The following is a 112,848-nucleotide window of genomic DNA, read 5'->3' as shown; positions in this document are numbered from 1 at the left end:
CTCATCTACCGGGTGTACGCGCTGTACCAGGAGACCGGCGACAAGAGCCTGCTGACCTACGGGTATCCCCAGATGCTGCGGACGCTGAAGCACTCACAGTTCTTCCGCCCGCCCGGCTCCCACCTCCCGGCTGACCCGCCGTCGAACAATCCGCCGAGCACCTACGACCAGCTCCTGGTCAACGGGCACGGCATCTACAACTGCCAGCTGTACCTCCTCTCGCTCCAGATCCTCTCGACGCTCACGCCCATAGCCAGAGCCCTGGGGATTCCCGAGGCCACGTCCGCCGTCCAGAAGGAGATCGACACCGAACTGGCCGCAGCGAAGGAGGAGTTCGAGGAGATCTTCTGGAACCCCAAGACCGGGCGCTACCGCTACTGCGACGGCACCGGCGGCATCGACGGACGGACCGGCGACATCTTCGGCGCCAAGAAGCCAGTACTGCCGAAGGACGCGGCCTTCCTGGACGCGTTCTACGCCCAGTGCGTCGCCTCCCAGCTCGGTCTGCCGGATCTGATCGACCTGCGACGTGCCCGCCAGCACTGGCACAACACCCTGGACGCCTTCCTGGCGCCCAAGGACGCCAACGGCGTTCCCGTAGGCCCGCCGATCATCCTCGACGAGAACCTGAAGCCGTACCCGATGGACTACGCCCAGCCTGGCACCGGCCGTTTCGTCCCGGAGATCGCCGACGTGTGGCCCGGCACGACCTGGATGGCGACGGCGGCCGCCGTGCACATCGGCCGCAAGACCGGCGACGGGAAACTCATCGCCAAGGCCCTGCAGATGAGCGAAGCCGTGGCGAACCGGATCTGCGACGACGGCGCCACGACCAAGGGACACGCCTTCGCCACACCGGAGTCCTGGTTCGTGGCCAACCCGAACATCTCCCGCTACGCGGCCTACGCCCGAGCCCGCTCCGTCTGGCAGCTCGTCGACGCACTCGACACCGTGCAGGGGAGTTCGAAGTGACGACCACACCGCCATCGCCCCAGTCGTCCATACGCCCGGGCCAGGTCTGGTACGACACAGCCGGCCACCGCATCCAGGCGCACGGCGGGTCGATCACGTACGTCGACGGCACCTTCTACTGGTACGGCGAGAACAAGGAGCGGACGAAGCCCGGCAGCGGAATCTGGCACTGGGGAATCCGCTGCTACGCCTCCACCGACCTCTACAACTGGGAGGACCGCGGGCTGATCATCCCGCCCGAGCCGGGCAACCCGAACTCCCCCCTCCACCCGGCCCAGCAGGTCGACCGCCCTCACATCGTCTTCAACGCCGCCATCAAGCAGTACGTGTGCTGGATCAAGATCATGGGCGAGGGGAACACACAGACCAGCACCGTCCTCGTCGCCGACGACTTCCTCGGCCCCTACCGCGTCGTCCGCACGGGGCTGCGCCCGCTCGGCATGAACGCCGGCGACTTCGACCTCGCCGTCCATCCCGACGACGGCAAGGCGTACTACTACTTCGAGCGCGTGCACAGCGAGCTGATCTGCGCCGACCTGACCGACGACTACACGGACGTCACCGGCCACTACTCGACCCACTTCCCCCACCCGCACCCGCCGTACGTCCGTGAGGCACCGGCCCACTTCACACGCAACGGACTGCACTACCTGATCACTTCGGGCACCACCGGCTACGCCCCCAACCCGTCGGAAGTGGCCGTCGCGCGGACCTTCCACGGCCCGTGGACCGTGCTGGGCGACCCGCATCCCCACGATGCCTCCGGAACCTCGTACCGCTCCCAAATCAGCTCGGTGTTCAGGCATCCGCACAAGAAGGACCTCTACATCGCCCTGGCCGACAGGTGGCTGCCCCACCTGGCACCCGAACTGGCCGAGCCGATCCAGGAAGAAATGCGCAGGCGCTACTCCGGCACGACAGAGGACACGGACACATCCGGCACCCCTGCCGTCCTTCCCCGGGAACTGATCGACCCCGACACCTCGATCGCGGACTATGTCTGGCTGCCGCTCCGCTTCGAAGGAGAGATGGCCTTCGTGGACTGGCACGACGAATGGCGGATCGAAGACTACGACTGACTTGGAATCCTCGTCCTCGTCAACCTGCCTCGTCCGACCTTCATCTTCATCTCACCGAGAGGAAATCGACGAGATCCAAGACTCCCGTGGCAGTCGAGACCACGTCAGGACTTGTGGGCTCCGGCACCGCACACCCTTCAACCAATTCGGCCACCCCGGTCTTGCGGACGGCCCGGGGACCGGCCAGGGCCGGTGGGTGTGCGGATGCCGCCGGCGGGCGTTGCGAGTCGCCGACCTGGCCGGGGCGGCCTCGGTCCGCCACCACCTCCGCCCGGCGGCCCGGGGCGGGTGAGGGCCCACCACCCGCTGCACGAAGATCCCCGGCAGATGCACCGCGTCCGGGTCGATCGCGCCGGGCTCGACCAGCTCCTCCACCTCGGCGATCGTCACCTGGCCCGCCCTCGCGGCGAGCGGGTTGACGATCCGGGTGGACTGGTTGAACGCCAGGTTCCCGTACCGGTCGCCCTTCGCGGCCCGTACCAACGCGAAGTCGGTACGGATGCCGCGCTCCAGCACGTACTCGGTGCCGTCGTACTCACGCAGCTCCTTCGGCGGCGACGCGAGTACGACCCCGCCGGGGGGCGGAGAAGGCGGTATCCCCGCCCCGCCGGCCCGCAGCCGCTCGGCCGGCGTGCCCTGGGAATCAGCTCCGCCTCCAGCTCCCCGGCAAGGTACTGCCGGGCGAACTTTTTGGTTCGCGCCGATGCAGGAGCCGGTCACCCGCGAGATCCGCCCGACCGCCAGCAGCACCGCGAGCCCGGACTGCATCGCTCCCGCAGTTGTTGGAGGCCACTCCCAGACCGGCGACCCCGCCCTCGTACAGCGCCTGGATCAGTATGTTCGGCACACGGTTCAGCCGAAGCCGCCCACCGGGAGCGTCGTGCCGTCTGCCGCATCGGCCACCGCGTCGCCGGCGGACTCCACCACCTTGGTCACGCCACGACGTCGCCGACCGCCAGATCGGACGGATGCTGAGCCAGCGGTGTGATCTCGATCTTCATGTAGGGGAAGAGCGGCAGATTCCACAGCATCCGGTGCAGCGCCTCGTTGTCGGCGACGTCGAACACGCTGATGTTCGCGTACTGGCCGACGCATCGCCAGATGTGCACCCACTCACCCGATTTCTGCAACTCCCGGCAGTACGCCTTCTCGCGTGCCACCAGGTCCGCGCGGACCTCCGGGTCGAGGTCGCGCGGAATCTCGACGTCCATACGCACAGCGAAGAGCACCGCGCATCACGCCTTGTCGAGCACGAAGTCATACGTGACCTCGCGGCCGTTGCCATCCGCCGCCGGGCCGGGGTCGAGGATGAGCTCGGACTTCACGGCGGAGGCGATGTCGTCGGTGACGTGGCTGCCGCCCTTGAAGTACAGCTGGGTGGTAATGGGTTGGTGGCCCGGCGCCGACACCTTCAGGTGCAGGTGCGCGGGGCGCCACGCGTGCCAGCCCGCGGCTGTGATGAGCCTGCCGCAGGAGCCGTCGGTGGGGATCTGGTAGGGGGCGGGCTCGATGGTGCGGATCCTGAAGTTGCCCTGCCCATCGGCGATGACCGTGCCGCGCAGGTTCCACTCCGGCAGGCCCGGCGCGAACTGGGAGTAGTAACCGTCGTCGTCCGCGTGCCAAATCTCCACCTTCGCAGCGGGCAGCGCCGTACCGTCCACGCTTGTCACCCGCCCCTGGAAGAGCAGCGGCGTACCCGGCTCGTCGTCCCGCCGGGGCAGGGTCGCCTCGGCGGTCAGGACCGGGGAGTCGGGGACATAGTAGGGGCCCTCGATCGTGCCCTTGCTGCCCTCGCGGTTCTCGCTCGCGACCTCCTCGACGACGTGCTCCAGCCACACGTCGAGGAAGAGCGGCCACTCACCGTCCTCGCCGACCTGGATCAGCCAGGACTTGAGCACGTCGTACTCGGCATAGGTCACCCTGTGGCGGCGGATGATGTCGTGGGCGGCGGCGAGCAGTTCCGAGACGAGGGAGTCGACCCGCTTGGTGTCGACGTCGGTGGCGCCGGAGCACTGCTTGCTGCGGAACTGTTCAGTGGCGGCGGATCCGGACGCAGCGGCGGTGGCCTGCTCGGTGGTGGTGCCGGTCATGGTCTTCCCGTCCCTTGGGGGTGTGTCAGGAGTCCTGGCGGTAGCGGGCCAGCTTGTCGGGGTCTGGCCATGGATGCTCCTTCGCTGCGTCTCCGGATTTGGCGGGACAGACATTCAGGGCGGGCCTGGCACGGGTGCGTGAGGCAACGCTACGAAAGGCCGCTGTCACAGCGACCAGGTCGTACCCCAACTGCCTCCGGCCGTCGGAGACCCCCACACCGAGGCCGGCCTGCGCATGCTGGAACGCTGGCCGCACCCGGTCGACCACACCCCCACCACAGCAAGGAGGGAGCTGTGTGTCGATGCTCGTCAGCAGTTCGACAGCCGAGGTGACAGCACGGGCCGTTCAGTAGTAGCGGCCGCCCTGCGGGGTGGGCAGGGCGTCGAGTTCGGCGAGGTCCTCGGCGCTGAGCTGCACGTCGGCCGCGCCGGCGTTGTCCAGCAGGTACTTGGGGGTCTTGGTCCCGGGGATCGGGACCACGTACTCGCCCTGGGCCAGCACCCACGCCAACGCCACCTGAGCAGGAGTGGCACCGATGCGCTCGGCGAGCTGCCGGACCTTCTCGGCGAGGGCGAAGTTGACGCGCAGAGCGTCCTGCTGGAAGCGGGCCAGGCCGCGTCGGAAGTCGTCCTGCGGCAGGTCGTCGAAGGAGGTGAACCGGCCGGTGAGGAAGCCCTTGCCGAGCGGTGAGTACGGCACGAAGGCGATGCCCTGCTCCTCGCAGTAGGGCAGCACCTCCGTCATCCAGTCCCTGGTCCACAGCGACAGTTCGGACTGCACTGCCATGATCGGGTGGACGGACTGGGCCCGCCTGATCTGCTCGACGCTCACCTCAGACAGGCCAATCGCGCGGGCCTTGCCCGCCTCCACCGCCTCCGCCAGCGCGCCCACGCTCTCCTCGATCGGCACACTCGGATCGAGGCGGTGCAGGTAGTAGAGGTCCACGTGGTCCGTGCCCAGGCGCCCGAGGCTGTCGTCGATCGAGCGGCGGATGTGCTCCGGCCGGTTGTTCAGTCCGGGTACGGGTTTCCCCTGGGCGTTACGGGTGAGGGCGCCGACCTTGGTGGCCAGCACCGCTCGTTCCCGGTGGCCCTTGGTGAGAGCACGGCCGAGCAACTGCTCGTTGGTGAGGGGGCCGTACACGTCGGAGGTGTCCAGCAGGGTCATCCCCAGGTCGAGGGCCTGGTGGATCACCGAGATCATCTCGGCCTGGTCGCGCGGGGTCGCCTGGTCGTAGCCGAAGCTCATGCCCATGCAGCCCAGGCCGATGACGCCGACCTCGGGGCCGTCGGGGCCGAGTGTGGTGGTGCGCATGTGTTCCTTCCGAAGGTCGTCGAGCGGGCCGGGTCAGCGGTTGACCAGCCGCATGCCCGCCTCGTGTAGGCGGTCGCCGGCGGCGGGGGCGAGGTTGTTCAGGCGAGTGAGCTGCTCGGCGGTCAGCACGATGGCGTCGGCGGCGGTGTTCTCCTCGACGCGGGAGACCCGCTTGGTGCCGGGGATCGGGGCGATGTCGTCGCCCTGGGCCAGCAGCCAGGCCAGGGCCACCTGCGCGAGGGTGGCGTCGACCTCGGCAGCGACGGCCTCGACCTCCTCGACGATGCGCAGGTTGCGCTTGAGGTTCTCCTCCGTGAAGCGGGGGTTGTTCGCCCGCCAGTCGTTCGCCTCGAAGTGCTCAGTGGCACGGATCTTTCCGGTGAGGAAGCCGTGGCCCAGCGGCGACCAGGGCACCAGGCCGATGCCCAGCTCCCGCAGCAGCGGCAGGATCTCCGCCTCCACGTCCCGTGTCCACAGCGAGAACTCCGACTGCAAGGCGGCGATCGGGTGTACGGCGTGGGCGCGGCGGATCGACTCGGGCGCCGCCTCGGACAGGCCGATGTGGCGGATCTTGCCCTCGGTGACCAGGTCGGAGAGGGCTCCGATGGTCTCCTCGACGGGCGTGTTGGGGTCGACGCGGTGCTGGTAGTAGAGGTCGATGTGGTCCGTGCCGAGCCGCTTGAGGGAGCCTTCGAGCGCAGTGCGGAGGTTGGCCGGAGTGCCGTCGATGTGGCCCATGCCGCCGCTGGTGTGCGAGTGCATGCCGAACTTCGTCGACAGGACGACCTGGTGGCGGCGGCCCTTGATGGCCCGGCCGACGAGTTCTTCGTTGACGAAGGGGCCGTAGGCCTCCGCGGTGTCGAGCAGGGTGACGCCGAGATCGAGCGCCCGGTGGATCGCCCGGATGGACTCGGCGTCGTCCGGAGTCTCCCCTGGGCTGAGGTAGACGCCGGACATCGTCATGGTGCCCAGGCCGATGCGGGAGACGTCCAGGTCCCCCAGCTTGATGTGCTTCATGGCTCCAGTGCTCCGCGGGTGGCTTCGAAAGAGATCTTCAGTTCACGTCCAGCGTGCTCGCCGCGCTCGTCGGATGGCAGGGCGGGCTGTACCGGGGAACGAGGTTCAGTGGTGTGCCAGGGCACCCCACGGGCACCGCCCGTGGGGTGCCCGCAGCCTGGTACTCGTAGGCCGGCCAGAGGTCGCCGTCGACCGAATGGTGGAGCTCTCTGGCGCTGTTGCGATGCAGCTGCGGCGTTCGCGGCAGGTCTCTTGCAGACGGGCTGGGGTGCCCTGTCAGTGCCTGTGTCAGCAGGCTCTCCCTCATCGGCCGCTCTGCCTGTTCCATGGATGGAGCACCGCATGCGCGGATATCCGCCGCATGCATGACTTGGATCACCGCTGTCCCAGGGACGGCAAGGCCATCTGGCGTAGAGCGAGATATGGGCAAAGGAACCGCCCTCATCGTCGGTGTCGGCCCCGGCCTCGGCCTGGCGCTCGCGGAGGCTTTCGCACGGGACGGTCATCCGGTCGCGCTTTTCGGCCGCGAGGCAGAACGTCTGGGGAAGCACGCCGCCGAGCTGACCAGTCAGGGCTTCACGGCGAGCGCCTTCCGGACCGATGCCGGTAACCCCGAAGATCTGCGGGCCGCGCTCGGCCGGGCGGTGGACGGCCTCGGTGCGCCGGACGTCCTCGTCTACAACGCAGCCGTAAGGCAGGCTGACACCCCCACGGGGCTGGACGCCGCAGCATGGGCGCAGGCTCTCGCGGTGAATGTCACCGGGGCCGTGGTCGCCACCCGGACGGTCCTTCCTCTCCTGCGGGACGGCCGGGGCAGTCTGCTCTTCACCGGCGGCGGTTTCGCCCTCCACCCCTCGCCCGAATACACCACGATGTCGGCGGGCAAGGCTGCTTTGCGCGCCTACGTCCATGCCCTCCACGCCGACCGCACGGCTCGGGCGTGCATGTCTCCACCGTCACGGTTGCCGGCAACATCGGCGGCGAGGACCCGCGATTCGCTTCCGACGTCCTGGCTGCTGCCTACCTCGACCTGCACCACCAGCCGAAGGACCAGTGGCAGGCCGAGCTCGTCTACGCCTGACGGCGTGCATCAAGGCCGAGGCGCGGCACCGCTCCGGTCGGCACCTTCACCTGCTGGACCACGTACTCCACCACGGCGGGCTGACAGCACGTGACCCGTTTCCGGGTAGGAAGCGTCCCAGTTCGTCGTCGCCGCTGTGCTCGGGTCCCGTGACGCCGGTCATTCCCCGCCGTCACTGTGGCACGCCCGGTCAGGGGTGCCCTGTCACACCCTGGCTGGCCGCTCCCCGGAACACCGGGGCCTGCCTGTCACCGGCATACAGGGGCACCCTGGAGCACGTCGGGGCCCGAGCACATGGAGCACCGACCGGAAGGCGCTGCCGCCTGGCAGGTACCGCTTCACCTGTCCAGGCTTCGACGACGCGCCGGGAAGACGAACGAGGAGAGGGAACCAGCGATGCAGCACATCGAGCTGCGGGACCTTGGGGTTTCCCGGATCGGGTCGGCGCTATGGGCATGTCGCACGGCTATACCGACTCAGGCACCGGCGAGGCGGAGTCCATCCGTTCCCCGCACAGGGTCCTGGAGGCGGCCGTGACTCTCCGCAAGCCCAACGAAGCCGCCGCGGCGGAACATGAGCGGCTGTTCCCCGGCCACGTCTCCAGCCTCGCGGTCACCGATCCGGAGTTGATCGAGTACTTCGACAACTTCGCCTGCGACGAGGTACTGCGCCACACCGCCGATCTGCCCGAGCGCACACGGCTGATGACGCAGCTCGCCGCGATGATCGGCGTCGGCGCGGTGGCGGAGTACCGGATCATGCTCGGAGCCGCCCTCACCATCGGTGTCACCCCGGTGGAGGCGAAGGAGATCGTCTATCAGGCGGTGCCGTACGCCGGCATGGCCCGCGTCTTCGACTTCCTGCACGCCACGAACGACGTCCTCACCGACCGCGGCGTGCGACTGCCGCTGGAAGGACAGTCCACGACCACCCCCGCCACCCGGATGGCGGAAGGTCTGGCGGTGCAGAAGCGGATCGTGGGCGACGAGACGGTGGACGCCCTGTACGCCAACGCTCCCGAGGACCAGCAGCACATCCAGGAACTGCTGAGCGCCAACTGCTTCGGCGACCACTACACCCGCACAGGCCTCGACGTCCCCACCCGCGAGCTGCTCACCTTCGCCATACTCGCCGGGCTCGGCGGCGCGGACGCACAGGTGCGCGGACACGCGGCGGCCAACCTGAACGTGGGCAACACCCGCGCCACCCTGATCGCCGTTCTCACCGGCCTGCTGCCGTTCATCGGCTATCCCCGCACCCTCAACGCACTGAGCGCCCTCGACGCCGTTGCCCCGTCCCCGGGCGCCGCGGCCTCAAAGGAAGAAGCATGACCACAGGCACTTGGCTCATCACGGGCGTCAGCAGCGGCTTCGGCCACGCCCTGACCACTCAGCTGCTGGAGCGCGGCGACCGCGTCATCGGCACGGTCCGCTCCCTGGACAAGGTGACCGACCTGCGCGAGCGGTATCCGGATGCCTTCCAGGCGAAGGTTGTTGACGTCACCGACACCAGCGCGGTCCGCGGCATGGTGGACGAGGCGTTCGCGGCGGGCCGCGTCGACGTGATCGTCTCCAACGCCGGGTACGGACTGTTCGGCGCCGCCGAGGAACTCACCGACGCGCAGGTGGACCACATCATCGCCACCAACCTCACCGGCTCCATCACCCTGATCCGGGCCGCCCTCCCGCATCTGCGCGCACAGGGCGGCGGACGCGTCATCCAGCTCTCCTCCTACGGCGGCCAAGTCGCCTTCCCCGGCAACTCCCTGTACCACGCGACCAAGTGGGGCATCGAAGGCATCGTCGAGTCGGTGGCCCAGGAGGTCGCTCCGTTCGGCATCGGCATGACGATCGTCGAGCCCGGCGGTGCTCGCACCGAGTTCCGTTACGGCAGCGCACGAGTCGCCGACCTCACCGAGGTGTACGACGCCACTCCCGCACACGCCTTCAAGGCGATGCTCGACCCCGCGAACGGGCTGGCGCCCGGCGATCCGCAGCGTATGGCCGCGCACATCATCGGATCCGTCGACGTCGAGCCCGCCCCCTTGCGGATGGTCCTCGGCTCGCAAGCCCTGGACTCCACCCTCGACGTGCTGCGCAGGAGGACCGCCGACTTCGAGTCGCAGCGGGAACTGGCGAAGTCCACGGACTACCCCGCCGGGGATTGACCGCGCGATGCCGGGCACCGGCAGGCGCTGGCAGGGCCAACTTCACTGCCCACCAGCGGCTGATCCGACGAACGGAGCGTCAGCGCTGTTGCTGCCTGAACGACGAAGCCACCGCCCCTGCCTGTCCCACGGACCGGACAACCGGGCAAGAACCACCCACCCGTCATGTACCCGCACCGGTACTGATTGGAGAACCATGCTCATCGTCAACGCGTACGGCGCGACCTCCGCGACCGAGCCTCTCGTCCCCATGACGGTCGACCGTCGCAAGGTCGGCCCGCACGATGTCCTCATCGAGATCAAGTACACCGGCATCTGCCACTCCGACATCCACCACGCCCGCAGCGACTGGCGGGAGGAGACCTACCCCCTCGTGCCCGGCCACGAAATCGCCGGCGTCGTCAGTGAGGTCGGTTCCGACGTCACCCGGTACGCCGTGGGCGACCGGGTCGGCGTCGGCTGCATGGTCGACTCCTGCCGCGAATGCGTCAACTGCCGCAAGGGCCGGGAGCAATACTGTCTCAAGGGCAACACGCTCACCTACGGCTCCCCCGGCGAGGACGGTCGCCTCACCCAGGGCGGCTACGCCACTCACATCGTCGTCACCGAGGACTTCGTCCTCCGCATCCCCGACGGCATCGGACTCGACGCCGCTGCACCCCTGCTGTGCGCTGGCATCACCACCTACGCACCGCTGCGCCGCTGGGGTGCGGGCCCCGGCAAGAAGGTGGCCGTCGTCGGCCTGGGCGGACTGGGCCACATGGCCGTCAAGCTCGCACACGCGATGGGCGCCGAGGTCACCGTGCTCTCCCAGTCGCTCAAGAAGCAGGACGACGGTCTGCGTCTGGGCGCCGACCACTACCACGCCACCAGCGACCCGGCCACCTTCGAGCAACTCGCCGGTACCTTCGACGTCATCCTGAACACGGTCAGCGCCCGGATCGACCTCGATGCCTACCTGTCGCTGCTTGCCACGGACGGCATCATGGCCAACGTCGGCGCTCCCGCCGAACCCGTCTCACTCAACGTCTTCGCCCTCCTCGGCGGACAGCGGGCCCTCGCCGGCTCCCTGATCGGAGGCATCCGCGAAACGCAGGAGATGCTCGACTTCTGCGCCGAGCACCGCATCGGTTCCGAGATCGAGGTCATCCCGGCCCAGAAGATCAACGAGGCGTACGAGCGTGTTCTGGCCTCCGACGTGCGCTATCGGTTCGTCATCGACATCGCGACGCTGAGCTGAGCTCCTCCGGGCGGCCCCTCCCCACTCGTCCGCAGCCCGGTCACCGCCACGCACTGATCCCAGAAGGAAGCACTTCCCTATGAGCAAGGTCATTTTCATCACCGGTGCCGGGCGCGGCCTGGGCATCGACATCGCCCGGCAGGCCCTGGACGCCGGCCACCAGGTCGTGGCCACCGCCCCCAACCCGCAGAAGGTCATCGACGCCCTCGGCGGGGAGCCGAAGAACCTGCTTGCCACCTCCCTGGACATCACCAGCCCGGACGCCGCCCGCGCCGCGGCCGAGGCTGCCACGGAGAAGTTCGGCCGTATCGACGTGCTGATCAACAACGCCGCCACCTTCCAGGCCGGCTACTTCGAGGAGATCTCCGACGCCCAGATGCGGGCGCAGATCGAGACGAACCTGTTCGGCCCGATGAACGTCACCCGCGCCGTACTGCCCGTCATGCGCTCCCAGCGCGCCGGTCATGTCGTCACCATCTCGTCGATCGCCGGCCTGGTCGGCCAGGAGTTCTGCGTGGCCTACGCCGCATCGAAGTTCGGCGTCGAGGGCTGGATGGAGTCCCTGCACTTCGACCTGGAACCGTTCGGCATCCGCACCACGATCGTCGAACCCGGCTTCTTCCGCACCGAACTGCTGGTGGACGCCTCCACCAGCTGGGCGGAACTGTCGCTCGACGACTATGCCGAGCGCACCGCCGAGACCAAGAAGATGTGGCAGTCCATGAACGGTCAGCAGGCCGGCGATCCCGCCAAGCTTGCCGACGCCCTGCTGAAGGTGATCGACCTGGATCAGCCGCCACTGCGGTTCGTCGCCGGCGACGACGCGATTCCCACGGCCGAGGGTAAGGGCAAGGAAATCGCCGACCAGGCGAGCGCCTCCCGCGCCCTGGGCACCGGCCTCTCCCACGACGACGCCGCCTGACCATCCGGTCCCACCCACGCGAACAATTCGAGGAGCACTCATGGAATTCGTCAAGCCGCAGCCCACCGGCAGGGGGCCTGAGGACTGGTTCAACGGTGACGTCTGGTTCGACGTCATCCACGCAGGCCAGGAGCCGTCGCGTATCCGCGCCAACATGGTGCGCTTCGCCCCCGGCTCCCGTACCGCCTGGCACCACCACGCCGTCGGCCAGACCCTCCACGTCGTGGCCGGCATCGCCCTGATCGGCACCCGTGACGGCACCGTCTTCGAGGCCCACCCCGGCGAGACGGTGACCTGCCCGCCCGGCGAAGAGCACTGGCACGGCGCCACCGAAGAACACTTCATGCAGCACCTCGCCCTGTGGGACGGCACGGCCCCGGACGACGACAGGCCCGAAACCACCTGGCTGGAGCACATCACCGAGGAGCAGTACGCCGGACCGCGCACCCGCAGCCACTGACCCCGTACGTCAAGGAGAAGTGCCCATGCCCGAGACGATGACCGCCCTGTTCGGCGGTGCGGGACCCGACTGGACACCACGTCAGGTCCCCGTACCCAAGCCGGGTCCCGGGCAGGTCGTGGTGCGCGCCCACGCGGTGGCGCTCAACAACGCGGACGCCTCCATGCTCGCCGCCGCCGACCCCACCTCCGGCGGCACCGGCAAGGAGTACCAGGCCGGCTTCGAGTTCGCCGGTGAGGTCTCCGCCGTCGGGGACGGCGTCCAGACGCCTGCCGTCGGCAGCCGCGTGATGGGCACGACACCAGGCAGCTTCGCCCAGTACGTCCTGGCCGATCACCGCCACGTACTGCCCGTCCCCGATGAACTCGGCTACGAGGAAGCGTGCGCGCTGCCCACCGGGCTGCTGACCGAACACGGCGCCCACACCGTGGCCGGCTTCCAGGCCGGACAGTCGGTGCTCATCACCGGCGCCACCTCCAGCATCGGCCGGATCGGCGTGCAGATCTCCCGCGCCCTGAACGCGAGCCGCATCATCGCCACCACCCGGTCGTCCGCCAAGAGGGAACTCCTGGAGAAGGCCGGAGCCGACACCGTCATCGTCACCGGCGAGCAGGATCTGGCCCAGGCAGTGCTGGACGCCACCCGCGGCGAGGGCGTGGACGTGGCCTTGGACCACGTCGGCGGCCAGACCTTCGCCGCCTGCCTGCCCGCCACCCGCACCGACGGCGCCGTGGTCAACATCGGCCGCCTGGACCAGACTGCCTCCACCATCGACCTGGACGCCCTCTCCTACCGTCACCTGCGCGTCCAGGGAGTCTCCTTCGGCTTCACCCGGCCCGCCGAACTCGGCTCCGGCTTCGCTACGGCCGGCCGGCAACTCCTGCCCGCGGTCGCCGACGGACGGGTACGGCCCCTGATCGACACGACACCGTCGTTCGACACCTCCGCCCAGGCCGCCGAACGACTCCGCTCCCACCAAGCCCACGGAAAAGTCGTTCTCACCGTCCCCTGACACACAGTGAGGGCCCGCTGATCAGGCCAGCGACGCGATGTCGATCACGAAGCGGTAGCGCACGTCGGAGGCGAGGACGCGCTCGTACGCCTCGTTGATCTTCTCGGCCGGGATGACCTCGATCTCCGCGCCGATGCCCTGCTCAGCGCAGAAGTCGAGCATCTCCTGGGTCTCGCGGATGCCGGCGATCAGCGAGTACGTGAACACACGGCGGTTGGCCGCAACGGCGAACGTCGGGAACGAGATCTCCGGCTCCGAAGAGGCGCCCAGGGTGACGAACGCACCGTCCAGGGCCAGCAGATTCATGTAGGCGCCCCGGTCGAGGTTCCCGCTCACGGTGTTCAGGATGACGTCGAAGGTGCCGGCCAGCTTCTCGAAGGTCTCCGGGGCGCTGGTGGCGTAGTAGGCGTCCGCGCCCAGACGCAGGCCGTCGTCCATCTTCTTCAGCGACTGCGACAGGACGGTGACCTCGGCGCCCATCGCGTGCGCGAGCTTGACGCCCAGGTGGCCGAGACCGCCCAGGCCGATGACGGCGACCTTCTTGCCGGGGCCCGCGCCCCAGTGCCGCAGCGGCGAGTACGTCGTGGCGCCCGCACACAGCAGCGGGGCCGCCTCGTCCAGCCCGAGCCCATCGGGGATCCGTACGACGAAGTCCTCGGTCACCACGACGTGGGTGGAGTAGCCGCCCTGAGTGAGCGTGCCGTCCTTGTCGGTGGCGCCGTAGGTGAGGGTGTTGCCCTTGACGCAGTACTGCTCCTCGCCCTTGAGGCAGTTCGCGCACTCGCGGCAGGAGTTGACCATGCAACCGACGCCGACCCGGTCGCCGACAGCGTGCTTGGTGACCTCGGAGCCGACCTCGGTGACGATGCCGGCGAACTCGTGGCCGGGGACGACCGGGTAGGTCTGCGGGCCCCACTCGCCGCGGACGAAGTGGATGTCGGAGTGACAGATGCCGCAGTACTTGATCTCGATGAGGACGTCGTGCGGACCGACGTCACGACGCTCGATCGTGGTCGGGGCGAGCGGTTCGGTCGCGGAGCTCGCGGCATAGGCGTTGACGGTGAGCAGGGTTTCTCCAAAAGGACGGGGTGGTGCCGGGCAGCCGGGTGGCCGCCGAGTCCGTCCCCATGGCCTTCCGAGCGCGGCCACGAGCTGGATCGTCGCGGTGCGCGGCTGCCGGGAACGGAGAGGTTTCTACGAGCATCAAGCCTGCGCCTCCGGCTCGCCATGTGGCAGACCGCGTTGTAGCCCGGAGTCCTGTTCAGTGCCGTGACAGGGCACCCCACCCTCCTTCCACCCAGGTCGTGGCGTCCCCACACTCGGAAGACATGGATCGTGAGCAGCACAGCAGCGGCACCGAGCTGGGGCGCTACCTACGCGCCCGACGGGCCCAGGTGACCCCCGAGGAGGTCGGCCTGCCACCCGGGACCGGCCCGCGTCGCACACCTGGACTGCGCCGCGAGGAACTGGCCACCCTGGCCGGGATCAGCATCGACTACTTCACCCGGCTGGAGCGCGGCAAGGAGACCCACCCCAGCCCGTCCGTCGTCGACTCCCTCGCCCGCGCCCTCCGGCTGGAGGAGCCGGAACACGACCACCTGCGCAGCCTGGCCGCGCATGCTGCCCGTACCCCTCCGGAACCGCCTACCACGCCCAGCCGCTCCGTGCGGCCCGGAGTGAAGATCCTGCTGGAGGCCATGCGGCCCCATCCCGCGCACGTGGTCAGCCGCACGGGCGACGTACTGGCCTGGAACCCGGGCGGACTGCGACTGCTCGCCGGGATGGAGGACTGGCCCGCGAGACAGCGCAACATCGCGCGCTACGTCTTTCTCCACCCCACCGCCCGCGACCTCTTCGACGACTGGGGCAACCAGGTCCGCGGCTGCGTAGCCCGCCTGCGGGCCCTGGCCGGCACCGACCCGGACGCCCCTGACCTCACCCAGCTGGCGGGTGAACTCCTACTCAAGAGCCCGGAGTTCGCCCGGCTGTGGGAACGCTACGACGTCCGCGGCCACGCCTATGGCCGCAAGACGTTCCACCACCCGGACGTCGGCGACCTCACCCTCGGCTACCAGTCCATGCAGTTGGAGGGCACCCCCGGCCACCGGCTCGTCGTGTACCACGCCGAGCCCGGCAGCACCGAGTACGACGCGATGGTCCTGCTCGATCTGATGGCGTCCGACTCGGCCCACGCGTCGAGGACCGGAGCCTCCCGCACCGGGTTCGCGGACTGACACAGCACTCACCCCGGCCGGTGCCTCGCCCGCGCACCGAGCACCAGTCCGACCCACCGAAGACCGAAAGGACGAACAGCATGCGTACCACCACCCTCGGTACCAACGGACCCCAGGTCGGCGTCGTCGGCCTGGGTTGCATGGGCATAAGCTTCAGCTACGACCAGGCGACCCCGCGCGACCAGGCCGAGATGGTCTCGGTGATCCACCAGGCCCTCGACCTGGGAATGACCCTGCTGGACACCTCCGACGTGTACGGCCCCTACACGAACGAGCAGCTGGTCGGGCGAGCCCTGGCGGACGGCCACCGCGATCGCGCCGTACTGGCCACCAAGGTCGGCGTGCTGGCCAAGGACGGTGCGGTCACCGGCCTCGACGGCCGCCCGGAGCACATCCGCCGCTCGATCGACGAGAGCCTCGGGCGCCTGGGCACGGACCACGTGGACCTCTACTACCTGCACCGCGTGGACCCGGATGTGCCGATCGAGGAGAGCGTGGGCGCGCTGGCGGAGGCGGTGGAGGCGGGCAAGGCCCGCGCGATTGGCCTGTCTGAGGTGAGCGTCGAGCAGATCAAGCGGGCCCAGTCCGTGCATCCGGTCACGGCAGTGCAGTCCGAACTGTCCCTGTGGACACGGGACTGGATGACCGAGGTGCTGCCCTACTGCGGGCCGGGTGCTGCAGCCGGGGATCACGCCCTGGCTTACTTGGTCTCCGAGGTCCGCGCGGGTGAGCAGGCGCTGATCCACTCGGTGGTCGACGCCCCGGTCCGGCCGGAGTTTCGGCGCGAGCTGCTGGAACTGCTTGACGTGCCGGAGGGGTTGTCGAAGTCGGCGTTGGAGCGGTGGCGCACGCCGCCGCGGGATACGACGGGGGCACGCGTTTCCCTCAGCGATCAGGGACCTCCGGAGAACCGGGCGGCCGGGTGGCCGCCCGGCATTCGGAGGTGCCGGTCGGCGCCGGCTAGAAGCCGGGGAAGACCCGACGCAGGTCGTCGAGGGTGAGGGAGTTGCTTGCCAGAGACACCTCGCTCGGGGTGTGCGGGGGCGCGTGGCGCCCGGTGGTGAGGCGCAGCCACCACTCGGCCGGTGCGTTCAGGACGGCGTCGGGCCGGTCCGGCTCATCGGTGAGCGTGACTGCGTTCCCCACCTCCAGTCCGAAGGTGCGCTCGGGTGCCGTGGTGTGGACGGCTATGCGGACCGGGCGGGTGTCGAGGGCGTCGGCCTTGCCGAGGAAGTTCAGGAATGGGCCGGTCTGGTCGAGGAGCAGTCCGGTCACAGCGGAGAGCAGGGGCGCCTCGTGGTCGAAGGCGACTTCCACGTCCCAGGTGTGGTGGGCGAACTCCGTGAGCCGCATGCCGGCCACCGTGGCGACGTCGACCGCCGCGGGCAGGAAACCGAGGTCGACCGTCAGTTCCTTGCGCGTCTGCGCGTCGAGGCCCTCATAGCAGCTGACCAGCGCGTTGTTGGCCGCCACGAAGCCTTCGGCCCGCTGGGCGGGTGACATGTCGTCCCAGCGCACCCATACGGACTTGTTGAAGTCCCCGTCGGGCGTGCCGGTGGCATTCAATGCGCCCTCCAGGACTGCCAGGCCTATCTCGGCGCCACTGCCCAGATGGCTGAGCACCTGTGACACGTCCCACTCCGACGCCCCGGAGGGCCGGGTGAGGTCGGCGGTGGCGAGGCCGTGCACCACGGCCGTCAGATAGTCGTGTCCGCTGCGCAAGGCGTCAATGGTCTGGTCGGCACGGTCGGTCATATGCGTTTCTCCGTAGAGGTATGAGGAAGGGAGATACAAGGGGAAAGGAAGCGGGGAGGTGACAGGGGCGACTGCGCCCTCGGCTTCGCCCGCGGCCTCGGTCAGGGGATCAGGACGATCTTGCCCCGGGTGTGTCGCTGCTCCAGTTCCGCGAAGGCCTCGGTCACGCGGTGGAGCGGGTACGTGGCGGCCGTCGGTCTTGGCGCCGATCTGCGCCGCACGTTCCATGGCGACGGTGGTCTGGATGCGGCCCGGCGGCATGCCGAGCGCGACAGCGAGGTCGAGATACTCCGGCCCGTAGAGGTCGACGAACGCTCGGTGACATACAGCACGTCACGATCGCCGTACTGGTCGAAGCGCACGACCTGAGCTGTTTGGTTCATGTCTGCTCCGGAGGGTGTCGGGTCGGCCCGGAAGGGCCGGGTGTGGCTGGTGTCTTCTTGCAAGTCAGGGGACGATGACGGTCTTTCCGGTGGCGTGGCCGGCACGTGCCTTGGCGATGATGGCCGGGGCGTCGGCGAGCGGGACTTCCGCGTCGATACGGACGCGCAGCTCACCGGCAGCGGCGAGTTCGGCGAGTGTCGTCAGCGTCTCGACGGTGGGACGGTTGCCGAGGTTGACACCGAGGATGTCGCGGGCGGCCAGGGCGTCGAGGTCCGTGGCGTAGTTGGTGCTGACCAGGGTGGAGCCGGCGCGGAGCAGACCGGCCATCGGGCTGATGTCGCCGCCGGTCGGGGTGACGAGGTCGACGACGGCGTCGATGCCCTCGGGGTGCGCGGCGGCCACTTGTTCATGGGTGGGGGCCAGGGTGTGGTCGATGACGGTGTAGGCCCCGAGATCGCGTAGGTGGTCGGCGAGGTCGGGGGTTCCGGTGGCCAGGACGCGGGCTCCGGTCCGGGCGGCGAACTGGATGGCCGACTGGCCTACTCCGCCGCTGGCGCCGTTGATCAGCAGGGTGTGCCCGTCGGCGAGGCGCGCGGCCTGGACGGCCTGGTAGGCGGTCACGCTCGCGGTGGGAAGGGCGGCGGCGAGCGTGAAGGGGAGGGTGTCGGGGATGAGGGCGATCTTGCCGTCCTGCTCGCCGAGGGTGTACTCGGCATACGAGCCCTGGCCATCGGACAGGCGCATGAACTGTCCGAAGACGCGGTCCCCGGGGCGGAAGCGGGTGACGCCCGGACCCGTCTTCTGGACCACGCCCGCCGCGTCCGAGCCCATGACCAGGGGGAAGACGTGCTCCATGGAGTCCTTGAGGGCGCCGTCGGTGACTTTCCAGTCGAAGGGGTTCACTCCGGCGGCGTGGACGCGGACCAGGATCTCGCCGGCGCCGGGCTCGGGCGTGGGCAGATCGACGAGCTCGGGCAGGGCTCCGAAATGGGAGACGACGACGGCTTTCATGCTGATGCCTTTCTCGGCCGGTGGGTGTTGTCGCACTGCCGGCGCTTGGGGAGGGGGAGTTGACGAGGCAGCGACTATGGACCAGGTCTGCGATGTCCCGGGTTTCGGCCAGGCACAGGGGCCGGCCGGGGCCGTGGGTGAAGGGCCCGGTATCGATGAAGAACGGGGCGGTGACGAGGTGGAGTTCGTCGGCGCGACCCTGGTGGTCAGCCGACCAGGCTCGGCACCGGCACCGGCGCGAGGGCGATGGTGTGGTGGGTGTGCTGGACCTTGGCACGCAGGTAGCGCAGGTTGCTGGGCGTGGTGTGCACGCCCGTAGGGACGGTCCGGGCGATCGAGATGCCGAGGTCGCTGAGCTGCTGCGCCTTGTCGGGGTTGTTGGTGAGCAGGTTCAGCTCGGTGATGTCGAGGGCGGCGAGCATCTGGGCGGCGGCGGTGTAGTCGCGGGCGTCCTCGGGTAGACCGAGGGACAGGTTGGCCTCGTAGGTGTCCAGGCCCTCGTCCTGCAGAGCGTAGGCGTCGAGCTTGTTGTACAGGCCGATGCCGCGGCCTTCCTGACGGAGGTAGAGCAGGATGCCGCCGGTGGCGGCGATGCGCTCGGCGGCCTCGCGCAGCTGGGGGCCGCAGTCGCAGCGGGCGGAGCCGAAGACGTCACCGGTGAGGCATTCGGAGTGCAGACGCACCAGCGGGGTGGCAGCGGTGGCGGGGTCTCCCAGGATCAGGGCTACGTGCTCGGCGCCGTCGGCCAGGCCGTTGAACGTGATCACCTCGGCGGTCACGTGGTAGCCGTCAGAGAAGCGCAGCGGAATGTGGACCCGGGTGCGTACGGTGGCGGTGCTGGTGGTCATGGCGTCTTTCGTGGCGTTGGTTTGTTCAAAGGGTCTGTCCATGGCGAGGACGTCCTACGGCTTCGCGGATGACACCGGGGGAACCGCGCATGTTCCGTCCGGGCCGCACATGACCGCATCCTCGCCCAGGGCGTCCAGGGGACGCTCGGCCCATGCCGTCTCCAACGCCTTACGGAACGCGCTGACCGGCTGCGCTCCGCCCAGCGTGCGGCGGCCGTCGAACACGAAGAACGGCACACCCTGGGCACCGGCGAGTGCTGCGCCGCGCTCGTCTTCGCGGACCGCCTCAAGGTAGGCGTCGGCGTCGGCCAGGATGTGGCGGGCCTGCTCGGGGTCAAGGCCGGCCCGGGCGGCGATGCCCACCAGGGCGTCGTGGGTGAAGATGCTTTCGGCCTGGGCGAAGTTGGTCTCGAACAGGACGGCGAGCAGCTGTCCCTGGCGTCCCTGCTCCTTGGCCCAGTGCAGGAGCCGGTGGGCGTCCAGGGTGCTGCCGACCTGCCGGTCGGTGCGGTAGGTCAGTCCCTCGCGCCGGGCGCGCTCGGCGACCTGCTCGTCCATGGCGGGGCCCTGTGGACCGAAGCGCCGGGCTAGGAACGCGGGGACGGATTCGACGTGCGCGGCGTCGTGGCCCGGGTCGAGTTCGAAGGACCGGTGCACAACCTCGACCCGGTCGCGGTTGGGGAACTCGGTCAGGGCCCGCTCGAAGCGGGCGTTCGCGATGTAGCACCAGGGGCAGACCACATCGCCCCAGATCTCGATGCGCATAAGGATGTCCTTCCTTCTTTCTTGCTTTCGGTTCGGGTCGTGCTTGAGGGCGCGGCCGCGCCGCGCCGCCGAGGGTGGGTCAGGGCGTGCGGAGGCCGCGCAAAGTGGTGGCGATCGCCTGGCTCAGCCGGGTGGCGGGTCGTCCGATAAGCCCGGCCAAGTCACCGCTGGCGGTGTGCAGTTCGCCGCGGCGCAGGCCCTGGTCGGCGTCGGCGAGGATGTCGGCGACCAGTTGCGGCATGCCGGTGCCGGCCAGGGCCCGGGCGTGCTCGGCCTGGGGCAGATCGGTGTAGGCCACCTGGGTGCCCGCCTGGGCGGTGATCTCGGCGGCGAGCTCGGCCAGGGTGAACGGCTCGTCGCCGCCGAGCTCGTACGCCCGTCCCTCGTGGCCGTCCCCGGTGAGCACAGCCGCCGCGGCGGCGGCGTAGTCGGCACGGGTGGCCGCACTGACCCGGCCCTCGCCCGCGCTGCCGAACACCGCGCCGTGCTCCAGGAACACGGACAGGTAGGCCGTGTAGTTCTCGAAGTACCAGCTGTTGCGCAGGAAGGTGAACGGTACGCCGCTCCCGCGCAGCAGCGCCTCGGTGGCCTGGTGGTCCTCCGCGAGACGCATGCTCGTGGTGGCGGCGTTGACGATGCTGGTGTAAGCCACCAGGGAGGCCCCCGCGTCGCGGGCCGCCTCGATCACGTTGCGGTGCTGCTGCACCCGGGCACCCGGCTCGCTGCCGGAGACCAGCAGCACCCGCTGCGCGCCCTGGAAGGCAGTGCGCAGCGACGCGGGGTCCGCGTAGTCCGCGTGGCGCACCTGAACGCCGCGGTCGCCCAGGCTCTTCAGCTGGTCCAGGCGGCGTCCGGTGGCGACGATGTCGCCTGCCGGTACCCCCTGCTCCAGCAGGCTTTCGACGGTCAGACGGCCCAGCTGGCCGGTCGCTCCGGTGACGATCAGGGACATCGGGGGCTCCTTCAGGTGCGGTCACGGTGAATCCACCAGGCTCAACCAGCCCGAGCCTCCCACCGTTCCCTATCGCCGGTACGCACTATCTTGTAAGGTACTGGTATGAAGGAAAGTATCGAGGTCAGTGGCATTCCACTGGAGAATCCCGCGGGCAACGTGTTCGAGCCGAACTGTCCCAGCCGGGTGCTGCTGGACCACGTCACCAGCCGCTGGGGCGTCCTGGTGCTGGTCGCCCTCTCCAACGGGACGATGCGCTGGGGTGAGGTGCGCCGCTGGGTCAAGGGCATCACCGAGAAGATGCTGGCCCACACCCTGCGCACCCTGGAGGCCGACGGCCTGGTACTCCGGGTGGCCCACCCGGAGGTGCCGCCCCGCGTCGACTACAGCCTCACGGACCGCGGACAGGAACTGGTCGCCCTGCTCCTGCCCCTGGTCGGCTGGGTCACCGCCAACGCCGAAGCCACCCCCGTGGAGTCCCCAGTCTGAGCCAGGACGACTGCCGAGGGTCCCGCAGCGCGCGCCGCGGGACCGTGCCCGGGTCGGCCGCTCAGGCCATCGCCGCGTGGACAATGGCCGAGTCGACGATCTGCTCCATGCGCACGATACGGCCGCCGCGGACGGTGAAGGCGTGCGCGACGCGTGCCTCCATCGCCTTGCCGGTGGCCCAACCACTTAGCGTTCAATCCTGGAGCATTACCGGCGAGACCCCGTGCTCTCTCGTGGCCCGAGCCTCCCACGTGGCGAGCCCGCTTATAGCAGACAAGTGAACTGCTCGGGCGGCATGTTGGGTGCCCTGTCAGTGCCCTGATCAGCGCTCCCTGGCATGCCACGGCCTGTCGTGTGGTGAGCCCTTCGGGCAAGGTGGGTGACGAACGTGGAACTCCCGTGCGCTCATGGTTGATGCGCTGTTCATGGCGGACCTGTGCCGGTACAGCCACTCGACAGCGTGCACCCTTTGCCACCGGGGATTCCCGGAGCGCTGCAAAGGGGGAGGTCTTGCCCCGCTTCCTCGACAACAGTCGAATGCAACGAGAACGGCCGGAAGGAGGAGCATGCCGCGCGACAGGACACCCCGGTTCGTGCTCGCCCTGGCCGCTCTCCTCGTAGGTCTGCAGTTCCTCGGTGTGATGGTGCCCGGCGGGTCTGGGCATGCCGCCTACGGCTCTGCCCCGGTGCCCCTGGAGCGGTCGACGGACGTAGTCGTCGCCGACGCCGAACACACCGACGAGTTCGCCCCCTGCGGAGACGCCGGGCAGATCGCGGGCCTGAAGTCCTGGCCCGCGGGCCGTGACCGTCGCCACGCCGTGGAACCCGACGCGGAGCGCTCCCCTGCCGGTACCTGGCGGAACGAGCGCACCGCGCTGCCTCCGGGCGGCCTCACGGCATCCCCCCTCGCGTCGAGAACCCCAGCCACCGGCTCGCTCGCATCACTCCAGTTGCTCCGCTGCTGAGTCGGTCTGCGGACCGAGCCGACTCCCCCCGCTCGCGCCATGCTCACCGGGTGCCTCGACGTTGGGCCGTCGCGCCCTGCGCGTTGCCCGCGCGCTGGATGTATTCGGTGTCACGGACATCGCGGTGTAGGCCCGAGCGTTGACGCGTCGCCGTACGGCGGTGACGGCCTGCCGTACGGCGCCCGTTCCGCCGCAGCGGGAGTACCGCCAGGAGATCCACGCAATGCAAACAGGAAGAGTACTCGATGAGTAATACCTCCAAGCCGCCCTCGCCGAGAAGGGCTCGCGCGTGAACCCGAAACATAAAGCGATCGTCCTGATCACTGTTGCTGTCCTGACTATGGCGACACTCATTTACTTCAACCTGGAAAATGTGCGAGAGCCGGGCAGTCGTGGAATTTCCCTAGTGGGCGACGCCGAAACGTCCGAGGCCGGACAACGGTCGAGCGGGTCGGACCCGACAGTCCAGGTGGAGTCGTGACGATGCTACGTAAGCTGCTGTTCTGGAGCTTTGCGGTGGTGTTTCCGCTCCCACTGATTCTCACCTACGATTTCGTGGCCACTGAACCCGACCTCCTGAAGTTCTATGTCTTCCTCGGCCTGATCGCCTATACGTGGTGGCTGTTGTCCATCGTGCTCAGCGTGAGACCGGTCTGGCTGCACCGTTTCGTGGGACTTCCGGCCATCTACGGCCTGCATGGCGCACTCGGCATACTGGCCATCGCCGCGGCCTATATACACCGCGACAACTCCTACTCACCAAGCCACCTGGCCCGCATTCTGGGCGATTGGGGATTCTACGGGACGCTCGCAGTGCTGTGCTACTCGATGTTCTTCATGAGCGGGTGGTTCGTCGACAGGTCGATACTTCTACTGAGGGTCAAGGGACTCCTGGAGACCGTCCTCCGCCGCCGGCTCTCCGTGTGGATTCACCGACTCAACCTGGTGATCGTGGCGATGATCTGGCTGCACGCCCACCTGCTCGTGAGAGTGAACCAGTACTTCGCGTTCATGGTGCTTTTCGATCTGTACACAGTGGCGGCATTCGGCATCTATGTCTGGAAGAAATGGATCGCGCCCGACACGTATCTGATGGGAACAGTCACCAGCAATGACACGCGCGGTGGGGCGACCCGCAGGGTGTCGGTGGGCCTCGACAGCAAAGCGGCGGCCCTGCAGCCGGGTGACTTCTTCTTCCTCAGCTTCGAGGGATCTTCTTCTGTGAGCAGGGAATGGCATCCCTTCTCAGTGACGGACGACAACCAGAAGACCCTGGCCTTCACAATTCGACAGCACGGAGACTTCACCCGCCGCCTCGGAAATGTCGAAGTGGGAACCCAAGTCCGCCTGGAGGGCCCGTTCGGCCGCTTCGAATCGATCGTCCAGGGGCGGGACCGCGAAGCTCCTCTCGTGCTCGTCGGGATGGGCGCGGGCGTTGCGCCGCTGCTCAGCCTGGCGGCAGCTCACCACACCACGCGGAAGATTCACCTGCTGTGGGCCGTCCGTAGCCCGGAAGACGCCTATTACCGTGACGTGATCGAGGAGTACCGGGCGGCGTCCGGAAACCGCATGCAGGTCACCATCAGTGTCGGCCGGTTCCACCGTGAAGATCTCGCCAGCACGCTGTCTGCAGAGGCAGTCGCGAAGGGCGCGTTCTTCATCGTGGGTCCGAACCCCGCCGTGTTGGCGAACCAGCGCCTACTGCGGCGCATCGGAGTCTCTGCACGGCGAATACACCAAGAACGCCTCACCATGTAGCCGATGCGACCACAGTTCCACGGGCCCAGGAAATCGACCATCGTCGACGAAACGGAGTTCACTGAGATGACAAGCACCACGCGCCGAAAATTTCTTGCACTGGCCACCGTCGCACTGGCGGGAGCCGGTACCGCGGGCTGTTCGATAACGAGAGGAGCAGGCGAGGCACTCGGCGGTTCCGAATCTTCTGAAACCGTCCCACCATTGACTAAATCGCGCACTTTGGTCGCCTACTTTTCGATGCCGGAAACCGATGACCCGAACAACATGACGGAGAACGAGCAGAACAGCACTCATGTCGTTGATGGCAAGGTTCTCGGGAACACCCAACACGTCGCTCAAATCATCGGGGAGAGCACGGGAGCCGAGGTATTCCGCATAGAGACAGCGGAAGAGTTGCCCCTCGACCACAAAACACTGTCAGATCTCGCGCTGAAACAGCAGGAAGACGACGAAAGGCCGAAACTCAAAGCCCTTACACCGAACCTTCAAGAATATGACACGATATTCATCGGCTATCCGATCTGGTGGTACAGCCTGCCGATGCCGATGCACACGTTCCTTGAACAGCACGATTTCAGCAAAAAGAACATCATTCTATTCACCACCCATGGCGGAAGCCGCCTGTCGGGAACTGTTGAAGTCGTCACTGAAAAGCTCGCTGATTCTACTGTGATCAGTAATGCGTTCACGATCTCACGAGACGATATGGACAATGCCGAGGCGGAGGTGAGCGATTGGCTCGACAGTCTCGGGATTACATGACGCCCGCCAGTTGCGGACCCGCGGTCCGGGCCGAGCCCGGCCAAAAGGGATCTTTAGCCGGTTTTTGGGGGGCACTGGTACGGCATGGAACAGCACGGCCTCCCACCCCGGCGGGCGCTCTGCTTGAGTTTTACTGACCGTCCGGCACCATCGGCACCACAGGACGCGTCCCTCACCGAACGAGCCGGGGCGTCGTCCGAATTCACGAACGTGGTGGGCCTATGCCGCCGGACGAAATGCCCAGGTGCTCAATTCCGACGCGGTCTGCTTCTTCGCCGCCGACTGTGACGCGGTGACGCACCGAGGGTGCTCCCAACCGACGAACATGAGGGATGTAACGCATGCACGAACAGGACAGCACGCCGAACGGCAACTCGACCGACCGTGGCCGTCGCGGCCGTCGCGGCTTCCTGATGGGTGCCGCCGGACTGGCAGCCACCTCGGTGGTGGCCGCGCCGGCCACCCTGGCACAGGCGCAAACCGCATCGTCCGCGACCGGCACCAAGAGCCCCGTCGGCCGTCGCAACCCGGTGACCGCAGCCATCACGCAGACCGGTCACCGCCGGCTCGGGTCCGGCCCGGCGTCCCTGAAGGTCTCCAGCATCGGCCTCGGCACCCAGACCATGCCGGGCAACCTTTATGGTCCGGTCACCAGCCGAAAGGACATGGTCGCCCTCGTCCGGACAGCCTTCGACCAGGGGGTGAAGTTCTTCGACACGGCCGAGGCGTACGGGCCGTTCGAGTCGGAACGGATCATCGGCGAGGCCCTGCGGACCGTCCGCGACGACGTGGTGATCGCGTCCAAGTTCGGCTGGAACATCGACCCGGTCACCGGAGTGAACACCGGCACGAACAGCCGTCCCGACCGCATCCGGCAAGTCGTCGACGGCATACTGACGCGCTTGGGGACGGACTACATCGATCTGCTCTACCAGCACCGGGTGGATCCCACCGTCCCGATCGAGGACGTCGCGGACACGGTGAAGGACCTCGTCGCCCAGGGCAAGGTGCGGCATTGGGGCCTGTCCGAGCCGGGCTTGGGGACCGTCCGCCGGGCTCACGCTGTCCTGCCGCTCACCGCGATCCAGAACGAGTACTCCACGCTGTGGCGCGGCCCGGAGGAGCAGGTTCTGCCGCTTTGCGAGGAACTCGGCATCGGTTTCGTGTGCTTTTCGCCCCTGGGCACGGGCTTCACGACCGGCACGATCAATCCGTACACCCGGTTCACGGAGGGAGACCGCCGGCCCGCGGCACCCCGCAACAGCCGGGACAACATGGCCGCCAACATGCCGCTGGTACAACTGCTCCAGGAATGGGCCGTGCGCAAGGGCGCCACGCCCGCCCAGATCGACCTCGCCTGGCTGCTGGCCCAGAAGCCGTGGATCGTACCGATCCCCAGCACCACCCGGCTGTCCCACCTGCTGGAAAACATCGGCGCGGAAGAAGTCCGGTTCAGCCCCGACGAACTCCAGGAACTGAACGCCGCCGTCGCGAGCATCACCATCCACGGTGCCCGGCTCTCGCCGGCGGGCCTCGCGCTGACGGGCGTCGAAGCACCGCCCCGCTGACCGGCCCCGCACGAACCGAGCGGCGCGGCGGGGGCCACCCCCGGCCGAACTCCCATACAGCTGCGGGATGTTCCGGCCGGGGGTGGCCCCCGCCGTGTGCCTTCAGGAAACCCGGAGCAGCAGGATCCGATCGTCGCTGTCCTCCGGTGAACCCTTGCCGTCCGTGTTGCTGGTGACCAGCCACAGCCTGTCGCCGCCCGCCGCCACGACCGTGCGCAGCCTGCCGTACGAGCCCTCCAGCGCGGCCGACGGCTCGCCCGCGACCCGGGAGCCGTCCAGCGGGATGCGCCACAGGCGCTCGCCCCGCAGGCTCGCCATCCAGATGGCGCCCTCGGCGTAGGCGATGCCGCTGGGTGAGGCGTCGACGGGACGCCACTGCGCTACCGGATCGGTGAAGCCCGCCCGGTCGCCTCTGCCCTCGACCTCCGGCCAGCCGTAGTTACGGCCGGGTCGGATCAGGTTCAGCTCGTCCCAGGTGTCCTGGCCGAACTCCGACGCCCACAGCCGCCCGTCGTCGTCGAAGGCCAGGCCCTGCGGGTTGCGGTGGCCTGAGGAGTACACCAGGGAGTCGGGCTCGGGGTTGCCGGGGGCGGGCCGGCCCTCGGGGGTCATGCGCAGGATCTTGCCGCCGAGCGAGTCCCGGTCCTGGGCGATCGGCTTGTCCCACGTCTCGCCGGTGCCGGCGTAGAGCATGCCGTCCGGGCCGAAGGCGATCCGGCCGCCGTTGTGGTACGTCCCGGTGGGAATTCCTTCCAACACGGTCTCCGGCCGGCCCAGTTGCTCGCTCTGTGGGCGCGAGGTGTCGTACCGCATGCGGACGATGCGGTTGTCCGAGGTGGTCGTGAGGTAGGCGTACACCAGGCGGTCGGAGGCGAAGTCCGGGGAGACGGCGAGCCCGAGCAGGCCGCCCTCTCCGGGCAGGTCCTGCGCTCCCCGCACAGTCCCGGCCTCGGTCTTCCGGCCGTTGTCCGCGTCGACGCGGGTGATCGTGCCGTCGTCGCGGGAGGAGACCAGCAGGTCGCCGTCCGGCAAAGGGGCCATGCCCCAAGGGGTGTTCAGTTCCTGCGTCACGGTCCGCAGGACTCGTACGCGCGAGGAGCCTGAGCCCGCGTTGTCCGTTCCGGCGGACGACGCGGGCTCCTCCTCGCTGCCCGAACTCCCCGATGTGCAGCCCGCGAGCATCAGTACGGCGGCGGCGCAGGCCGCGGCCCAGGGCGTTTTGGGAGTGGGACGGGGCACGGCGGGTTCCTCTCGATGACGCTGATGGTGGTGCGGTTCAGGGGGCGATGGAAGGGGCGAGGCGGGCGCGACGGGCGCCGGCCCAGCAGGTGCCACCGTTGGTTGCTGATCCGGGCGGGCCCGCGTTCCCGCGCGCCCCCGGCGACGGTGCGTCAGCTCTGCGCCCGGCCCACGGGCCACGCCTGCGCGGCCCGCAGCGCCGCGATCACACCGCCGTCGGCCAGGAGGTCGGACCCGGTGATGAAGCCGGCCTGCTGCCCGAGCAGGAAGGCCGCCGCCTCGGCGACGTCGTCGGGGGTGCCGATGCGCCCGGCGGCCGACGTCTCGATCATCTGGCGGTATCCCTCGGCGCCGGGGCCGGACATCTCGTCCTGGGCCAGGGGGGTGGAGATGATGCCGGGGCTGATGCAGTTGATGCGGGCGCCGTGCTTGCCCCACTCGACGGCGGCGGCCTGCACGCGCAGCGCGTTGGCCCGCTTGGACAGGGCGTAGGCCGCGCCGGAGTTGCCCACCTCCTCGGGGGACAGGAAGGGCAGGTCAAGCAGTTCGGAGACCGGGGTGCTTGCCAGCGCGTGCTCGGTGTCGTACGGATAGGCGCCCGCCATGTGGCCGGCCATGCTGGAGATGACGACACCGGCGCCGCTGGGCGCGATGACGCGGGCGAACTCGTCGAGGACCAGCGCGGTGCCGAGCAGGTCGACGTGCAGGACCTGCTCCGTGGTGCCCTGTACGGGCGAGACTCCGGCGCTGTGCACGACCTGAGTGACGGGGCCCAGCTCCGCGGCCGTGTCGGCGAGGGCAGCCACCGCGTCGGGCTGGGACACGTCGACGACCTGGGTGGACACGTCGTAGCCCGCGCCGCGAAGCTGCTCAGCGGCGACGCCCAGCGCCTTCTCGCTGTAATCGGCGAGCAGCACGATACGGCCGATGCCCACACGACGGGCGATCGCCAGACCGATGCCGCCCGCGCCGATGATGACCGCTACGTCCTTGTCCATCGTCTTTCTCCTGTGATCGCAAAAGAGGGGGGCTATGCCGAGGAAGAGATCTCCTACGAGCATTCAGCCTGCTCCGCGGCGCCGCGATGTGGCAGACCGGGCTGTGCCCTGGAGCGGTGTTCAGTGACCTGCCAGGGCACCCCTCGCGGCAATGGGCTCGTGGATCGGCCCGGTGCCATGGGAGAGAGGCAGACCGGTGCCCTGGTGGGCATGGGCGATGATCTCCGCGGTGATCGAGACGGCCGTCTCCTCGGGAGTGCGGGCACCGAGGTCCAAGCCGATCGGCGAGTGGAGACGGGCCAGGTGCGTCTCCGGTACGCCCGCCTCCCGCAGCAGGCCCAGGCGGTGGTCGTGGGTACGCCGGGAGCCCATCGCGCCCACGTAACCCACGGGCAGGCTCAGGGCCTGGCGCAGGAGCGGGACGTCGAACTTGGCGTCATGGGTGAGCACGCATACGGCGGTACGGGCGTCCACCTCGGTGCCGGCCAGGTAACGGTGCGGCCAGTCGACGACCACCTCGTCGGCGTACGGGAAGCGACCGGGGGTCGCGAAGACGGGACGGGCGTCGCAGACAGTGACCCGGTAGCCGAGGAAGGCTCCGGCCCGGCTGAGGGCGGCGGCGAAGTCGCCGGCGCCGAAGATCAGCATGCGGGGGCGGGGCGCGCGGGTGTGGACGAGGAGGGACAGCCGTTCGGGGCAGGTGTCGGCGTCCCCTCCCACCTCGACCAGTCCGGTGCGTCCAGCCCGGAGCAGGGCGCGGGCCTGCGCCGCGACCGCCCTGTCCTCTCGCGCGCTGCCCAGGGTTCCGTCGTACGCGCTGCCGTCGCCGAGAACGCACAGGCTCCGGCCGAGGAGTTCCTCCGGCCCGTCCACCACCTGCGCCACGGCCGCGGGCCGGCCTCGCCGTACCTCGTCGAGGGCGACGGCGAGGTGGGGCTGGTCGACCGGGTCCACTCGCTGCAAGAGCACGTCGATCTCGCCACCGCAGGTCAGGCCGACGGCGAAGGCGTCGTCGTCGGAGTAGCCGAAACGGGCCCGTGCGGGGGCGCCGGAGTCGGCCAGGATCTCGCGGCACAGTTCGTAGACGGCTCCCTCCACGCAGCCTCCGGAGACGCTGCCTACCGCATTGCCGTCCGCGTTCACGGCGAGCGCGGTGCCGGGCGGCAGGGGTGCGCTGCCGCTGATCTGGACGACGGTGGCGAGGGCGAAGGGACGCGCCTCGCGGCACCAGGCGTACAGCGTGTCCGCGATGTTCAGCATGGGGGTCTCCGTGAGGGACGACGGATGGGGAGGGCCGCCGCCACGCGCCGTGGGGGACGATGATCGCGGCGGCGGCCCTGGTGTCCGGCGGCTGTGCGTGGCAGCCACCGGACGGATCGGGGAGTACGACGGGGACCCGGCTCACCACTTGGCAATTCCGGCCGCCCGGGGGCTCGTGTCTGAGGTCTCGGCTCAGAGCAACGCCTCCGCGGTGATGGGCAGTTCGCGGATCCGGCGCCCGGTGGCGTGGAACACGGCGTTGGCCACGGCGGGTGCCACGCCGACCTGCACGATCTCACCGAGGCCCTTGACGCCGATGGGGTCGGCTTCGGGGTCCTCGCCGTCGAGGTAGATCGCGCGCAGGTCGGGGATGTCGGCGTTGACCGGGAGGAGGTAGTCGGCCAGGTTGGCGTTCACGATCCGGCCGTCGCGGTGGTCGGTGACCGTGTGCTCCAGCAGGGCCGCGCCGATGCCGCCGACCATTGCTCCGAGTGCCTGGCTGTCGGCGAGCTTCGGACTGATGATGCGGCCCGCGTCGTACACGCCGAGCATCCGCCGCACGCGAACCAGCCCCAGCCGGGCGTCCACGGCGACCTCGGCGAACATCGCGCCGTAGGCGTACATGGAGAACCGCGCCGGTCCCGATGGCGGAGTGAAGGTACCGAGCGTCTCCAGGTGGCCGCGGTCGTTGCGGGTCAGGAGTTGCCGGTAGGTCTCCCCCTGCGCCGGGTTGTCCTTCATGTACAGCCGGCCGCCTCGTACGACAACATCGGCGGCGTCGGCACCGTACAGCGGAGAGTCCTCGTCCTCGACGGCGATGCGGATCGCCTGCTGCCGCAGTCTGTCGCAGCCGTCCTGGACGGCGGAGCCGACGCTGGCCATGGTCCGCGAGCCGCCCTGTGCAGGGGCAGGCGGCATGACGGAGTCGCCGAGCCGGAAGGTCACGTTGCGCATCGTCAGGCCGAGGGCGTCGGCTGCGACCTGGGTCATGGAGGTGTACGTACCGGGGCCCATGTCGCTGGCCGAGCTCTCGATCAGTGCGGTGCCGTTCGCGTCGAGCCGGACCGAGGCCTGGGCGGCGCTGCGTACGACGTCGTAGACGCCGGTGGCCACACCGGTGCCGATCAGCCAGTCACCGTCGCGGGTGGAGCGGGGCTCGGGGTTGCGGCGGTTCCAGCCGAACTCGCGGACGCCGACGCGGTAGCAGTCGCGCAGGCGTCGGGTGGAGAACGGCAGCCCGCTGGACGGGTCCTCCTCCGGTTCGTTGCGCAGCCTCAACTCGATCGGATCGACACCCAGTTCGTGGGCGAGTTCGTCCAGCGCCGACTCCATGGGGAAGGCGGCGGTGGCGTAGCCGGGGCCGCGCATCCAGGTGGCCGCGTTCACGTCCAGCGGCACCGAGCGGTGCGCCTGACGGACGTTGGGCGTCGTGTAGAGCATCTGCCCGATGCCCAGGACGGGCTCCATGTGCGTTTCGTAGCGGGAGGTCTCCGACCGCAGTTCGTGGATCACGGCAGTCAGGTGTCCGCGGCGATCACTGCCCAGACGTACCGAGTACTCGTACGCGGGCCGGTAACCCGTGCCGAAGTACTGCTGCCTGCGGGTCAGGACGAGTTTGACCCGGCGGCCCGTCATACGGGCCGCGAGAGCCGCGATGGTGACGTGCGGCCAGGTCCGCAACGCACTGCCGAACGCGCCGCCGACGAATGGCGAGATGACCCGCACCGACTCACGCGGGATGCCGAAGGCGGCCGCGAGCTGGTTCTGGGTGCCGACCACGTACTGGGTCTTGTCCCAGACCGTGAGCTTGTCGCCGTCCCAGCGGGCGACGGTGGCATGAGGCTCCATGGCGTTGTGGTGGTTGCGGGCCAGCCGGTAGGTCGTCTCCAGCCGTACGGCGGCGGATCGCAGCGCCTCCTCCGCGTCGCCGCGCGCGTAGGTCTCGGGGTCGTCGGCCGGAGGTGCCTCGGTCAGGTCGGTGGAGGGCTGCTCGGCGTCGTAGGTGACCTCGACCAGGCTCGCGGCGTGCTGCGCGGACTCCAGGGTGGTGGCCACCACGACGGCGACCGGCTGACCGTGGAAGAGGATCCGGTCGTCCTGGAAGGCGAGCAGACGCTCGAACGGGGTGTCGAGGTTCGGCAGCTCGGGTGCGTTGAGGTGGCTGATCACCGTCAGTACGCCGGGCTGGGCGAGGGCGGCACGGGTGTCGATGCCGGTGATCTGTCCAAGGGCGACGGTGCTGTCGACGACGACCGCGTGCACGACGCCGTCGGGGTCGTGGTCGGCGGCGTACTTCGCCTGTCCGGTCACCTTCAGTCGTCCGTCCACGCGGGAGAGCGGTGCGCCGACGGCTGCCTGCGGCTGAGGGCTCACTTGGTACCTCCTATGATGCGCAGCTGGCGTTCGATGGTCCGCTGGCGCAACTCGACCTTGGACCGGTTGTGTGGGAGGGGACGGGCCCCGTACTCGGCGGCGGGGGACGACAGATGGGGCGGGCCACCGCCGCGCGCCGGGGGGGGGAACGGTTGGTCGCAGCAGCGGCCCTGGTGTCCGCCGGCGGTGCGTGGCCGCCGCCCGGACGGTTGCGGAGAGCACCCCGGGCGGCCGTCTCGCCACGAAACCGGCTGCCCGGGTGCTCGTATCGCGGCCTCGGCTCAGAGCATCGCCTCGGCCGTGATGGGCAGTTCGCGGATCCGGCGCCCAGTGGCGTGGAACACCGCGTTGGCCACGGCCGGTGCCACGCCGACCTGCACGACCTCCCCGAGGCCCTTGACGCCCAGGGGGTCGGCCTCGGTGTCCTCCCCTTCGAGGTAGATCGCCCGCAGGTCGGGGACGTCGGCGTTGACGGGCACGAGGTAGTCGGCGAGGTTGGCATTCACGATCCGGCCGTCGCGGTGATCGGTGACCGTGTGCTCCAGGAGAGCCGTGCCGATGCCGCCGACCATGGCACCGAGTGCCTGGCTGTCGGCGAGCTTCGGACTGATGATGCGGCCCGCGTCGTACACGCCGAGCATCCGCCGCACGCGAACCAGCCCCAGCCGGGCGTCCACGGCGACCTCGGCGAACGTCGCCGCGTACGCATGGGTGGAGAACCGTTCCACTTCCTCGCCCGGCGTGTAGGACCCGTTGGCCTCGAGGCGGCTGCGGTTGTTGCGGGTCAGGAGTTGCCGGTAGGTCTCCCCGCGCGCCGGGTTGTCCTTCACGTGCAGCCGGCCGCCCCGTACGACGACATCGTCCGGATCGACGCCGTGCAGCGGCGATCCCTCGTCTTCGACGGCCAGCCTGATCGCCTGCTGCCGCAGCTTGTCGCAGCCGTCCTGAACGGCGGACCCGACACTGGCCATGGTCTTCGAACCGCCCTGCAGTGGCGCCGGCGGCATGAGGGAATCGCCGAGCCGGAAGGTCACATTGCGCATGGTCAGGCCGAGGGCGTCGGCGGCGACCTGGGTCATGGAGGTGTACGTGCCCGGGCCCATGTCACTGGCCGCGGACTGCACCAGCGCGGTGCCGTCGGCGTCCAGCCGGACCGAGGCCTGGGCCGGGTCCCGCCGGGTGTGGTAGGCGCCGGCGGCCATACCGGTGCCGATCAGCCAGTCGCCGTCGCGGGTGGAGCGCGGCAGGGGGTTGCGGCGGTTCCAGCCGAACTCGCGGGCGCCGGTGGCGAGGCACTCGCGCAGCCGCCGGGTGGAGAACGGCAGCCCGTCGGACGGGTCGTCCTCCGGATCGTTGAGCAGCCGCAGCTCGATCGGGTCGACGCCCAGCTCGTAGGCGAGTTCGTCCATCGCCGACTCGACGGCGTAGGAGGCGGTGGCGTAGCCGGGGCCACGCATCCACGTCGGTGTGTTCACGTCCAACGGCACCGACCGGTGCGTCATGCGGACGTTGGGCGTGTCGTAGAGCATCTGCCCGAGCGACAGGATGGGCTCGCCGTGCGTCTCGTAACGGGACGTCTCCGACCTCAGGTCGTGGATCATCCCGGTCACCCGTCCGCGCTGGTCACTGCCCACCCGTATCCGGTACTCGTACGTGGGCCGGTAGCCCACATGGAAGTAGAGCTGCTCGCGGGTCAGCGCGAGCTTCACCGGACGCTTCGTCTCGCGAGCGGCGACGGCCGCGATGATGGTCTGCGGCCAGACCCTCGACGCGTTGCCGAACGCGCCGCCGACGAACGGTGAGATCACGCGCACCGAGTCCTGCGGAATGCCGAACACGGCGGCGAGTTCGTTCCGGGCGCCCTGCACCCACTGCGTCTTGTCCCAGACGGTGAGCCGGTCGCCGTCCCAGCGGGCGACGGTGGCGTGCGGCTCCATCGCGTTGTGGTGGTTCCGGGCGAGCCCGTAGGTCATGTCCATGCGTACGGCCGACGAGTCCAGCGCCGCCTCGGCGTCGCCCCGGGCGTAGTTCTGGGGCTGGCCGCCGGCCGGGCTGCCGTTCATGTCGGTCGTGGGCTTCCGCGACTCGTACTCGACCTCCACCAGGTTCGCGGCGTGCTGCGCGACCTCCAGTGTCGTCGCTACGACCACGGCGACTGGCTGACCGTGGAAGAGGATCTGGTCGTCCTGGAAGGCGCGCAGCCGCCTGCCGGGCGGGTTGTATCCCCCGGGATTGTCGCGGTACTCCAACGTGGGTGCGTTGAGGTGGCTGATCACCGTCAGTACGCCGGGCTGGGCGAGGGCGGCACGGGTGTCGATGCCGGTGATCCGTCCCAGGGCGACGGTGCTGTCGACGACGACCGCGTGCACGACGCCGTCGGGGTCGAAGTCGGCGGCGTACTGTGCCTTGCCGGTGACCTTGAGCCGCCCGTCCACCCGGGAAAGCGGTGCGCCGACGGCTGCCTGCGGCTGCGGGCTCATTTACTCTCTCCTACGATGCGCAGCTGGCGCTCGACTGTTCGCCGGAGCAACTCGACCTTGAATCGATTGTGTTGGAGGGGCCTGGCCCCGTCTGACGCCTCCCCGGCCGCCTCGGCCCACAGCGCGTCCGAGGGGCGCTCGCCGATGAGGCGGCGCTCGACGGCGGGCAGCTTCCAGGGCACGGTGCCGACGCCCCCGGCGGCCACCTTCGCCTCGCGGATCACGCCGCCGCGGATGTGCAGGGCGACGGCGGCCGAGGTGAGGGCGAACTCGTACGACTGCCGGTCCCGCACCTTCAGGTAGCCGGACCTGAGCGGACGCGGAAGGGCCGGGATCTCGACGGCGGCGATCAACTCACCTCGCTGGAGGGCCTGTTCGCGGTTCGGGGTGCTGCCGGGTTTGAGGAGGAAGTCGGCGAAGGGGACGGTGCGCTCGCTTCCGTCCGGGCCCAGCAGGTGCACGCGCGCCTCCAGCGCGGCGAAGGCCACGGCGACGTCGGAGGGATGCGTGGCAACGCAGTCGTCGGAGGTGCCGAGGATCGCGTGGGTGCGGTTGAAGCCTTCTCGCGCCGCGCAGCCCGAGCCGGGGTCGCGCTTGTTGCAGTCGGCGCTCACGTCCCGGAAGTAGGTGCAGCGGGTGCGCTGCATGATGTTGCCGCCGATGGTGGCCATGTTGCGCAGCTGGGCGGAGGCGCTCAGCTCCAGCGCCTGCGAGATGACCGGGTAGGTGGTGCGCACCTTGGGGTGGGCAGCGGCGTCCGTCATCCGTACGAGAGCGCCGATGCGCAGGCCGCCGCGCTCGGTGACGGTAATGTCCCGCAGCGGCAGGTCGCTGATGTCGACCAAGGTGTCGGGGCGCTCGACGGTCTCACGCATCAGGTCGACGAGGGTGGTGCCGCCGGCTATGTAACGCCCGCCGCGACGCCCGGCGTTGAGTGCCTCACGGGTGTCGGAGGCCTTGGTGAAGGAGAAGGGGTACATGGGGGCCGGGCCTCATTTCCCGTGGGCGGCCTGGTCGACCGCCTTGACGATCTTGACATAACAGCCGCATCGGCAGATGTTGCCGCTCATCCACTCCCGGATCTCCTCGGCGGAGTCCGTGTGGCCTTCCTCGATACAGCCGACGCCGGACATGATCTGACCGGGGGTGCAGAAGCCGCATTGGAAGGCGTCCTGTTCGACGAACGCCGCCTGCAGCGGGTGCAGTCGGTCGCCGTTGGCGAGTCCCTCGATCGTGGTGACCTCGGCGCCCTCCAGACGCACAGCCAGCGTCAGACAGGAGTTGACCCGCTGCCCGTCGACCAGAACCGTGCAGGCCCCGCAGGCACCCGCGTTGCAGCCCTTCTTGGAACCGGTCAGCCCGAAGTGCTCACGCAGCAGGTCCAGCAGTGAGGTCCGGTTGTCGATCGTGATCGTGCGCCGCTCGCCGTTGACGGTCAACGAGAGCCGGCCGCTGGGCGGAGCCTGGGCGGCCGGCGACTCCTGGTCGGTCAGCGCCGATCCCGCGGCCAGGCCACCTGCCGCGACCACACCACCGACGGCGGCTGTCGTCGCGATGAAGGTGCGCCGAGTGGGCACCGGCGCGGGTCCTTCAGACAGTTCGATGGGTGAGTCCGGAAGTTCGGTGGTCATACGCACTCTCTCGCTTTGGGGGGATGCGGCGGAGGATCGGCCGTCTCGGGCTGGTACGCCACGACCGTCCGGCGACGCTGTGCGGTATGCGCGCAGGCGCCCGTCCGTCGAACACCCGGCGGGCATGGGTCGTCGCCGGAGGCCCTCCGCGAAGGCCCGTTGTGGGGTGGGCCCTCGGCGTTCCGGCAGTGAGCCGAGATGCGGGACAGGCCGCGGTTACGGCTGTGATCTCGGCGCAGGGTCCAGCCTGTGCCGGGTGACGGAGAGCCGCCAGGGAGTACTTTGCGTACGACTCCCGTGCCTACGTCCGGCAGTAGCAGTCAGTTCGAGCCAACGCCTGAGGCGATGGCTCGCTTGATGTTCTGGGTTCGCCGGGTCGCTATTGCGCGGGCGACGTCGACGGCTTTGAGGCCTTCTCCTGCGCGGCCTTGTCGAGGAGGACCATCGCGTCGTACTCGGGGGTGTCGGGTTCGGCGTAGAAGACGACCAGGTGCTGGCTGTTGGTGCCGTTGAGCGTCATGCCCTGGTAACCGAGGGCGAGTTCACCGACATCGGGATGGTGGTACGTGTGGCGGCCGCTGGTGTTTCCCTTGACGTCGTAGCGGTCCCACATGCGCGCGAACTCTGGGCTCTTACTCAGGAGTTCGTCGACGATGAGCGCGAGGTCGGGGGCGTCCGGCTCGATGCCGGCCAGCCCGCGCAGCCATGCGACGACGCTGCGGACCGCGCCGTCCCAGTCGGCGAACAGGTTGCGGGCGGCGGGGTGGAGGAAGACGTAGCGCGCGAGGTTGCGCTGCTCCCCCTGCCAATCCTCGATACCGGCGAACAGGCGCAGTCCGCCAGGGTTGGCGGCGAGCAGTTCGAACGTGCGGCCGACGACGTACGCGGGATTGGGCCGCAGGCTCTCCAGAATCAACTCGGTGCCCGGAGGTACGGACCGGCTCGGCACCGTCGTCGGCGCGACCACGTTCCCGTCGGCGCTCGCCGCGAGTTCTCGCAAGTGCTTGTGCTCGGCCTCCCCCAGGCGCAGCGCGCGGGCGATGGCGTCGATCACGGACGGGCTGGGACGGGTCTCGGTCCCGCGCTCCAGACGTGCGTAGTAGTCGATGCTGATGCCGGCGAGCGTGGCCAGTTCCTCACGGCGCAGCCCCGGGGTGCGGCGCAATCCGGAGGAGGCCGGCAGGCCGACGTCGCCGGGCGTCACCCGGCGGCGGCGGGCTCGCAGGAAGCGTCCCAGCTCGGTGCCGCCGCTACCGCCACTGTGCTGCTCACGTGCCATGTCTTCCAGTGTGGCAGCCCCGTGACCCGTGTAGCGATGCACACGACGTCGAAGGGTGCCCTGTCACAGCACTGAACACGACTGCCTGGCACAACCCGGCCTGCCATCCGGCGCGTGCGGGCGGCAAGCTGAGGGAACGCGGATGTTCCCAGGTCCGCGGCGTGCGGGCGTGGCCAGTGGCCAACGGGGTGACGATTCCCGAGGACCTGCGCGCCCGCTTGCCGGTCGTGACGACGCTGCTCATCGTGACCTCGGCAGCCGCCCACCTGCGGTGAGGACCACATCCGTACGTACGAAGGAGACCCCGATGGCCACGGCATGGACGAACGACGAACTCGACAGGGTCGGGTCGGCGGAGGAACTGGTGATCGCGTCCGTGCGCCGAGACGGTGTGCTGAGCAAGCCGCGGACCATCTGGGTCGTCCGCCTGGGTGACGGGATCTACGTCCGTTCGGTGAACGGCCCCACCTCCGACTGGTTCCGCACCACGCGTTCGCGTCAGGAGGGTCACATCCGCGCAGGTGGCGTGGACAAGGACGTCTCGTTCCTCGACGCCGACCACGACATCAATGATCAGGTGGACGCCGCCTACCGCAGCAAGTACGGGCACTACGCCGCGGAGATCATCGAGGCCATCACGAGCCCCAAGGCGTCCACCACGACGATGCAGCTCGTGCCGCGCTGAGCCCGGCTTCCGAAACGAGCCGCACCCGACACCCCAGCCCAAGAACCGTCCCGCGCACCGTGCCGGGGACTCCTGCGGCCTCCCGCCGCACTCGCACCACCTGTCCAGGAGATGAAACGTGCTCGGTCTCGAACTCGTCGTGGTCCTGTGCGCGACCGTGCTCGTGTGCCAGGTCACGGGAGACCGGCTTCGTATCGCGCCGCCCGTCCTGCTGCTGGCCGCGGGGGCGCTGCTGGGATTCGTCCCGGCACTGCGCGAAGTGCACCTGCCGCCGGAGGCGATGCTGCTGCTGTTCCTCCCGGCGCTCCTGTACTGGGAGAGCCTGACCACCTCCCTGCGCGGGATCCGGCAGGACCTGCGCGGCATCATGCTGATGAGCACCGCGCTGGTCATCCTCACCGCCTGGGCCGTCGCAGCGGTCGCGCACGCCCTGGGCCTTCCCTGGGGGCCGGCCTGGGTACTCGGTGCGGCCGTCGCACCCACCGACGCGACGACGGTCGGCGTCCTCGCCCGCATGCTGCCCCGCCGCAGCATCACCCTGCTGCGCGCCGAAAGCCTGATCAACGACGGCACGGCCCTGGTCGTCTACGGACTCGCCGTCGGCATCACCGTCGGCGAGGAGCACTTCAGCGTGCCGCACGTCGGATGGCTCTTCCTCCTCGCCTACGTCGGCGGAGCCGCGGCCGGAGCCGTGACCGCCTGGCTCGGTATCCAGCTGCGCCGCCGCCTGGACGACCCCCTGCTGGGGAACCTGGTCACGATCGGCACGCCCTTCACCGCGTTCCTCCTCGCCGAGGAGATCGAGGCCTCCGGCGTCCTGGCCGTCGTGGTGGCCGGGCTGATCATGAGCCAGGTCGGCCCGCGTCTGATCGGGGCAGCGACGCGGCGGCAGGGGCAGGCGTTCTGGTCGCTGTCCACGTTCCTGCTCAACGCCTCCCTGTTCGTCCTCGTCGGCCTGGAGGCACAGTCCGCCGTCCGCGACCTGACCAGCGACGACCTCACCCACGCCCTGATCACCGTCGGGGTCGTGTCCGTGGTGCTCGTCGCCGTGCGCTTCACCTTCCAGTTCGCCGCCGTGTACCTCATCCGCCTACTGGACCGCCGCCCAGAGCAGCGGCTGCGCCGGATGAGCCACCGGGCCCGGGTGGTCGGCGGAGTCACCGGATTCCGGGGCGCGGTGTCACTGGCCGTGGCGCTGTCGGTACCGGAGACCCTCGACTCGGGCGCCCCCTTCCCCGGCCGCGATGTGATCGTCTTCGTCACCTCCGGGGTCATCATGCTGACCCTGGTGGTGCAGGGCCTGCTCCTGCCGCGCGTCGTCCGCTGGGCCCGGCTTCCCCACGATGCCTCGGCCGAGGAGGAGCGTTCCCTCGCCGAGACCACCGCCGCCGAGGAAGCCCTCAAGGCGCTGCCGGAGGTGGCCGCCGGTCTCGGCACCGCCCCTGAGGTCGCCGAATGGACGCGCCACGAGTACGAGACCCACCTGCGCGTCGTACGCGCCGACGACGATACCGACGACGCCGTGGTCCTTCGCCACAAGGAGGACTACACCGCGCTGAGCCTCGCCCTCCTCGCCCGCAAACGCGCCACCGTCGTCAGACTCCGCGACGAGGACCACATCGACGACACCGTGCTGCGCCAGGTGCAGGCCTACCTCGACATCGAGGAAGTACGCCTGTCCGGGGCCGAGTTGAGCGACTGACGCGCCCCCGACCTTTCCTTTTCCACCCCAACGCGCAACCACAGTTGCGCTCTTCAAGAAAAGTGCGATGCACCCCATGGAAACCTCCACAGCAGTCCCCACCGCAACCCTCCTGAACAAGCGGTTCAGATTCGCGGCGGCGATCGCCGCGACGACGGCCGTCCTCGTCTCGACGCCATCCGCGTCCGCATCCACGGCGACGGACACATACCCGAAGCCGGTCGTCACCGACGTGCAGACCCTCGCCACCTTCGACTTCACGGCCGGCGACTCCCCGGAGAACCTCACCGTCAACCCGGACAACTCCCTGACTGTCTCCATGCTGGGCAGCGTGGCGGGCAAGCGTCCGGCACTCGTGCGGATCGCCCCGTCCGGGCGCAGCCAGGTGATCGTCACCGGGCAGCCGGGCGACACGTTCACCGGCAACACGCGCGACCGTGACGGCACCATCTACTACAACGTGGCCTCCTCCGACTCCTCCCGGGCCGGTATATGGAAGCTGCCCCCCGGCGGCACCCCTCGCCGCATCGCCGCCCTGTCCACCGACGGACTCCCCAACGGCCTGGCCCTCGACCGGGCGGGGCACACCCTGTACGCGGCCGACAGCAACAAGGCCACCGTATGGAGCGTCCCGGTCTCCGGTGGAACGGCGACCGCCTGGCTGACCGACCCCGCCCTCGCGGGAGCCCCGTCCGTACCCCTCGGCGCGAACGGGCTCCGCTTGCACAAGGGCGCCGTCTGGGTCTCCAACCTCGCGAAGGGCACCCTGTTGCGGATCCCGGTCACCGCCACCGGCGCCCCCGGCCGGATCCACACCGTGACCAGTAGCCTCACCGGCGTTGACGACTTCAACTTCCTCAACGACCGCTCCGACGTGGTATTCGCCGCACAGAACGGCCTCAACCAGGTCGCGCTCGTCCACCCCGACGGGACCACCGAGACCGTCCTGACGTCCAAGGACGGCCTCGCTTCCCCCACCTCCACCGCTGTGCGCGGAAACCGGCTCTACGTCACCAACGCCGGTCTCGCCGAGCCCCACGACGCGAAGGTGCAGCGCGGAACGATCGACCCCGCCGCGCTGAACTGCGGCCGGACCTCCTGAACTGGCGAAGCCGGCACCCGCAGCATTACCTGCTGCGGGTGCCGGCAGCCAGATGCGAGCGGCGACGCAGGTCGCCCGGCGCCGATTCAGACGAGGCTTGCGCCTCCGTCGACACTCAGGAACGCGCCAGGAACGAAGGCAGCGTCCTCGGAGGCGAGGTATGCGACGGCTTCGGCGATCTCGCGCGGCAGGCCGAAACGGCGAGTGGGAAGATGGGCAACGGCAGCAGCAAGACCTCGGGCGGCTCGGACTTCCGCGCGTCAGCGAGGGCTGAGCGCGGCGAATGCCTGGTCCAGCAGGTCGACGAGGTCGAGACGGCCGTCGGAGGCGGTCCAGTGGTCGAGAGCGATGTTGAGACAGTCCAGCGCGGCGGCGGACTTCACGGAGATGGCCGGTGTCAGGGGCTGCGGGGAACCGGCGCGCTCGACAAGGGCGTTGGCCAGGGCAGGCCACCAGCCGCGCTGCTTCTCCAACTGCCGGGCGCACAGGGCGGGTGTTTCGAGGACGAGCCGGGTCATCGTCAGGGCCCGGGCCGGGTCCTGACGGTAGTGCTCGATGGCGACGTCCAACCCGTGACGCAGCGCCGTCCAGTCGTCTTCGTCGGCCGGGCGGGCGCGTACGGCGTCGGCGACCTGCCTGCCGTGCGCGTCGAAGACGCTGAGAACCGCTTCTTCCTTGCTGCCGAAATACCGCAGGAAGGTACTGCGGGACACGCCTGCTGCGGCGGCCAGGTCATCCAGCGTGACCTTGTCGAATCCCTCGCGCAGGAACAGGTCCAACGCCACCTGGGCCAGTTCGGCCCGTACCGCGGCCCTGGCGATGTCACGGGTCTTCGCGCGCCCGGCTGCCACGTCCACCCGCGCCCCCATCCCGTACTCCGACCTCGGTCCCAGCATTGTCCTTGAGATGCCAGTATGACACCCAGTTTCACGAAGCGGATGTGCCTACCCTGGCGCGAATGCGGCGAAGGCCTCGTCGAGCAGGGCGTCGAGGTCGAGGCGGCCGTCGGAGGCGGTCCAGTGGTCGACGGCGACGTTCAAGCAGTCCACCGCGACGGCGGCGCGCACCGACGGAACCAGGAGGTTGGGCCACGAGGGATCGGCGCGCTCGGCGAGGGCCTGGGCGATGGCGGGGCGCCAGCCGTTCTGCTTCTCCAGCGTGCGGGCGCCCAGCGCGGGCGTCCGCATGATCAGCTGGGACATCGCGAGTGCGCCGTCCGGGTCCCGGCGATGGACTTCGGTGACGGCGTCCATCGCGCGCCGCAGTGCCGTCCAGTCACCCTCGTCGGCAGGCCGGGCGCGTAGAGCATCGGCGACCTGTTCACCCTGGGCGTCGACGGCGCCGAGAACGGCGTCCTCCTTGCTGCCGAAATAGCGCAGGAAGGTACTGCGGGACACTCCCGCAGCCGCGGCCAGGTCATTGACGGTGACGTTGTCGAAGCCCTCACGGCGGAACAGGTCGAAGGCCACCTGGGCCAACTCGAACCGGATTGCGGCCCGCGCGATGTCTCTCGTGTTCGTCCGTACTGCTCCACTCACTTCTCGATCCTACCTCTCCCTTGACCTCGGCTCGCAACGATGAGCTAAAGTTCCTGTATTGAAACTGAGTGTCACACTGTAGCGATTGACGCAAATGTGGCGCTTAAGCTCAGCAAGGGAGAGAGTCATGAGAGGCCTGCAGGGCAAGAGGATCGTCATTGCCGGGGGCGCGACCGGCATCGGCGCGGCCACGGCCGAGCGGCTCGCCCAGGAGGGAGCCTCGGTCGTCGTCGGCGACATCAATGCGGCTGGAGCCGAGGCCACTGCCAAGGGCATCACCGAGGCGGGCGGTACCGCGATCGCCGTCGAGTTCGACCTCGCCGACGAGACCTCGATCCAGGAGCTGGTCCACCGGACTGTCGCCGAGTTCGGCGGGATCGACGGGCTCTTCAACGTCGGCGCGGACCTCTCCGCCGCCACCCTGGGCCGTGACGTCGACCTGCTGGAGATGGACCCGGCCGTGTGGCGCCGCACCCACGACGTGAACCTGCTCGGCTACGCCCTGACCTGCAGGGCGGTCCTCCCGCACCTTCTGGGCCAGGGCGGCGGCGTCATCGTCAACACCTCCTCCGGCGCGGCCTGGGGTGGCGAGCCCACGCGGCCCGCGTACGCCGCCTCCAAGGCCGGGATCAACGCGCTGACCCGCCACATCGCCTCCCGCTGGGGCAAGGAAGGCATCCGCTGCAATGTCGTCGCCCCAGGCCTGGTCATGGGCGAGACCCAGCAGGCGCAGGACGACCAGCAGTTGCAGGCCATGGCGATGGAGTACGCCCGCAGCCCGCGCCTCGGTGAGCCCGCCGACCTGGCCGGCGCCGTCGCCTTCCTCTTCTCCGACGACGCGGCCTGGATCAGCGGCCAGGCCTGGTCGATCGACGGCGGCATGAGCCTGCGCGGCTGACAGCAGCTGCTGCGGCTCCGCCACGCCCGGTCCCTTCAGGGACCCCATGCACCTTTCTCATTCTCATTCACCTATGACCACCGACCGGAGACGTACCCCATGACCAAGACCCTCGGACTCATCGGCGCCGGCAACATCGGCAGTGCGCTGGCTCGCCTGGCCGTCGCCGCAGGCCTGAATGTCGTACTGAGCAACTCCCGCGGCCCGGAGACCCTCGCCGACCTCGTCGCCGACCTCGGCGAGCAAGCGCGCGCGGCCACACCCGCCGAGGCCGCGCAGGCCGCCGACCTGGTGGTGGTGACCATCCCGCTGAGCGGCTACGACAAGCTTCCGGCCGCCGCCCTGGCCGGGAAGACCGTCATCGACACCATGAACTACTACCCCGATCGCATCGGCCACATCGCCGAGTTGGACGCCGGCGGGCTGACCTCCAGCACTCTGGTGCAGCGGCACCTGGCCGACTCCCGGGTGGTCAAGGCGTTCAACAGCATCGACTTCGTGCGCCTGTTCACCGCAGCCCGGCCCGCCGGCGCCGACGACCGCAGTGCCCTGCCCATCGCCGGTGACGACACCGCCGCCAAGGCGCAGGTCGCCGAACTGTTGGACGCGCTGGGCTACGACGCCGTGGACATCGGCACTCTTGCCGACAGCTGGCGCAGCGAGCCGGGCACTCCCGTCTACGTCCAGCCGTACCTGCCGGCGCAGCCCGAGGGGCTGACCGACGAGGAGATGGGGCGCTGGTTCTTCGAGGCCGCAGGCGTCCCTGTGCCGGCCGCCAAGGTGAGGGAGCTGACCGAAACCGCCGTCCGGCGTACCGCGGGCGACACCCGCGCGGCCCTCAGCCAGGACTGACACGCGAGACGCGGGCCAAGGTCTGCGGCGAGGAGGCCGACATGCGACTGGGCATCAACCTCGTGGGATTCGACGACCCCGCAGGTGACTTGAAGAGGCGCGGTGGGCTGGGGCCTGAGCTGGCTGCGGTCGGAGCCGCCGCCGAGGCTGCGGGGGTGAGCCGGCTGTCGGTGATGGACCACTACTTGCAGATGGAGGTACTGGGCGGCGCCGAGAGCGCCATGCTGGAGTGCTACACCACGCTCGGCCACCTCGCCGCGCACACCGCCACCGTGCAACTCGGCGCGCTGGTCACCGGGGTGACGTACCGCCACCCCGGCCTGCTGGCCAAGATCGTCACCACGCTCGACCACCTCTCCGGCGGCCGCGCCACCCTCGGCATCGGGGCGGCCTGGTACGAGCGCGAACACCTCGGCCTCGGCGTGCCCTTCCCCCCGACGGCCGAGCGGTTCGAACGGCTGGAGGAGACCCTGCAGATCTGCCTGCAGATGTGGGACCCGCAGGACAACGGGCCGTTCGAGGGCAGGCACTACCAGCTGGCCGAGACCATGTGCGTGCCACCGCCGGTGAGTGCTCCGCACCCGGAGATCATGATCGGCGGAGGCGGCGAGAAGAAGACCCTGAGGCTGGTGGCCCAGTACGCGGACGCCTGCAACCTCACCGCCTTCACCCACGCCGAGGTCGCGCACAAGCTGGAGGTGCTGCGCCGCCACTGCGACGATCTGGGCCGGGACTACGGGCGGATCCGCAAGACGGCCATGTACTCCGGGGACGCGCTCCGTGACGGCGACCTCGACGGCTTCGCCAAGGCGATGACCGGCTACGCCCAGCTCGGCATCGAGACCGTGATCGCGTCCGTTCCGCTCGCCGGAGCCGCCCGCTGGATCGAGGAGCGCGCCGCACCCGCGGCACGACGGCTGGCCGAACTCGGCTGACGAGAGCCGTGTCCGACCGGTCGAGGCCCACCCATGGTCATGGCGAACAAAGCAGCCCGTGCCTCGGCCTCGGCCCCGGTGGACAGCGCGCCTGGAAGCCTGCCGGCTCGATGCCTGCCCGCCGCACGACTCACAAGAGGGAGAGAAGTGTCTGATCACCAGCCCGGCAGGACACCGCTCGGACGCTACCGAGTCGCTCAATGGGCGACCGGTCACACCGGGGCACACGCCCTGAGATGCGTCATCGAACACCCGCGGTACGACCTGGTCGGCGTGTACGTGTACGCCGACGCAAAGGTCGGCCGCGACGCCGGTGAACTGTGCGGCATGGAGCCGACCGGCGTCCGTGCCACCGGCAGCATCGACGACATTCTCGCCGCCGGTCCCGACTGTGTGTTGTACATGCCGGTACTGAAGGCGGTCAGGATCGACGAGATCTGCCAACTCCTCGAGTCGGGCGCCAACGTCGTCACGAGCGTCACCGACTTCCACTACCCGGAGGGCCTCGATCCCGATGTACGGCAGCGGATCCAGGAGGCGTGCGAGCGCGGCGGTACATCGCTCCACGCCACGGGCTCGAGCCCGGGCTGGATCACCGAGGTCTTCCCGCTCGCGGTGACCGCACTCCAGCGCCGGCTCGATCGCCTGACGATCGAGGAGTTCGCCGACATGACGACGCGCAACTCACCGGAGCTGCTCTCCCAGATGTTCGGCCAAGACCCCGCGGCGATGGACCTCACGCGGGTGGCCGCCGGCCTGGGCGAAGATTTCGGCACCTCGCTGCGCCAACTCGCCGATGGTCTTTCGGTGCCTCTCGACGAGGTCACCGCGACAGGAACGGTGGGCACGGCGGCGAAACCGGTGAAGGTCGGCACCACGACCATCGAGGCCGGCACGGTCGCCGCATGGCGGTTCGAGGTCACCGGCTGGCGAGACCGCAAGCCGTTCATGGTGGTCCGGCCCACCTGGTACCTCACCCAGGATCTCGAACAGGACTGGAAAGGGCAGGTGCGCGACACCGGCTGGCACGTGGTCGTCGAGGGTGACGCGCCCCTCGACATCGACATCCGTGTCATGTCCGAGAACTACGCCGCCGTCTCGCCCGGCTACAGCGCCCACATCGTCGTCAACGCCGTGCCTTTGGTCTGCGAGGCGCCGCCCGGCATCAGGACCACCCTCGACCTGCCGCGGATGGTCGCGGATCTGGCCTGAATATCCTCGTGCCGATCAACCCCGCCACGTCGGCAGCGCAACTACGCCTGCATCGAGGCGAGTTCGACGACGGTGATGTCGGACGGAGCGCCCACGCGCACCGGCGGGCCCCAGGCGCCGGCACCGCGGCTCACGTACAGCTGGGTGTCGCCGTAGCGCTCCAGTCCGGCGACCGTGGGGTTGGCCAGTTCGGCGAGGAGATTGCCCGGCCAGAGTTGACCGCCGTGGGTATGGCCGGAGAGCTGGAGATCGACGCCGTGACGTACGGCGTCGTCGATGACGACGGGTTGGTGGGCGAGGAGGACGGCCGTGCGGGAACGGTCGCGGTCGCCAAGTGCTCTGCCGAAGTCGGGGCCTTGGCCCTCCTCTTCACCGCGGACGTCGTTGACGCCCGCCAGGTCGAAGCCGGGCAGCTCGGTGCGGGCGTTCTCCAGCGGGCGGAGTCCCAGATCCCGTACCTTCTCCACCCATGGTTCGGCGCCCGAGATGTACTCGTGGTTGCCGGTGACGAAGTAGGCGCCGTGCCGTGCCCGGAGCCCGGCGAGTGGTTCGACGGCCGGAGTGAGGTTCTCGACGCTGCCGTCCACCAGGTCGCCGACGATCGCGATCAGGTCGGGCTGGGTCGCGTTGATGATGTCGACGACCCGCTGGGCGAAGCCACGGCCCAGGATGGGACCGACGTGGATGTCGCTGACGACGGCGATCCGGAACCCGTGCGCACTGCGCGGCAGTTTGGCCAGCGGAACCGTGAGGCGCCTCACCTTGGGCCCGCGGAGGACATCGTACGTGCCGTAGCCGACGGTGCCGACGGCGACGGCCGCGGCGGCCCCGCCCACGACGCGGGAGACGAAGAGGCGGCGCGATGGGCCGGTGGGGGCGGTGCCGGCCGACAACGTCGGCTCCGATACGTGCGGAGGGTCCAGCACGGTGACGGGCGCGGTGCCTCGTGAGGCAGAGGCATCGGAATCGCCGCGATGCGCCGTCGCGGTCAGCGGCTCGTCGGCCGAAACCAGTTCCTCCGCATCGAAGTCGGTCGCTTGGACTTCCGCCACTTCCGCGGACTGCGCCGTCGGGAGAATCCGCTGCCGCGCGTGTGCCCCAGCGCCCCGATGCGCGAGCCACCGCCGCAGCACAGGCCGCACGGCCTCACCAACCAGCAACGCGAGCAGCAGGTACAGGAACAGCGCCAACCACAGATACCCGGGCCAGGCCACGATCCGCTGCAGAAGGAAAGGGACACCGTCGCCCTCCGCTGTCATGGCCGCCATCGACAGCAGGGGCCCGGCCACGAAGACGATGCTTCCGGCTCGTCGGAGGAACGACCCCTTGGGTGTGGTGTCCCGTATGAGGCGACGCCACACGTACCAGTGGAGTGCGCCGAACAACGCCAGGACGAAGACGGATACGACGATGACCACGACTCTGCGCAGCCCTTCCCTTGTGGTGTCCGGGGAGCGGATGCGTCCCCGGCCGTTTGTAACCGGATCTGTCACATGACCAACGGCCGCCGGTCAGCTGGATGCTTCGGCCTTGATCTGCGCCAGAGCGTCGTTGAAACCCTTTGGGGTACCGCTGTTTCCGGCCACGCGGTCCAGGCGCACGCTGTCGATGTCCTTGCCGACGACGAGTCGTGGGACCGCGGCGGCGAAGCGCTTCTGCAGAGCGAGCGAGGTCTCGTCCGTTGCCCGGGGTGTGACCTTGACGGCGGTGATCCTGTCGTCTGCGAGGGTTACGGTCACTCCGATACTCGAAGGCAGGTTCCCGTACCGACCCTCGGCCTCGAACTCGCCGTCCTCGTAGGTCGAGGAAGTCGGTTCAGTCGCGGTGTTCGAAGCGGCCGGTGAGCTCGCGTTGTCCGCGTCCGTCGAGGCGCACCCGGTGAGCGCCGCGGTGAGGGAGATCCCGATCGCGGCTGTGATCTTCTTGCTCGGTGCTGTCATGTTCCTCCTTGCCATGGGGCTCTGTACGAGGTCCGGTCCGTCGCTCAGGTGAACAGCCCGCCGTCGAAGTTCCGCGAGATCTCCGCGTGGCCGCTGGCGTACATGCGCACGTGGGCGAAGTCGAAGGTCTGCGCGAGCCGGTGCGCCTCGGTGAAGAACAGCGCCGTCGCCAGTCCGTCGGCAAGAGCGGCACTCTCGGCCACGACCCAGGTGGCGGCCACCTTCCTGGCCGGACGACCGGTGCGGGCGTCGAGCAGGTGGTGCAGCCCGTCACCCCAGGCGCGTGTGCGGACCCCGGACGCGCACAGCGCCCGTCCCCGCAGGTGCGCCACGCCGACCACGAGCTGCGGGTCGAACGGATGCTCCAGGCCGACCCGGATGGCGCGTTCCCCCGCATGGCGCAGATCGCCGCTGGCGTCAATGACGAACCGTGTGATTCCGGCATCCCGAAGGATCGCCGAGACGATGTCCACCAGGTAACCCTTTCCCACCGCTCCCACGTCGATCACAACCGGGTGGTGGGTGACGAGCGTCCTGCCGTCCCGCACGATGTCCGCCGCCCAGGTTGCCCGGCCGCGGGCGCGTTCCTGGGCCCGAACCGTCTGCGGAGCGGGCGTGAGGGAGTACGAGGCGTCGTATCCGAGGAGTTCGAGCTCACGGCCGACGAGTGGGTCGACGGCACCGCCGGTCGCGGTGGCGAGGCGGTCGTAGAGGTCGAACAGGGCCAGCGAGTCCTCCGGGAACTCGAACCGGCCCCCGGCCGGGGCGGCCGCGATACGGGACACGAGCGAGTCCGGGCGGAAGCGCGAGTAGGTGGCGTCGAATCGCCGGATGCGTTCCAGGACCCGGCGGCGCAGACTGCCGCTCAGCGGCTCGTCGGTGTCGATCTGCCAGCCGGTGCCGATGGCGTCGAAGGCGAAACGGCTGCCTCCGGCGTCCGGTCTGCCGGCTTCGACTTCCGGTCCGACGGCGGTTGTCGGCCTGGAGCCCTCGCCCGGGTGTCGCGTGATGTGGTGGTGCACGGTTGCCGCTCCGTACGGTTCGGTGGGCGACTGCTGCCAGTGAGCAGGGCCTCGGCGGGCTGCTGGGGGCCGCTTCGGCCTGCCCCCGGGTGAGTGTCAACCCAGCTGGGCGCCGCCGTTGACGGTTCGGCTGCTCTGGGCGAGGCCGAACGGGCCGTAGGGGTAGGGCGTCGGGCTCGGGTCACTGGCCTTGTCGAGGAGGGCCGTGGCGTCCGCGTCGAGGTGCAGGTCGGCTGCGCCGAGGTTGTCGGTCAGCTGCTTCATGTCACGGGCGCCGATGATGACCGAGGTGACACCTGTACGGTCGGCGACCCAGCTGAGCGCCACCTGGGCGGGCGAGGCACCGGTCTCCTTGGCCACCTGGACGACCGCGTCGACCGCGTCCCAGGTCCGGTCGGCGTTGGCGTAGTTGGCCGAGGTGTACTGGTACAGCGGATTGCCTCCCCCGGCCCGGGTGTCGGGCCCTGGCTGGACGCCGCGCGCGTACTTGCCCGTCAGGAATCCGCTCGCCAAGGGTGACCAGGGCAGCACGCCCAGTCCGTTGTGGGCCGCCGCCGGCAGAACCTCCCACTCCACCTCGCGGACGGCCAGGTTGTACTGCTCCTGCAGAGTCACCGGGACCGGCCAGCCGCTCGCGCGGGCGGTGGAGACCGCGAGCTGGAGCTGCCAGCCGGTGAAGTTCGACAGGCCCGCGTAGCGGATCTTGCCTGCCCGCACGGCGGAGTCGAAGAACGCCAGAGTTTCCTCGATCGGGGTCAGCGGGTCCCAGGCATGCACCTGGTACAGGTCGACGCTGTCCACGCCCAGTCGGCGAAGCGAACCGTCCAGCGCCCGGGAGAGATGGCGCCGGGACAGGCCGATGTCATTGACGTCGTCGGTGAACGGGAACCGGCCCTTGGTGGCGAGCACCACCCGGTCGGTGACGTCGCTCGGACGGCTCGCCAGCCACCGGCCGATGATCTCCTCGGTTACGCCGCGGTTGTAGAGGTCGGCGGTGTCCATGAGGTTTCCGCCCGCTTCCATGAAGGCGTCCATCTGGACGAACGCCTCCTCCTGCGAGGTCTCGTCGCCGAAGGTCATCGTGCCGAGTGCAAGGTTCGACACGACCGTGCCGGTGTTGCCGAGTCGGCGGTATTCCATCGTGCTTTCTCCCTTGGGGGTTGGAGTGCAGTGGCTGCAAGGGGCAGGCCTGTGGCCGACCGTCAGTGGGCGACGACCGGGATCTCGACCTGCTCAGCGGCCCTGCCTGCGGAGCCTGCCCCGCTGCGGCCGCCGCCGTTGACGAGGACGAAGGCGATCAGCGCGGCCAGCGCCATGATGGCGGTGCCCCAGCCGAAGGCCACGGCGTAGCCGTGGACGGCGGCCTGCTGGGCGGCCGCCTCGGGGACGGAACCGGAAAACGCGCGTGCGGCGATCCAGCTGCTGGTGGCGCTGGCGGCGACCGTGTTCAGCAGCGCGGTACCGATGGAGCCGCCGACCTGCTGCGAGACGTTGACCATCGCGGAGGCGACACCCGCGTCCTGCGGCCGGACGCGGGAGGTGGCCAGACTCATGCCGGGCATCGAGGCCGTACCCATGCCCAGGCCGAGCAGGATCTCGGAGGGCAGGACGTGGGTGGCGAAGGAACTGTCCACCTCGAGCTGTGTCAGGAGCGCCATGCCGACGGCTGCCAGCAGGAAGCCGGGCCCCATCAGGAAGCGGGCCGGGACACGGTTGACCAGACGAGTGCCGATCTGGGTGGACCCGATGACCAGGCAGACGACCAGCGGCAGGAAGGCGATACCGCACATGACCGGCGAGTAGCCCTTGTTCAGCTGCAGGAAGTACGTCAGGAACAGGAACTGGCCGAACATGCCGATCATGGCCAGACCGATGGAGAGGTAGGCGCCACCACGGTTGCGATCCGTGATCACGCGAAGCGGCAGGAGGGGTGCCTTGGCCTGGGTCTCGACCAGGGCGAACGCGGCGAGCAGCACGACCGCGGCGACGAACATGCCGATGGTCAGGCCGGAGCCCCAGCCGTCCTGCTCCGCCCGGGCAAAGCCGTAGACCAGGGCGACGAGTCCGACGGTGGCCAGCAGGGTGCCCACGACGTCGAGCCGGTCGCGGTTGCGCTGGTCCCCGCGATTGCTGATGTAGACGGTGGCACCGGCCGCGGCCACGACGGCGAAGACGATGTTGACGTACATGCACCAGCGCCAGTTGATGTACTCGGTGAGCACCCCGCCCAGGAGCAGGCCGACCGCACCGCCTGCCGCGGCGATGGCGCCGAAGATGCCGAACGCCTTGGCGCGCTCCTTGGCCTCGGTGAACGCCACGGTGAGCAGGGACAGCGCGGCGGGGGCGAGCAGGGCACCGAAGACGCCCTGGAGGGCGCGGGAGGCGAGGAGCATGCCGAGGTTGACGGCGGCGCCGCCGAGAGCGGAGGCCAGGGCGAAGCCGACCAGGCCCACCACGAAGGCGCGCTTGCGGCCCCACAGGTCACCGATCCGTCCGCCCAACAGCAGCAGACCGCCGAAGGCGAGGCTGTAGGCGGTGATCACCCACTGCCGGTTGCCGTCGGAGATGTTCAGGTCCGCCTGGGCGTGAGGCAGCGCGATGTTCACGACAGTTGCGTCCAGCACGACCATCAGCTGGGCTATCGCGATGACCGTCAGCGCCTTCCAGCGCCGGGGATCGACTGTCGGCGCACCGGCGGAAGTGTGACTTGCAGGCATGATGAATGGCTCGGTTTCTGTGACGGATGGGGCGAAGGGAAGCGCCGGACACCTCAGAGCGGGGACCACACTGTCGGCCGCGCGGGCAAGGCCCTCTTCCACACGCGTCCAGCCTGCGGGCCGGCGGCGACATGTGGCAGGGCGGGTCGTGCCCTGGAGCCGTGTTCGGTGCTGTGGCAGGGCACCCCACGCGCCTTCCGCCCAGGTCGTGGCATCCCCACACTTTGAACACATGGATCGTGAGCAGCACAGCGGCGGCACCCGAGGTACGGAGCTGGGGCGCTTCCTGCGCGCCTGCCGTGCCCGGCTGACGCCCGAAGAGGTCGGCCTGCCGGCCGGCGGCGGGCGTCGCCGCACTCCCGGACTGCGCCGGGAGGAGCTGGCCACGCTCGCCGGCATCAGCATCGACTACTACGCACGCCTTGAGCGCGGCACGGAGACCCGGCCCAGCCCGTCCGTGATCGACTCCCTCGCACGCGCGCTCAAGCTGGAAGAGGGCGAACGCGATCACCTGCGCGCTCTCGCCGCCCTCGCCGCCCGATCGGCACCCGAGCCGCCATCGGCGCCCAACCGCACCGTGCGGCCCGGCGTCAAGTTGCTGCTGGAGAGCCTGCGCCCCTACCCCGCGCACGTGTTCAGCCGCACCGGCGACGTGCTGGCGTACAACCCGGGCGGACTGCGGTTGCTCCCCGGCATGGACGACTGGCCGGCCAAACAGCGCAACATCGCCCGCTACGTCTTCCTGCACCCCGACGCCCGAGGCCTGTTCGACGACTGGCACAACCAGGTCCGCACCTGCGTCAACGGACTGCGCGCCCTGGCCGGCATGGAGCCGGACGCACCCGACCTCACGCAACTGGTCGGCGAACTCCTGCTCAAGAGCCCCGAGTTCGCACGCATGTGGGAGCGCTACGACGTCAAGGGCCACACCTACGGGCGCAAGACCTTCCATCATCCCGAGGTGGGCGACCTGACCCTGGGCTACCAAACCATGCAACTGCAGGGCACTCCGGACCAGTGCATGGTCGTGTACTACGCCGAGGCCGGCACACCCGAACACGACGCTCTGACCCTGCTCGACCTGGCCGCCACCGAGTCCGAGCACACCCCGAGACTCTCGCCCGACAGCCAAACCATCGAGAACGCGTGACGGAGGGAGCCGCCCAAATGCACCCCTGAGGCCGGCCTCTGTTCTTCGACAGGGACGAAGCCGTCGTCGACGCTGCCACAGCCGTCGGCATCGTCCTCATCGATGACGCGATCCGCTCCCTGGAAAAGCCGTACGTCACGCGCATGCCCACGAACTTCTGACAGCCCGGAACCCGGCCCCCACACGGACCCTCATGCCTTCTCACGTCACGCCCAGCAGCACGCAACCGCCGTCGCGTCCACCGGTAGGGAACAGTTCGGAGCATGGACTGGACCGGCGCGCCGAACTGCGGGAATTCCTCCGATCCCGGCGAGCCCGGCTCAGGCCCGAGGACGTGGGGTTGCCGTCATCCGGGCGACGCCGGGTGCCGGGCCTGCGCCGCGAGGAGCTGGCGCAGCTGGCAGGGGTGTCCTTCGCGTACTACACCCGCCTGGAACAGGGCCACGGGGCCACCATGTCAGCCGAGGTGCTGGACGCCGTCGCTCGTGCCCTGCGCCTGAGTGGAGACGAGCACGCCCATCTGTTCCGCCTGGCCCGGCCGGAACTTCATGGAAGTCACCACGCCATGCCCCAGTGGCAGAGGCTGCGGCCAGGCATCCAGCTGCTGCTGGACGCGTTCGACGGGGCCCCCGCGTACGTCTGCGGGCGGCGCCTGGACATCCTGGGCTGGAACAGGCTCGCCGCCACCGTGTTCGGTGACTGGTCCCGGCTCCCGCCCCGGGAGCGCAACCTGGCCCGGCTGGTCTTCCTCTCCCCTGCGGCACGCGACCGTTTCGCCGACCTGGAAGCCAAGATGCTGGACATCGTCAGCGTCCTGCGTGTGGATGCGGGCACGCACCCGGAAGACCCGGAACTCGCCGCGCTGATCGGCGAGTTGGCGGAGAAGAGCAACGACTTCCGACGACTGTGGGCCCGGCACGACGTTCGCCGCAGGGGCCACGGCGTCCAGCGGCTACGGCACCCTGTCGTGGGCGAACTCACCCTCTCCTTCGAAGCCATGGGGTTGCACGGCGAGGCAGATCAGACCCTCGTCGTCTATCACGCCGAACCCGGCTCGACGTCCCGGAAAGCCTTGTGGCTGCTGACGGGTCTGTCGGCCCTACCCACCGAGTCGGCCTCCTGACAACGGGAGACACGAAGCAACAAGATCCGGCCGACGTGCCGTGGATCCCGACCGACCAGCCGAACAACAGGAGTCACCGTGCAACCGTCCCCCGCGCAGAGCGCCCACGACGAAGTCACCACGGCCTTCCGCGCCTACCTGCAAGCAATGCTCGACGGCGACACCGACGCCCTGGACAACCTGCTCGCCGACGGCTGCACCCTCACCCACATCACCGGCTACGTGCAGCCCAAGAACGAGTGGCTGTCGCAGATGCGTGCCGGCCAGTTCCTCTACCACCGGATCGAGGAGAAGATCGTGACTGTCGAGGTCGAGGGCACCACAGCCCGCGTCTCCGGCCGCTTCGTCACCGATGCAACTGTGTACGGCACCCGCGCGAACTGGCGGCTGCACATGACCATGGACTACGCCCACGAAAACGACACGTGGTCCGTGGTCCGCTCAGCCGCCACGACCTGGTGAGCCACGGAGGTCGAGGTACGTCTTGCCGGCGGCCACGATGCCGCTACGGTCCCCGGACGAGCGGGTGACGAAACGGTCGAGCTGGTTGGGCCGGGCGTACTCGAACGCCCTCGACAGGCGCTCGGAGAACATGCTCCGCTCCAGCCGCAGCAGGTTCCCGCCGACCAGCTTGGCGTCGGGGTGAAAGGTTCTCTCGGGCAGGTGACTGTACGTGGGCAGGACGCGCTCGGGGTGAACGGTCAGTCCTGGTTCCCCCGCCCGTAGTCCGCTCTGGAAGCGCGAGGTCGAATCGAGGCCGGCGAGCAGCTCGGCGACCGGACGGCGTCTTCTTCGCACCAGACCCCGAGGTCACTCGCACCCTTTTCCAGCCCTCGGCCACACCAAGTGATCCACGACCTGCCGAGAAAGCGACACGCGGTCCAGCACGGGACCTGATCCATGACGAACGTCACGGCAGCTCAGTCAGCCGGCAGCAGAACCACCCCGTCACCGTCGGCGTGCAGGATGTCACCGAGGGAGAAGGTCACGCCGCCGAACGACACGGGTACATCCACGGTCCCCTCACCCGCCTTCGCGCTCTTGCGCGGATTGGTACCGAGCGCCTGAATCCCGAGTTCCATCCCGGCCAGGGCGGCAGTGTCACGGACAGCCCCGTACACCACAACACCCGCCCAGCCGTTGCCCAGAGCGCGGGTGGCCATGAGGTCACCGAACAGGGTGGTGTGCAGCGAGGCCCGGCCGTCGACGACCACCACGCAGCCCTCACCGGGGGTGCGCAGCAGCTGGTGCAGCAGGGCGTTGTCGTCGCGGCAGGACACGGTCCGTACGGGACCTGCGAAGGAGCGTACGGCTCCGTACGAGGTGAACTGCACGTCGCAGACGCGGAGTCGGTCGCCGTACCGGTCGGCGAGATCGGCGGTGGGGACAGGCGTCGTATGCATCAGTACCTCTCACTGGCAATGCGTCACTACAGGGCGGGCCGGACCGACCCGCACCGCACCTGGCTGGGTCGGGCCGACATCGCGAGAGTCTGTATTAGATCGCAGCGAGATACAATCCCGGTCGGCGGGTCCGTCGCAGGCCCAGTCCGGCCCGCCACCACCTCATAAGATGAGGCGTCCACCACTCCCGCCCGAAGAGCGCAGGTTGATGTCGCGGCCCAATCTGACCACCTCCATCGCCACCCGACTCGTAGACCTGCTGCGCCACAGCGGCCTCGCGGAGGGGGCGCACGTCACCGAGCAGTGGGCAGCCGACGAACTGGACGTCTCCCGCACTCCGGCCCGCAAGGCCATGCTCTTCCTCGTCGAGGTCGGCATCCTCCAGCGCGAGCCCAACCGGGGCTTCTTCCTCGCCCGCGGTGCGGCCACGCTGACACGCACCGACCTGGGCGAAGGGGCGGACATCGAGGAGGATTCCTATTTCCGCATCGCCGACGACTACATCGGCGGCCGCTTCACGGGCCCGTTCACCACGGCGGACGTCAGCCGCACCTACGGACTGGCCCCCCGGCAGGCCGACCGAGTGCTGTCCCGCATGGAGTCCGAGGACCTGGTGCGGCGCAGGCCCGGCGGGCGCGGCTGGGAGTTCCAGCAGGTGCTCTCGACCGTGGAGGCGCACGACCAGAGCTACCGCTTCCGCATGATCATCGAGCCGAACGCCCTGTTGGAACCCGGTTTCACCATCGATCCCGAAGTGGCGGCCCAGCACCGCAAACAGCAGGAGGCGCTCCTGCACGGCGACATTCTGCTGCTTCCGCGCGCCGAGTTGTTCCACGTCAACGCCTCGTTCCACGAGATGCTCGTGGGCTTCTCGGGCAACCAGTTCCTCCTCGATGCCGCGCGCCGCCAGCACCGACTGCGCCGCCTCATCGAGTACCGGCACCAGGTCGACCGCTCCCGTCTGGCCGGCCAGGCGCGGGAGCATCTGCAGATGCTGGACATGATCGAGAGCGGCCGGCGCGAGGAGGCGGCGGCGTTCCTGCGCCGCCACCTGGACAAGGTCAGGGAGATCAAGACCGGACTCCACTGACGGCTCGACCCTCAACACGCCCTCCCCTCAAGACCGTTCACCGGCGAGGGCGAAAGAGACTCCCACGAGGCCCGATCCCCCGCTCGAAAATTCCCCCCTTCCGACGGTTGTATCAATACGCAGCTTGAGACAATATTGGGCGCCCGGCGACCAGAGGCCCCGTCCGGGTCACCCCGCCGCGGGCTCCGCCCCGCCCGGAACGACAGCAGGGATCATGAGCACAGACCGCACCGCCGTCCTCACCGTCGACGGCCACTCGTACCGCTACCAGCCCCTGGCCCGCCTCCTGCCGGGGGCGCGGCTCGACGAACTGCCGTACGCGGTACGGGTTCTCCTGGAGAACGTCGCCCGTCGCTCTCCCGCCGTGCTCGACGACGTCCTCGCCCGCGCCCTGAGCGGGAGCGGGGACTGCGAGGTGCCGGTGCACCCGAACCGGATCATGCTGCACGACACCACGTGCCTGCCGGCGCTCGCCGACTTCGCCGCACTGCGCGACAGCGTCGCCGAGCTGGGCGGGGACCCTGAGCGGCTGCAGCCTGCCGTCCCGGTGGACCTGACCGTCGACCACTCGGTGATCGTCGAGGAGTACGGCCGCCCAGGCGCGGTCGAGCGCAACCTGTTGATCGACTTCCGCCGCAACAGCGAGCGTTACGCGTTCGTGAAGTGGGCTGAGCGCAGCCTGCGGAACTTCCGTGTCGTGCCGCCCGGCACCGGGATCATCCATCAGGTCAACATGGAGACCCTCGCCCGCGTCGTCTGGCAGGACGAGCCGCGAGACGGCGGCTTGCCGTGGCTGCACCCGGACCTGCTCGTCGCCACTGACAGCCACACCCCGATGATCAATGCCCTCGGCGTCGTCGGCTGGGGTGTGGGGGGTCTGGAGGGGCAGGCCGCGATGCTGGGCGAGCCGGTCACCATCCCGTACCCGCGGGTCATGGGCGTGCGCCTGACCGGGCGGCTCCGTCCCGGCGTCGGCGCCACCGACCTCGCCCTGACGCTGACCGAACTGCTGCGTGCCAGGGGCGTGGTGGACCGGTTCGTGGAGTTCTGCGGTCCCGGCCTCGACGCGCTCGGCTGGGCGGAGCGGGCGGCGGTCTCCAACATGGCGCCCGAGTACGGCGCCACCTGCGTCTACTTCCCGTACGACGACGAGACCGCCGCCTATCTGCGGCTGACCGGGCGGGACGAGGAGCACGTACGGCTCGTCGAGGCGTATCTCACCGCGCAGGGGCTCAAGCGCACCGACGACAGCCCCGAGCCACGCTACGACGACGTCATCGACCTTGACCTGGCCACGGTGGAGCCCAGCCTCGCCGGCCCCGACCTGCCGCACCAGCGCCTTCCGCTGTCCCGTGTTCCGGCATCCTTCCGCCCCACGGCAAAATCAACATCCCAACCAGCAGCCGCATTCGGCGAACCCCTGCCCGAGGGGCCGGTGGCCATCGCCGCCATCACCAGTTGCACCAACACCGCCAACCCGGCGCTGATCGTGCAGGCCGCACTGCTCGCTGAGCGGGCCCTGGCGGCCGGGCTGAACGCGAAGCCATGGGTGAAAACCTCCCTGTCCCCCGGGTCCCGGGTAGTCGAGGACTACCTGCGCGAGGGTGGGCTGCTGACCGCCCTGGAGCGGACCGGATTCCACATCGTCGGCTTCGGCTGCATGACCTGCATCGGCAACTCCGGCCCACTGCAGGAGGAGTTGGAGCGCATCGCGCAGGACGGCGGCATCGACCCGGTGGCCGTCCTTTCCGGCAACCGCAACTTCGCCGGGCGCGTCAACCCGCGGATCAGCCAGTCCTACCTCGCGTCCCCGCCCTGGGTCGTCGCCTACGCCCTGGCCGGGTCGATCCTGCACGATTTCGAACGTGACCCGCTCGGCACCGATGCCGACGGCGCCCCCGTCTTCCTCAAGGACCTGTGGCCCACCGACGAAGAGGTCGCCGCACGCGTCGCCGCGTCCGTACGCCCCGAGATGTTCCGTGAGAACGCCGCCCGCCTGCGCGAGGGCACCCCGGCGTGGCGGGACATCGAGGCCCCCGGCGGCGTCCGCTTCCCGTGGGACCCGGACTCGACGTACATCCGCCGCCCCCCGCACCTCACGGATCTGCCCCCGCTCGCCCCGGACCGGCTGCACATCGAGCGCGCCAAGGTGCTCCTGCTGCTCGGTGACGATGTCACCACCGACCACATCTCCCCGGCCGGTGCGATCCCGCTCCACAGCGCCGCCGGGCGCTGGCTCACCGAGCGCGGCGTCGCCCGGCGCGATCTCAACCAATACTCCACGCGCCGCAGCAACCACGAGGTCATGCTGCGCGGCGCCTTCACCAACGCCGCCGTCACGAACCGTCTGCCGGGCGGGTCCCACGGCGAACTCCGGGGCGGCCATGCCCATACCGCCGACCGCACCGCCGTCCTTCCCGTGCACGAGGCCGCGCCCACCTATCGCGCGGCGGGTTACGACCTGGTGGTCGTCGCGGGCCGCAACTACGGGGCGGGCTCCAGCCGCGACTGGGCCGCCAAGGCGCAGGCGCTGCTCGGTGTCCGGGCGGTCGTCGCCGAGTCGTACGAGCGCATCCACCGCAGCAATCTGATCGGAATGGGCGTGCTGCCGCTGGAGTTCACCGAGGGCGCCGACGCGTCGGCGTACGGCTTCACCGGAGAGGAGGAGCTGACCTTCAGCGGCCTGCACGACCTGCACGTCGGCGACAACAAGGTCGGGCTGCACCTGACCCGCCCCGACGGCTCCCACACTCGGGCCGCCCTGCGCCTGCGTCTCAACTCCCGTCAGGAACTCGCCTATCTCCGCCACGGCGGGCTCCTGCCGTATGTGGTGCGCCATGCGGTCGCGGCGTCCTGATGCCGGCCCCGGAGGGCCGGGCGCCTCCGCGGCCCTGATCCCCCGAGCCCCACCCCACCCCACGCGCACACGCACGCACCACCCTCACCCCCACGCCCCCCGGCGTCCGCACGTCCTCTTGCCCCCGCCGGTCTCTCGCATCAGCTGACAGCGCCGTCGCGCCCCATCCGAGAAGAGCCCCTATGCCTCCCACCCGACCCGGGACCGCCTCCCCACCCGACCCCGCATCCCGGCCGGCCCGCCGCACTGTGCTGCGCGGCGCCGCCGCCCTCGGGGCACTCGCTGCCGCCGGCAGCACGCTCACGGCGTGCAGCGACGCGGACGCCGACGCGGACGCGAAACCGGTCCCCGACTACTACCCGGCCGACTACGACAAGATCATCAACGGTTCGCGCAGCGAGCGGAAGCTCCTGATCTACTCGCAGACCTCGCAGACCAACTGGCAGCCGGTCTTCGACGCCTTCACCGCCCACTACCCGTGGCTCGCCGACATCCGCGCCACCAATCTCGGCAGCTCCGCGGTCTACGAGCGCTACTACAGCGAGAAGGCCACCGGTGGCTCCCCCGCGGACCTGCTGGTCTCCAACGGCGGCCCGCTGTGGGCGGATTACGCCACCCGCGACCTCGCCGCCGCATACCGCTCGCCGGAAAAGGACCACCTGCCCGACTGGGCCGAGATCCTGCCTGCCCGGCGTCTGGGTGTTCACCACCGACGCCTCCGTCATCCTGTACAACCGCAAGACCCTGAAGGAGTCCCAGTACCCCGACGGGCTCGCCGGCCTGGCCGAGGTCGTCGAGGCCAAGCCGTCCCGGTTCCGCGGGAAGATCGGTGTGTACGACGCGACCAACGCCTTCGGCTACTCCGCCAACGAGGGCTACACCAGCGCCGTCGAGACCGGCTGGGACACCTTCGGCCGGCTGCTGCCCTTCGCCAAGGCCGACCACTCCACCGGCACCCTGGTGGAGAAGGTCGTCTCCGGCGAGTACGACGCCTCCTTCAACATGAGCGGCGGCGTCGCCATCCCGGCCGCCGAGGGCAGCAGCGGCCTGCTCGGCTGGTCGTACTACGCGGAGGGCACCCTGGTCATGCCCCGCTCCGCCTCCATCCTGAAGACCGCCCCGCACCCCAACGCCGCGCGCCTCTTCGTCGACTTCCTCCTCTCAGCCGAAGGCCAGGCCGCCGTGGCCAAGGGCGGAATGTCGCCGTACCGGGAGGGCGTGAAGCAGGACGACCACGACAGTCTCCAGGACATGCAGCGCAAGCTCGGCGCCGACCGCGTCCACGTCTACCGGTACACCGAGGTGACGGAGGAGACGCAGGAGAAGTACGTCGAGCGATGGGACAAGGCAGCGGGCTGACCACACCCGCCCCATTCCGTCGTCCACCGCCCGCGTCACCCGCCTCCCTCCCGCACCCCGCACTTACGGAGCCGCCATGGCCGTCCAGAGCCAAGCTGATATCCCGGCCGACCCTTCCCCAAGCTCTTCGAGCCGGGGAGGCCCCCCGCGCGCCGGCGAGCTGGGAGCACCCCAGTACCGTCGCCTGTTCGGCGCCGGACGCGAGGTCTCCATCCACTGGCTGACCTTCCTGCTGACCGCCGCGCTCGTTCTCGCGCCGGTCATCCCGATCCTCTTCCAGTCGGTCCGCAACCAGCCGCTGTACGCGGCGGGCGGCGCCTTCACCCTGTCGAACTACAGCAACCTCTTCACCGAGGCCGAGTTCGGCACGATCATCCTCAACACCCTCTACTTCGCCGCCCTGACCACCGTGTTCGCGCTCGCCATCGCCGTCCCCATGGCGATCCTCCTGGAGCGCACCCGGTTCCCGGCCGCCCGAGTCATCGGACAGATCCTGCGCTGGCCCATCTACATCTCGCCGCTCGTGCTCGGCTTCGGCTGGATCGTGATCTACGGACCGGCCGGGTTCATGACCACGGTGGTGCGCGAGAGCTTCGGCTGGGTCCCGTGGAACCTGTACTCCATGCCCGGCATGGCCTTCGTGGAAGCCGTCGCCCAGGTGCCGATCGCCTACCTCTTCTGCGCCAATGCCCTTGCCGCATCGGACACTTCACTGGAGAACGCCGCCCGCACGGTCGGCGCGGGCCCCGTGCGCATCCTGGGCTCGATCGTCGTCCCGATGCTGCGCCCGCCGGTCCTCTACGCCGGCCTGCTGATCTTCGGCACGGCGGTGGAGACACTCTCCATCCCACTGATCCTCGGCGAGCCCGCCGAGATCACCCTGTTCTCCAGCTTCCTGTACGAGCAGGGCATCGACTCCGTCGACCCGGACTACGGCCTCCTCGGCGCCGCCTCCACCCTGGTCCTGGTGTCCACCGTCGCCTTGGTGATCCTGCAGGGACGGCTGCTCAAGCACGCCCAGCGGTTCGTGTCGGTGCGCGGCAAGGCCACGCGCGCCAACCTGCTCGACATCGGCCGCTGGAAGTGGCTCGGCTTCGGCTTCGTCGGCCTGTACGTTCTCTTCGGCGTGCTCCTGCCGATGATCGCTCTGATCCTGCGCGCGTTCACCTCGCTGCTCACCCCGCTGGTGAACCCCCTCGACCTGCTGACGCTCGACAACTTCAAGCTGATCTTCTCCTACGCCCCCTACACAGAGTCGATCACCAACAGCATCACCGTGGCCTTCATCGGCGCGCTCGCGGTGACCCTGTTCGGCACGGTCGTGGTCCTGGTCGCCCGCCGCTCCGACTTCCGGCTCGCCCGACTCCTGGAAGCCACCGCGCAGGCGCCGCACGCCGTCCCCGGCCTGATCGTCGGCATCGGCTTCTTCTGGGCCTTCGCCTGGATACCTGGCGGAGACCTGGTGAGGGGCACGATCTTCGCCCTGATCATCGCCTTCGGCGTGCGCGCCATCCCCTCGGCCTACGGAGCCATCTCGCCGGCCACCATGCAGCTCGGCAGCGAACTCGACAACGCGGCCCGCGTCGCCGGCGCCGACTGGTGGCGCACCGTCTCCCGGATCCTGCTCCGCCTCCTGGTGCCCGCGATGCTCGCCTCGTTCCTCCTCATCTGGACCACGATGATCCGCGAGTACGCGCCCGCCATGTTCCTCGCCGGATCCGAGTCGCAGGTCATCGGCACCACCGCCATCGACCTGTGGACCCAGGGCGAGACCGGCTCCGTCGCCGCGCTCGCCACCCTGCAGATCGCCGTCACCGCCCTCGTCGCCGGCCTGGCCGGCCTCCTGCTACGCGACAGGAACTCCGCCCAGAAGACTGCCGTCACGGCCGTCAAGGCCATCGAGAAGGAGAAGACCCATGCCTGAGCTGGCCGTCGAGAACATCACCAAGTCCTTCCACGGCACCACCGTCCTGGAGGGCATCGACTTCACCGTCGCGGACGGGGAGTTCTTCACTCTGCTCGGCCCCTCCGGCTGCGGCAAGTCCACGACCCTGTCCTGCGTGGCCGGCCTGGAGAACCCCGACTCCGGCACCATCCGCGTCGGCGACCAGGTCTTCTTCGACGGACACCCGCGCACCACCGTCCCGCCCGAGGGCCGCAACCTCGGCCTGGTCTTCCAGTCGTACGCGCTGTGGCCGCACGTGACGGTCGCCGCCAACCTCGCCCTGCCGCTGAAACTACGCAAGGTGCCGAGGGACGAGCAGCGGCGCCGGGTCGACGACGCGCTCACCAAGGTCGACATGCTGCACCTGCGCGACCGCTACCCTCACCAGCTCTCCGGCGGCCAGCAGCAGCGCGTCGCCCTCGCCCGTGGCATCGTCTACTCCCCCGGAGTCCTGCTCCTGGACGAGCCGCTGTCGAACCTCGACGCGAAGATGCGCGACCAGGCCCGCGTCTGGCTCAAGGACCTCCAGCGCGAGGTCGGCATCACCACGGTCTACGTCACCCACGACCAGGTCGAGGCGATGTCCCTGTCGGACCGCATCGCCGTCTTCATGCACGGCCGTCTCCAGCAGGTCGGCACGCCCACCGAGATCTACGAGACCCCGGCCACCCCCGAAGTCGCCGGCTTCATCGGTCGCTGCAACCTACTGGAAGGCCACGTCGACGACACACCGTCCACCGACCGCAGGACGGTGCGCGTCGAACTGGGCACGACAGGACAGCACTTGAATGTCGTACGCCCCCGGGCCACGGCCGACGTGAGCGGGACCGCCACCATCGGCCTGCGCTCCGAACGCATCACGCTCACAGAGCGCGCGGACGTGACCGAGGAGGGCATCAACGTCCTGCGGGCGAAGATCAAGCAGTGCTCCTACACCGGCGCCCGCTTCGAGTACGAACTGACCGTCGGCGGCCTCGCCGTTCACGCCGAAAGCCCGGTCAGGCACACGGGCCAGGAGATCAACCTGCTGATCCGCCCCGAGGACTGCCTCCTCTACCCAACAGCAGCCTGACCCGAAGCTGCGCCCCCCCGGGAACGCCCCGGGGGGCGCAGCGGAGCTGGCCCAGTCCCCACGCGCCCAGCTCGAACCGCACATCGACATGGAGGAAGCAGTGACACCCACCCGCCGTGAATTCGCCGCACTGGCCTCCGCCGACATCGCCGCCGCCGTCCCGTCCACCCTGTTCACCAACACCGCGGCCGCCGCGGAGGCACCCACCGAGGAAATCCCCTGGGGCGGCCCGCTCGCCCCCGACAAGCCTCTCGCAAAGGCGTACGACGACGCGGCCAGGGCACTGGCAGAGGCGGACGACAACCCGGTCATCCGCTAGCAGAACCGCGTGTGGTGCCAGACCGGCTACCGCAGCCCGAGCAACACGGGCACAGGCCAGCCCGTCGACCAACTGACCGACCCCGCCACCGACTTCGTCTCCCCCAAGGGCTTCCTGCACCGGGACCACGTCCGCCCCATGCCCGCGGGAGGGGTCCAGTTCCTGGACAACGCCTGGTACTTCGGCACCGACTTCACCGGGCTCGTCATCGTCCGCACCCCGGACGGACTGATCATTCTCGACGCGCTCACCACCCCGCAGGACATGCACACGCAGTTCCTCGATCAGGCCGCCGCCGCGGGCCTGGACCCCAGAGACATCCGGTACGTCTTCCTCGGCCACCACCACGTCGACCACGTAGGCGGCGCGAACCTGATCAGGGACGCACACGCGCCACGAGCCAAGTTCGTCATGGGGCAGCCCGACGCCGCGATCATCGCAGCTAGCCGCGCAAGCACCGGGACGAGTACACCGAAGAGGACTACCGGGCCAGGCTCGCGCGCCTCCCCAGCCGGATCGATATCGAGGTCGAGGCATACCCCGGCCACACCGTCGGCATGAAACGGATCCGGATCGGCTGGCGGACCACGGCCGTCGCCATCCTCGCGCCCGGTCACACGGTCGGCCAGATGCACGTCATCGTGCCGGTCGTCCACCAAGGAGAAACCCACAAGCTCCTGGAGTGGAGCGGCAACGACAATCTCGACGCCGCCGCCCAGTACGCGATCTCGGCCGACTTCGTACAAGGTCTCGCCGGCCAGGAAGGCGCGGACGTCTTCCTCAACACCCACGCCTACCAAGGCGCCGCCTACAGCCATCTGCGCGCGCTCAAAGCCGACCCATCCGCTCCCAACCCCCTGCTCATGGGCCGCGCGCCGAAGTGGTCCACCCTCAAATCAACCGGCCGACCCTGGAGTGGACGCTGTCCCGCCTGGTCGTCGAACCGGTCACCGAGCCGATCGCCCGCCACGCCGCCGTGTTCCTCGCCGACGCCGGCCTGCACGGCCACAAGTACGCCATCGACGCCATGCTCAGCGCCACCGCCCTCACCGCGCCCGGACCGGTCACCATCCTCACCTCGGACCCCGAGGACCTGACCGTGCTGTGCGGCGGACGGTCCACTGTGATCAAGGTCTGACACACAGCGCCCTCCTCAATCACGACGAGCCACAGCAGTCACCAACTCGCTCCGGACGCGACTGATCCAAGCCGGGCGGCCGTAGACGCTGAGGAACCCTTCGATGCCCTGACTGCTGCTGGACTCCACAGTCCCACCGAAAGCAGCAGCCTCCTCCGGCACTCGGCGGCTCGCGTCGGGCATGGCAATCGTCCGGATCCGCCGCGTGACGCACCATAGCCGGGGAACGATGTCGTTCAACTCGACGATGCGAAGGTGCAGCAATGGACGCTGGGGTGGCTGCCCTGCTGGGTACAGCCGTGGGAGGACTCCTCGGAGCAGGCGGGACGCTGGGAGCAGCCGCCCTGACGGGAAGATCTCAGGGACGCAGTCAGCACTCGCACTGGCGGCGCCAGGGGCGACGCGAGGTGTACAGCAGATTCCTCGAAGCCATCACTGCCCACCAGGAAGCTCTGGGACGTCTTTCATCGATGGCTTACGCCTCAGTCCGGGGAGATCACTCACCGGAAGAACTCGCCGCCGCGTGGCGAGAGGTGTCCGCGCTCCTGCCTGCAGTGCGCACCACCGGCCCCATCGTCATGATCGAAGGACCACGCGGCATCGCAGACCTGGTCGAGGCCATCGTGGAACTTGCAACCACAGCCACATACAACGCCAGGTCTTATTCCTTGATCCACGCCAAGCGCGCGTACGACGATCCAGCACTTGGCCAACGCTCGCGAGCGGTGTCGACGGCTGCCTCCGAACTCAAGGAGAAGCTCTCAGCCTTCGCCGGGCAGGCGCGAAACGCCCTCGACGCTCCGGACGGGCTCCTCGACGACATCGGCACCCCGGCACAGGCATGACCGCGCACAGGGCTCGCTGAGGCCCTGACTTTGCCTGAATCGGGATCACCGAACGAACCTCTGTCGTGGCATGGGCTGACCTCTGAATGTGCCCGTGCTGCCCGAAGCCCACGCCTGTGAGTTCAGATATAGAACTTGAATTGAGGCAGTGGCTCCCGCTCGGCGGGGATTTCCCTCATGATCTCGCCGACCAGCCCGGAGAACTTGATCGTGATCGGCAGGAGTCCGCCCAATGCGGCCGAGTTCCAGTTGAGCTTGGTGAGCGCGAGAACTTCCCTCAACAGGGCATCCCGCGAAGAGACCTGCCCGACGTGATCAGCGACCTGAAGCGGCGCCGGAACGTGCATCCCGTGGAACTCGTTGAGTGCGGATATGTAACCCGTCGTGTACAGGTAGTCCAACTCCCCGAAGCTGAAGCGGGTTCCGCGAAGCGGCGGATACTTCGAGGTGGTGATGAGGCGAACCCGGCTCTGCGCTTCAAGCGCCATCAGGTCGTAGCGCCTCACGCGGGACTCGATTGCCGCGCGGAAGCCGTCGCGTTCGTCCGGCCAGTAGCGCGAGGTCTTGTGGACCACGACGCGAGCCGGGGTCTGCTTCATCACTGCCTCATACCGGTCGAGTACAAGGGCCATCAGCTGATGCGCGCCGTCGGCCGTCAGGTGAGGCGAACGGCTCCCGGTCTTGTTCGGGTCCCACTCGAATTCGTGTCCCCGGAGAACCAGCCCTTCCCCTCGCTCGTCAAACGCCTGCACGAGGCTGGTCTGCATCGTCGCAGCCGCGCTACCCAGCGGCCGGTAGAAGCCGATGCCGACATAGCAGGTACCCGGCGTGAGGCCGGACGGACTCCACGGATAGCCTCCCGCCTTGCAGTACATCGCGGTGAAGAAGTTCCACGCGATGCGGGAGGGCGGTGTCCTGTCGCGCCCGTCGAGCGTGGGCGCTCGGACGATCTGCGTCGGCAGGCGGAACTTCATGGCGCTTGCCTTGAGGGCGCGGCGCAGGTCGCGATGGACCGCGCCGGTCTCTTTGCTGGTGTAGTCGGCCGTGCCGCAGCGCGTCACGATCTCGTCGGACAGCGCGATCACGACGTAGTCGGGGACGCTGTCACGCTCTGCCAACTGTCGAAACTTGGTCTCGAACAGGGTCACGGCAGCGTGGAAGCGGTCCTTCTGCGACTTGATCTCCAGCACCTGCCGCAGTTCGGTCTGCCCGAGTTCCTCATTCCACGCATCGTCGAACTCCAGCGACGAGAAGAACCCGCGATCGGGCATCCATCCGGGGAACTCCGGGTTGTTCACGTCTCCACGTACGCCCTCGGCGCGACTGCTCATCCAGGTGCGGGCCGCCTCGACGAGCTCTGCGGTACCGATCAGCCCCACGCGCAGCCGGGCGGGGTGGCGGCCCGATGCTGTCCAGGAACGTGGTCCGTAGCGTGCGATGCCGGCCTTGGGGTCGATGTGCAGGCCGTCGTCGGCGAACTGCAGCAGCGGTTCGGGAAAGTAGGTGCTGGCGATGAGGGACGGCGAGCCGGCGGGCGAGACACTCGGTGGAGCAGGGCGTGCCGTCATCGCAGTGTTTCCTCCGCGTCCTCGTCGTCTTCGCCGGCGGGATCGTCGTCCTCGCTCAGGCCCTCCGCCTCGGCCCAGGTGAAGAGGTCGTCCACGTACTCGACGTTCTTGAAGGGCATGTCGTGCTCGGCGGGAATGCCCGGCCAGCGCACCTGACCGCTGCTCAGCGAGGTCGAGACGATCAAATTCTGCCGGTCGGTGCCGAAGGGGAAGAAAATCCGCGGACTGCTCCTGCCGAGGAAGTCCCGCCAGAACTGGACTTCGCCCAGGAGGTCGTGGTTGAACAGGCGGGACTTCTTCCGGGTCACCTGCCGCCCGATGTACTTGGCCTGTATGGACTCGAAGCCGTCGGAGGTGACACGCAGCTCGGGTCTGACGCTGAGGCACCACTGGTTGTCACCGATGAGGAAGAAGCGCAGCGAAACAGCGCGGTGAAGCCAGTAGTTGCGAGCCTCTCCGGTCGCTCGCTTCTTGGGCTGCCATACGACACTCCGGGTCGCCCTGCTGGCATTCAACGGCGTGTACGGCACGGAACGTTCAACGCCTGCCACCTCCGGTTCGAAGTAGTAGCGGTGGTGGTCGTGGTCAAGCCGCAGTCCGAGACGTCCGGTGAGTTTGTTCAGCGACCGGTTCAGCAGCGCGATGTACCACCCCAGCCTGTCGGGATCCGTCCACCACTCCTTGGTGGAGAAGCGCTCGGTCTCCGTGCACGCCACCGCGCCGGCGAACGGGTTGCTGGTGTCACGCAAGTCCTGGAATGCCCACAACCGCCCCTCACGCAGGATGAACGGCGTCATCGTCCCGGCAGATGCCGCGGCCGGCCGGACCTCGTTCTCCCGGCTGGCAGAGCAAGGGGCTCCGTAGATGTAGCGCGGCATCTGCGTGACCGGCAGCACGTTGCTGTACACGGTGTCGTTGACCATCGGGGGCAGTTCCGACGGCACGTTGGAACGCCCGCCGAGCCTGCGCTCGATCCGCTGTTCGTGAGTCTCTTTCATGGCGTGCAGACGCTCCACCGTGTACTTCGCAAGCGCACCTTCGGAGTCGATCAGCTGGTGATGCTGATTGCAAAGCAAGATCAGATTCTCGTACCGATTGCGCTGCTCCGGCGTCAGCGGCGAATCGCCCCGCGGACCGTTCGGGCTCTCAGCAACGATATGGGCCATCTCGCCGAGCACCACAACAGGGTCCTCCGGCGTCCCCTGAGCCGTCAGCAGCAAGCCGCATTCGGGAAAGGCGCAGATATTGCCGGAACGCTGAGTCAACTTGCGTTGCTGCGCGACAGGTACGGCCACAACACCTCCTCCAGGTACCCACATGCTACGGACGACCTCTGACAAAGGCCGTCCCTCGCACAAGAGACGAACCGCTGGGGCTCGGCTGTTTCGCAGCACCCAATGCGGAGCTATTGCCTGGAGTCATCACCGACTCCGCCCAGAGGCTACTGATCCTCCTCGGGCGACTGGTCGTAGGCGCTCAGCAGCCCTCGATGCGCTGATTGTTGATGGACTGCCGGTCGTACAGGCACTTCAGGTACCGGCTCAGCAAGACCTGGACTCTGTTCCCCGCCCGCTGGGCGACCTCAGCCGGATCCGCCCCGGCACACAACACGTGGACAGCGCCGAGTGGCGCAGGTCGTACGGGCGCTTCGCGAGCGGGGGTGCCGGAGAGGGCGGGCGGCAGCGCCAGAGCGGCGGCCTCGCGCCAGACCCAGTAGTAAGCGGTGTAGGTGAGGATGCCGCCGCGTTCGCTGAATAGCACCGACCGTCGTCGGCCGTGCCGAAGGTGGCCACGCTCTCGAGCCACAGCGCAACCAGATGCGACGGCAGCGGCAGGTCCGCAGGACGGAACTGGCCCTCCACCACCAGCCGCCCCAAAAAGAAACCGCTGACCAGCCCTGCGACCTTCTGCATGTGGCCCCGCCGGGGGTTCGAACCTGTGCAGTGATCGAACAGAGCGGTGCTCACCACGTCAGCCCACCGCGCTTCTCGGGAGATGTGCCGACGTCGTCACGACGAACGCACTCCGCAATTCACAGTTGGCGTGGCACGACCAGCCCTTGACCGCGGCTCTGGCCAAGACTGGGACCCGAGGCCAAGCCACAGCAGCAAGGTTGCGCCCACCAGGCGACAACAACGCCGGGAAACACAGAAACCTCGCCTCGCAAGTCACGCCGCGATCGCCAGGGCTCAATCGGAACGTCGTCTCTTCTGTCCGTCCACCCGATCGCGGAGCACCTCGGCACCGTCGCTGCCACTCCGGCTCTGCCGTACGAGTGCGGTCAACTGCCTCGATCATCTCGCGCCGACGCGCAGCGCTTTCCGCAGGGTCTCTGCCGACGCGGGACGATGGTGCAGCTCCCGATGCCGGACATCAATCATCCGAGCCCGCCTCAGCAACGGATCCTCGCCCCGGTGCCGTCGCTTGCCCTTCGCACGTCTGCTGCCGTCTCCCGCCTGGCCCACCGTGTCATCCAGCTGGTCAACCGGCCGGTACACCAGAAGCTCCACCGACAGCAGCAAAGCGACCGGAGGCCACCCCGCGACAAGCACCGGCTTCCACTCCAGGGCGGGGGCCGCCGCGATGTTCGCAGCCAGAGAGACCGCGGTCCCCAGCAGAAATGCCGACCACACGGCACCGTGCGCTCGGCGCGTGCCGACCCCCCGAGGGCTTCAGCAGACCGACCGTGGCCAGCAACAAGAGCCCGTCCACGGACAGTGGCCACAACGAAGCACTCACCTCATCCGCCCTACCCTGCAGCGCGAACTCACGCTGGTGAACATACGAGGCATACGCGGCAACCCCGGCCACGACCAGAGCGCACAGAGGCCGAATCCATGCGTCCAGATTGAAGCCTCGGCCCTCGGCGGACCCTTGCATGCGGTCGGTGACATCGCTCGAACCCACCGCCCGGCACCGCGCCCCAGTGCACAACGCGTGCACACTTGCGCGGGAACTCCCGGGAACCCGCAGGTAGAGGCGGGATGTACTCAGACACGGGAAAGGGCCCCGCCAAGACCATAAGTCCAGGTCAGAGCCCTAATGGCAGACGAGTCGGGCTGTACGCCGGGTTATGAGCCCCGCTATCCCGCGACGAGCGTCCTGCGTGAGACCATCACGCTCTCGGAATCGGCCCCGGGCCCCTTCCAATTCACGTACAGACACCTGCTGCAGACCATCCCTCCTCTGTGTGATCGCAGCGTTCCTCAGCCACAGCCCGGGACCGAGGGGGGGCGTGTTCTGGGGCAGATCGGGAACCGCTCAGCGCTCAATCAGGGCAACGGTTTCCGCACCGCCCCTTCAAGCCGGATCACCGCCGCAGCGACGTCACAGCACTGTGACTGCACCGCTTGCCACGCGAAGTGCCCCTTCCCGGCAGAGGTCACCGTCTGAGCACGGCCGGGTTCGATCAGACCGCCTATCCAGTACAGGCCGAACCTGGCGACAGGTCAGCACGGCAGACATACCCGTAGAGGACTGCGACCCTGCCGGTCACTGCGCCGACCGGAACTCGCTCGCGCCGTCCAACGCGGCGCCCATTGCCGTGCGGACCCGTGCGAGTGGTGACCGAGACCTCGTTCCGCAACGGATCTATGGGCTGCGCTTTGAAACTCACGAGCAGGACCGCGTTGGGGATGTCGTCATTCGTGAGCCAGCTGCAGGAAGATGGGTGGGCCTCTCCGGTGAGGTCATTGAAGCCCCAGATGGTGGCAGCCGTGTCGGACCGACGTCCAACTCGTCTCGGCTGACGCGATAGAAACCTGCGGCAGCCGGCCTGCGGGGACAACCTGATCGCCTCGATGAATCACCGCGTGGCGCAGCGGTGTGACCCGCACGCGCCGGTTGGCGTCCGCACACGTGACCCCGCGCCCGGTCAGCGTCGATACTTCCGAGAGCAGGCGTCTGGAACCGTCAACCCGTACGTCAACAGCATCTGACACCCCGTCATCAAAGTCAGCATTGAGTCAGCATCAGCCCCGCCAGAGCCCGCTTCCGACCGCCATTGACCGCCAAGATCGACAACTGACGTAACCCACTCTGACCAGCAACGACACAGGCCAGAGGCCCATCTGCTAATCTCCCCAGGAGGTACCCATGAAGATGTTGATCAACGTCCCGGAGACCGTGGTCACGGACGCCCTGCGGGGCATGGCAGCGGCCCATCCCGAGCTGACCGTCGACGTGGAGAACCGGGTGATCGTACGGCGGGACGCGCCCGTCGCCGGGAAAGTCGCCCTGATCTCCGGCGGCGGCTCGGGGCACGAGCCCCTGCACGGCGGATTCGTGGGCCCGGGGATGCTCTCGGCGGCCTGTCCGGGCGAGGTGTTCACGTCGCCGGTGCCGGACCAGATGGTGCGCGCGGCGGCGGCCGTGGACAGCGGGGCGGGCGTGCTGTTCATCGTGAAGAACTACACGGGTGACGTGCTCAACTTCGACATGGCCGCCGAACTCGCCGAGGACGAGGGCATCCAGGTCGCGAAGGTGCTCGTCAACGACGACGTGGCGGTCACCGACAGCCTCTACACGGCCGGGCGGCGCGGCACGGGTGCCACGCTGTTCGTGGAGAAGATCGCGGGGGCGGCGGCCGAGGCGGGGATGCCGCTGGAGCGCGTCGAGACACTCGCCCGGCAGGTCAATGAGAACTCCCGCAGCTTCGGTGTGGCGCTGAGCGCCTGCACCACCCCGGCCAAGGGCAGCCCCACCTTCGATCTGCCGCCCGGCGAGCTGGAGTTGGGCATCGGCATCCACGGCGAGCCCGGCCGGGAGCGGCGGGCGATGATGACGTCCGGTGAGATCGCGGACTTCGCCGTGAACGCGGTCCTGGAGGACCTCAACCCCCGTGACCCCGTCCTGGTCCTGGTCAACGGCATGGGCGCGACACCGCTGCTCGAGCTGTACGGCTTCAACGCGGAGGTGCAGCGGGTGCTCGCCGCGCGCGGTGTGGCCGTCGCCCGCACGCTCGTGGGCAACTACGTCACCTCGCTCGACATGGCCGGCGCCTCGGTCACCCTGTGCCAGATCGACGAGGAAACGCTCGGGCTGTGGGACGCGCCGGTGAAGACGCCGGGCCTGCGCTGGGGCATGTGAGCCAGCGCGGGACGCAGCCAACGCACCTACCACGCAAGGAGATCCAGTGCTCGACGCCGACTTCTTCCGCCGCTGGATGACGGCGACGGCCGCGTCCGTCGACCGCGAGGCGGAACGGCTCACCGCTCTCGACTCGCCCATCGGGGACGCCGACCACGGCAGCAATCTGCAGCGCGGGTTCACCGCCGTGACCGCCACGCTGGAGAAGGAGGCCCCGGACACGCCCGGCGACGTCCTCGCCCTGGCCGGGCGGAAGTTGATCTCGACGGTGGGCGGCGCGTCGGGGCCGCTGTACGGGACGCTGCTGCGCCGCACCGGCAAAGCCCTCGGGGACGCGGCCGAGGTGAGCGAGGAGGAGCTCGCGGCTGCGCTGCGCGCCGGCGTGGACGCGGTGATGACGCTGGGCGGGGCCGCGCCCGGCGACAAGACCATGATCGACGCGCTGGTGCCGGCCGTGGACGCCCTCGACGACTCCTTCGCCGCGGCACGCGCCGCCGCCGAGCAAGGGGCGCTCGCGACCACGCCGTTGCAGGCCCGCAAGGGCAGGGCGAGCTATCTCGGTGAGCGCAGCATCGGGCACCAGGATCCCGGCGCCACCTCGTCGGCGCTGCTGATCGCGGCTCTCGCGGAGGTGGGCGGTGAGTGACGGCAAGCTCGTCGGGATCGTGCTGGTGTCGCACAGCGCGCAGGTCGCCGCGTCGGTGGCCGAGCTGGCGCAGGCGCTCGCGGGCGGTGGCACGGCGGTGCCCGTCGCCCCAGCGGGCGGCACCGAGAGCGGCGAACTCGGCACCAGCGCCGAACTGATCGCCGCCGCGGCCGCGTCCGTGGACCGGGGCGCCGGCGTCGCCGTCCTCACCGACCTCGGCAGCGCGGTGCTGACGGTCAAGGCCCTGCTCGCGGAGGGCGACGAACTCCCTGACGGCACACGGCTCGTGGACGCTCCCTTCGTCGAGGGCGCGGTCGCCGCGGTCGTGACGGCTGCGACGGGGGCCGACCTCGCGGCGGTGGAGGCGGCGGCCGGGGAGGCGTACACGTATCGGAAGGTGTGAGCAACCCTGAGGCCCTGACTGGGCCTACGTGAGCCCCTCTCCCACGACGGCGAGCGCCGAGCGCATGATCGCCAGCAGCTCGGCCTCCGCCGTCTCCGGGTCGATCCGCACTTCGGCGCTGCGCCAGGCGTAGCGCTCGACGGCCGCGCGCAGGGCAGCGTTGAACATCGCCGCCTGGATCGTCGGCCGCAGATCGTCGACGGCCAGCCCGGCCCGCTCGGCGAGGGCACGGGCGAACACCGGCTCGGCCTCGTCGTAGGTCTGGAGCCAGACCCCGCGCAGTCCCGGTTCGGTGCGGGTCAGCCGGACGAGCGCGCCGAGCGTGGCCCGGTCCGGCCCTGCGACGAGGCGGTGGTCGGTCGCCAGTTCCGGTGAGAAGACCTGGTCGAGAGAGTGCCCGGGCCGCCACTGCCGCAGCCGGTCGGCGATCATGTCGATGCCCGCCGAGAACAGCGGCGACACACAGCTCTCCTTGCTCGGGAAGTAGCGCCACACCGTGCGCGCCGACACGCCGACCGCCTGACCGATCTGCTCGCCGGTGGTCGCGGCCACCCCCTGCTCGACGAACAGATCCACCGCCGCCCGGGCGATCTCCAGCCGGATCTCGGCCTTGCGCTCCTCGGTGAGAGGTGGGCGTCCCGTGCGTCCGCTGAGGGCGGTCATGTGGTCCTCCGGCTCCGGTTGCTGCTGCGCCGGAATTCTCCCTCACTACTTTATGTCACTCGAAGACATTAAGTCGTAGAGTGGCGCCGAGCGGGCACGACGCCCCGACACACCGCGCCCCCGCACAAGGGGCGGCAGCCCTCGTACGCACAGACAGGAGCACCTCATGGCCAGCGGACTGGACGGGCGCAGCGTCATCGTCACCGGAGCGGGCTCGGGCATCGGGCGCGCGACCGCTCTGGCCTTCACCGCCGAGGGCGCGCGAGTGGTGGTGGCGGATCTCAACGCCGAGGGCGCTCAGGCCGTCGTCAAGGAGATCGAGGAGGCGGGCGGCGCCGCGGTCGCCGTGGTGGGTGACCTGAGCGAGCAGGCCGTCGTCGACCGGGTGGCCGAGACCGCCGTGGAGCGCTTCGGCGGGGTGGACGTCCTGGTGAACAACGCCGGGATCATGGACCGGATGTCGGCGCTCGACGAGGTGAGCGACGCGGAGTGGGAGCGGGTCATACGGGTCAACCTGACCGCTCCGTTCCTGCTGACGCGGGCGGTGCTGCCGCACATGCTCGCGGCGGGCAGGGGCGCCATCGTGAACACGGCCTCGGAGGCCGGGCTGCGGGGCAGCGCGGCGGGCGCCGCGTACACGGCGTCGAAGCACGGCATCGTGGGGCTGACGAAGTCCCTCGCCGTGATGTACCGCAAGCAGGGCATCCGCGCGAACGCCATCGCCCCGGGCGGCACGCAGACCGCCATCGTGGTGGACGCCGATCAGAGCGCCCACGGCCCGGCCGCGCTCGGCCCGCACTTCGTCAACATCGGCAAGCTGGCCCAGCCGGAGGAGCAGGCCGCCGCCATCGTCTTCCTCGCCTCGGACGCGGCGAGCAACATCAACGGCGTGACCCTCCCGGTCGACGACGGCTGGGCGGCGGTCTGACCTTCGCTCGGCGCCCGGGCACGAGCCACCGCTTCCGGCTCACCTCCCCGCACGAGCCGGGTCTTACGACACCTCACCGCCCCGCACGAACTGCCGCGCCAGCCGCTCCCCGATGAGCACGGCTCCGGCGTGGTCCTCGATGGGCTTCACCCGGCTGCCCTTGAAGACGATGTAGGTGACGTCGGAGTCCGTGCCGCCGCCGTGCGGGTCGGGGTGGATGCCCAGGGCCCGGGCGGTGGCGTAGGACGCCTCGCCGATGAGGTCGTGCGGGCCGGTGTCGCCGACGACGGCGTACTGGACCCGGTCCCCGTGGATCACGGCGGCCACCGCGCCGCCGTCGACGCCATGGGCACGGTGGTCCCAGAGGGAACTGGGCACGGGCACGACGATGTACGGGAGGCTCTCGGCGTCCAATGGGCTGCCGTCGGACTGCGGGTAGGCGGTGGCGTCGGAGAAGTGCGGGTCGGTCCGGGCGTTGCAGTGCGGGCCGGGCCGGCCGTCGCAGTCGATGTCCAGGTCGGCCTTCCAGAAGACGGCTTCCTCGGTGCCGCACACCGGAATGGTCGCGGGTGCGCCGGCATCGCTGCGATAGCGGCCCTTGGACACGGGGGCGCAGTCCCGCACCCTGGCCAGCACTGCGGCGGCGCTGACGTCACCCTCGCGCCACACCTCCAACAGCCCTTCCCGGACGGCGGGTTCGGCGCGGGGAGCGGAGTACGCCGTCGGAGCCAGCACGGCGCAACTGGCCGCGACCAGCGCAAGGGACGAGACACGCACGATGAGAGGGCCTCTCCTCGGGGACACTGACGGTCGCCCGGCCCAATCTGGTGCCGTTTCGATCTTGCGTCCAGCACTGGAGGGCCGGACGGCGCATGTCTCTGAAGATCCGACCGGGGCCGGGCGGCCGGGCCCGTATCGGCTCCGGCCACCCGGCCGCTCGCGCCGGCGCGGGATCAGCGACGACAGCGTTCCGCGCCACCGGCATGAACTCCCGATTCCGCAAGGGAAGTTCAGCCGCGAGGAGCTTCAGCATACGTAACCCCGCCGGGCGGCCACCAACGACCGACCCCTTGATGTGATCGCGTCATTGGCGCCATATTGGTCCGGACCATTGCGTCATGCCGCCCCTTGGAGGCAGAGCCGTGCGACACGTTCCCGCTCCCCTTCCCCGGCTCGCGATCGTGGCGCTCTGCGCGCTGCCGCTGGTCACGTCCTGCGCATGGGGCGGGACGGGTGACGGTGAGGGTGAACGGCTGCCAGGGGCTCCGGTGGGCGTCACCGCCGAGGCGGGGAGCGCCACCAGCGTGCACGTCATGTGGAACGCGGTGTCATCGGACCAGGGCATCAGCCGGTACGAGGTGTATCGCGGCACCACGAAGGTCAAGGAAGTGCCTGGTTCGGAGCACATGGTGGATGTCACCAGGCTCCGACCGTCCACCATGTACGTCTTCACCGTGCGGGCCCGCGACACCGAGGGGCGTCTCGGGCCGCAGAGCCGTGAGGTCCGGACCACGACACCCCGGGCGATGGCGGCGGACCGGGTGGCCCCGACCGGCCCCGGGAGTCCGAGCGGCCAGGTGGTCGGCAGCCGGGCCGTCCAGCTGTCCTGGTCAGCGTCGACGGACGACCGGGACGTGGTGTCGTACGACATCTATCAAGGCACCACGAAAATCCACAGTGTGGGCGGGAACCAGACGGCGACCGTGGTGACGGGGCTGCGGCCGGGCACGCCCTATGTGTTCACGGTCCGCGCCCGCGACGCGGCCGACAACCTCTCACCGACCACCGGCACCGTCCGCCTCACGACGACGCCCGGCACCGACAACGGGCGCGGCACGGCCCCGACCGGCTTCCGCGCGACGACCCACCGCGCCGACGGTGCGTACCACATCGACCTCTCCTGGGTCCCGCCCCTCACGGACGGCGTGGTCACGGAGTATCAGATCCAGCTAGACGGGCAACCGGCCACCTCGCTGGTATGGGGCGGGACCCCACCCCGGGAAAAGGCGACGTACAGCTTCTACGCGGGCCGCAAGGCCGGAGTAACTCACCGCGTGCGAATCCGCGCAAAGCTCCCGGACGGCACCTGGGGCGGCTTCTCGCCGGAGCACATGGTGAAAACCGGCGGCTGAGCAACGCCCCGAAGGGGCGCGGGGAACTGCGCGACCAGCCACGACGCACCCGCAGACGAAAGACGGCCAATCGCGGCACTACCCGCGGAGCGTCCGTCACCTGACCGGGCGCGGTCCGGATGCGGGACGGACCGAGGGCACGTTGGCTGTCCCTGTGGCAGCACGGGCGTTTCCCCGACCTCGGCGGCGCAAGGGATGTACCGCCAACCGTGCCGCCGGAGGGCAGTCCACATGCGCAACAGATCGCTACTCCTCCGCTCCGGCCTGACCGTGGCAGCCGCCACCACGCTTCCGCTTCCGCTGGCCGCGGGATCGGCCGCCGTCTCCGGGATCTCCGTGAGCACCAGCGGCTCCACGGTCTCCGTCACCACCAGCGCGTGCACCCAGATCAACGGCAGCTGGGGCACCGCCTCGCTCCTCAACAGCAGCCAGGCGAACTTCGCCCAGGGACGGCAGGCGGCGCTGTCCGGGACCACCACCCAGCAGAGCGCCGCCTGGTCCAGCGTGAGCCCCGGGACCTACACCGTCATCGTCATGTGCTCGAACAACAACACCGCGGGCACCCAGTCCGTCATCGTCTCGGCGGCCTCGACACCCACGATCTCCGCCACGGCCTCGCCGTCCCGCGGCGTCATGGGCGGCATGGGCGGCGGGACCACGGACTACGGCACCCTCACCCTGGTGGCGGGCGGGGCACTGGTGAGCACCGGAATCGCCGCCACCGTCTGGTACCTGCGCCGCCGCTCGCGCCCCTCCCGGCTCTGATGGCGGACGCCGCGGGCCGCCTCACCGGCCGGTGCCGGGGAGGCGGCCCGTCGGCACGCGGACGTACGACGGCCCGGTGCCGGGTCCGGCTAGCGGTTCTCCAGCCGCAGATGCAGCTCCCTCTCCTGGTCGCCGGACGCACCGGCGGCCTCGTGCACGGAGAACAGGGAGTCGAGGGTGACGCGGAACCGGTCGACCGCCCAGTAGCCGCCCTGCACATCGGCCTCGACGGACGACTTCAGCCGGGCCGGGCGGGCTCCCTCGTGGGCGTCGGCGACGTCGAAGGTGCCGAGCCATACCGTCGGGCGGGTCTCCGAGGCCTCCTCCGGTACGTCATCGGCACACCGGTCGGACGCGAAGCACGCGCACAGTGTGTCGAACACGATGCGGGCGTCGTCCTTGGAGCATCCGCTGATCTCCACCGAGACGTGTTCCGGGTGCGATCGCTCGCCGATCATCATGACCGCTCCTCTCGTGGCCGCGCTGCGGTGGCGCGGGCCCCGAGTGACCGCGCCCACCTTCAGCAAACCACCATCTCGCCGCGGCGCACCACGAGCGGCGCCTCAGCTTCGCGTGAACCGGTACGTCTTGCTGTCCGTCAGCACGCAGAAGCCCGGGGAGATGACGATCACGCGCAGGGTGCCCGTACGGCGGTCGTAGTCGATGCCCTCCGTCTCGAACGTGCCCGAGCAGGAGCTGCGCAGCGGCAGCTGGCGCAGTGCCGTGACATGACCGGAGGTGTCCGCCGACCCGCCCGGAGCGGCGGAGAGGTCGATCTGGAGCAGGGGCTTGGTGATGCCGAAGAGCGTGCCCGCCGGGTCGTCCGAGGAGCAGAGCAGGGTCGTCGGGCCGGAGAAGTCACAGCCCTGCACGTCGCGTACCGCGTGGTCGAGGTTGACGGTGGAGGCCTGCGGGAGGTTCGCCGACGGCGAGGTACTGGAGTTGACGCCCGGGGTCGGGAAGACCAGCAGCCGGGTCATCGTGCCCCACTCGCCCGCCAGCATCCACTGGCCGTCGGGGGAGATCGCGACCCAGGAGTTGTTGAGCGCCTCTCCGGGGCTGAGGGCGTGGACGTACTCCGCCCGGCTCCCGTCCGGCTTCTGCACCCGGAACATCTTCGTACTGCCCGAGTCCCGCTGGTACGGCTCGATGTAGTGCCCGTCGTACGAGGCGTCCGGGTCGCCGACATGGTTCCAGCCGCGGCTGGACACATCGGCGGGGATGGTGCCGATGCCGGTGTAGCGGTTGGGGCTGTTCGCCGGCACCTCGACCGAGGTCAGGCCCTGGCTCTCGGTGAGCGGATCGGCGCGGTCGGACCCGACCTCGGTCCAGGTGTCCGCGGCGGCGGCGGGCGGGGCGGCGGACAGGACGACGGCGGTGGCGAGGGCGACGACACCGGTCAGGGCGGCGTGACAACGTTGCCGGGCGGGCAGGCGCATGGGAACGGCTCCTCGGTGGGGGTGGGGGCGGCGCTCGGCGGACAGTGTGGCGTGCGCCCGGTCGTCATGTACAGACCAATGAGCGGAACAGGAGTTGTCCGTTTGACGACGGATCGCGAGGTGGCGATGGATCGCTTCCTGACGACTCCGATCACTTCCTGTCGACTTCACCGGACGGCCACCGCCGTGTTGAGGGATGGTGGAGGAGGGCGACCGTGGCATCACAGAAACGGTTGAACGCGGTAGAACAAGGGGAGTCGGCACGGGGGACGGCGTGCCGTGACACAGAACGAAGGCGGTGCGTGCGATGGGTGCAGCCGGGCCTCCGGTGGCCGAGGGCGGCGGGCCGGTGCGGCCGAGCGGGCTGCTCGACGTGCTGGGCGTGGCCTCCGTGCTGCTCGACGCCCAGGGGCGCATCGTTCTGTGGAGCCCGCAGGCCGAGGAGTTGTTCGGGTACTCCGCGCAGGAGGCCCTCGGGGAGTACGCGTCCCGGCTGATGGTGCACGAGCAGCACGCCGAGCTGGCCATCAAGCTGTTCGCCGACGTCATGGAGACCGGTGAGGGCTGGGCAGGGGCCTTTCCGGTGCGGCACAAGGACGGCGGCACGCGGCTCGTGGAGTTCCGCAATCAGCGGCTCCTCGACGACCGGGGCGACTTCTTCGCGCTGGGGCTCGCGGCCGACCAGAAGACCGTGCGCGGGCTGGAGCGCGATGTCGCGCTGTCGACGCGGATCGTCGCGCAGTCGCCCATCGGACTGGCCGTCCTGGACACGGACTTGAAGTACGTCTCGGTCAACCCGGCGCTGGAGCGGATCAACGGCATCCGGGCCGAGGAGCATCTCGGCCGTACGGTCCAGGAGATGCTGCCGCGGGTGGACGCCGCGACCGTGGAGCGGGCCGCCCGCCAGGTCCTGGAGACCGGGATGCCGATCGTCGACCAGCCCACCTTCGGCCGGACCCCGGCGGACCCCGAGGAGGACCACGCCTGGTCGGTCTCGATGTACCGGCTGGAGGACACCCTGGGGAACGTGCTGGGGGTGGCCGCGTCGGTCGTGGACATCACCGAGCAGTACCGGGCGGGTGTCGAGGCCGAGGCCGCGCGCCGGCGGCTGGCACTCATCGCCGACGCCTCCGCGCGGATCGGGACCACGCTGGACCTGGACCGCACCGCCCGCGAGCTGGCCGACGTCGCCGTACCGGAACTCGCCGACGTCGCCGCCGTGGACCTGCTCGAAGCCGTGATGGACGGCAGACGCAGCAGCCTGGGCCCCAGCGAGGCGGCGGTGATCCGCGCCCTGGCCGTCCGGGCGGAGCACGACACCGAGGCGCTCGGCGCGGCCGACCCGCCCGGGCACGTCGCGCGGTACGGACCGGACCGCCTGGTCACCGAGTGCGTACGCACCGGCCGGCCGGTCATGGTGGCGCAGGTCAAGGACGAGGACCTGCCGCGCATCGCCCGCTCACCCGAGGCCGCGGAGCTGCTGGCGCGGGCGGGCGTGCACTCCTATCTGGCCGTTCCGCTGATCGCACGCGGCGAGGTGCTCGGCGCCCTCGACCTCAAACGCACCCGTAATCCGCAGCCGTTCAGCGAGGACGACCTGCTGCTCGCCCGTGAACTGGCGGCCCGCGCGGCCGTGCAGATCGACAACGCGCGCTGGTACCAGAGCGCCCGGGACACCGCCCTGACCCTGCAGCGCAGTCTGCTGCCCAGTCATCCGCAGGTGACGGGCGGCCTCGAGGTCGCCTCCCGCTATCAGCCCGCGGGTGCCACCAGCGAGGTCGGCGGCGACTGGTTCGATGTGATCCCGCTGGACGGCGGCAAGACGGCGCTCGTCGTCGGCGATGTGATGGGCAGCGGCATCACGGCCGCCGCGACGATGGGCCGGCTGCGCACCGCGACGAACACGCTGGCCGCCCTCGACCTCGACCCGGCGGTGCTGCTGGAACACCTCGACCGGATCACCCAGGGCCTGGACCACTCCATCGCGACGTGCCAGTACGCCATCCACGACCCGCATCTGCGGCAGTGCCGGATCGCCAACGCCGGGCATCTGCCGCCGGTCCGCCTCTGCGCCGACCGCGCACCGGAGCTGCTCGAACTCCCCACCGGGGCACCGCTCGGCGTGGGCGGTGTCGCCTTCTCCACGACGACCGTCGACCTCGAACCCGGCGACCGGCTGGTGTTCTACACCGACGGTCTGGTCGAGACCCGCCAACACCCGCTCGACGAACGGCTGGACGCGCTGCTCGATCTGCTCGACGGCCCGGACCGCCCGCTGGAGGAGCTGTGCGACCTCCTCCTGCGCACACTGCACCAGCCGGACAACTCCGATGACGTGGCCCTGCTCATCGCTCGTGCGCAGAAGCCGGCGTAGCCGCACGGGACGGCCGGGACGGATGGGCCGTATTCACAGGAACTGATTACCTGCGTCTTACCGGCCGGGTCCCACAATCACAGCAAGGCATGGCAGACGGATATGGCATACGGATGCCGGGTGCCCTCTGTGAGGGGAGCGAGCCGTGACGCAGAATCCGGACCAGGAACCCACCGCCGGAAACGAGCCGCCCGAGCGGCCCACCGAGCCGCCGACGGTTCCCGAGCAGCGCGGACCGGACTGGGAAGTGCTCATGGGGCCGGGCGGCCCCGAGCCGGAGCGGACGCCGCCGGGAGCGGCCCTGCGTGCGCGGTGGCAGCGCCGGTCCGCGCGGGCCCGCGCCGTGACCGCGGCGGCGACGGTCGCCGTCCTGGCCCTGGGCGGCACGGTCGCCTACGCCACCACCTCGTCGGGTTCCGGCGAAGGCGCCACTCCCGCGGCCACCGGAACCGCCTCGGAGTCCTCCTCCCCCGACGACCGCCGCCCATGGCGCGGACCCGGCATGTGGTTCGGCCTCGGCGGCGAGGCCGCGCACGGCGAGTCGACCGTCAAGGACCGCGACACCGGCGACTGGGTCGTCCGCATCTGGCAGTGGGGCACCATCGAGAACGTGGACGGCGACCAGGTCACGGTCAAGAGCGAGGACGGGGCCGAGTGGACCTGGACGGTCGACGAGGACACCACTGTCTGGCACGACGGCTCGTCCGACTCGGGGGCCGGTGAGCTGAAGGAAGGCGAGTCGGCGTACCTGGCCGGTAGCCGTTCCGGCGACGACACCCGCACCGCCGCCCGTGTCATCTCCGGCAGTTGGGACGACAAGGACGACGACGAGGGCTGGGGGCCGGGCGACTGGCACTTCAAGTTCCCCGGTCACCGTGACGGGAAGGACCCCGAGCCCTCGAAGAGCGGCGCCACGACCTGACCCCGCGTCAGAGAATGCCGATCACGACATTCGCGTACCACTCCTCCGACACGGCCAGACGGGCCGTCAGACCGCCGTCGGCGAAGGCCTCGACGGCCGCCGGCGCCTGGGCCTCGCTCGTCTCGACCAGCAGACAGCCGCCGGGCGCCAGCCATCGGGGCGCATCGGCGGCGACGCGGCGCAGGACGTCCAGTCCGTCCGCACCGCCGTCCAGTGCGACCAGCGGCTCGTGGTCGCGGGCCTCCGCGGGCAGCAGGCCGACCTCGCCGGTGGGGACGTACGGCACATTGGCCGCGAGGATGTCGACACGGCCCCGCAGTTCACCTGGCAGCGCCGCGAACAGGTCGCCCGCGTGCACGTGTCCGCCGAGGGGGGCGATGTTGCGGCGGGCGCAGCGCACGGCCGCCGGGTCGATGTCGGCCGCGTGCAGGTCGACTTGCCCGAGCGCGGCGGCGAGGGCTGCGCCGACCGCGCCGGAGCCGCAGCACAGGTCGACGACGACGGAGGCGTCCGGCGCCTGAGCCAGGGCCTGTTCGACGAGGAATTCGGTACGGCGGCGGGGCACGAAGACACCGGGTTCGACCGTGATCCGCAGTCCGCGGAACTCCGCCCAGCCGAGGACGAGTTCAAGGGGCAGGCCGTCCGCGCGACGGCGCACCATGGCGGCCAGTTCGTCGGGGTCGTGGGCCGCGCCCAGGATCAACCGGGCCTCGTCCTCGGCGAAGACACAGCCCGCGGCGCGCAGTGCGGCGACGACGGCGTCGTACGAGGACAGGGAAGAAAGAGGTGGCATGAAAGCCGAGAGCCTTTCGGGAGCCGAAGGGCGCTCTCGCGGTCACCTAGCGTCGGCGATCCGCGCCGGTTCGAGGGGCGAGCACCCGAGCTGACACAGCGGTAATGGGTCTCACCTCCTCGGGCAGTCACGGCCGGGACACTCCGCGGCCGGACGGCAACATTACCCGGATCGGGCGAGCGGTTGTCACCCTGCTGCTGAAATGCCGCTAAGTTGTACTATGCAACTAGCAGGGCGAGGGAGGTTCCGTGAGCGCAGCCGACGCGACCGATGAGACGGTTGCCCGCTCCGGCGGGCCCGGTACGGACACGGCCGTGGAGACCATCCAGCGCGAGATGACCGCCTTCGCCCGCCGCGCACGGGCCTCGGCGGGCCGTATGCACCCCGAGCTGTCCCTGGTGTCGTACACGCTGCTGGGGCACCTGGAGGAGAGCGGCGGCTGCCGCGCCACCGACCTGGCCGCGCACTACGCCCTCGACAAGTCCACCGTCAGCCGCCAGGTCGCCGCGCTCGAGCGGACCGAACTCATCGAGCGGCGCCTCGCCCCGGAGGACCACCGCGTGCAGGTACTGCACCTGACGGACACCGGCCGGAACCTCCTCGCCCGGGTCACCGAGAGCCGCCGAGCGGCATTCCGGGAACGGCTCGCGGACTGGCCGGCGGAGGATCTGGAGCGGTTCGCTGCGTATCTCGTGCGGTACAACGGGTGGACCGGGGCGAGTGCCGAGGACCGCTGAGGTCAGGTCCGCAGGCCACGTAGGGTTGACTGAGTAAGCACCCATCACGTCCGATCCACGGGCCGTCACGCGCGGCGGCCTGGAGGCAGCACCCGCATGAATGTCACCCGAGGCTTCACCGGACGCCCGCGCGTCGACGACCCGGGGCTCCCGCCCGGCCAGTACGACGCGGGCGACGAATGGCCCGTCCTGTCCGCGGAGGTCACCCCGGAACTGGCACCCGCCGACTGGACCTTCCGTGTCGACGGCCTGGTCGACGAGCCCCGCACCTGGAACTGGGAGCAGGCGCACGAGCTGCCGGCCTCGGCATACGAGGGTGACATCCACTGTGTGACGAGCTGGTCGAAGTTCGGCGTACGCTTCGGCGGCGTCTCGTTGGACTCCTTCCTCAATGTGGTGCGCCCACATGTGGCCGCCACACATGCCGTCGCCTACTCGCACACCGGATACACCACGAACCTGCCGCTGGCGGACCTGACCGGGGGACGGGCCTGGATCGCCTGGGAGTACGACGGTCGGCCCCTCGCGCCCGAGCACGGTGGTCCGGCACGCCTGCTGGTGCCGCATCTGTACTTCTGGAAGAGCGCCAAGTGGATCGCGGGCATCCGGCTCCTCGACCACGACGAGCCGGGCTTCTGGGAGCAGAACGGCTACCACGCCCGCGGCAACCCCTGGGAGGAGCAGCGGTACACCGGTGACTGAGACCTTCACTCCCCCGACGCGCTTCGCCGTGCCCGGGCGGATCGCCGTGAGCAACCAGGCCGCCGCCGTGTGGCAGACCGCCACGATCACCGAGATCCGCCGCGAGACCCCGCACGCCGCCACCTTCCGGCTCGCCGTGCCCGACTGGCAGGGGCATCTGCCCGGCCAGCACCTGATGCTGCGGCTGACCGCCGGGGACGGCTATGCGGCCCAGCGCCACTACTCCCTCGCGTCCGCGCCCGACGACTCCGGGCATATCGAGCTGACCCTCGATCACGTGGAGGGCGGCGAGGTCTCGGGCTGGTTCCACACCGTGGCCCGGCCCGGTGACCGGCTCGAGGTGCGCGGGCCGCTCAGCGGCTTCTTCGCCTGGCCCGGCGACCGGCCCGCCCTGCTGATCGGCGCGGGGTCCGGCGTCGTACCGCTGATGTCGATGGTGCGGCACCACCGGGCGCGGGGCCTGTCCGTGCCGCTGCGGCTGCTGGTGTCCGCGCGCAGCCCCGAGGAGCTGATCTACGGGCGGGAGTACGGCGCCGAGACGACGCCCGTGTTCACGCGGAGTGCGCCACATGGCGTACCTGTGGGTCGTATGGCGGCCGCACATGTGGCCCCGCTCCTGGCCGACCAGCCTCCCGGTGGGTGGGAGGCCTATGTGTGCGGCTCCAACGGGTTCGCCGAGCACGCCTCACGCCTGCTCGTCTCGGCAGGCCAGCCGGTCGACCGCATCCGGATCGAGCGCTTCGGCTGACCGGCTTCGATCTCCACAGCCGGCGGCGGGGTCGCCCCGCTTAGGTCACTCGATGTGGGCACTCGTACGCGTGACGGCGAGGAGGTCGACATGCGAACGCGGGTGCGCGGCTGGCGCTGGCGGCCCAGCCCGCTGCGGCGCCGGTCGGACGTCGTGGAGGCGTGGACGGTGGTGGTCGTCGCCGTCCTGCTGTTCGTGGGCGCACCGCTGGCCGGGGCGGCTGCGGCATGGTGGGCTCACGGCGAGGCGCGGGACACGGCGGCGGCCCAGCGTGCCGACCGCCGCCAAGTGCGGGCCGAGGTGGTCGGCGCCGCCTCCGGCTCGTTGCCGACGGCGCAGGGCGGCCGGACGTACACGCGCCGGGTGACCGTGCGCTGGACGGAGCCGGGCCAGGGTGAGCGAACAGCGAGGGCACTCGTGCCGCCGGGCAGCCGACCGGGTCAGACGGTCCACGTGTGGTTCGACTCCCGGGGCCGCAGCGTCGCGCCGCCACCGGACGGCTTCGCGGTGTGGCAGCACACGCTCGCCATGGGCCTGTGCGCCACAGGCGGCGCGGTCGGCGTGGTGCTCCTCGGACATGGGGTCGTACGCCATGTGGCCATGCACCACCGGCTGACCGAGTGGGAACGGGAGTGGGCCCGTACGGAACCGGAGTGGACGCGTCGCTGGGCCTGACCGCTACGCCTGTCACTCCACCCACCCCGGTGACCCGACCACCAGGGCGTCGGCCGGACAAAGGTCTCGTCAGTCGTCCGACCACTCACATACGGTGTGATCACCCGCACGCCCTCTTCGCAAAGGTGGTTGTCCATGGCCCTGTTCGACCTCTCCCTGGAGGAGCTCCGCGCCTACCGCAGCGCCTCCGTAGAGCCCGAGGACTTCGACGCGTTCTGGTCGAAGACCCTGCAGGAGACGCGCGAGCACGATCTGGACGCCCGCTTCGAGCCGGTCGACACGGGGCTGACGACGGTGCGGGTGTACGACGTGACGTTCGCCGGGTTCGGCGGCCACCCGGTGAAGGGCTGGCTGACGGTGCCGGCGGGAGCCGACGCGCCGGTGCCGGTGGTCGTGGAGTTCGTGGGCTACGGCGGCGGGCGCGGTCTGCCGCACGAGCATCTGCTGTGGGCCTCCACGGGCCGGGCGCACTTCGTGATGGACACCCGCGGACAGGGCAGCGCGTGGGGCGGCGGCGGGGGCACCGCGGACCCGGTGGCGGGCGCGCCCGCGTACCCGGGGTTCATGACGCGCGGCATCGACGCGCCCGAGAACTACTACTACCGCCGGGTGTTCGCGGACGGTGTGCGTGCCGTGGAGGCGGCCCGAGCGCACCCGCTGACCGACCCGGCACGCACGGTCGCGCTCGGCGGCAGCCAGGGCGGCGGCATCACCCTCGCCGTCGGCGGGCTGGTCCCGGACCTGGCCGCGGTGGCACCGGACGTGCCGTTCCTGTGCGACTTCCCGCGCGCGACGACCGTGACGGACCGCAACCCCTACCGCGAGATCGGCAATTACCTCAAGACGCATCGCGGCCGCGGCGCCGACGTCCTGCGCACGCTCTCCTACTTCGACGCCGTCCACTTCGCACCCCGCGGCAGCGCTCCCGCCCTCTTCTCGGCGGCCCTCGAGGACCAGACGTGCCCGCCGTCCACCGTCTTCGCGGCCTTCAACGCCTGGGCGCACGAGGACAAGGCGATCGAGGTGTACGACTTCAACGACCACGAGGGCGGCGGGCCCTACCAGCAGGCGGCCCAGCTGAGCTGGCTGCGGTCCTACGCCTGACCTCTTCTCTCCGGTCCGACCAGTCGGTACGTTGATCGGGCCCGGGTCGCAGCGTCGCGGCCCGGGCCCGACGGCCGACCACGGAGGAACGATGCCCGAGCACGAGCCACAGAGCCACGGCCACTGCGACGCCCGCTTCACGGCGGTGCGTACGGCATTCGAGGAGAACTTCCGGGACCGGGACGAACTGGGTGCCGCGGTCGCCGTCACGGTGGACGGCCGGACCGTGGTCGACCTGTGGGGCGGCTGGGCCGACGCGGCCCGCACGCGCGCGTGGGAGCGCGACACGCTGGTCAACGTGTGGTCGACGACCAAGGGCCCGGTGGCGTTGTGCGCGCACATACTCGCCGACCGGGGGCTGCTCGACCTGGACGCACCGGTGGCCTCGTACTGGCCCGAGTTCGCGGCGGCCGGCAAGGACAAGATCCTCGTGCGGCATCTGCTCTCGCACCGCGCCGGTCTGTCCGGTCCGCGTGAGCCGCACTCGCTGGAGCAGCTGTACGACTGGGAGTTCACCGTCGGGCGGCTCGCGGCGATGGAACCCTGGTGGGAACCGGGAACCCGGTCCGGGTATCACGCGATGACGTACGGCTTCCTGGTCGGCGAGGTGGTGCGGCGCGTCTCGGGGCTGCTGCCCGGCGCGTTCCTGGAGCGGGAGGTGACCGGGCCGCTCGGCATCGACTTCACCGTCGGGCTGCCGGAGAAGGAGGCGAGCCGAGCGGCCGAGCTGGTGCATCCGCCGGCCGCGTCGAGCAGTGAACAGGCCGCGATCTTCAGCCAGTTGACGCCGGAGGCGCTCGCCTCGCTGGCCAATCCCCTGGTCGGCGCGACCGAGGCCAACACCCCTGCGTGGCGGGCCGCGGAGCTCCCCGCCGTGAACGGTCACGGCACCGCCCGCGCGGTCGCCGCGCTGTACGGGATCTTCGCGGGTCCGGGCGCGCACGACAGCCACCGCGTCCTGTCCCCCGAGGCGGCCGAGCGGGTCCGTGAGGGGCAGGGCAGTTGCCGGGATCTGGTGCTCGGCGCCGGGTTCGAGCACGAGACCGAGATCGGGCTCGGCCTCTGGCTCAGCGGACCGAACGGCTCGTACGGGCCGAACCCGCGGGCTTTCGGACATGACGGCTTCGGCGGCTCCTGCGGTCTCGCCGACCCGGAGGCGGAGGTGTCGCTGGGCTATGTGATGAACCGGATGGGGCCCCATATAGCCGACGACCCACGGAAGATGGCCCTGATCGACGCCCTGTACAGCGTGTTGTGAGACGGCATCGGACCGGGCGGGTTTCGGCCGAACCGGCGGGCGACCCTTCCCTGCTGGTTTAGACCAATGCTAGATGTGGTGGCGCAACGAGCCCGCACGGCTACGGTACGTCACCACACAGGAGGCGCGGCATGGCCCGCACCACCCCCCATGACCATCCGCTCACCGAAGGACAGCCCCTCTACTGGCACATCGCGACGGAGTTGCTCGGCGAGCTGCGCGACGGCACCATCCCGCCCGGCGAACGGCTCCCCGGGGAGCGGCAGTTGGCAGGGCACTTCGGCGTCAGCAGGGAGACCGTACGGCAGGCGCTGGAGGTGCTCCGCCGGGGCGGCCTGGTCGCCACCGACCGCCGGGGCAGCCACGCGGCGCTGCCCGGCCCGCCGGTCGGAACCCCGCCCTCGCTCGCCTTCCCGGTCGGAGCCCGGACCACCGATCCGGCCGCCGTCGGCCGGGCCACCGTCACCTGGGAGGCTCCCCCGCCGGAACACGCCACGGCCCTGGGGCTCGCCCCGCACCGGCCGACGCTCGTCCACCGCTACGAGTCCGCCACCGCCGACGGCCACGGACGGCGTACGGCCGTGACGTCGTTCTCCGCCGTCGCCCTCACCGAGGTGGAGGAACTGGGGCGCTATCGCGACCGGGCCGACGGCGCCGCCGCGGCGCAGCTGAGGCGGGTCTACGACTGGATGCGCCAGGCGGGACTGACCCTGCACCACCGGGACTCCATCACCCGCCTCCCGGACACACCCTCGGTCCGGGTCACGCGGCAGGTGCGCGACCAGTACGCCCGGCCGCTGGAGATCACCGATCTCGTCGTGGACGCCCACCAGGACGCCCTCGTCTACGAGTTCACACTGCCTGCGGCGGGCTGACCGCGCCGGAGCGCCGGAAGTACAGCCGCAGCACGGAGCCCGCCGGGTCGAGGTCCTCGGCGGCCAGGTCGCTCAACTGCCGTACCAGCCACAGACCGTGGCCGCCTGCGGCGCGCGGGTCGGGCGGCAGGTGGCCGGGGAACCCGGGGCGGGGCACCGATGTATGGGCGCCGGCGTCCAGGATCTCGCAGACGAGGTGCTCCGGGTCGCTGCGCAACCGGACCACGCCCTGCCCACCGCCGTAGCGCACCGCGTTGACCACGGCCTCGTGCACCGCCGCCACCATGTCGTACGTCCGTTGCGCGGACATGCCGTGGCGGCGGGCGTACCCGGCGAGGGCGCGGCGGACGGCCGCCGAACGGCCGCGGCAGAAGCGGATGTCGTCCGGTCCGGCGCGCAACGGGTCCGGGCGGCGCTGTGCGGTGACCTCCGCGGAGAAGTCCGCCGGGTCCGCGTAGTCGCCGCTGGGCTCGGACGAGCGGGCGCCCAGGGCGAGTTCGGGATGGGTCCGTCGTGCGGTGGCCAGGACGGTCGCCGTGAGCGCGCGGGTGTCGTACGGGCACAGGAGCCAGTGGTCGGAGCCGGCGAAGGCGACGTTCACGAGGGACTCGTAGCGCATCCATTCCTGTGTCTCGAAGTCGGTGCGGCCCGTCCAGACGGGTTCGCCGACGACACGGACGCGGCGGCCCGTGTCCTGCCGGCGGCAGTAGGCGTGGTAGCGGCCCAGCGTGCGGGAGGGGTAGTCGTACCAGTCGCGGGAGTCGGCGAACTCGACGTCCCGGGCCCTGCTGCCGAGGGCCTCGGTCAGCAGGGCGCTGTGGTGTCCGCTCAGCACGGCGAGAACGACGTCGCCGGCGTCGAGGCCGTCGCGGACGAAGTCGGCGGTACCGGTGAGGAATTCCTGGTCGGAGCCGTAGCACAGCGCCTGGTGCACAAAGCCCGTGCGGGTCATGGCGGCTCTCCTTGGGGTTCGATGCGCAGGCCGGGGACGCGGTCCCAGCCGGCTACCCGCATCACCCGGCGGATGTGCGGGGCGACGCCGGACAGTTCGAGGGTGCCGCCGGCCGCGGACAGGTCGAGGGCGCAGAACACCAGCAGCCGCAGGGCACCCACGTCGATGAAGTGCACGCCGCCGAGATCGAGCCGGGCGCGGGCGCCGTGCGCGGTGCGGGCCAGCGCGCGATTCCGTTCGGCGTGCAGGGCGCGGGCGACGGCGGTGACGTTCGAGTCGTCGATCTCACCGGCGAGGGCGAGGCCAGGGGGGACGAAGGTGCGGGTGATGGACAGGAGGTCGTCGCGCCATATGTCGTCGGCGCCGACCCGGCCGTGGTGCAGTCCGGCGATCGGGGCGAGTTCGGCCTCGTCGAAGACCCGGCGGTCGTACTGGCAGATGCCCAGCACCGGCAGCGACGCGAACACGGGGTCCAGCAGCAACTCGCTGTCGTGCAGCGTCTTGAGCCCCTGGCCGGCCTGGGCGCGCAGGATCTCGGTGCCCACGCGCAGGGCGAGGAAGCCGTCGCCGACGGCGCGGCGTGCCTCGCGGCGGATCATCTCGTCGAGGTCCCACAGGCCTTCGGGCCCGGCGAGATGACCGTCGACACAGAGCCGGCCGGCCGCGACCTCCTCGTCGACCCGGCAGCCGTGCACTTCCAGGAAGGACAGGGCGACGCCGGCCGGGATGTCCGCGGGCGGCAGCAGGAGCCCGCGGTGGCCGCTGGCCAGGCCGTCCAGCAGGAACGCGGCGAGAACGGTCTCGCGTTCCTCGTCGGTGTCGTAGCCGAGGAGCAGATGGTCGCCGTGGCGCATCTGTCCCACGGTCGTCAGAGCGGGCACGACGGTCATCCCGCACCTCCCTGAGTGGGCCGGGACTGCTTCCACGCTACGCCGGAAGCAGCCGTCCCGTGAGGGGTTAAGGTGACCGCCATCGGTTCCGGTGAGGGAGGACGATGGCGGCCTCTGTGCAGGGCGGCAGGACCGGCAACCTGCCCGCCGAGGCAAACGCGTTCGTCGGCCGCGGGGACGAACTCGCCGCAATCGCGAGGCTGTTGGGGACCGAGCGGCTCGTGACGCTCACCGGGCCCGGAGGTGTCGGCAAGTCCCGGCTCGCCCTGCGTGCCGCGCATGCCACGCACGCCGGATATCCGGGCGGAGCGTGGCTGGTGGAGCTGTCGGAACTCCGGGATCCGGATCTGCTGGTGAACGCCGTGGCGCAGGCGACCCGGTCGACCGAGCAGACGCTGCGACCGCTGCTGGAAACGGTCTGCGAACATCTCGCGGGGGCGCCGCTGCTGCTCCTTCTGGACACCTGCGAGCATGTGCTGGACGAGTGCGCGCGTGTCGTGCAGGAACTCCTCGCACACGTAGCGGAATTGCGGGTGCTGGCGACCAGTCGGCAGCCGCTGGGCGTGCCGGGCGAGCATCTGCTCACGGTGGCTCCGCTGCCGCTGGGCGAGCGCGACGACGCGGTGGCGCTGTTCACGGCACGCGCGGCGGCGGCCGTGCCTTCGTTCGCGCTCACCGAGGCCAACCGGCCGCGTGTGGCGGCCATCTGTGCCCGCCTGGACGGGATTCCGCTGGCCCTGGAGATCGCCGCCGTGCGCCTGCGCGGGTTCCCGCTCGACCGGCTCCTGGAGGGCCTCGACTCCCGCTTCGACCTGCTCGTCTCCCCCGCGCGGCCACGCCTGGCCAGGCACCAGACGCTGCGCACGGCCATCGGCTGGAGCCACGAGCTGTGCACGCCGCTGGAACGGCTGCTGTGGGCGCGGCTGTCGGTGTTCGCGGGCGGTTGGGACGTCGAGGCCGCCGAATTCGTGTGCCACGGCGGCCCGCTGGACGCCGAGGAGATCCTCGCACTGCTGGCCTCGCTCACCGAGAAGTCCATCGTGACCCGTGAGGGCGACGGGGCGGCGGTGCGCTACCGCATGCTGGACACGGTCCGTTCGTTCGGCGCCGAATGGCTCACGGGACTCGGTGAGAAGGAGGCGCTTCGGCGGCGCCACCGGGACTACTACCGCTGGATCGCCCGCCAGGGCGAGGCGGAGTGGCTCGGCCCCGGTCAGCGGATGTGGGCCGAGCGGCTGAGCACCGAGCACGGGAACGTGCGGCTGGCCATGGAGGAGTGTCTCGCGGCACCCGAACCCGAGACGGCGCTCGAACTGGCGGGCACCCTCTGGTACTTCTGGTTCGCCTGCGGTTTCACCGAGGAGGGCCGCGCCTACCTGGAGCGGGCGCTGAGCCGCGCTCCCGGCGACGGCGGACCCGAGCACACCCTGGCCGTCTGGGCGCACCGGCTGGTCACCGTCGTCCCGGACGATCTGGAGGCCGCCGAGTCGGTGAGCGCCGCCTATGTGTGGCTCGCGGAGGAACGCCGACTGCCCGTGCCCGCCCTGCCGTTGACGGGGGCGAGTCTGGCCGTGCGGGGCGAGTCGGCACGCTCTGCGGTGCTGTACGGGAGCGCCGGGCGGGCGCCCGCGGGTGACGGCGGCGCCGAGTTCTTCCAACTGCTGACGCTGGCCCTGCAGGCGTATCTCCTGGCCGGGCAGGCCGCGTTCGAGCGGTGTGCGACAGTCGGCGAGCGGCTGCGCCAGGACTGCGCCAAGCGGGGCGAACTGTGGATGCGGGCCTGGGGCGACTTCTTCGTCTCGCTGGCCGGAATCGGTCTCGGCCATGCGGACGAGGCGGTGGGCTCCGCCCGCGAGGCGCTGGCCGCCAAGTGGCGCGTACACGACCGCCTCGGCGCCGCCGCGGTGGCCGACCTCCTGGTCGCCGCTCAGGCCTCCCGCGGCGAGGACGAACTCGCCGCCCGCCTCCTCGGCATCAGCAGACGCCTCTGGCACACCGCCGGCCTGCCGCAGCTGGGCAGCCCCGACACGACCGTCTTCCACCGCGAGTACGAGCGCCGCCTACGCACGACCCTCGGCGACGCCCGCTTCACCGACGCGGTGCGCGCGGGCCAGGAACTGGAACCGGGCGCGGCGCTGAGGCTGGCGTTGGGGGGCGCGAGTGAGGGGCTGGAGCTGTGACGCGCGGCGGGGGCGGGAGATCGTGGGCGGCGGGGCCATGGCGCGGGAAATCCAACCCACTCAGACCGCCCGACGGTGCGCCACGACCATCCGCACGCGCGGGCTGCCGTCCGACCGCTGCCCGAACTCCGGCAGGGCGTGCAGATCGACGTCGAATCCCGCATCCCCCAGCTCCCGCCGTACGTCCCCGAGCCGGAAGGCGCGGTAGTACATGACGAACGGCGGCCGCCACACGGCGTTGCGCACCCGCATCACCGCGTCGAAACCCAGCAGCATCCAGTAGGCGGGGGAAGTGGGACGCGGCGGCGCGACCACCGGGAAGACGAAGCAGCCGCCCGGCCGCAGCACGGAGTGGACCTGTGCGAACAGTCCGGGCAGCTCACGGGGGAGGAAGTGCCCGAACGCCCCGAAACTCACGACAAGATCGAAGGCGGGCGCGAAGGGCAGGGCACGAGCGTCCGCCCGGACCCAGTCGACCCGCGGCCCCTCCACCCGCGACCCCTCCGTCCGCGTCCCTTCCCGCGCCACGGCGAGCATCCCGGCGCTGAAGTCGACCCCGGTGACGCTCTCCCGGCACACCCGCGCCAGCACGCCGACGCCCGCTCCGGTTCCGCAGCACAGGTCGAGCCCGGCATCGAACGGACCGATCCGGTCCAGCGCCCGTGCGACCGCGTCGAGCACCGAATCCGGGGTCCGGAAGGGGGTGTGATCGAATTTCGGGGCGAGCAGGTCATAGCCGCGCTCGACGGACGACAGCGCCTGGACGGCGAGTTCGCGGAGACTGGGGCCTTCGGGGCTGAACATTCGCGTCAGCTTAGGGGAACGGGACGGCGGCCACCGGGCACAGGAGTGCGCGACGCCCCCGACCACACGGTCCTGGCGGACGGATCGGCCTCAGCCCGTCCTGCCGCCCCGCCGGGTGTCGACGCGCTCCCACTCGGCATCCCATTGCGCCATCCTCCGCCGGTCCAGCACCACCCGAGCCCCATAGGAACCGCCGATCACGACCGCGCCCGCGACCGCCCCGGCCAGGACGCCCGCCAGGACCGACTGGAGCCTGGCCTCACCGGGCGACACGGGTTCGGCCGCCAGGGTTCCGGCCTGATCGGTCCAGACGGTGACACGGGACCCGGCGGGGGTATCGGGCCGTACCTTGGTCAGGCCCGTACGGGTCTGACCGTCCGCCGTCGTCCAGCGGGCGTCGGCCCACACCAGATCACCGTCGGCCTCGCTCACGGTCGGCCTGTCCCCCGCGTCCGCGACGAGGACGGCGGTGACCCGCTGCCGCTCCACCCGCTGCCGGTCCAGGTCGTGCTGTACGGCGGCCTGGGTCACCAGCCCCACCGGCAGCGCGCAGACGACCGCCAGGATCCACGCGCCGAGCACGAGCCAGGCCTCGACCACATCGATACGCCGCCGGAGCGGATTGCGCCGCCACCGCCACATCCGCACCGTCGGACGCCGTGTCCTCTTCATCGGTCGACACCCCCTTGCCAGCGCCGACATCACACTCACAGTGTCCTCCTGGACGGCGCTCCCGGCGCTGCGGGGATTCAGAGATGCTGAGCGGGATGCTTCTCGACCGGCAGGGGCTCCACTGGCCGCCGCGGCCGACGCAGCAGGACCAGCGCACACGCCAGCCCGGCAGCCGCGAGGACGACACACGCCGTGAACGCGGCCCGATACCCGGCGACAGGACCCGTGTACGACACGGCGACCGACGTCACCACGGCCACCCCGAAAGCCCCGCCGATCTGGAAGGCCGCGGTGTTGATGCCGGAGGCCACCCCGGACTCCCGCTCCCGAACTCCGGTGAGGGCGGCGATGGAGCCCGCGACCGCGCAGGCGCCGAGGCCCGGCCCGAAGAGAAGCAGCCCGGGAAGCAGGTCGCGGACGAAACCGCCGTCCACCGGCACCCCGGCCAGCAGCAGGCTGCCCGCACCGACCAGCGCGAGCCCGCCCACCGCGACCGGACGCGCCCCGACCCGGGTGACCAGGGCCTGCCCGGCGTACGAGCCGACCACCGCGCCGACCGGCATCACGACGTTGTAGAGGCCGAAGCGCAGCGGAGACAGACCGAGGACGCCCTGGCCGTACTGCGACAGCGTGTACGACATGCCGAAGGCCGAGGAGCCGAGCAGGAACACCACCAGGTTGCCACCGCTCACCGACGCCGAGCGCAGCAGCCGCAACGGTACGAGCGGTGCCGTGGAGCGAGTCTCGACGCGGAGGAAGAGCAGGGCCAGTGCGGCGGCCAGGACGAGGAGGCCGATCGTCTGCGCCGAGAGCCAACCGGCGCGCGGGGCCTCCACCAGCGCGTACACACAGGCCACGAGCGCGGCCGTGACGGTCAGCGCGCCGACCGGGTCGTACGAGCGGGCGCGCTCCTCGGCGCGGCTCTCCCGCAGCAGGACCGGGCTCAGGAGCAGCAGGAGCAGGGCGACGGGCGTGTTCAGGAAGAAGATCCATTCCCAGCCGAGCGCGCCGGTGAGAGGGCCGCCGATGAGCAGGGCGGCGGTCGCGCCGAAGCCGCCGCTGCCGGACCAGATGGCGAGGGCCTTGTTGCGTTCATGGCCCTCCTCGAAGGTGTTGAGGAGGAGGGAGAGCGCGGTCGGCGCCATGACGGCGGCCGACACGCCCTGCACCGCCCGCGCTGCCACCAGCACGCCTGCCGTCCAGGCGAATCCGCACAACAGCGAGGACAGCCCGAACAGCAGCGTGCCGGTCATGAAGACGCGGCGGCGGCCCAGCAGGTCCGCGGTCCGGCCGCCGAGGAGGAGCAGCCCTCCGAAGGTCAGCAGATAGGCGCTGATGACCCACTGGGCGCCGCTCGCGGAGAAGCCGAGGCCCTCCGCGATGGACGGCAGCGCGAGGAGGACGATCTGCGCGTCGAGGATCACCATGAACCCGGCGACGCAGAGCAGGGCGAGGGCATGCCAGCGACGGGGGTCGGGCGTGGCGGCGGTCATGGTCAGCCTCCCAGGCGCAGTCCGGCGAGCCAGACGTCCGGGGTGCCCGGAGACATGTCTTCGCGTGGGATGACCGACTGCCGCAGCTGTGTCAGGAGCTTGCGTACGAGGGCTTTCATCGGAACCTCCGGTGTCGGTGGGGGTCTGTCACCCCACCGACGAACGGCCCCTACGCCGATCGACACTCCGCGAGCCGCTTTTCGAGGAACCGCCTCTCGGCGTCGTTCACGACCAGTTCCAGCGCCTGTTCGTACGCCGCTGCCGCCTCAGCCGTACGACCGCTGCGGCGCAGCAGGTCCGCACGGGTGGCCGGCAACAGGTGATACCCGGACAGCTCGCCCTCGGTCTCCAGCTCCGCCACCAGCGCCAGGCCCGCGTCCGGGCCCTGCGCCATGCCGACGGCGACCGCGCGGTTGAGCCGGACGACGGCCGAGGGCACGAACCGGGCCAGCTCCCCGTACAGCGCGGCGATGTCGGCCCAGTCGGTCTGCTCGGCCGTGGCCGCGGTGGTGTGGCAGGCGGCGATGGCGGCCTGGATCTGGTAGGGCCCGGGACTCCCTCGGCGCAGGGCGGTCTCCAGCAGGCTCGTGCCCTCGTCGATCTCGGCGCGGTCCCACACTGTGCGGTCCTGGTCCTCCAGCGTCACCAGCTCGCCCGCCGCGTCCACGCGGGTCGCCCGGCGAGCGTCGTGCAGGAGCAGCAGCGCCAGCAGGCCGAGCACCTCGGGTTCGTCGGGCATGAGCCGGGCCAGCAGCCGGGTGAGGCGGAGGGCCTCCGCGGTGAGGTTCGTGCGCATCAGGTCGGCGCCGGACGTGGCGGCGTACCCCTCGTTGAAGAGCAGGTAGAGCACGCCGAGCACGCCCGTGGTGCGTTCGGGGAGGAGGTGGGCGGGCGGTACGCGGTAGGGGATGCCGGCGTTGCGGATCTTCCGTTTGGCACGCACCAGGCGCTGCGCCATCGTCGCCTCGGGGACGAGGAAGGCGCGGGCGATCTCGGGCGTGGTCAGCCCGGCGAGGGTGCGCAGGGTCAGGGCGACCCGGGCCTCGATGGGGAGGGCGGGGTGGCAGCAGGTGAAGATCAGCCGGAGCCGGTCGTCCTCGACGCCGCTCTCGTCGTACTCGTCGTGTCCGTCGCGTGTCAGCACGGCCGCCTCCCGCAGCTTCGCCGCCCCCACCGCCTCCCGGCGCAGGACGTCCAGGGCCCGGTTGCGCGCGGTCGTCGTCAGCCAGGCGCCGGGGCGTCGCGGCACTCCGTCGCGCCGCCACCGGTCGAGGGCCTGGGCGAAGGCGTCCTGCGCGCACTCCTCGGCGAGGTCCCAGTCGCCGGTCACCCGGATGAGGGTGGCGACGACCTGACCCCATTCCTCGCGGAAGGTGGCGGCGACCGCCTCCTCGACGCCGTCCGTGGAGTTCACTCCCAGACCGGCCGTACCTCGACCGAGCCGCCGCCCAGTGCGGCGGGATGCCGGGAGGCGAGCGCGATGGCCTCGTCGAGATCGGCGACCTCGATGATGTCGAGGCCCGCGACGTACTCCTTGGACTCCACGAACGGCCCGTCGGTGAGCAGGACTTCGTCGCCCTGCACGCGGACGGTCGTCGCGTCGGAAGAGGGACGCAGACGGGCACCGCCCTTCACGATGTCGCGGCTGCGCACCAGGTCGATGTACTCGGTGAAGCGGGGGTCGTCGGCGATTTCCTCGGGGCTGAGTTCCTCGCCGCCGACGGGGGTGCAGATGAACAGCACGTACTTCATGACCGGGCCTCCTCGATTCCGGCGTCGAACGGGGCCGACGTGTGCTGATGGACGATGAGCCACCGGTCGGCGGGGAACCGGTAGCCGGTGGTCACCCGCACCGTGCTGTCCAGCGGCTCCCCCGTGGTGAGGGTGGCCCGCATCCGCACGAGCGCGTGACTGAACGCGACGCTCTCGTCCACGCGGACCCGGAACTCCAGCACCTCGCGCTCCACGGGCCCCGTCACGGTCGAGAACCACCACTCCTGGGCCTTGCGGAAGGCATCGATCCCGCGCTGCTCCAGACCGGCCATGGGGTGGAACACCTCGACGTCCGGGGCGTAGCAGGCGAGCATCCGCGCGATGTCGCGTTCGCGGACCGCTTCGGTCAGTTCCGCGTCGAGCCGGCGGATCGACGCCTCGGCGTCCTCCCCGTCCCACATCGGCCAGAAGGCACGCACCTCCATGGCGCCGATCGCGGCCACGGGGTGCCTGGACGCCGCCTCGATCGCCTCCTCCAGGCTGTCGCACTCGAGGATGTCGTACCCGGCGACGTACTCCTTCGTCTCCGCGAACGGCCCGTCGGTGCGCAGCACTTCGCCGCCGCGCACCCGCACGGTGACGGCCTCGGCGGGCAGGGCGAGGCGGTGGCCGTGGAGGCGGGTGCCGCGGTCGCCGAGTTCCTCCACCCAGGGTTCGACGGGGGCCATGCCGGAGGCGTCGGCGGTGTCGTCGCCGCAGACGAGCAGCATGTATTTCATGGGGTCCTCCCGGTGCTCATGAGCTTCCTACACCCGACCGACGAACGGGCCACGGCCGAATCGACACACCTTCCCTGTTTTTCACGCGAAGAGGCAGGGGCACGGGTTGGATGGCCCCATGACCACCGACGAGTACACACGGCTGATGCGGGCCAACCAGGCCAACTGGGACGCCCGTACCCCCGTCCACCTCGCCAGCCGGTTCTACGGCCTCGACCAGGACCTCGATCCCGACCGCTGGTTCGCCGACTTCGAGTGGGAGGACCTCGGCGAGCTGTCGGGCCGCGATGTGCTCCACCTCCAGTGCCACCTCGGCACCGAGACGCTCGCCTTCGCCCGGCGCGGCGCACGGGCCGTCGGCCTCGACTTCTCGGAGGCGTCGGTGGCGGCGGCGACCGGCATCGCGGAGAAGGCGGGCCTGGACGTCACCTACGTGCAGGCGAACGTGTACGACGCCGTATCCGCCCTGGAGGGACGGCAGTTCGACGTCGTCTACACCGGCAAGGGCGCTCTGTGTTACCTGCCGGACCTGGATCGCTGGGCGGATGTGGTCGCCCAACTCCTGCGACCCGGCGGCCTGTTGTACGTGGTCGAGTTCCATCCGCTGCTCAACTCCCTGGGTCCCAAGCCCACTCCGGGCGAGGGTCCGGAGCTGCTGCTGCGCCATGACTATCTGGGCGGGGACGGCCCCGTGCACCGGGACGCGACGCACACCTACACGGACGGTCCGGCCGTCGAAGGCGCCACGGACAGTTTTGAGTGGATGCACGGAATGGACGAGGTCCTCAACGCGTTGATCGATGCGGGACTGGCCGTCCGGCGGCTGCGGGAGAGCGACGAACTGCCGTGGCAGCGCTGGCCGCAGATGGTGCGTACGCCGTCCGGCTGGTGGCGGCTGCACGAGCCGCGTATCCCGCTGCTGTACGGCCTGCTGGCCGGCCGCTGAGTCTCATCTCACAGACGCGGCAGCGCACCGGGTGGTACGCTGCCGTCAGCACTCGTGTTCGCCGCGTGATCGGCGCCGGTGCCAGTTCTTCTCTCCAGTTCGCCGAACAGCCCGCCCTTTCCCGGGTCAGTGCATCGGCTTCCTGACACCACCTCGCAGCAGCGTTCGTCTGCCGTACCCGAGGTGATGTTCTCCGCCGCCCCGAGGCGCGTCGTACGCCCTCCGGCTCGCGGCTTCTCTCCCCCTTCCTTCCGCATGTCCCATGCACCTTCCGTCCTTGAAAGGACCACCCTCAATGACCACCACACTCGAACACCCTCCCCTTCAGCAGGAACTCCCGGCCCGGGCCGCCACCGGCGTCCTCGACATCGACGCGGGCGGAAAGGGCCACCTGCGCGCCGAGAGCTGCCTGCCTTCCTCCTCCGACCTTCAGGTCCCCGCCGCGCTGATCCGCCGCCACGGCCTGCGCAAGGGCGACCTCGTGGACGGCGTACGCGGCACACAGCGTGCGCTGACCGAGGTCGTACGGATCAACGGCCGCCCCGCCGAGGAGCTGCGCGGTCGCCGTCACTTCCGTGACCTCACGCCGCTGCACCCGCGCGAGCGGCTCCGCCTCGAACACCGGGCGGCCGGCCTGACCGGACGCGTGGCCGACCTGATCGCACCCGTCGGCAAGGGCCAGCGCGGGCTCATCGTGGCCCCGCCCAAGACCGGCAAGACCGTCCTCCTCCAGCAGATCGCGGCCGCCGTCGCCGGCAATCACCCCGAGTGCCGGCTGATGGTCGTGCTGATCGACGAGCGGCCGGAGGAGGTCACCGACATGCGGCGTTCCGTGCACGGCGAGGTGTACGCCTCCACCTTCGATCAGGGGCCCAAGCAGCACATCGCGCTCGCCGAGCTGGTGATCGAGCGGGCCAAGCGGCTCGTCGAGGCCGGCGAGGACGTCGTCATCCTCTTCGACTCCCTCACCCGGCTGTGCCGGGCACACAACAACGCGGCCGCCGCCGGTGGCCGCACTCTCAGCGGCGGCGTGGACGCGACCGCGCTGATCGGGCCGAAGCGGTTCTTCGGCGCCGCCCGGCTGGCCGAGGAGGGCGGTTCGCTCACGATCCTCGCCACGGCCCTGGTGGACACCGGCTCGCGTGCCGACGACTTCTACTTCGAGGAGCTGAAGAGCACCGGCAACATGGAGCTCCGGCTCAGCCGCGAGCTCGCCGCGCGCCGCGTGTTCCCGGCCGTCGAGATCAACCCCTCCGGCACCCGCCGCGAGGAACTCCTGCTGCCCCCGGCCGAGTTGACGGCCGTACGCGGGCTGCGGCGGGTCCTGCAGAGCCGGGACGGGCAGGCAAGCCTGGAGACGCTTCTGGAGCGGATGCGTGACACCCCGGACAACGCGACCTTCCTGCGCCGGATCCAGCCGACACTGCCCGCCTCCTGATCCCCGCGTGTGCGGCATCCGGGTGCACACACGCGGCGCTCGGCCCGGGCAGCGCAGCTCAGGGCGGGGGCGTTCCTAGGTTTCCGGTATGACTATCGGATTTAGGTCCCGTGCGGTCGCGTCGACCTGCGTGCTCTGTACGGCGGGCCTGCTGGCCCTCGCCCCCGCCGGCACCGCCGCCCACCCCGCCGACATGGACCCGGACGCGCCCGGACCCCGACCGGCCACACCGCAGCCGGCCCTGCTGTACCGCTCCGGCACACAGGTCCGGCCGCACCCCCGGACGCCCGAACTCCCGGACGTCTCCGCGCTGTCCTGGGTGGTCGCCGACGCACGCACCGGCGAGGTGCTCGCCGCGCACGACGCGCACCGGAAACTGCCGCCCGCCAGCACGCTCAAGACCCTGTTCGCGCTCACCGTGCTGCCCGTGCTGCCCGGCCGCGTCCGCCACCGGGTCGACGCGGAGGAACTGTCGGACCTCGGTCCCGGAAGCAGCCTGGTCGGGGTCGCCGAGGGCCGCACCTACCGGGTGACCGACCTGTGGAACGGCGTCTTCCTGAACTCCGGCAACGACGCCGTGCACGTCCTGGCCGGGCTCAGCGGCGGCTGGCGCGCCACGGCCCAGCGGATGCAGGCCAAGGCCCGCGCCCTGGGTGCCCGGGACACACGTGTCCTGTCGCCGGACGGCTACGACGCCCCGGGCCAGGTGTCGTCGGCGTTCGACCTCGCGGTGTTCGGCCGCGCGGGGCTGCACCACCGGGACTTCGCCCGGTACTGCGCCACGGCCGTGGCCGAGTTCCCGGGCGGGGGCGGCTGGTCGTACGACATCCACAACACCAACCGGCTGCTGACCGGCGCCGACGGCGTGGACCCCTACCCCGGTCTGATCGGCATCAAGAACGGCTACACCAGCAACGCCGGCTACACGCTCGTCGCCGCCGCCCGCCGCAGCGGGCGCACCCTCGTCGTCACGGTGATGAACCCTCAGGAGGGCGGCCGGCACGCCGTCTACGAGGAAGCGCGGTCGTTGCTCGACTGGGGCTTCGACGCCGCCGGGTGGGTCGATCCGGTGGGGTCGCTGGACGCGTTGCGGGCCAGACCGAGGCCGGCTCCGGAACCGGAAACCGTGCCCGTGGTCGCCACGGCGGCCCCGGACACCGGGCCCGACTGGGCGGCGACGGGCGTGATCGCGGGTGCGGCCGTGCTGGGCGCCGCTGTGGTGGTGCTGGTGGTGCGACGGATGGGCATCCGGCTCACGCGGGACTGACCGACCGGCAGCCACAGCAGCAGGCCGAGCGTGATCCAGGCGTACGTGTTGCTGCCGAGGAATCCGTCGATGCCGGAGGCGTCGTCGAACCACAGCCACACCACGCTGGTGCACAGCACCGCGTACAGCCCGGCCGCGACCCGCGGTTGCCGGGCACGGACCAGCACGGCGAACGCGGGCAGCAGCCACACGAGATGGTGCACCCACGTGATCGGGCTGATCAGGCACGCGGTCAGCCCGGTGAGGGCGAACGCCGCCGCCCAGTCCCCGACGGCGACCGCGCGGCGCGCCCGAACCGCCCACACGCCCAGCAGCACCACGACCACGGCGGCCCACACCGCGCGGTCCGTCTCACCGAGCCGGGCCAGAATCCCCTGCACCGACTGGTTCGACACATAGTCGAGGCGGCCGATCCGGGTCGTGTCCCACATCGCGTCGGTCCAGTAGAACCGTGAGGCGTCGGGCGCCACCAGCGCGGCGAACCCGGTCGCCGCGACGGCGACGACCGAGGCGACGGCGGCGGCACGCCAGCGGCGGGCGAGCAGCAGCAGAAGGATGAAGAGCGCCGGAGTCAGCTTGATCGCGGCCGCGATGCCGATGCCCACCCCCGCCCACCGTCCCCGCCCCGTGGCCAACAGCCAGGAGTCGAACAGGACCAGGGCCAGCAGCAGCACGTTCACCTGGCCGAAGCTGAATGTGTCGCGCAGCGGCTCGAACAGCGCAAGGGCACAGACGCCGAGCGCGCAGCCGTACCAGCCGTACTTCCGCCACGACCGTCCGGCCAGGATGCGCACGACGACCGCGAGCGCCCCCAGGTTGAGCAGCAGCGCCACGGCGATCGCGGCATGCAGCCCGAGCAGCGCCATCGGCAGCATGGCGACGGCCGCGAACGGCGGATACGTGAAGCCGTACGTCGTCCCGGGCACCCGGTAGTCGTAGATACGGCCGCCGTGGTGGACCCACGTGTCGACGGCCCCGTAGTAGACGCGCAGGTCGAACCAGTCGCGCAGCAGCGGAACCGTTGCGGTGAAGACGATGACGACGACGGCGATGGCGCCCACGAGCAGCGCGCGCCCGCGGTCCGTGCGGGGCAGTCTCATACGGTGCTCTCCCGCAGGGGTGCCTGGGCCGCTTGATGGGCCTGCCAGAGGACGACGACGGCGAGCACGCCGCCGGAGACGGCCAGTATCAGTTCCTCGGTGCCCGCCGGGAGGCCGTTCGGCATGGCGAGCAGTGCGACCACTCCGGTCACGGCCGCCAGCCGGTGCCGCACCGAGCTGCTGGGCGCCGCCGCGGCGAGGAGGAACAGCCCCCACAGGGCGTACCAGGGCCGGATCGCCGGGCCGAGGACCACGACTACGGCGAAGCTGAGGCCGAGTGCGTACACCGGGCTGAAGCGTGGGCGGCGCAGCCATATGGCGGCGATGGCCACGGCGGTGGCCACCAGGCCGAGCACGTGCCAGGCCGGCACGGCGAGGGGAGCCAGGTCGCCGAGGCCGAGCTTGGTGAGCACGGTGCCGGTGGCACGGCCGAGCAGGCTGGTGAGCGCCCAGTTCTGCGGGGACACAGGGGTTTTCAGGGCTCCTATCCAGCCGTATCCCGTTCCGGCGAGGGTGGTTGCCACGACGGTCGTCGCGGCCGCGGCGGCTCCCGTGGTGAGCACCGCCCGCACCGGACTGCGGCCCGCGCGGATCTGCAGGGCCACGACCGCGGCGAGCCCGAGCACGGCGGGCGCCTTGACCAGCGCGGCGAGCGTGACCAGGATCGCGCCCAGCACCGGCCACCGGCCGAGGGCCGCGACCAGTCCGACACCGAGCAGCCCGAGCATGATGGCGTCGTTGTGGGCGCCGGCCACCAGGTGCAGCAGCACCAGCGGGTTGAGGGCGCCGAGCCAGAGCGCGGCTGCGGGGTCGGCGCCGCTGTGCCGGGCCAGCCGGGGCAGCGCTGCCGCCATCAAGGCGACGCCGAGCAGCGCGACCAGCCGCATCCCGAACAGCCCCGCCGGAATCTCGCCCCGGGTGATGCCGGAGAGCGCGGAGGCGACGGCGAGGAACACCGGGCCGTACGGAGCACCGGTCTGCTGCCACAGCGGCGACACCTCGTCCGCGAGCGGACCGCCGAGCCGGGCCGGGCCGTGTGCGTAGACGTCCATGTGGGCGTCGACCATCGCCCCTTGTGCGAGATAGCTGTATACGTCCCGGCTGAACAGCGGCGGCGCGAGCAGCAGAGGCGCCGCCCAGACGGCGAGGACGAGCAACATGGCCCGCGGGGACGGCGGTTCAGCGCTGCGGATCAGCCGTCCGAGCAGAGCCCAGGCGGCTATCAGCAGAATGATGCCGAAGTACACGCCGACCAGGCCCAGGGCCGCATGCGCGGACGAGGGCGCGATCAGCTCACGGACCGGCAGGGCTCCCGCCGTCTCACCTCCCAGTGCGAGAAAAGCGGTACCCGCCAGACCGAGAGCCTGGCAGCGACGGAGATCGACGGGAAAAGCCATGGCCAACACTCGGAAAGCGTGTCAACGTCGGGTGGCCGGAAAGCGACCAGCCGCCCACCAGGTGGGGGCCGAAGTGTTACCGGTGTGTGATTGTTGCAGGTCCCGGCGCTGCACAAACCCCTCTCAGAACACTGACAGCCCCGTCAGTGTCGTGAAACGCTCCAACGCCGCTACGCCGGCCACCGAGTTGCCTCGCTCGTCCAGGCCCGGACTCCACACGCACAGCGCGCAACGGCCCGGTACTACGGCGATGATGCCGCCGCCCACGCCGCTCTTGCCGGGGAGGCCCACTCGGTAGGCGAACTCGCCTGCCGCGTCGTAGGTGCCGCAGGTCAGCATCACCGCGTTGACCTGCTTGGCCTGGCTGCGGGTGAGGAGGCGGGTGCCGTCGGCGCGGATGCCGTGGCGGGCGAGGAAGGTGGTGGCCAGGGCGAGGTCGGCGCAGGAGGCGCTGACGGAGCACTGGCGGAAGTACTGGTCGAGGAGGGCCGGTACGGGGGTGTCGATGTTGCCGTAGGACGCCATGAAATGGGCGAGGGCGGCGTTGCGGTCGCCGTGGGCGGATTCGGAGGCGGCGACGTCCTTGTCGAAGGTCAGGTCCGGATTGCCGCTCTCGGCACGCAGGAACGTGAGCAGTTCGCCGGCCGCGTCGCCGGTACGGGTGTGGAGGCGGTCGGTGACGACCAGCGCGCCCGCGTTGATGAACGGGTTGCGTGGGATGCCGTTCTCATACTCCAGCTGCACAAGGGAGTTGAAGGGGTTGCCGGAGGGTTCCCGGCCCACGTGCTCCCAGAGTGCGTCGCCCTCGCGGGCGAGATCGAGGGCGAGGGTGAAGACCTTGGTGATGGACTGCGTGGAGAACGGCTGCCGCCAGTCCCCCACGCCGTACACGGTGCCGTCCGGCTCCGCGACCGCCATGCCGAAGCTGCGCGGGTCGCAGGCCGCGAGTGCGGGGATGTAGTCGGCGGGGTGGCCGCGGCCGGGCAGCCGCCGGATCTCGTCGGCGATGCGTTCCAGGACCGGTGCGAAGGTCGGGGACGTCATGATCACTATTGTGCCTCCGGACCGGTCCTGATGCGCCTGTGCAGGTCAGACGAGAGGTGAGCCGCTGCCCGCGACGACCTCCGGCCGCAGCAGGTCGGCCAGCCGCTCGGCGGGCAACAGGCCCTTCTCCAGGACGAGTTCGGCGACTCCACGTCCGGTGGCGAGGGCTTCCTTGGCGATGTCGGTGGCGGCCGTGTACCCGATGTGCGGGTTGAGGGCGGTGACGAGGCCGATGGAGTTCTCCACGCTCGCGCGCAGCGCCTCGGTGTTGGCGGTGATGCCGGACACGCACCGTTCGGCGAGGGTCAGGCAGGCTGCCCGCAGATGCGTGATGCTCTCGGACAGCGAGTGCAGGATGATCGGCTCGAAGGCGTTGAGCTGGAGCTGCCCGGCCTCCGCGGCCATGGTGATGGTGACGTCGTTGCCGATCACCTCGAAGGCGACCTGGTTGACGACCTCGGGGATCACCGGGTTGACCTTGCCGGGCATGATGCTCGAACCGGCCTGCACGGGCGGCAGGTTGATCTCACCCAGGCCCGCGCGCGGGCCCGACGACAGCAGCCTGAGGTCGTTGCAGCTCTTGGAGAGCTTCACGGCGATCCGCTTCAGCACGCCGGACATCTGGACGAACGCGCCGCAGTCCTGGGTGGCTTCGACCAGGTTGGCCGCGGTGACGAGCGGCAGCCCGGTGATGTCGGCGAGGTGGCGGCGCGCCGACTCGGCGTATCCGGCGGGCGCGTTGAGACCGGTGCCGATCGCCGTGGCACCCAGGTTGATCTCATGGATCAACTCGACAGCCTCGTCAAGACGGCTGCGGTCCTCGTCAATCATGACGGCATAGGCGGAGAACTCCTGACCCAGCGTCATGGGCACCGCGTCCTGCAACTGTGTACGGCCCATCTTGAGCACAGCGCGGAACTCGACAGCCTTGCGGGCGAAGGCGTCCTGCAGTACGGACATCGCCTTGAGCAACCCATGCACCGCGAACACCGTCGCGACCTTGACCGCGGTCGGGTAGACGTCATTGGTCGACTGCCCGAGGTTGACGTCCTCATTGGGATGCAGGTACTCGTACTGCCCCTTCCCATGACCGAGCAGCTCCAACGCCCTGTTCGCAACGACCTCGTTGGCATTCATATTGGTCGACGTACCGGCACCGCCCTGCACCACATCGACCACGAACTGGTCATGCAACTTGCCGTCCCGGATCTCACGACAGGCCTCCACAATGGCAGCGGCCTTCTTCGGCTCCAGCAGCCCGAGCTCCTCATTCGCGAGAGCAGCGGCCTCCTTCACGGCAGCGAGCGCGTCGATCAGATGCGGGTAGGCGGAGATCGGCGTGCCGGTAATGGGAAAGTTCTCCGTGGCACGCAGCGTGTGGATGCCCCAGTACGCATCGCCGGGGACATCACGGTCTCCGAGCAGATCGTGCTCGCGGCGGGTGACGGCGGTCATGAGGGAAGGGTCTCCTTCTCAGGTGGTGAGGGTGAGGCGCCCCTTCAGGGGCGCGGGGAACTGCGCGACCAGCCACACACGGCCCGCAGTCGCCAAACAAGAAATCCGGCACACCCTTAGGCGCAAGCCGAAACAACAACCGGCTCCAGCGACCGAACGGGCCGCACACACCCGACCGCCCGCCCGCCACCCAGCAGCGCCTCACCCTGAAACTCAGTGAGCGCCCCCGGATCAACCCCGGCCCACGCAAGCGCCGCCGCAGCAACCGGCACCCGCGCCCGATTGGCCCCGTCAGCGATCTTCACAGCAACAGCCCGCCCATCAGGAAGGGCCGCGACCTGAACGCCCTCGAACCCGTCCTTGGCAAGCAGCCCCGGCACGGCCCGCATCAACGCGGCCACATCCCGCCCCGAGCCAGAGGCCATCTCCGCATGCTCACGCATAGCGGCGGCGACCCGCGCCTCGGGCGTACCCGGCGCCGCGGTCGTGATGCGGGCGGCGGCGCGCGCAAGGCCGTGCAGCGACACGGAGAACAGCGGCGCCCCACACCCGTCGACGGTCACCGCCGCGATCCGCTGCCCGGTGAGGTCCTCGACGATCTCGGCGATCGCCTGCTGAAGGGGATGCCCAGGATCGAGGTAACCCTCCAGAGACCAGCCATTGAGCCGGCAGGCATACAGCATGGCCGCATGCTTGCAGGAGCAGTTCTGGGCGAGCCGGGACGGCAGGCGGCCGTCCCTCACCCAGGAGTCCCGCACGACCGGGTCGAACGGCAGGTCCGGGACATTGCGGAGGTCGTCCTCGGTGACGCCGGCCAGCTCCAGGATCCGCCGGGTCCCGGCGAGGTGGCGTTCCTCTCCGGAGTGGCTGGCCGCGGCGAGCGACAGCAGCTCTCCGTCGAGCGGCAGCCCGGCGCGCACCATGGCGACGGCCTGGACGGGCTTGAGTGCCGAGCGCGGATAGAAGGCGGCCTCGATGTCACCGAGCTGGAACTGGACCTGGCCGCCGGAGTCGAGGACGACGACGGAGCCGTAGTGGATGCCCTCGATCACCCCGCCGCGTATGAGGTGGGCGACGGGGGCGTGGAGGGGTTCGCGGATCAGGGGTGCGTCCACGAGGGAAGTGCTGTGCATCACTGCCTGGTTGGGTTCGGCCGATACGCGGTTCACGCGTCGGCTCCGGTAGGGGACTTGCGCGCCGTACGGCCGCGGATGGCGTACCAACCCGCGACCAGCGCTGCGGCGATCAGCGGCAGGCACAGCACGGTGGTGCGTCCGGCGCCGCCGTCGGCGTACATGAGGACCAGGACGGAGGCGAGGAAGGCCAGCGTCACGAGTTCGGTCCAGGGGGAGCCCGGCAGTCGGTAGCCGGGGCGGGTGAGTTCGCCCTTCTGGGTCTTCTGCCAGAAGAGCAGGTGACAGATCATGATCATGCCCCAGGTCGCGAGGATGCCGATCGCCGCGAAGTTGAGGACGATCTCGAACGCGTCGGCGGGGACGACGAAGTTGAGGCCCACGCCGAGGACACAGATACCGCTGGTGAGCAGGATTCCGCCGTACGGGACCTGGCTGCGGCTCATCACGGAGGTGAACTTGGGCGCGGAGCCGTTCATGGCCATGGAGCGCAGGATGCGGCCGGTGGAGTACAGGCCGGAGTTGAGCGAGGACATGGCCGCGGTGACGACGACGAGGTTCATCACGCCGCCCGCCGCCGGGACGCCGATGTTGGACAGCACGGTCACGAAGGGGCTCTCGCCGGCGCTGTACTTGTTCCACGGCAGCAGCATCGACAGCAGGACGACCGAGCCGACGTAGAACAGGCCCACACGCCACATGATCGAGTTGATCGCCTTCGGCATGATCTTCTCGGGGTCCTCGGTCTCCCCCGCGGTGACGCCGACCAACTCGACGGAGGCGTAGGCGAAGACGACGCCCTGGATGATCAGCAGCATGGGCAGCATGCCGTTGGGGAAGACGCCGCCGTGGTCGGTGATCAGGGACGGCCCGGGGGTGGCACCGTCGACGGGGTGCTGGGTGACCAGCAGGAAGATCCCGATGCACATGAAGATCACCAGTGCGCTGACCTTGACGATCGCGAACCAGAACTCCAGCTCGCCGAAGATCTTGACCGAGATCAGATTGACGGTCAACACGACCGCGAGGGCGATCAATGCGATCAACCATTGAGGGATGTCGGAGAACATGCCCCAGTAGTGCGTGTACGTGGCCACCGCCGTGATGTCGGCGATGCCGGTCGTGGCCCAGTTGAGGAAGTACATCCAGCCCGCGGTGTACGCGCCCTTCTCGCCCATGAATTCCCGGGCGTACGACACGAAGGCGCCGGACGACGGGCGGTACAGGACGAGTTCGCCGAGGGCCCGGACGACGAGGAACGCGAAGATTCCGCAGACCGCGTAGGCGATGAAGAGCGAAGGGCCGGCGTCGGCGAGGCGGCCGCCGGCGCCGAGGAAGAGGCCGGTGCCGATGGCGCCACCGATGGCGATCATGTTGACGTGCCGGGACTTCAGGGACTTGCTGTAGCCCTCGTCTCCGGCATCGACATGGCCGGAACGTTTCTGCACGCCGTCGTGCAGGGACTGCTCGCTCACGCCTCGGGTCCGCCTTCCGTGGGGGTGTCCGTGCGCGCGGAGCGCACGATGTCGGTGAGGGTCGTCTCGACCCGGTCGAGGTGGTGGGCCATGGCATCGACCGCGTCCTGCTCGCTGCCGTCGATCAGCGCCTCGACGATCGCCCGGTGCTCGCGGTTGGACTGCTCGCGCCGACCGCCCAGCTCGTTGAGGAACGCCGACTGGCGGGCCAGTGCGTCGCGGATCTCCTCGATGACCCGGCGGAACACCGGGTTCTGGGCGGCCTCGGCGACGGCCAGGTGGAAGAGCGTGTCCATCGCGACCCACGCGGTGGTGTCCGTCTCCCGCTCCATGCGGTCGAGAAGGTGGGCCAGATGATCCAGGTTCTCCGGGGTGCGGCGCGCCGCCGCGTACCCGGCGACCGGGATCTCGACATGACGGCGCACTTCCAGGAGGTCACTGGCCGCGTAGTCGCCGAAGGTGGGGTCCTCGACGGTGTTGGCGACGACGAAGGTGCCCTTGCCGGTCTTGGAGACGGTCAGGCCCATCGTCTGCAACGCCCGCAGGGCCTCGCGCAGCACCGGCCGGCTGATCTCCAGGGTGCGGCAGAGCTCCGCCTCGGAGGGGAGCTTGTCCCCGATGGCGTACTCGCCGCGCTCGATGGCGCCGCGGAGGTGTGCCAGCACCGCTTCCATGGCGCTGATGCGCCGCGGAGGCTGACTGGCTGTCCGGCTGTCTGACAGGTTCACGGGAGTGATACTCCGGGCGACGGAAGGGTGCTGTCAAGCCCGGGTGAAAGAAGAGTTTCAGGGGGTGTGAGGGCTGAAAGACCTCACACCCCGGCGTGTCAGCTGTTCAGCACGCCTGTGCCGAGCAGACCGAACAGCAGCAGGCCCACGACGATGCGGTAGATGACGAAGGCGTTGAACGAGTGCTTGGCGACGAACTTCAGCAGCCAGGCGATCGAGGCGTAGGCCACGACGAAGGAGACCAGGGTGCCGACGATCAGCGGAGCGGTGCCGGCCCCCGTGCCGAGGGCGTCCTTCAGTTCGTAGATTCCGGCGCCGGTCAGGGCGGGGATGCCGAGGAAGAACGACAGGCGGGTGGCGGCCACCCGGTCGAGGCCGAGCATCAGCGCGGTGGACATGGTGGCGCCGGAGCGCGAGAAGCCGGGGAAGAGCAGGGCGAGGATCTGCGAGCCCCCGACGAGCATCGCGTCCTTGAAGGACGTGTCGTCCTCCCCTCGTTTGTGCCGCCCCATCCGGTCCGCCGCCCACATCACACCGCTGCCGACGATC

General features: G+C 70.0%; 105 protein-coding genes and 5 pseudogenes (1 of these 110 only partly in view). 56 read left to right on the top strand and 54 right to left on the bottom strand.

Translation table 11 applies throughout. The features are described 5' to 3' along the window. Together ACTWQO_RS10760 and ACTWQO_RS10755 are read left to right on the top strand one after the other, a co-directional pair. Nucleotides 1-972: the final stretch of a GH116 family glycosyl-hydrolase gene (locus tag ACTWQO_RS10760; protein WP_443236995.1), read on the top strand. It extends 1,542 nt beyond the left edge of the window; 972 of the gene's 2,514 nt are visible here — the last part of the coding sequence; its start codon lies off the left edge, out of view; it ends in the stop codon at nt 970-972. Next, nucleotides 969-2,051, top strand: a complete 1,083-nt coding sequence (locus ACTWQO_RS10755) for a family 43 glycosylhydrolase (protein ID WP_443236994.1) — start codon at nt 969-971, stop codon at nt 2,049-2,051. Before ACTWQO_RS10760 ends, ACTWQO_RS10755 begins: the two co-directional genes overlap by 4 nt. 264 nt (nt 2,052-2,315) lie before the next feature. Here the strand turns inward: ACTWQO_RS10755 and ACTWQO_RS10750 are convergent. The 5 genes and pseudogenes from ACTWQO_RS10750 to ACTWQO_RS10730 all read right to left on the bottom strand — a co-directional run. Continuing rightward, a pseudogene (locus tag ACTWQO_RS10750) lies at nt 2,316-2,819 on the bottom strand (CoA transferase subunit A); the annotation flags it as partial. Between the two features lie 164 nt (nt 2,820-2,983). Continuing rightward, a complete protein-coding gene (gene catC / locus ACTWQO_RS10745) occupies nt 2,984-3,280 on the bottom strand; it encodes a muconolactone Delta-isomerase (RefSeq protein ID WP_443236993.1) in 297 nt (98 codons plus the stop codon). Nucleotides 3,281-3,286: 6 nt separating this feature from the next. Further along, nucleotides 3,287-4,141, bottom strand: a complete 855-nt coding sequence (catA, locus tag ACTWQO_RS10740; protein WP_443236992.1) for a catechol 1,2-dioxygenase — start codon at nt 4,139-4,141, stop codon at nt 3,287-3,289. 346 nt (nt 4,142-4,487) lie between these two features. Next, a complete protein-coding gene (locus tag ACTWQO_RS10735; RefSeq protein WP_443236991.1) occupies nt 4,488-5,456 on the bottom strand; it encodes an aldo/keto reductase in 969 nt (322 codons plus the stop codon). A gap of 33 nt (nt 5,457-5,489) precedes the next feature. Further along, nucleotides 5,490-6,473 (bottom strand): aldo/keto reductase, encoded by a 984-nt coding sequence (locus ACTWQO_RS10730; protein WP_443236990.1) that lies wholly within the window; start codon nt 6,471-6,473, stop codon nt 5,490-5,492. A gap of 326 nt (nt 6,474-6,799) precedes the next feature. Between ACTWQO_RS10730 and ACTWQO_RS10725 the strand changes: the two are divergent. The 8 genes and pseudogenes from ACTWQO_RS10725 to ACTWQO_RS10690 all read left to right on the top strand — a co-directional run. Continuing rightward, nucleotides 6,800-7,387, top strand: a pseudogene (locus ACTWQO_RS10725) (SDR family oxidoreductase); the annotation flags it as partial. Between the two features lie 26 nt (nt 7,388-7,413). Continuing rightward, nucleotides 7,414-7,554 carry a hypothetical protein gene (locus ACTWQO_RS10720; protein ID WP_443237122.1) on the top strand — a complete coding sequence of 47 codons (141 nt, stop codon included), beginning with the start codon at nt 7,414-7,416 and terminating at the stop codon, nt 7,552-7,554. A gap of 455 nt (nt 7,555-8,009) precedes the next feature. Continuing rightward, nucleotides 8,010-8,885: a carboxymuconolactone decarboxylase family protein gene (locus ACTWQO_RS10715; RefSeq protein ID WP_443236989.1), complete on the top strand. Its 876-nt coding sequence runs from the start codon at nt 8,010-8,012 to the stop codon at nt 8,883-8,885. Then, complete coding sequence (locus ACTWQO_RS10710; RefSeq protein ID WP_443236988.1) at nt 8,882-9,721, top strand: SDR family oxidoreductase; 840 nt, start codon at nt 8,882-8,884, stop codon at nt 9,719-9,721. Before ACTWQO_RS10715 ends, ACTWQO_RS10710 begins: the two co-directional genes overlap by 4 nt. Before the next feature lie 196 nt (nt 9,722-9,917). After that, nucleotides 9,918-10,961, top strand: a complete 1,044-nt coding sequence (locus ACTWQO_RS10705; protein ID WP_443236987.1) for an NAD(P)-dependent alcohol dehydrogenase — start codon at nt 9,918-9,920, stop codon at nt 10,959-10,961. 79 nt (nt 10,962-11,040) lie between these two features. Continuing rightward, nucleotides 11,041-11,883 carry an SDR family oxidoreductase gene (locus ACTWQO_RS10700; RefSeq protein WP_443236986.1) on the top strand — a complete coding sequence of 281 codons (843 nt, stop codon included), beginning with the start codon at nt 11,041-11,043 and terminating at the stop codon, nt 11,881-11,883. A 40-nt stretch (nt 11,884-11,923) separates the two neighbouring features. Next, the gene (locus ACTWQO_RS10695; protein WP_443236985.1) at nt 11,924-12,343 is read left to right on the top strand and encodes a (R)-mandelonitrile lyase; all 420 of its coding nucleotides are present in this window, start codon (nt 11,924-11,926) and stop codon (nt 12,341-12,343) included. Between the two features lie 25 nt (nt 12,344-12,368). Beyond that, the gene (locus ACTWQO_RS10690; protein ID WP_443236984.1) at nt 12,369-13,355 is read left to right on the top strand and encodes a quinone oxidoreductase family protein; all 987 of its coding nucleotides are present in this window, start codon (nt 12,369-12,371) and stop codon (nt 13,353-13,355) included. Between the two features lie 21 nt (nt 13,356-13,376). On the opposite strand, the gene ACTWQO_RS10685 is transcribed toward ACTWQO_RS10690, so the two are convergent. Continuing rightward, nucleotides 13,377-14,423, bottom strand: coding sequence for an NAD(P)-dependent alcohol dehydrogenase (locus ACTWQO_RS10685; protein WP_443237111.1), 1,047 nt, complete (start codon nt 14,421-14,423; stop codon nt 13,377-13,379). 260 nt (nt 14,424-14,683) lie between these two features. Between ACTWQO_RS10685 and ACTWQO_RS10680 the strand changes: the two genes are divergently transcribed. Beyond that, entirely contained in the window at nt 14,684-15,589 is a 906-nt protein-coding gene (locus ACTWQO_RS10680) for a helix-turn-helix transcriptional regulator (RefSeq protein ID WP_443236983.1), read from the top strand. Between the two features lie 80 nt (nt 15,590-15,669). Then, complete coding sequence (locus ACTWQO_RS10675) at nt 15,670-16,590, top strand: aldo/keto reductase (RefSeq protein WP_443236982.1); 921 nt, start codon at nt 15,670-15,672, stop codon at nt 16,588-16,590. Here ACTWQO_RS10675 and ACTWQO_RS10670 read toward each other — a convergent pair. Beyond that, nucleotides 16,550-17,344, bottom strand: coding sequence for a maleylpyruvate isomerase family mycothiol-dependent enzyme (locus tag ACTWQO_RS10670; protein ID WP_443236981.1), 795 nt, complete (start codon nt 17,342-17,344; stop codon nt 16,550-16,552). The genes ACTWQO_RS10675 and ACTWQO_RS10670 overlap by 41 nt on opposite strands. A 183-nt stretch (nt 17,345-17,527) precedes the next feature. Here ACTWQO_RS10670 and ACTWQO_RS10665 point away from each other — a divergent pair, with 183 nt between their 5' ends. Beyond that, nucleotides 17,528-17,713 (top strand): hypothetical protein, encoded by a 186-nt coding sequence (locus ACTWQO_RS10665; RefSeq protein ID WP_443236980.1) that lies wholly within the window; start codon nt 17,528-17,530, stop codon nt 17,711-17,713. A 78-nt stretch (nt 17,714-17,791) separates the two neighbouring features. Here the strand turns inward: ACTWQO_RS10665 and ACTWQO_RS10660 are convergent, their stop codons facing one another. The 4 genes from ACTWQO_RS10660 to ACTWQO_RS10645 form a co-directional block, all read right to left on the bottom strand. Further along, nucleotides 17,792-18,739 (bottom strand): NADP-dependent oxidoreductase, encoded by a 948-nt coding sequence (locus ACTWQO_RS10660; RefSeq protein ID WP_443236979.1) that lies wholly within the window; start codon nt 18,737-18,739, stop codon nt 17,792-17,794. A 206-nt stretch (nt 18,740-18,945) separates the two neighbouring features. Then, nucleotides 18,946-19,587 (bottom strand): GTP cyclohydrolase II, encoded by a 642-nt coding sequence (locus ACTWQO_RS10655; RefSeq protein ID WP_443236978.1) that lies wholly within the window; start codon nt 19,585-19,587, stop codon nt 18,946-18,948. A gap of 54 nt (nt 19,588-19,641) precedes the next feature. Next, complete coding sequence (locus tag ACTWQO_RS10650; protein ID WP_443236977.1) at nt 19,642-20,352, bottom strand: DsbA family oxidoreductase; 711 nt, start codon at nt 20,350-20,352, stop codon at nt 19,642-19,644. 79 nt (nt 20,353-20,431) lie between these two features. Then, nucleotides 20,432-21,304 (bottom strand): SDR family oxidoreductase, encoded by an 873-nt coding sequence (locus ACTWQO_RS10645; protein WP_443236976.1) that lies wholly within the window; start codon nt 21,302-21,304, stop codon nt 20,432-20,434. A gap of 105 nt (nt 21,305-21,409) precedes the next feature. Here ACTWQO_RS10645 and ACTWQO_RS10640 point away from each other — a divergent pair, with 105 nt between their 5' ends. The 5 genes from ACTWQO_RS10640 (at nt 21,410) to ACTWQO_RS10620 (ending at nt 26,849) form a co-directional block, all read left to right on the top strand. Beyond that, the gene (locus ACTWQO_RS10640) at nt 21,410-21,793 is read left to right on the top strand and encodes a winged helix-turn-helix transcriptional regulator (RefSeq protein ID WP_443236975.1); all 384 of its coding nucleotides are present in this window, start codon (nt 21,410-21,412) and stop codon (nt 21,791-21,793) included. Nucleotides 21,794-22,359: 566 nt separating this feature from the next. Next, nucleotides 22,360-22,758 (top strand): hypothetical protein, encoded by a 399-nt coding sequence (locus ACTWQO_RS10635; RefSeq protein ID WP_443236974.1) that lies wholly within the window; start codon nt 22,360-22,362, stop codon nt 22,756-22,758. Nucleotides 22,759-23,241: 483 nt separating this feature from the next. Continuing rightward, the gene (locus ACTWQO_RS10630; protein ID WP_443237110.1) at nt 23,242-24,516 is read left to right on the top strand and encodes an FAD-binding oxidoreductase; all 1,275 of its coding nucleotides are present in this window, start codon (nt 23,242-23,244) and stop codon (nt 24,514-24,516) included. A 3-nt stretch (nt 24,517-24,519) separates the two neighbouring features. Further along, a complete protein-coding gene (locus ACTWQO_RS10625; protein ID WP_443236973.1) occupies nt 24,520-25,281 on the top strand; it encodes a flavodoxin in 762 nt (253 codons plus the stop codon). A 341-nt stretch (nt 25,282-25,622) separates the two neighbouring features. Then, complete coding sequence (locus ACTWQO_RS10620; RefSeq protein WP_443236972.1) at nt 25,623-26,849, top strand: aldo/keto reductase; 1,227 nt, start codon at nt 25,623-25,625, stop codon at nt 26,847-26,849. A 102-nt stretch (nt 26,850-26,951) separates the two neighbouring features. Here ACTWQO_RS10620 and ACTWQO_RS10615 read toward each other — a convergent pair whose 3' ends face one another. The 8 genes from ACTWQO_RS10615 to ACTWQO_RS10580 all read right to left on the bottom strand — a co-directional run bounded on the left by ACTWQO_RS10615 (nt 26,952) and on the right by ACTWQO_RS10580 (nt 38,109). After that, the gene (locus tag ACTWQO_RS10615) at nt 26,952-28,031 is read right to left on the bottom strand and encodes a PQQ-dependent sugar dehydrogenase (RefSeq protein WP_443237109.1); all 1,080 of its coding nucleotides are present in this window, start codon (nt 28,029-28,031) and stop codon (nt 26,952-26,954) included. A 209-nt stretch (nt 28,032-28,240) separates the two neighbouring features. Then, nucleotides 28,241-29,086: an SDR family oxidoreductase gene (locus ACTWQO_RS10610; RefSeq protein ID WP_443236971.1), complete on the bottom strand. Its 846-nt coding sequence runs from the start codon at nt 29,084-29,086 to the stop codon at nt 28,241-28,243. Nucleotides 29,087-29,206: 120 nt separating this feature from the next. Further along, the gene (locus ACTWQO_RS10605; RefSeq protein ID WP_443236970.1) at nt 29,207-30,346 is read right to left on the bottom strand and encodes an XdhC family protein; all 1,140 of its coding nucleotides are present in this window, start codon (nt 30,344-30,346) and stop codon (nt 29,207-29,209) included. A 192-nt stretch (nt 30,347-30,538) separates the two neighbouring features. Continuing rightward, nucleotides 30,539-32,719 (bottom strand): xanthine dehydrogenase family protein molybdopterin-binding subunit, encoded by a 2,181-nt coding sequence (locus ACTWQO_RS10600; protein ID WP_443236969.1) that lies wholly within the window; start codon nt 32,717-32,719, stop codon nt 30,539-30,541. Nucleotides 32,720-33,000: 281 nt separating this feature from the next. Beyond that, the gene (locus tag ACTWQO_RS10595) at nt 33,001-35,199 is read right to left on the bottom strand and encodes a xanthine dehydrogenase family protein molybdopterin-binding subunit (protein WP_443236968.1); all 2,199 of its coding nucleotides are present in this window, start codon (nt 35,197-35,199) and stop codon (nt 33,001-33,003) included. Beyond that, complete coding sequence (locus tag ACTWQO_RS10590; RefSeq protein WP_443236967.1) at nt 35,196-36,179, bottom strand: FAD binding domain-containing protein; 984 nt, start codon at nt 36,177-36,179, stop codon at nt 35,196-35,198. Before ACTWQO_RS10590 ends, ACTWQO_RS10595 begins: the two co-directional genes overlap by 4 nt. Nucleotides 36,180-36,191: 12 nt before the next feature. Then, the gene (locus tag ACTWQO_RS10585; protein WP_443236966.1) at nt 36,192-36,830 is read right to left on the bottom strand and encodes a (2Fe-2S)-binding protein; all 639 of its coding nucleotides are present in this window, start codon (nt 36,828-36,830) and stop codon (nt 36,192-36,194) included. A gap of 379 nt (nt 36,831-37,209) precedes the next feature. Further along, nucleotides 37,210-38,109: a helix-turn-helix transcriptional regulator gene (locus tag ACTWQO_RS10580; RefSeq protein ID WP_443236965.1), complete on the bottom strand. Its 900-nt coding sequence runs from the start codon at nt 38,107-38,109 to the stop codon at nt 37,210-37,212. Nucleotides 38,110-38,416: 307 nt separating this feature from the next. On the opposite strand from ACTWQO_RS10580, the gene ACTWQO_RS10575 reads away from it, so the two are divergent. The 3 genes from ACTWQO_RS10575 to ACTWQO_RS10565 all read left to right on the top strand — a co-directional run bounded on the left by ACTWQO_RS10575 (nt 38,417) and on the right by ACTWQO_RS10565 (nt 41,598). Then, a complete protein-coding gene (locus tag ACTWQO_RS10575; protein WP_443236964.1) occupies nt 38,417-38,794 on the top strand; it encodes a DUF2255 family protein in 378 nt (125 codons plus the stop codon). A gap of 118 nt (nt 38,795-38,912) precedes the next feature. Continuing rightward, complete coding sequence (locus tag ACTWQO_RS10570; protein WP_443236963.1) at nt 38,913-40,496, top strand: Na+/H+ antiporter; 1,584 nt, start codon at nt 38,913-38,915, stop codon at nt 40,494-40,496. Between the two features lie 76 nt (nt 40,497-40,572). Further along, entirely contained in the window at nt 40,573-41,598 is a 1,026-nt protein-coding gene (locus tag ACTWQO_RS10565; RefSeq protein WP_443236962.1) for an SMP-30/gluconolactonase/LRE family protein, read from the top strand. Nucleotides 41,599-41,684: 86 nt separating this feature from the next. Here the strand turns inward: ACTWQO_RS10565 and ACTWQO_RS10560 are convergent. From ACTWQO_RS10560 to ACTWQO_RS10550, 3 genes and pseudogenes are all read right to left on the bottom strand, one after another. After that, a pseudogene (locus ACTWQO_RS10560) lies at nt 41,685-41,822 on the bottom strand (SDR family oxidoreductase); the annotation flags it as partial. Between the two features lie 36 nt (nt 41,823-41,858). Beyond that, nucleotides 41,859-42,455 carry a TetR family transcriptional regulator gene (locus tag ACTWQO_RS10555; RefSeq protein WP_443236961.1) on the bottom strand — a complete coding sequence of 199 codons (597 nt, stop codon included), beginning with the start codon at nt 42,453-42,455 and terminating at the stop codon, nt 41,859-41,861. Nucleotides 42,456-42,542: 87 nt separating this feature from the next. Next, on the bottom strand, nt 42,543-43,136 hold the full coding sequence (locus ACTWQO_RS10550; protein ID WP_443236960.1) for a TetR family transcriptional regulator: 594 nt from the start codon (nt 43,134-43,136) through the stop codon (nt 42,543-42,545). Between the two features lie 127 nt (nt 43,137-43,263). Here ACTWQO_RS10550 and ACTWQO_RS10545 point away from each other — a divergent pair, with 127 nt between their 5' ends. From ACTWQO_RS10545 to ACTWQO_RS10530, 4 genes are all read left to right on the top strand, one after another. Then, complete coding sequence (locus ACTWQO_RS10545) at nt 43,264-44,034, top strand: SDR family NAD(P)-dependent oxidoreductase (protein WP_443236959.1); 771 nt, start codon at nt 43,264-43,266, stop codon at nt 44,032-44,034. Nucleotides 44,035-44,133: 99 nt separating this feature from the next. Next, a complete protein-coding gene (locus ACTWQO_RS10540) occupies nt 44,134-44,886 on the top strand; it encodes an NADPH-dependent F420 reductase (protein ID WP_443236958.1) in 753 nt (250 codons plus the stop codon). A 41-nt stretch (nt 44,887-44,927) separates the two neighbouring features. Continuing rightward, nucleotides 44,928-45,821: an LLM class F420-dependent oxidoreductase gene (locus tag ACTWQO_RS10535; protein ID WP_443236957.1), complete on the top strand. Its 894-nt coding sequence runs from the start codon at nt 44,928-44,930 to the stop codon at nt 45,819-45,821. A gap of 147 nt (nt 45,822-45,968) precedes the next feature. Next, the gene (locus ACTWQO_RS10530; RefSeq protein WP_443236956.1) at nt 45,969-47,033 is read left to right on the top strand and encodes an NAD(P)H-dependent amine dehydrogenase family protein; all 1,065 of its coding nucleotides are present in this window, start codon (nt 45,969-45,971) and stop codon (nt 47,031-47,033) included. A gap of 41 nt (nt 47,034-47,074) precedes the next feature. On the opposite strand, the gene ACTWQO_RS10525 is transcribed toward ACTWQO_RS10530, so the two are convergent. The 5 genes from ACTWQO_RS10525 to ACTWQO_RS10505 all read right to left on the bottom strand — a co-directional run bounded on the left by ACTWQO_RS10525 (nt 47,075) and on the right by ACTWQO_RS10505 (nt 52,712). Continuing rightward, on the bottom strand, nt 47,075-48,463 hold the full coding sequence (locus ACTWQO_RS10525; RefSeq protein WP_443237108.1) for a metallophosphoesterase: 1,389 nt from the start codon (nt 48,461-48,463) through the stop codon (nt 47,075-47,077). Nucleotides 48,464-48,544: 81 nt separating this feature from the next. After that, nucleotides 48,545-48,973, bottom strand: coding sequence for a hypothetical protein (locus ACTWQO_RS10520; protein WP_443236955.1), 429 nt, complete (start codon nt 48,971-48,973; stop codon nt 48,545-48,547). 44 nt (nt 48,974-49,017) lie between these two features. Next, nucleotides 49,018-49,995, bottom strand: a complete 978-nt coding sequence (locus ACTWQO_RS10515) for an FAD:protein FMN transferase (protein WP_443236954.1) — start codon at nt 49,993-49,995, stop codon at nt 49,018-49,020. 96 nt (nt 49,996-50,091) lie between these two features. Next, nucleotides 50,092-51,135: an aldo/keto reductase gene (locus ACTWQO_RS10510; RefSeq protein WP_443236953.1), complete on the bottom strand. Its 1,044-nt coding sequence runs from the start codon at nt 51,133-51,135 to the stop codon at nt 50,092-50,094. A gap of 62 nt (nt 51,136-51,197) precedes the next feature. Next, nucleotides 51,198-52,712, bottom strand: a complete 1,515-nt coding sequence (locus ACTWQO_RS10505; protein WP_443236952.1) for an MFS transporter — start codon at nt 52,710-52,712, stop codon at nt 51,198-51,200. Between the two features lie 232 nt (nt 52,713-52,944). Between ACTWQO_RS10505 and ACTWQO_RS10500 the strand changes: the two genes are divergently transcribed. The 3 genes from ACTWQO_RS10500 (at nt 52,945) to ACTWQO_RS10490 (ending at nt 55,447) form a co-directional block, all read left to right on the top strand. Next, nucleotides 52,945-53,862, top strand: coding sequence for a helix-turn-helix transcriptional regulator (locus ACTWQO_RS10500; protein WP_443236951.1), 918 nt, complete (start codon nt 52,945-52,947; stop codon nt 53,860-53,862). Nucleotides 53,863-54,055: 193 nt separating this feature from the next. Next, nucleotides 54,056-54,985, top strand: coding sequence for a helix-turn-helix domain-containing protein (locus ACTWQO_RS10495; protein WP_443236950.1), 930 nt, complete (start codon nt 54,056-54,058; stop codon nt 54,983-54,985). A 78-nt stretch (nt 54,986-55,063) separates the two neighbouring features. Then, the gene (locus tag ACTWQO_RS10490) at nt 55,064-55,447 is read left to right on the top strand and encodes a nuclear transport factor 2 family protein (RefSeq protein WP_443236949.1); all 384 of its coding nucleotides are present in this window, start codon (nt 55,064-55,066) and stop codon (nt 55,445-55,447) included. On the opposite strand, the gene ACTWQO_RS10485 is transcribed toward ACTWQO_RS10490, so the two are convergent. After that, on the bottom strand, nt 55,427-55,783 hold the full coding sequence (locus ACTWQO_RS10485; protein ID WP_443236948.1) for a hypothetical protein: 357 nt from the start codon (nt 55,781-55,783) through the stop codon (nt 55,427-55,429). The genes ACTWQO_RS10490 and ACTWQO_RS10485 overlap by 21 nt on opposite strands. Before the next feature lie 122 nt (nt 55,784-55,905). Next, the gene (gene rraA, locus ACTWQO_RS10480; protein ID WP_443236947.1) at nt 55,906-56,388 is read right to left on the bottom strand and encodes a ribonuclease E activity regulator RraA; all 483 of its coding nucleotides are present in this window, start codon (nt 56,386-56,388) and stop codon (nt 55,906-55,908) included. Between the two features lie 208 nt (nt 56,389-56,596). Here rraA and ACTWQO_RS10475 point away from each other — a divergent pair, with 208 nt between their 5' ends. The 9 genes and pseudogenes from ACTWQO_RS10475 (at nt 56,597) to ACTWQO_RS10435 (ending at nt 67,013) form a co-directional block, all read left to right on the top strand. Continuing rightward, nucleotides 56,597-57,478 carry a GntR family transcriptional regulator gene (locus ACTWQO_RS10475; RefSeq protein WP_443236946.1) on the top strand — a complete coding sequence of 294 codons (882 nt, stop codon included), beginning with the start codon at nt 56,597-56,599 and terminating at the stop codon, nt 57,476-57,478. A gap of 214 nt (nt 57,479-57,692) precedes the next feature. Beyond that, entirely contained in the window at nt 57,693-60,335 is a 2,643-nt protein-coding gene (gene acnA, locus ACTWQO_RS10470) for an aconitate hydratase AcnA (RefSeq protein ID WP_443236945.1), read from the top strand. A 699-nt stretch (nt 60,336-61,034) separates the two neighbouring features. Further along, nucleotides 61,035-61,694, top strand: a complete 660-nt coding sequence (locus ACTWQO_RS10465; RefSeq protein ID WP_443236944.1) for an ABC transporter substrate-binding protein — start codon at nt 61,035-61,037, stop codon at nt 61,692-61,694. A 76-nt stretch (nt 61,695-61,770) separates the two neighbouring features. After that, the gene (locus ACTWQO_RS10460) at nt 61,771-63,618 is read left to right on the top strand and encodes an ABC transporter permease (protein WP_443236943.1); all 1,848 of its coding nucleotides are present in this window, start codon (nt 61,771-61,773) and stop codon (nt 63,616-63,618) included. Then, complete coding sequence (locus ACTWQO_RS10455; RefSeq protein ID WP_443236942.1) at nt 63,611-64,711, top strand: ABC transporter ATP-binding protein; 1,101 nt, start codon at nt 63,611-63,613, stop codon at nt 64,709-64,711. The genes ACTWQO_RS10460 and ACTWQO_RS10455 overlap by 8 nt, the downstream gene beginning before the upstream one ends. A 100-nt stretch (nt 64,712-64,811) precedes the next feature. Continuing rightward, complete coding sequence (locus ACTWQO_RS10450) at nt 64,812-65,030, top strand: hypothetical protein (RefSeq protein WP_443236941.1); 219 nt, start codon at nt 64,812-64,814, stop codon at nt 65,028-65,030. A gap of 9 nt (nt 65,031-65,039) precedes the next feature. Beyond that, nucleotides 65,040-65,591 carry an MBL fold metallo-hydrolase gene (locus ACTWQO_RS10445; RefSeq protein ID WP_443236940.1) on the top strand — a complete coding sequence of 184 codons (552 nt, stop codon included), beginning with the start codon at nt 65,040-65,042 and terminating at the stop codon, nt 65,589-65,591. A gap of 316 nt (nt 65,592-65,907) precedes the next feature. After that, nucleotides 65,908-66,168: pseudogene (locus ACTWQO_RS10440) on the top strand (type II toxin-antitoxin system VapC family toxin); the annotation flags it as partial. 407 nt (nt 66,169-66,575) lie between these two features. Next, entirely contained in the window at nt 66,576-67,013 is a 438-nt protein-coding gene (locus ACTWQO_RS10435; RefSeq protein WP_443236939.1) for a hypothetical protein, read from the top strand. A 122-nt stretch (nt 67,014-67,135) separates the two neighbouring features. On the opposite strand, the gene ACTWQO_RS10430 is transcribed toward ACTWQO_RS10435, so the two are convergent. From ACTWQO_RS10430 to ACTWQO_RS10415, 4 genes are all read right to left on the bottom strand, one after another. Beyond that, complete coding sequence (locus ACTWQO_RS10430) at nt 67,136-68,581, bottom strand: argonaute/piwi family protein (RefSeq protein ID WP_443236938.1); 1,446 nt, start codon at nt 68,579-68,581, stop codon at nt 67,136-67,138. After that, on the bottom strand, nt 68,578-69,876 hold the full coding sequence (locus ACTWQO_RS10425) for an HNH endonuclease (RefSeq protein ID WP_443236937.1): 1,299 nt from the start codon (nt 69,874-69,876) through the stop codon (nt 68,578-68,580). The genes ACTWQO_RS10430 and ACTWQO_RS10425 overlap by 4 nt, the downstream gene beginning before the upstream one ends. A gap of 181 nt (nt 69,877-70,057) precedes the next feature. Further along, nucleotides 70,058-70,342: a hypothetical protein gene (locus tag ACTWQO_RS10420; RefSeq protein WP_443236936.1), complete on the bottom strand. Its 285-nt coding sequence runs from the start codon at nt 70,340-70,342 to the stop codon at nt 70,058-70,060. 720 nt (nt 70,343-71,062) lie between these two features. Further along, a complete protein-coding gene (locus ACTWQO_RS10415) occupies nt 71,063-71,461 on the bottom strand; it encodes a DUF2637 domain-containing protein (RefSeq protein WP_443237107.1) in 399 nt (132 codons plus the stop codon). 1,215 nt (nt 71,462-72,676) lie between these two features. Between ACTWQO_RS10415 and dhaK the strand changes: the two genes are divergently transcribed. From dhaK to ACTWQO_RS10400, 3 genes are read left to right on the top strand one after another with little or no spacing between them, the layout of a single operon-like run. Beyond that, nucleotides 72,677-73,669: a dihydroxyacetone kinase subunit DhaK gene (gene dhaK / locus ACTWQO_RS10410; protein WP_443236935.1), complete on the top strand. Its 993-nt coding sequence runs from the start codon at nt 72,677-72,679 to the stop codon at nt 73,667-73,669. A gap of 46 nt (nt 73,670-73,715) precedes the next feature. Continuing rightward, the gene (dhaL, locus tag ACTWQO_RS10405; RefSeq protein ID WP_443236934.1) at nt 73,716-74,315 is read left to right on the top strand and encodes a dihydroxyacetone kinase subunit DhaL; all 600 of its coding nucleotides are present in this window, start codon (nt 73,716-73,718) and stop codon (nt 74,313-74,315) included. Further along, complete coding sequence (locus ACTWQO_RS10400; RefSeq protein WP_362949959.1) at nt 74,308-74,718, top strand: PTS-dependent dihydroxyacetone kinase phosphotransferase subunit DhaM; 411 nt, start codon at nt 74,308-74,310, stop codon at nt 74,716-74,718. The genes dhaL and ACTWQO_RS10400 overlap by 8 nt, the downstream gene beginning before the upstream one ends. 24 nt (nt 74,719-74,742) lie before the next feature. Here ACTWQO_RS10400 and ACTWQO_RS10395 read toward each other — a convergent pair whose 3' ends face one another. Then, nucleotides 74,743-75,381, bottom strand: coding sequence for a TetR/AcrR family transcriptional regulator (locus ACTWQO_RS10395; RefSeq protein WP_443236933.1), 639 nt, complete (start codon nt 75,379-75,381; stop codon nt 74,743-74,745). A gap of 166 nt (nt 75,382-75,547) precedes the next feature. On the opposite strand from ACTWQO_RS10395, the gene ACTWQO_RS10390 reads away from it, so the two are divergent. Next, a complete protein-coding gene (locus ACTWQO_RS10390) occupies nt 75,548-76,309 on the top strand; it encodes an SDR family NAD(P)-dependent oxidoreductase (protein ID WP_443236932.1) in 762 nt (253 codons plus the stop codon). Between the two features lie 63 nt (nt 76,310-76,372). On the opposite strand, the gene ACTWQO_RS10385 is transcribed toward ACTWQO_RS10390, so the two are convergent. Continuing rightward, nucleotides 76,373-77,086 (bottom strand): glycoside hydrolase family 75 protein, encoded by a 714-nt coding sequence (locus ACTWQO_RS10385; RefSeq protein WP_443236931.1) that lies wholly within the window; start codon nt 77,084-77,086, stop codon nt 76,373-76,375. Nucleotides 77,087-77,451: 365 nt separating this feature from the next. Between ACTWQO_RS10385 and ACTWQO_RS10380 the strand changes: the two genes are divergently transcribed. Both ACTWQO_RS10380 and ACTWQO_RS10375 read left to right on the top strand, forming a co-directional pair. After that, nucleotides 77,452-78,441 (top strand): fibronectin type III domain-containing protein, encoded by a 990-nt coding sequence (locus tag ACTWQO_RS10380; RefSeq protein ID WP_443236930.1) that lies wholly within the window; start codon nt 77,452-77,454, stop codon nt 78,439-78,441. A 231-nt stretch (nt 78,442-78,672) separates the two neighbouring features. After that, complete coding sequence (locus ACTWQO_RS10375; RefSeq protein WP_443236929.1) at nt 78,673-79,206, top strand: hypothetical protein; 534 nt, start codon at nt 78,673-78,675, stop codon at nt 79,204-79,206. A gap of 89 nt (nt 79,207-79,295) precedes the next feature. On the opposite strand, the gene ACTWQO_RS10370 is transcribed toward ACTWQO_RS10375, so the two are convergent. Continuing rightward, nucleotides 79,296-79,664: a hypothetical protein gene (locus ACTWQO_RS10370; RefSeq protein ID WP_443237106.1), complete on the bottom strand. Its 369-nt coding sequence runs from the start codon at nt 79,662-79,664 to the stop codon at nt 79,296-79,298. 105 nt (nt 79,665-79,769) lie between these two features. Continuing rightward, complete coding sequence (locus tag ACTWQO_RS10365) at nt 79,770-80,645, bottom strand: hypothetical protein (protein ID WP_443236928.1); 876 nt, start codon at nt 80,643-80,645, stop codon at nt 79,770-79,772. A gap of 307 nt (nt 80,646-80,952) precedes the next feature. On the opposite strand from ACTWQO_RS10365, the gene ACTWQO_RS10360 reads away from it, so the two are divergent. Continuing rightward, nucleotides 80,953-83,019, top strand: a complete 2,067-nt coding sequence (locus ACTWQO_RS10360) for a SpoIIE family protein phosphatase (RefSeq protein WP_443236927.1) — start codon at nt 80,953-80,955, stop codon at nt 83,017-83,019. A 145-nt stretch (nt 83,020-83,164) separates the two neighbouring features. After that, nucleotides 83,165-83,941 carry a hypothetical protein gene (locus ACTWQO_RS10355; protein WP_443236926.1) on the top strand — a complete coding sequence of 259 codons (777 nt, stop codon included), beginning with the start codon at nt 83,165-83,167 and terminating at the stop codon, nt 83,939-83,941. Between the two features lie 7 nt (nt 83,942-83,948). Here ACTWQO_RS10355 and ACTWQO_RS10350 read toward each other — a convergent pair whose 3' ends face one another. Then, entirely contained in the window at nt 83,949-84,734 is a 786-nt protein-coding gene (locus ACTWQO_RS10350) for a putative protein N(5)-glutamine methyltransferase (protein WP_443236925.1), read from the bottom strand. A 335-nt stretch (nt 84,735-85,069) separates the two neighbouring features. On the opposite strand from ACTWQO_RS10350, the gene ACTWQO_RS10345 reads away from it, so the two are divergent. From ACTWQO_RS10345 to ACTWQO_RS10315, 7 genes are all read left to right on the top strand, one after another. Next, the gene (locus ACTWQO_RS10345) at nt 85,070-85,471 is read left to right on the top strand and encodes a MarR family winged helix-turn-helix transcriptional regulator (protein ID WP_443237105.1); all 402 of its coding nucleotides are present in this window, start codon (nt 85,070-85,072) and stop codon (nt 85,469-85,471) included. 96 nt (nt 85,472-85,567) lie between these two features. Continuing rightward, nucleotides 85,568-86,173: a sulfite oxidase-like oxidoreductase gene (locus ACTWQO_RS10340; RefSeq protein ID WP_443236924.1), complete on the top strand. Its 606-nt coding sequence runs from the start codon at nt 85,568-85,570 to the stop codon at nt 86,171-86,173. Further along, complete coding sequence (locus ACTWQO_RS10335) at nt 86,166-86,921, top strand: ferredoxin reductase (RefSeq protein ID WP_443236923.1); 756 nt, start codon at nt 86,166-86,168, stop codon at nt 86,919-86,921. The genes ACTWQO_RS10340 and ACTWQO_RS10335 overlap by 8 nt, the downstream gene beginning before the upstream one ends. A gap of 90 nt (nt 86,922-87,011) precedes the next feature. After that, entirely contained in the window at nt 87,012-87,596 is a 585-nt protein-coding gene (locus tag ACTWQO_RS10330) for an Rv1733c family protein (protein WP_443236922.1), read from the top strand. Nucleotides 87,597-87,731: 135 nt separating this feature from the next. Further along, a complete protein-coding gene (locus ACTWQO_RS10325) occupies nt 87,732-88,700 on the top strand; it encodes an acetylxylan esterase (protein ID WP_443236921.1) in 969 nt (322 codons plus the stop codon). Nucleotides 88,701-88,791: 91 nt separating this feature from the next. Continuing rightward, on the top strand, nt 88,792-89,958 hold the full coding sequence (locus ACTWQO_RS10320) for a serine hydrolase domain-containing protein (protein ID WP_443236920.1): 1,167 nt from the start codon (nt 88,792-88,794) through the stop codon (nt 89,956-89,958). Between the two features lie 131 nt (nt 89,959-90,089). Beyond that, nucleotides 90,090-90,833 carry a GntR family transcriptional regulator gene (locus ACTWQO_RS10315; RefSeq protein ID WP_443236919.1) on the top strand — a complete coding sequence of 248 codons (744 nt, stop codon included), beginning with the start codon at nt 90,090-90,092 and terminating at the stop codon, nt 90,831-90,833. Here the strand turns inward: ACTWQO_RS10315 and ACTWQO_RS10310 are convergent. Both ACTWQO_RS10310 and ACTWQO_RS10305 read right to left on the bottom strand, forming a co-directional pair. Further along, complete coding sequence (locus ACTWQO_RS10310) at nt 90,811-91,785, bottom strand: anti-sigma factor RsbA family regulatory protein (RefSeq protein ID WP_443236918.1); 975 nt, start codon at nt 91,783-91,785, stop codon at nt 90,811-90,813. The two genes, ACTWQO_RS10315 and ACTWQO_RS10310, sit on opposite strands and share 23 nt — an antisense overlap. After that, nucleotides 91,782-92,675, bottom strand: coding sequence for an MEDS domain-containing protein (locus tag ACTWQO_RS10305; protein WP_443236917.1), 894 nt, complete (start codon nt 92,673-92,675; stop codon nt 91,782-91,784). The genes ACTWQO_RS10310 and ACTWQO_RS10305 overlap by 4 nt, the downstream gene beginning before the upstream one ends. A gap of 104 nt (nt 92,676-92,779) precedes the next feature. Between ACTWQO_RS10305 and ACTWQO_RS10300 the strand changes: the two genes are divergently transcribed. Beyond that, nucleotides 92,780-94,855: an ATP-binding protein gene (locus ACTWQO_RS10300; RefSeq protein ID WP_443236916.1), complete on the top strand. Its 2,076-nt coding sequence runs from the start codon at nt 92,780-92,782 to the stop codon at nt 94,853-94,855. A gap of 60 nt (nt 94,856-94,915) precedes the next feature. Here ACTWQO_RS10300 and ACTWQO_RS10295 read toward each other — a convergent pair whose 3' ends face one another. The 6 genes from ACTWQO_RS10295 to ACTWQO_RS10270 all read right to left on the bottom strand — a co-directional run bounded on the left by ACTWQO_RS10295 (nt 94,916) and on the right by ACTWQO_RS10270 (nt 100,316). Then, complete coding sequence (locus ACTWQO_RS10295) at nt 94,916-95,659, bottom strand: class I SAM-dependent methyltransferase (RefSeq protein WP_443236915.1); 744 nt, start codon at nt 95,657-95,659, stop codon at nt 94,916-94,918. Between the two features lie 90 nt (nt 95,660-95,749). Beyond that, complete coding sequence (locus ACTWQO_RS10290) at nt 95,750-96,331, bottom strand: Rv1733c family protein (RefSeq protein WP_443236914.1); 582 nt, start codon at nt 96,329-96,331, stop codon at nt 95,750-95,752. Nucleotides 96,332-96,408: 77 nt separating this feature from the next. Further along, the gene (locus tag ACTWQO_RS10285; protein WP_443236913.1) at nt 96,409-97,824 is read right to left on the bottom strand and encodes an MFS transporter; all 1,416 of its coding nucleotides are present in this window, start codon (nt 97,822-97,824) and stop codon (nt 96,409-96,411) included. A gap of 169 nt (nt 97,825-97,993) precedes the next feature. Then, nucleotides 97,994-99,238 (bottom strand): RNA polymerase sigma factor, encoded by a 1,245-nt coding sequence (locus ACTWQO_RS10280; protein ID WP_443236912.1) that lies wholly within the window; start codon nt 99,236-99,238, stop codon nt 97,994-97,996. Beyond that, entirely contained in the window at nt 99,235-99,576 is a 342-nt protein-coding gene (locus ACTWQO_RS10275) for a YciI family protein (RefSeq protein ID WP_443236911.1), read from the bottom strand. Before ACTWQO_RS10275 ends, ACTWQO_RS10280 begins: the two co-directional genes overlap by 4 nt. Next, nucleotides 99,573-100,316, bottom strand: a complete 744-nt coding sequence (locus ACTWQO_RS10270) for an SgcJ/EcaC family oxidoreductase (protein WP_443236910.1) — start codon at nt 100,314-100,316, stop codon at nt 99,573-99,575. Before ACTWQO_RS10270 ends, ACTWQO_RS10275 begins: the two co-directional genes overlap by 4 nt. A gap of 118 nt (nt 100,317-100,434) precedes the next feature. On the opposite strand from ACTWQO_RS10270, the gene ACTWQO_RS10265 reads away from it, so the two are divergent. The 3 genes and pseudogenes from ACTWQO_RS10265 to ACTWQO_RS10255 form a co-directional block, all read left to right on the top strand. Beyond that, complete coding sequence (locus ACTWQO_RS10265) at nt 100,435-101,262, top strand: class I SAM-dependent methyltransferase (RefSeq protein WP_443236909.1); 828 nt, start codon at nt 100,435-100,437, stop codon at nt 101,260-101,262. Nucleotides 101,263-101,557: 295 nt separating this feature from the next. Continuing rightward, the gene (rho, locus tag ACTWQO_RS10260; protein WP_443236908.1) at nt 101,558-102,700 is read left to right on the top strand and encodes a transcription termination factor Rho; all 1,143 of its coding nucleotides are present in this window, start codon (nt 101,558-101,560) and stop codon (nt 102,698-102,700) included. An 88-nt stretch (nt 102,701-102,788) separates the two neighbouring features. Next, nucleotides 102,789-103,625: pseudogene (locus ACTWQO_RS10255) on the top strand (D-alanyl-D-alanine carboxypeptidase family protein); the annotation flags it as partial. 83 nt (nt 103,626-103,708) lie between these two features. Here the strand turns inward: ACTWQO_RS10255 and ACTWQO_RS10250 are convergent. The 8 genes from ACTWQO_RS10250 to ACTWQO_RS10215 form a co-directional block, all read right to left on the bottom strand. Further along, on the bottom strand, nt 103,709-105,067 hold the full coding sequence (locus ACTWQO_RS10250) for a glycosyltransferase 87 family protein (protein WP_443236907.1): 1,359 nt from the start codon (nt 105,065-105,067) through the stop codon (nt 103,709-103,711). Next, nucleotides 105,064-106,464: a polyprenol phosphomannose-dependent alpha 1,6 mannosyltransferase MptB gene (gene mptB, locus ACTWQO_RS10245; protein ID WP_443236906.1), complete on the bottom strand. Its 1,401-nt coding sequence runs from the start codon at nt 106,462-106,464 to the stop codon at nt 105,064-105,066. The genes ACTWQO_RS10250 and mptB overlap by 4 nt, the downstream gene beginning before the upstream one ends. Nucleotides 106,465-106,587: 123 nt before the next feature. Further along, on the bottom strand, nt 106,588-107,508 hold the full coding sequence (locus tag ACTWQO_RS10240) for a glutaminase (RefSeq protein WP_443236905.1): 921 nt from the start codon (nt 107,506-107,508) through the stop codon (nt 106,588-106,590). Nucleotides 107,509-107,553: 45 nt separating this feature from the next. Next, nucleotides 107,554-108,963 carry an aspartate ammonia-lyase gene (gene aspA / locus ACTWQO_RS10235; protein ID WP_443236904.1) on the bottom strand — a complete coding sequence of 470 codons (1,410 nt, stop codon included), beginning with the start codon at nt 108,961-108,963 and terminating at the stop codon, nt 107,554-107,556. A gap of 116 nt (nt 108,964-109,079) precedes the next feature. Continuing rightward, complete coding sequence (locus tag ACTWQO_RS10230; protein WP_443236903.1) at nt 109,080-110,096, bottom strand: asparaginase; 1,017 nt, start codon at nt 110,094-110,096, stop codon at nt 109,080-109,082. Between the two features lie 32 nt (nt 110,097-110,128). Beyond that, entirely contained in the window at nt 110,129-111,571 is a 1,443-nt protein-coding gene (locus ACTWQO_RS10225; RefSeq protein WP_443236902.1) for an amino acid permease, read from the bottom strand. Continuing rightward, a complete protein-coding gene (locus ACTWQO_RS10220; protein ID WP_443237104.1) occupies nt 111,568-112,245 on the bottom strand; it encodes a FadR/GntR family transcriptional regulator in 678 nt (225 codons plus the stop codon). Before ACTWQO_RS10220 ends, ACTWQO_RS10225 begins: the two co-directional genes overlap by 4 nt. A 152-nt stretch (nt 112,246-112,397) precedes the next feature. Next, the coding region (locus ACTWQO_RS10215; RefSeq protein WP_443236901.1) for an undecaprenyl-diphosphate phosphatase at nt 112,398-112,848 on the bottom strand (451 nt) is incomplete at its 5' end.

It is taken from the genome of Streptomyces sp. 4N124 (assembly GCF_052245395.1).
Taxonomy (GTDB): domain Bacteria; phylum Actinomycetota; class Actinomycetes; order Streptomycetales; family Streptomycetaceae; genus Streptomyces.
The sequence above is the reverse complement of the archived record's forward strand: the minus strand, read 5'-3'. Positions and strand labels throughout refer to the sequence as shown.

Excerpts from the sequence above, each read along its gene's own strand:
- ACTWQO_RS10390 (WP_443236932.1), top strand. The coding sequence starts at position 75,548 with ATGGCCAGCGGACTGGACGGGCGCAGCGTCATCGTCACCGGAGCGGGC.
- ACTWQO_RS10580 (WP_443236965.1), bottom strand. The coding sequence starts at position 38,109 with ATGGCACGTGAGCAGCACAGTGGCGGTAGCGGCGGCACCGAGCTGGGA.
- ACTWQO_RS10585 (WP_443236966.1), bottom strand. The coding sequence starts at position 36,830 with ATGACCACCGAACTTCCGGACTCACCCATCGAACTGTCTGAAGGACCC.
- ACTWQO_RS10535 (WP_443236957.1), top strand. The coding sequence starts at position 44,928 with ATGCGACTGGGCATCAACCTCGTGGGATTCGACGACCCCGCAGGTGAC.
- aspA (WP_443236904.1), bottom strand. The coding sequence starts at position 108,963 with ATGACCGCCGTCACCCGCCGCGAGCACGATCTGCTCGGAGACCGTGAT.
- ACTWQO_RS10510 (WP_443236953.1), bottom strand. The coding sequence starts at position 51,135 with ATGGAATACCGCCGACTCGGCAACACCGGCACGGTCGTGTCGAACCTT.
- ACTWQO_RS10695 (WP_443236985.1), top strand. The coding sequence starts at position 11,924 with ATGGAATTCGTCAAGCCGCAGCCCACCGGCAGGGGGCCTGAGGACTGG.
- ACTWQO_RS10415 (WP_443237107.1), bottom strand. The coding sequence starts at position 71,461 with ATGCAAGGGTCCGCCGAGGGCCGAGGCTTCAATCTGGACGCATGGATT.
- ACTWQO_RS10650 (WP_443236977.1), bottom strand. The coding sequence starts at position 20,352 with ATGCGCATCGAGATCTGGGGCGATGTGGTCTGCCCCTGGTGCTACATC.
- ACTWQO_RS10320 (WP_443236920.1), top strand. The coding sequence starts at position 88,792 with ATGCCCGAGCACGAGCCACAGAGCCACGGCCACTGCGACGCCCGCTTC.
- ACTWQO_RS10460 (WP_443236943.1), top strand. The coding sequence starts at position 61,771 with ATGGCCGTCCAGAGCCAAGCTGATATCCCGGCCGACCCTTCCCCAAGC.
- ACTWQO_RS10635 (WP_443236974.1), top strand. The coding sequence starts at position 22,360 with ATGCCGCGCGACAGGACACCCCGGTTCGTGCTCGCCCTGGCCGCTCTC.
- ACTWQO_RS10640 (WP_443236975.1), top strand. The coding sequence starts at position 21,410 with ATGAAGGAAAGTATCGAGGTCAGTGGCATTCCACTGGAGAATCCCGCG.
- ACTWQO_RS10330 (WP_443236922.1), top strand. The coding sequence starts at position 87,012 with ATGCGAACGCGGGTGCGCGGCTGGCGCTGGCGGCCCAGCCCGCTGCGG.
- ACTWQO_RS10710 (WP_443236988.1), top strand. The coding sequence starts at position 8,882 with ATGACCACAGGCACTTGGCTCATCACGGGCGTCAGCAGCGGCTTCGGC.
- ACTWQO_RS10315 (WP_443236919.1), top strand. The coding sequence starts at position 90,090 with ATGGCCCGCACCACCCCCCATGACCATCCGCTCACCGAAGGACAGCCC.
- ACTWQO_RS10265 (WP_443236909.1), top strand. The coding sequence starts at position 100,435 with ATGACCACCGACGAGTACACACGGCTGATGCGGGCCAACCAGGCCAAC.
- ACTWQO_RS10620 (WP_443236972.1), top strand. The coding sequence starts at position 25,623 with ATGCACGAACAGGACAGCACGCCGAACGGCAACTCGACCGACCGTGGC.
- ACTWQO_RS10575 (WP_443236964.1), top strand. The coding sequence starts at position 38,417 with ATGGCCACGGCATGGACGAACGACGAACTCGACAGGGTCGGGTCGGCG.
- ACTWQO_RS10610 (WP_443236971.1), bottom strand. The coding sequence starts at position 29,086 with ATGGACAAGGACGTAGCGGTCATCATCGGCGCGGGCGGCATCGGTCTG.
- ACTWQO_RS10250 (WP_443236907.1), bottom strand. The coding sequence starts at position 105,067 with ATGAGACTGCCCCGCACGGACCGCGGGCGCGCGCTGCTCGTGGGCGCC.
- ACTWQO_RS10430 (WP_443236938.1), bottom strand. The coding sequence starts at position 68,581 with ATGACGGCACGCCCTGCTCCACCGAGTGTCTCGCCCGCCGGCTCGCCG.
- ACTWQO_RS10700 (WP_443236986.1), top strand. The coding sequence starts at position 11,041 with ATGAGCAAGGTCATTTTCATCACCGGTGCCGGGCGCGGCCTGGGCATC.
- ACTWQO_RS10365 (WP_443236928.1), bottom strand. The coding sequence starts at position 80,645 with ATGCGCCTGCCCGCCCGGCAACGTTGTCACGCCGCCCTGACCGGTGTC.
- acnA (WP_443236945.1), top strand. The coding sequence starts at position 57,693 with ATGAGCACAGACCGCACCGCCGTCCTCACCGTCGACGGCCACTCGTAC.
- ACTWQO_RS10500 (WP_443236951.1), top strand. The coding sequence starts at position 52,945 with ATGGATCGTGAGCAGCACAGCGGCGGCACCCGAGGTACGGAGCTGGGG.
- ACTWQO_RS10520 (WP_443236955.1), bottom strand. The coding sequence starts at position 48,973 with ATGACAGCACCGAGCAAGAAGATCACAGCCGCGATCGGGATCTCCCTC.
- ACTWQO_RS10475 (WP_443236946.1), top strand. The coding sequence starts at position 56,597 with ATGTCGCGGCCCAATCTGACCACCTCCATCGCCACCCGACTCGTAGAC.
- ACTWQO_RS10310 (WP_443236918.1), bottom strand. The coding sequence starts at position 91,785 with ATGACCCGCACGGGCTTTGTGCACCAGGCGCTGTGCTACGGCTCCGAC.
- catA (WP_443236992.1), bottom strand. The coding sequence starts at position 4,141 with ATGACCGGCACCACCACCGAGCAGGCCACCGCCGCTGCGTCCGGATCC.
- dhaK (WP_443236935.1), top strand. The coding sequence starts at position 72,677 with ATGAAGATGTTGATCAACGTCCCGGAGACCGTGGTCACGGACGCCCTG.
- ACTWQO_RS10590 (WP_443236967.1), bottom strand. The coding sequence starts at position 36,179 with ATGTACCCCTTCTCCTTCACCAAGGCCTCCGACACCCGTGAGGCACTC.
- ACTWQO_RS10670 (WP_443236981.1), bottom strand. The coding sequence starts at position 17,344 with ATGACCGACCGTGCCGACCAGACCATTGACGCCTTGCGCAGCGGACAC.
- ACTWQO_RS10675 (WP_443236982.1), top strand. The coding sequence starts at position 15,670 with ATGCGTACCACCACCCTCGGTACCAACGGACCCCAGGTCGGCGTCGTC.
- ACTWQO_RS10375 (WP_443236929.1), top strand. The coding sequence starts at position 78,673 with ATGCGCAACAGATCGCTACTCCTCCGCTCCGGCCTGACCGTGGCAGCC.
- ACTWQO_RS10220 (WP_443237104.1), bottom strand. The coding sequence starts at position 112,245 with ATGGAAGCGGTGCTGGCACACCTCCGCGGCGCCATCGAGCGCGGCGAG.
- ACTWQO_RS10295 (WP_443236915.1), bottom strand. The coding sequence starts at position 95,659 with ATGTTCAGCCCCGAAGGCCCCAGTCTCCGCGAACTCGCCGTCCAGGCG.
- ACTWQO_RS10625 (WP_443236973.1), top strand. The coding sequence starts at position 24,520 with ATGCGACCACAGTTCCACGGGCCCAGGAAATCGACCATCGTCGACGAA.
- ACTWQO_RS10325 (WP_443236921.1), top strand. The coding sequence starts at position 87,732 with ATGGCCCTGTTCGACCTCTCCCTGGAGGAGCTCCGCGCCTACCGCAGC.
- mptB (WP_443236906.1), bottom strand. The coding sequence starts at position 106,464 with ATGGCTTTTCCCGTCGATCTCCGTCGCTGCCAGGCTCTCGGTCTGGCG.
- ACTWQO_RS10275 (WP_443236911.1), bottom strand. The coding sequence starts at position 99,576 with ATGAAGTACGTGCTGTTCATCTGCACCCCCGTCGGCGGCGAGGAACTC.
- ACTWQO_RS10730 (WP_443236990.1), bottom strand. The coding sequence starts at position 6,473 with ATGAAGCACATCAAGCTGGGGGACCTGGACGTCTCCCGCATCGGCCTG.
- ACTWQO_RS10305 (WP_443236917.1), bottom strand. The coding sequence starts at position 92,675 with ATGACCGTCGTGCCCGCTCTGACGACCGTGGGACAGATGCGCCACGGC.
- ACTWQO_RS10540 (WP_443236958.1), top strand. The coding sequence starts at position 44,134 with ATGACCAAGACCCTCGGACTCATCGGCGCCGGCAACATCGGCAGTGCG.
- ACTWQO_RS10340 (WP_443236924.1), top strand. The coding sequence starts at position 85,568 with ATGAATGTCACCCGAGGCTTCACCGGACGCCCGCGCGTCGACGACCCG.
- rraA (WP_443236947.1), bottom strand. The coding sequence starts at position 56,388 with ATGCATACGACGCCTGTCCCCACCGCCGATCTCGCCGACCGGTACGGC.
- ACTWQO_RS10565 (WP_443236962.1), top strand. The coding sequence starts at position 40,573 with ATGGAAACCTCCACAGCAGTCCCCACCGCAACCCTCCTGAACAAGCGG.
- ACTWQO_RS10270 (WP_443236910.1), bottom strand. The coding sequence starts at position 100,316 with ATGAAATACATGCTGCTCGTCTGCGGCGACGACACCGCCGACGCCTCC.
- ACTWQO_RS10300 (WP_443236916.1), top strand. The coding sequence starts at position 92,780 with ATGGCGGCCTCTGTGCAGGGCGGCAGGACCGGCAACCTGCCCGCCGAG.
- ACTWQO_RS10370 (WP_443237106.1), bottom strand. The coding sequence starts at position 79,664 with ATGATCGGCGAGCGATCGCACCCGGAACACGTCTCGGTGGAGATCAGC.
- ACTWQO_RS10505 (WP_443236952.1), bottom strand. The coding sequence starts at position 52,712 with ATGCCTGCAAGTCACACTTCCGCCGGTGCGCCGACAGTCGATCCCCGG.
- ACTWQO_RS10715 (WP_443236989.1), top strand. The coding sequence starts at position 8,010 with ATGTCGCACGGCTATACCGACTCAGGCACCGGCGAGGCGGAGTCCATC.
- ACTWQO_RS10350 (WP_443236925.1), bottom strand. The coding sequence starts at position 84,734 with ATGCCACCTCTTTCTTCCCTGTCCTCGTACGACGCCGTCGTCGCCGCA.
- ACTWQO_RS10495 (WP_443236950.1), top strand. The coding sequence starts at position 54,056 with ATGCCTTCTCACGTCACGCCCAGCAGCACGCAACCGCCGTCGCGTCCA.
- ACTWQO_RS10285 (WP_443236913.1), bottom strand. The coding sequence starts at position 97,824 with ATGACCGCCGCCACGCCCGACCCCCGTCGCTGGCATGCCCTCGCCCTG.
- ACTWQO_RS10230 (WP_443236903.1), bottom strand. The coding sequence starts at position 110,096 with ATGCACAGCACTTCCCTCGTGGACGCACCCCTGATCCGCGAACCCCTC.
- ACTWQO_RS10735 (WP_443236991.1), bottom strand. The coding sequence starts at position 5,456 with ATGCGCACCACCACACTCGGCCCCGACGGCCCCGAGGTCGGCGTCATC.
- ACTWQO_RS10690 (WP_443236984.1), top strand. The coding sequence starts at position 12,369 with ATGCCCGAGACGATGACCGCCCTGTTCGGCGGTGCGGGACCCGACTGG.
- ACTWQO_RS10595 (WP_443236968.1), bottom strand. The coding sequence starts at position 35,199 with ATGAGCCCGCAGCCGCAGGCAGCCGTCGGCGCACCGCTTTCCCGGGTG.
- ACTWQO_RS10655 (WP_443236978.1), bottom strand. The coding sequence starts at position 19,587 with ATGACCACCAGCACCGCCACCGTACGCACCCGGGTCCACATTCCGCTG.
- ACTWQO_RS10605 (WP_443236970.1), bottom strand. The coding sequence starts at position 30,346 with ATGCTGAACATCGCGGACACGCTGTACGCCTGGTGCCGCGAGGCGCGT.
- ACTWQO_RS10615 (WP_443237109.1), bottom strand. The coding sequence starts at position 28,031 with ATGCTCGCGGGCTGCACATCGGGGAGTTCGGGCAGCGAGGAGGAGCCC.
- ACTWQO_RS10660 (WP_443236979.1), bottom strand. The coding sequence starts at position 18,739 with ATGAAAGCCGTCGTCGTCTCCCATTTCGGAGCCCTGCCCGAGCTCGTC.
- ACTWQO_RS10395 (WP_443236933.1), bottom strand. The coding sequence starts at position 75,381 with ATGACCGCCCTCAGCGGACGCACGGGACGCCCACCTCTCACCGAGGAG.
- ACTWQO_RS10240 (WP_443236905.1), bottom strand. The coding sequence starts at position 107,508 with ATGACGTCCCCGACCTTCGCACCGGTCCTGGAACGCATCGCCGACGAG.
- ACTWQO_RS10680 (WP_443236983.1), top strand. The coding sequence starts at position 14,684 with ATGGATCGTGAGCAGCACAGCAGCGGCACCGAGCTGGGGCGCTACCTA.
- ACTWQO_RS10360 (WP_443236927.1), top strand. The coding sequence starts at position 80,953 with ATGGGTGCAGCCGGGCCTCCGGTGGCCGAGGGCGGCGGGCCGGTGCGG.
- ACTWQO_RS10545 (WP_443236959.1), top strand. The coding sequence starts at position 43,264 with ATGAGAGGCCTGCAGGGCAAGAGGATCGTCATTGCCGGGGGCGCGACC.
- ACTWQO_RS10290 (WP_443236914.1), bottom strand. The coding sequence starts at position 96,331 with ATGAAGAGGACACGGCGTCCGACGGTGCGGATGTGGCGGTGGCGGCGC.
- ACTWQO_RS10345 (WP_443237105.1), top strand. The coding sequence starts at position 85,070 with ATGACCGCCTTCGCCCGCCGCGCACGGGCCTCGGCGGGCCGTATGCAC.
- ACTWQO_RS10705 (WP_443236987.1), top strand. The coding sequence starts at position 9,918 with ATGCTCATCGTCAACGCGTACGGCGCGACCTCCGCGACCGAGCCTCTC.
- ACTWQO_RS10455 (WP_443236942.1), top strand. The coding sequence starts at position 63,611 with ATGCCTGAGCTGGCCGTCGAGAACATCACCAAGTCCTTCCACGGCACC.
- ACTWQO_RS10630 (WP_443237110.1), top strand. The coding sequence starts at position 23,242 with ATGCTACGTAAGCTGCTGTTCTGGAGCTTTGCGGTGGTGTTTCCGCTC.
- rho (WP_443236908.1), top strand. The coding sequence starts at position 101,558 with ATGACCACCACACTCGAACACCCTCCCCTTCAGCAGGAACTCCCGGCC.
- ACTWQO_RS10645 (WP_443236976.1), bottom strand. The coding sequence starts at position 21,304 with ATGTCCCTGATCGTCACCGGAGCGACCGGCCAGCTGGGCCGTCTGACC.